79 protein-coding genes, 5 tRNA genes and 1 pseudogene (1 of these 85 running past the window's edge) are annotated in these 84,922 nt (G+C 67.0%); 40 read left to right on the forward strand and 45 right to left on the reverse strand.

The features are described 5' to 3' along the window. Nucleotides 1-529, reverse strand: partial view of an NAD-dependent succinate-semialdehyde dehydrogenase gene (locus F3J18_RS00920; protein WP_025098150.1) — the 5' portion only. Its footprint begins 845 nt before the window's first position; 529 of the gene's 1,374 nt are visible here — the first part of the coding sequence; it begins with the start codon at nt 527-529; its stop codon lies off the left edge, out of view. Between the two features lie 305 nt (nt 530-834). On the opposite strand from F3J18_RS00920, the gene F3J18_RS00925 reads away from it, so the two are divergent. Next, a complete protein-coding gene (locus F3J18_RS00925; RefSeq protein WP_166910751.1) occupies nt 835-1,785 on the forward strand; it encodes a helix-turn-helix domain-containing protein in 951 nt (316 codons plus the stop codon). Nucleotides 1,786-1,864: 79 nt separating this feature from the next. Then, entirely contained in the window at nt 1,865-2,461 is a 597-nt protein-coding gene (locus F3J18_RS00930; RefSeq protein WP_166910753.1) for a TetR/AcrR family transcriptional regulator, read from the forward strand. Between the two features lie 54 nt (nt 2,462-2,515). On the opposite strand, the gene F3J18_RS00935 is transcribed toward F3J18_RS00930, so the two are convergent. Next, nucleotides 2,516-3,382 carry a LysR family transcriptional regulator gene (locus tag F3J18_RS00935; protein WP_166910755.1) on the reverse strand — a complete coding sequence of 289 codons (867 nt, stop codon included), beginning with the start codon at nt 3,380-3,382 and terminating at the stop codon, nt 2,516-2,518. Nucleotides 3,383-3,788: 406 nt separating this feature from the next. Between F3J18_RS00935 and F3J18_RS00940 the strand changes: the two genes are divergently transcribed. The 7 genes and pseudogenes from F3J18_RS00940 (at nt 3,789) to F3J18_RS00970 (ending at nt 11,348) form a co-directional block, all read left to right on the forward strand. Further along, nucleotides 3,789-4,952 carry a sulfotransferase gene (locus tag F3J18_RS00940; RefSeq protein ID WP_166910757.1) on the forward strand — a complete coding sequence of 388 codons (1,164 nt, stop codon included), beginning with the start codon at nt 3,789-3,791 and terminating at the stop codon, nt 4,950-4,952. Nucleotides 4,953-4,991: 39 nt separating this feature from the next. After that, on the forward strand, nt 4,992-6,797 hold the full coding sequence (locus F3J18_RS00945; protein WP_025098147.1) for a carbamoyltransferase C-terminal domain-containing protein: 1,806 nt from the start codon (nt 4,992-4,994) through the stop codon (nt 6,795-6,797). A 126-nt stretch (nt 6,798-6,923) separates the two neighbouring features. After that, nucleotides 6,924-7,520: pseudogene (cysC, locus tag F3J18_RS00950) on the forward strand (adenylyl-sulfate kinase); the annotation flags it as partial. Beyond that, the gene (gene cysQ, locus F3J18_RS00955; RefSeq protein ID WP_166910759.1) at nt 7,513-8,370 is read left to right on the forward strand and encodes a 3'(2'),5'-bisphosphate nucleotidase CysQ; all 858 of its coding nucleotides are present in this window, start codon (nt 7,513-7,515) and stop codon (nt 8,368-8,370) included. The pseudogene cysC and the gene cysQ, both read left to right, overlap by 8 nt. A gap of 116 nt (nt 8,371-8,486) precedes the next feature. After that, a complete protein-coding gene (locus F3J18_RS00960) occupies nt 8,487-8,792 on the forward strand; it encodes a YciI family protein (RefSeq protein ID WP_166910823.1) in 306 nt (101 codons plus the stop codon). A gap of 73 nt (nt 8,793-8,865) precedes the next feature. Then, the gene (locus F3J18_RS00965) at nt 8,866-10,056 is read left to right on the forward strand and encodes an MFS transporter (RefSeq protein ID WP_025098143.1); all 1,191 of its coding nucleotides are present in this window, start codon (nt 8,866-8,868) and stop codon (nt 10,054-10,056) included. Further along, nucleotides 10,056-11,348, forward strand: a complete 1,293-nt coding sequence (locus F3J18_RS00970) for an ATP-grasp domain-containing protein (RefSeq protein WP_025098142.1) — start codon at nt 10,056-10,058, stop codon at nt 11,346-11,348. The genes F3J18_RS00965 and F3J18_RS00970 overlap by 1 nt, the downstream gene beginning before the upstream one ends. 138 nt (nt 11,349-11,486) lie before the next feature. On the opposite strand, the gene tatA is transcribed toward F3J18_RS00970, so the two are convergent. After that, a complete protein-coding gene (tatA, locus tag F3J18_RS00975) occupies nt 11,487-11,714 on the reverse strand; it encodes a Sec-independent protein translocase subunit TatA (RefSeq protein WP_025098141.1) in 228 nt (75 codons plus the stop codon). 337 nt (nt 11,715-12,051) lie between these two features. Here tatA and F3J18_RS00980 point away from each other — a divergent pair, with 337 nt between their 5' ends. Continuing rightward, nucleotides 12,052-13,308: a cupin domain-containing protein gene (locus tag F3J18_RS00980; protein WP_013696893.1), complete on the forward strand. Its 1,257-nt coding sequence runs from the start codon at nt 12,052-12,054 to the stop codon at nt 13,306-13,308. 118 nt (nt 13,309-13,426) lie between these two features. Next, entirely contained in the window at nt 13,427-14,731 is a 1,305-nt protein-coding gene (locus F3J18_RS00985; protein ID WP_029949875.1) for an Nramp family divalent metal transporter, read from the forward strand. Here the strand turns inward: F3J18_RS00985 and F3J18_RS00990 are convergent. From F3J18_RS00990 to F3J18_RS01010, 5 genes are all read right to left on the reverse strand, one after another. Then, complete coding sequence (locus F3J18_RS00990) at nt 14,618-15,757, reverse strand: LysR family transcriptional regulator (RefSeq protein ID WP_084152457.1); 1,140 nt, start codon at nt 15,755-15,757, stop codon at nt 14,618-14,620. The genes F3J18_RS00985 and F3J18_RS00990 overlap by 114 nt on opposite strands. A 362-nt stretch (nt 15,758-16,119) precedes the next feature. Next, on the reverse strand, nt 16,120-17,376 hold the full coding sequence (locus F3J18_RS00995) for a transglycosylase SLT domain-containing protein (RefSeq protein ID WP_166910761.1): 1,257 nt from the start codon (nt 17,374-17,376) through the stop codon (nt 16,120-16,122). Nucleotides 17,377-17,651: 275 nt separating this feature from the next. Continuing rightward, complete coding sequence (locus F3J18_RS01000; RefSeq protein WP_060006047.1) at nt 17,652-17,888, reverse strand: hypothetical protein; 237 nt, start codon at nt 17,886-17,888, stop codon at nt 17,652-17,654. Between the two features lie 17 nt (nt 17,889-17,905). Next, complete coding sequence (locus tag F3J18_RS01005; protein WP_166910763.1) at nt 17,906-18,793, reverse strand: EamA family transporter; 888 nt, start codon at nt 18,791-18,793, stop codon at nt 17,906-17,908. Between the two features lie 92 nt (nt 18,794-18,885). Next, nucleotides 18,886-20,043 (reverse strand): MFS transporter, encoded by a 1,158-nt coding sequence (locus F3J18_RS01010; protein WP_240154691.1) that lies wholly within the window; start codon nt 20,041-20,043, stop codon nt 18,886-18,888. A 203-nt stretch (nt 20,044-20,246) separates the two neighbouring features. Between F3J18_RS01010 and F3J18_RS01015 the strand changes: the two genes are divergently transcribed. After that, nucleotides 20,247-20,699 carry a helix-turn-helix domain-containing protein gene (locus tag F3J18_RS01015; protein WP_025098134.1) on the forward strand — a complete coding sequence of 151 codons (453 nt, stop codon included), beginning with the start codon at nt 20,247-20,249 and terminating at the stop codon, nt 20,697-20,699. A 132-nt stretch (nt 20,700-20,831) separates the two neighbouring features. Next, entirely contained in the window at nt 20,832-21,545 is a 714-nt protein-coding gene (locus F3J18_RS01020; protein ID WP_166910767.1) for an acetyltransferase, read from the forward strand. A gap of 106 nt (nt 21,546-21,651) precedes the next feature. On the opposite strand, the gene F3J18_RS01025 is transcribed toward F3J18_RS01020, so the two are convergent. Next, the gene (locus F3J18_RS01025; RefSeq protein ID WP_166910769.1) at nt 21,652-22,566 is read right to left on the reverse strand and encodes a LysR family transcriptional regulator; all 915 of its coding nucleotides are present in this window, start codon (nt 22,564-22,566) and stop codon (nt 21,652-21,654) included. A 74-nt stretch (nt 22,567-22,640) separates the two neighbouring features. Then, on the reverse strand, nt 22,641-23,357 hold the full coding sequence (locus F3J18_RS01030; protein ID WP_166910771.1) for an isochorismatase family protein: 717 nt from the start codon (nt 23,355-23,357) through the stop codon (nt 22,641-22,643). Nucleotides 23,358-23,575: 218 nt separating this feature from the next. Here F3J18_RS01030 and F3J18_RS01035 point away from each other — a divergent pair, with 218 nt between their 5' ends. From F3J18_RS01035 to F3J18_RS01045, 3 genes are all read left to right on the forward strand, one after another. Further along, a complete protein-coding gene (locus tag F3J18_RS01035) occupies nt 23,576-24,259 on the forward strand; it encodes a hypothetical protein (RefSeq protein ID WP_013696901.1) in 684 nt (227 codons plus the stop codon). Nucleotides 24,260-24,327: 68 nt separating this feature from the next. Then, nucleotides 24,328-24,954 (forward strand): cytochrome b/b6 domain-containing protein, encoded by a 627-nt coding sequence (locus F3J18_RS01040; protein ID WP_166910773.1) that lies wholly within the window; start codon nt 24,328-24,330, stop codon nt 24,952-24,954. Then, on the forward strand, nt 24,954-25,709 hold the full coding sequence (locus F3J18_RS01045) for a molybdopterin-dependent oxidoreductase (protein WP_166910775.1): 756 nt from the start codon (nt 24,954-24,956) through the stop codon (nt 25,707-25,709). Before F3J18_RS01040 ends, F3J18_RS01045 begins: the two co-directional genes overlap by 1 nt. A 79-nt stretch (nt 25,710-25,788) precedes the next feature. On the opposite strand, the gene F3J18_RS01050 is transcribed toward F3J18_RS01045, so the two are convergent. Then, the gene (locus tag F3J18_RS01050; protein WP_166910777.1) at nt 25,789-26,226 is read right to left on the reverse strand and encodes a hypothetical protein; all 438 of its coding nucleotides are present in this window, start codon (nt 26,224-26,226) and stop codon (nt 25,789-25,791) included. Between the two features lie 195 nt (nt 26,227-26,421). On the opposite strand from F3J18_RS01050, the gene F3J18_RS01055 reads away from it, so the two are divergent. Then, on the forward strand, nt 26,422-27,141 hold the full coding sequence (locus F3J18_RS01055; RefSeq protein ID WP_166910779.1) for a DUF1223 domain-containing protein: 720 nt from the start codon (nt 26,422-26,424) through the stop codon (nt 27,139-27,141). A gap of 113 nt (nt 27,142-27,254) precedes the next feature. On the opposite strand, the gene F3J18_RS01060 is transcribed toward F3J18_RS01055, so the two are convergent. From F3J18_RS01060 to F3J18_RS01075, 4 genes are all read right to left on the reverse strand, one after another. Further along, complete coding sequence (locus tag F3J18_RS01060; protein WP_166910781.1) at nt 27,255-27,890, reverse strand: riboflavin synthase; 636 nt, start codon at nt 27,888-27,890, stop codon at nt 27,255-27,257. Nucleotides 27,891-27,912: 22 nt separating this feature from the next. Then, a complete protein-coding gene (gene ribD / locus F3J18_RS01065) occupies nt 27,913-29,031 on the reverse strand; it encodes a bifunctional diaminohydroxyphosphoribosylaminopyrimidine deaminase/5-amino-6-(5-phosphoribosylamino)uracil reductase RibD (protein WP_025098125.1) in 1,119 nt (372 codons plus the stop codon). A gap of 21 nt (nt 29,032-29,052) precedes the next feature. Further along, entirely contained in the window at nt 29,053-30,339 is a 1,287-nt protein-coding gene (gene hemL, locus F3J18_RS01070; RefSeq protein ID WP_166910783.1) for a glutamate-1-semialdehyde 2,1-aminomutase, read from the reverse strand. Nucleotides 30,340-30,527: 188 nt separating this feature from the next. Beyond that, nucleotides 30,528-30,983 (reverse strand): hypothetical protein, encoded by a 456-nt coding sequence (locus F3J18_RS01075; RefSeq protein ID WP_166910785.1) that lies wholly within the window; start codon nt 30,981-30,983, stop codon nt 30,528-30,530. A 263-nt stretch (nt 30,984-31,246) separates the two neighbouring features. On the opposite strand from F3J18_RS01075, the gene F3J18_RS01080 reads away from it, so the two are divergent. Then, nucleotides 31,247-32,461 carry a Bcr/CflA family multidrug efflux MFS transporter gene (locus tag F3J18_RS01080; RefSeq protein WP_025098123.1) on the forward strand — a complete coding sequence of 405 codons (1,215 nt, stop codon included), beginning with the start codon at nt 31,247-31,249 and terminating at the stop codon, nt 32,459-32,461. 130 nt (nt 32,462-32,591) lie between these two features. Here the strand turns inward: F3J18_RS01080 and F3J18_RS01085 are convergent, their stop codons facing one another. From F3J18_RS01085 to zwf, 3 genes are all read right to left on the reverse strand, one after another. After that, complete coding sequence (locus tag F3J18_RS01085; protein ID WP_025098122.1) at nt 32,592-34,505, reverse strand: bifunctional transcriptional regulator/glucokinase; 1,914 nt, start codon at nt 34,503-34,505, stop codon at nt 32,592-32,594. Continuing rightward, nucleotides 34,483-35,163, reverse strand: coding sequence for a 6-phosphogluconolactonase (pgl, locus tag F3J18_RS01090; protein WP_025098121.1), 681 nt, complete (start codon nt 35,161-35,163; stop codon nt 34,483-34,485). Before pgl ends, F3J18_RS01085 begins: the two co-directional genes overlap by 23 nt. Nucleotides 35,164-35,264: 101 nt before the next feature. After that, nucleotides 35,265-36,737, reverse strand: a complete 1,473-nt coding sequence (gene zwf, locus F3J18_RS01095) for a glucose-6-phosphate dehydrogenase (protein ID WP_060006054.1) — start codon at nt 36,735-36,737, stop codon at nt 35,265-35,267. 536 nt (nt 36,738-37,273) lie between these two features. On the opposite strand from zwf, the gene F3J18_RS01100 reads away from it, so the two are divergent. The 4 genes from F3J18_RS01100 to ugpC all read left to right on the forward strand — a co-directional run bounded on the left by F3J18_RS01100 (nt 37,274) and on the right by ugpC (nt 41,669). Then, nucleotides 37,274-38,521: an ABC transporter substrate-binding protein gene (locus F3J18_RS01100; protein ID WP_166910787.1), complete on the forward strand. Its 1,248-nt coding sequence runs from the start codon at nt 37,274-37,276 to the stop codon at nt 38,519-38,521. A gap of 132 nt (nt 38,522-38,653) precedes the next feature. Then, the gene (locus tag F3J18_RS01105; protein ID WP_013696915.1) at nt 38,654-39,595 is read left to right on the forward strand and encodes a sugar ABC transporter permease; all 942 of its coding nucleotides are present in this window, start codon (nt 38,654-38,656) and stop codon (nt 39,593-39,595) included. Beyond that, on the forward strand, nt 39,585-40,442 hold the full coding sequence (locus F3J18_RS01110; RefSeq protein ID WP_025098118.1) for a carbohydrate ABC transporter permease: 858 nt from the start codon (nt 39,585-39,587) through the stop codon (nt 40,440-40,442). Before F3J18_RS01105 ends, F3J18_RS01110 begins: the two co-directional genes overlap by 11 nt. A gap of 108 nt (nt 40,443-40,550) precedes the next feature. After that, complete coding sequence (ugpC, locus tag F3J18_RS01115) at nt 40,551-41,669, forward strand: sn-glycerol-3-phosphate ABC transporter ATP-binding protein UgpC (RefSeq protein ID WP_166910788.1); 1,119 nt, start codon at nt 40,551-40,553, stop codon at nt 41,667-41,669. 114 nt (nt 41,670-41,783) lie between these two features. On the opposite strand, the gene F3J18_RS01120 is transcribed toward ugpC, so the two are convergent. Both F3J18_RS01120 and trxB read right to left on the reverse strand, forming a co-directional pair. Then, nucleotides 41,784-42,575: a Smr/MutS family protein gene (locus F3J18_RS01120; RefSeq protein WP_166910790.1), complete on the reverse strand. Its 792-nt coding sequence runs from the start codon at nt 42,573-42,575 to the stop codon at nt 41,784-41,786. 138 nt (nt 42,576-42,713) lie between these two features. After that, entirely contained in the window at nt 42,714-43,676 is a 963-nt protein-coding gene (gene trxB / locus F3J18_RS01125; protein ID WP_036037547.1) for a thioredoxin-disulfide reductase, read from the reverse strand. Nucleotides 43,677-43,970: 294 nt separating this feature from the next. Between trxB and F3J18_RS01130 the strand changes: the two genes are divergently transcribed. The 5 genes from F3J18_RS01130 to F3J18_RS01150 all read left to right on the forward strand — a co-directional run bounded on the left by F3J18_RS01130 (nt 43,971) and on the right by F3J18_RS01150 (nt 50,178). Then, nucleotides 43,971-46,283, forward strand: a complete 2,313-nt coding sequence (locus F3J18_RS01130) for a DNA translocase FtsK (RefSeq protein WP_025098115.1) — start codon at nt 43,971-43,973, stop codon at nt 46,281-46,283. A 44-nt stretch (nt 46,284-46,327) separates the two neighbouring features. Then, nucleotides 46,328-47,011, forward strand: coding sequence for an outer membrane lipoprotein chaperone LolA (gene lolA, locus F3J18_RS01135; protein WP_025098114.1), 684 nt, complete (start codon nt 46,328-46,330; stop codon nt 47,009-47,011). A gap of 216 nt (nt 47,012-47,227) precedes the next feature. After that, nucleotides 47,228-48,538 carry a replication-associated recombination protein A gene (locus F3J18_RS01140; RefSeq protein WP_025098113.1) on the forward strand — a complete coding sequence of 437 codons (1,311 nt, stop codon included), beginning with the start codon at nt 47,228-47,230 and terminating at the stop codon, nt 48,536-48,538. A gap of 87 nt (nt 48,539-48,625) precedes the next feature. Further along, nucleotides 48,626-49,927, forward strand: coding sequence for a serine--tRNA ligase (gene serS / locus F3J18_RS01145; protein WP_166910792.1), 1,302 nt, complete (start codon nt 48,626-48,628; stop codon nt 49,925-49,927). Between the two features lie 160 nt (nt 49,928-50,087). Continuing rightward, nucleotides 50,088-50,178, forward strand: a tRNA-Ser gene (locus F3J18_RS01150). 149 nt (nt 50,179-50,327) lie between these two features. Here F3J18_RS01150 and F3J18_RS01155 read toward each other — a convergent pair. Both F3J18_RS01155 and F3J18_RS01160 read right to left on the reverse strand, forming a co-directional pair. Further along, complete coding sequence (locus F3J18_RS01155; RefSeq protein WP_166910794.1) at nt 50,328-50,543, reverse strand: hypothetical protein; 216 nt, start codon at nt 50,541-50,543, stop codon at nt 50,328-50,330. Continuing rightward, on the reverse strand, nt 50,540-50,956 hold the full coding sequence (locus tag F3J18_RS01160) for a hypothetical protein (RefSeq protein WP_166910796.1): 417 nt from the start codon (nt 50,954-50,956) through the stop codon (nt 50,540-50,542). Before F3J18_RS01160 ends, F3J18_RS01155 begins: the two co-directional genes overlap by 4 nt. Nucleotides 50,957-51,527: 571 nt before the next feature. Between F3J18_RS01160 and F3J18_RS01170 the strand changes: the two genes are divergently transcribed. From F3J18_RS01170 to F3J18_RS01190, 5 genes are all read left to right on the forward strand, one after another. Then, on the forward strand, nt 51,528-52,166 hold the full coding sequence (locus F3J18_RS01170; RefSeq protein ID WP_240154576.1) for a GNAT family N-acetyltransferase: 639 nt from the start codon (nt 51,528-51,530) through the stop codon (nt 52,164-52,166). 152 nt (nt 52,167-52,318) lie between these two features. Continuing rightward, on the forward strand, nt 52,319-53,131 hold the full coding sequence (gene minC, locus F3J18_RS01175; RefSeq protein ID WP_025098108.1) for a septum site-determining protein MinC: 813 nt from the start codon (nt 52,319-52,321) through the stop codon (nt 53,129-53,131). Nucleotides 53,132-53,193: 62 nt separating this feature from the next. Beyond that, on the forward strand, nt 53,194-54,009 hold the full coding sequence (gene minD / locus F3J18_RS01180) for a septum site-determining protein MinD (RefSeq protein WP_013696928.1): 816 nt from the start codon (nt 53,194-53,196) through the stop codon (nt 54,007-54,009). A gap of 12 nt (nt 54,010-54,021) precedes the next feature. Continuing rightward, nucleotides 54,022-54,276, forward strand: coding sequence for a cell division topological specificity factor MinE (gene minE, locus F3J18_RS01185; RefSeq protein WP_013696929.1), 255 nt, complete (start codon nt 54,022-54,024; stop codon nt 54,274-54,276). Nucleotides 54,277-54,526: 250 nt separating this feature from the next. Next, the gene (locus tag F3J18_RS01190) at nt 54,527-54,868 is read left to right on the forward strand and encodes a YXWGXW repeat-containing protein (protein WP_341772217.1); all 342 of its coding nucleotides are present in this window, start codon (nt 54,527-54,529) and stop codon (nt 54,866-54,868) included. A gap of 139 nt (nt 54,869-55,007) precedes the next feature. On the opposite strand, the gene F3J18_RS01195 is transcribed toward F3J18_RS01190, so the two are convergent. The 8 genes from F3J18_RS01195 to rph form a co-directional block, all read right to left on the reverse strand. Then, nucleotides 55,008-56,591 carry a chloride channel protein gene (locus F3J18_RS01195; RefSeq protein WP_166910800.1) on the reverse strand — a complete coding sequence of 528 codons (1,584 nt, stop codon included), beginning with the start codon at nt 56,589-56,591 and terminating at the stop codon, nt 55,008-55,010. A 265-nt stretch (nt 56,592-56,856) separates the two neighbouring features. Next, nucleotides 56,857-58,167 carry an MFS transporter gene (locus tag F3J18_RS01200; RefSeq protein WP_025098105.1) on the reverse strand — a complete coding sequence of 437 codons (1,311 nt, stop codon included), beginning with the start codon at nt 58,165-58,167 and terminating at the stop codon, nt 56,857-56,859. Between the two features lie 405 nt (nt 58,168-58,572). Beyond that, entirely contained in the window at nt 58,573-59,079 is a 507-nt protein-coding gene (locus F3J18_RS01205; RefSeq protein ID WP_166910802.1) for an energy transducer TonB, read from the reverse strand. A 112-nt stretch (nt 59,080-59,191) separates the two neighbouring features. Continuing rightward, complete coding sequence (locus F3J18_RS01210; RefSeq protein WP_025098103.1) at nt 59,192-59,617, reverse strand: lysozyme inhibitor LprI family protein; 426 nt, start codon at nt 59,615-59,617, stop codon at nt 59,192-59,194. A 192-nt stretch (nt 59,618-59,809) separates the two neighbouring features. Further along, nucleotides 59,810-59,897, reverse strand: a tRNA-Ser gene (locus tag F3J18_RS01215). An 85-nt stretch (nt 59,898-59,982) separates the two neighbouring features. Beyond that, nucleotides 59,983-61,212, reverse strand: a complete 1,230-nt coding sequence (gene hemW / locus F3J18_RS01220; protein WP_166910804.1) for a radical SAM family heme chaperone HemW — start codon at nt 61,210-61,212, stop codon at nt 59,983-59,985. After that, the gene (gene rdgB, locus F3J18_RS01225; RefSeq protein WP_025098101.1) at nt 61,209-61,838 is read right to left on the reverse strand and encodes an RdgB/HAM1 family non-canonical purine NTP pyrophosphatase; all 630 of its coding nucleotides are present in this window, start codon (nt 61,836-61,838) and stop codon (nt 61,209-61,211) included. Before rdgB ends, hemW begins: the two co-directional genes overlap by 4 nt. Nucleotide 61,839: 1 nt before the next feature. Continuing rightward, nucleotides 61,840-62,571, reverse strand: a complete 732-nt coding sequence (gene rph, locus F3J18_RS01230; RefSeq protein WP_013696950.1) for a ribonuclease PH — start codon at nt 62,569-62,571, stop codon at nt 61,840-61,842. 309 nt (nt 62,572-62,880) lie between these two features. Here rph and F3J18_RS01235 point away from each other — a divergent pair, with 309 nt between their 5' ends. The 4 genes from F3J18_RS01235 (at nt 62,881) to F3J18_RS01250 (ending at nt 67,195) form a co-directional block, all read left to right on the forward strand. Then, nucleotides 62,881-63,804 (forward strand): YicC/YloC family endoribonuclease, encoded by a 924-nt coding sequence (locus F3J18_RS01235; RefSeq protein ID WP_025098099.1) that lies wholly within the window; start codon nt 62,881-62,883, stop codon nt 63,802-63,804. Between the two features lie 5 nt (nt 63,805-63,809). Then, entirely contained in the window at nt 63,810-64,484 is a 675-nt protein-coding gene (gmk, locus tag F3J18_RS01240) for a guanylate kinase (protein ID WP_166910805.1), read from the forward strand. Nucleotides 64,485-64,543: 59 nt separating this feature from the next. Next, the gene (gene rpoZ, locus F3J18_RS01245; RefSeq protein WP_006999799.1) at nt 64,544-64,747 is read left to right on the forward strand and encodes a DNA-directed RNA polymerase subunit omega; all 204 of its coding nucleotides are present in this window, start codon (nt 64,544-64,546) and stop codon (nt 64,745-64,747) included. 63 nt (nt 64,748-64,810) lie between these two features. Next, the gene (locus F3J18_RS01250; protein WP_017919497.1) at nt 64,811-67,195 is read left to right on the forward strand and encodes a bifunctional (p)ppGpp synthetase/guanosine-3',5'-bis(diphosphate) 3'-pyrophosphohydrolase; all 2,385 of its coding nucleotides are present in this window, start codon (nt 64,811-64,813) and stop codon (nt 67,193-67,195) included. A 155-nt stretch (nt 67,196-67,350) separates the two neighbouring features. Here the strand turns inward: F3J18_RS01250 and F3J18_RS01255 are convergent. Next, a tRNA-Arg gene (locus tag F3J18_RS01255) sits at nt 67,351-67,427 on the reverse strand. Nucleotides 67,428-67,488: 61 nt separating this feature from the next. Beyond that, nucleotides 67,489-67,565: transfer RNA gene (locus F3J18_RS01260), tRNA-Arg, on the reverse strand. A gap of 139 nt (nt 67,566-67,704) precedes the next feature. Between F3J18_RS01260 and greB the strand changes: the two genes are divergently transcribed. Continuing rightward, a complete protein-coding gene (gene greB, locus F3J18_RS01265; protein WP_166910807.1) occupies nt 67,705-68,265 on the forward strand; it encodes a transcription elongation factor GreB in 561 nt (186 codons plus the stop codon). Between the two features lie 91 nt (nt 68,266-68,356). On the opposite strand, the gene F3J18_RS01270 is transcribed toward greB, so the two are convergent. Then, the gene (locus F3J18_RS01270; RefSeq protein ID WP_025098096.1) at nt 68,357-69,508 is read right to left on the reverse strand and encodes a porin; all 1,152 of its coding nucleotides are present in this window, start codon (nt 69,506-69,508) and stop codon (nt 68,357-68,359) included. Between the two features lie 525 nt (nt 69,509-70,033). Continuing rightward, complete coding sequence (locus tag F3J18_RS01275; protein ID WP_205195240.1) at nt 70,034-70,288, reverse strand: hypothetical protein; 255 nt, start codon at nt 70,286-70,288, stop codon at nt 70,034-70,036. A 398-nt stretch (nt 70,289-70,686) separates the two neighbouring features. Here F3J18_RS01275 and F3J18_RS01280 point away from each other — a divergent pair, with 398 nt between their 5' ends. Then, nucleotides 70,687-70,890, forward strand: a complete 204-nt coding sequence (locus F3J18_RS01280; protein ID WP_013696958.1) for a cold-shock protein — start codon at nt 70,687-70,689, stop codon at nt 70,888-70,890. A 165-nt stretch (nt 70,891-71,055) separates the two neighbouring features. Continuing rightward, nucleotides 71,056-72,222: an exonuclease domain-containing protein gene (locus tag F3J18_RS01285; RefSeq protein ID WP_166910809.1), complete on the forward strand. Its 1,167-nt coding sequence runs from the start codon at nt 71,056-71,058 to the stop codon at nt 72,220-72,222. Between the two features lie 44 nt (nt 72,223-72,266). Here F3J18_RS01285 and F3J18_RS01290 read toward each other — a convergent pair whose 3' ends face one another. The 7 genes from F3J18_RS01290 to pepN all read right to left on the reverse strand — a co-directional run bounded on the left by F3J18_RS01290 (nt 72,267) and on the right by pepN (nt 78,782). Continuing rightward, nucleotides 72,267-72,860 (reverse strand): chorismate mutase, encoded by a 594-nt coding sequence (locus tag F3J18_RS01290; RefSeq protein ID WP_025098093.1) that lies wholly within the window; start codon nt 72,858-72,860, stop codon nt 72,267-72,269. Between the two features lie 219 nt (nt 72,861-73,079). After that, a complete protein-coding gene (locus F3J18_RS01295) occupies nt 73,080-73,184 on the reverse strand; it encodes a chorismate mutase (protein ID WP_164465459.1) in 105 nt (34 codons plus the stop codon). 460 nt (nt 73,185-73,644) lie between these two features. Continuing rightward, nucleotides 73,645-73,896: a GlsB/YeaQ/YmgE family stress response membrane protein gene (locus F3J18_RS01300; RefSeq protein WP_166910826.1), complete on the reverse strand. Its 252-nt coding sequence runs from the start codon at nt 73,894-73,896 to the stop codon at nt 73,645-73,647. Between the two features lie 328 nt (nt 73,897-74,224). Beyond that, a tRNA-Thr gene (locus F3J18_RS01305) sits at nt 74,225-74,300 on the reverse strand. Nucleotides 74,301-74,614: 314 nt separating this feature from the next. Then, nucleotides 74,615-75,634 carry a class 1 fructose-bisphosphatase gene (locus tag F3J18_RS01310; RefSeq protein ID WP_025098092.1) on the reverse strand — a complete coding sequence of 340 codons (1,020 nt, stop codon included), beginning with the start codon at nt 75,632-75,634 and terminating at the stop codon, nt 74,615-74,617. Between the two features lie 124 nt (nt 75,635-75,758). Beyond that, nucleotides 75,759-75,980 (reverse strand): hypothetical protein, encoded by a 222-nt coding sequence (locus F3J18_RS01315; RefSeq protein WP_166910811.1) that lies wholly within the window; start codon nt 75,978-75,980, stop codon nt 75,759-75,761. A gap of 99 nt (nt 75,981-76,079) precedes the next feature. Beyond that, nucleotides 76,080-78,782, reverse strand: a complete 2,703-nt coding sequence (pepN, locus tag F3J18_RS01320; protein WP_166910813.1) for an aminopeptidase N — start codon at nt 78,780-78,782, stop codon at nt 76,080-76,082. A 205-nt stretch (nt 78,783-78,987) separates the two neighbouring features. Between pepN and F3J18_RS01325 the strand changes: the two genes are divergently transcribed. Continuing rightward, nucleotides 78,988-79,701, forward strand: coding sequence for a DUF4136 domain-containing protein (locus F3J18_RS01325; RefSeq protein WP_036037586.1), 714 nt, complete (start codon nt 78,988-78,990; stop codon nt 79,699-79,701). A 182-nt stretch (nt 79,702-79,883) separates the two neighbouring features. On the opposite strand, the gene guaD is transcribed toward F3J18_RS01325, so the two are convergent. From guaD to xdhC, 4 genes are all read right to left on the reverse strand, one after another. Further along, nucleotides 79,884-81,209, reverse strand: coding sequence for a guanine deaminase (guaD, locus tag F3J18_RS01330; protein ID WP_166910815.1), 1,326 nt, complete (start codon nt 81,207-81,209; stop codon nt 79,884-79,886). A gap of 37 nt (nt 81,210-81,246) precedes the next feature. Continuing rightward, the gene (locus F3J18_RS01335) at nt 81,247-82,623 is read right to left on the reverse strand and encodes an NCS2 family permease (RefSeq protein ID WP_166910817.1); all 1,377 of its coding nucleotides are present in this window, start codon (nt 82,621-82,623) and stop codon (nt 81,247-81,249) included. A 97-nt stretch (nt 82,624-82,720) separates the two neighbouring features. Further along, complete coding sequence (locus F3J18_RS01340; RefSeq protein WP_166910819.1) at nt 82,721-83,746, reverse strand: adenosine deaminase; 1,026 nt, start codon at nt 83,744-83,746, stop codon at nt 82,721-82,723. 18 nt (nt 83,747-83,764) lie between these two features. Continuing rightward, nucleotides 83,765-84,781, reverse strand: coding sequence for a xanthine dehydrogenase accessory protein XdhC (gene xdhC / locus F3J18_RS01345; protein WP_013696969.1), 1,017 nt, complete (start codon nt 84,779-84,781; stop codon nt 83,765-83,767). Between the last annotated feature and the right edge of the window lie 141 nt (nt 84,782-84,922).

The raw sequence follows: 84,922 nt of genomic DNA on the forward strand, positions 1-84,922 counted from the left end.
GGGCACCGGCCGCCAGCACCATCTCCTCGAACACGGCCGCGCTGTGCGGCACGTTGCTGGCGTGTTTCGAGACGATCGGGTTGCCCGCCGCCAGGTTCGGCGCCAGCACGCGCATCAGTTGATAGAGCGGGAAATTCCAGGGTTCGACGGCCACCAGCACGCCGATCGGATGATTTTCGAGCCAGGCTTCGCCATGCGCGGTCTCGATGCGCGTCGGCGCGAGGAAACGCTCGCCGTTGTCGGCGTAGAAGCGCGCGATGTCGGCCACCACCTGCACCTCGCCGCGGCTCTCGACGATGCGCTTGCCCATTTCCTGCGTGATGATGCGGGCCAGCTCCTCGGCGCGCGACTCGACGATCTCGGCCAGCCGGTGCAGGACCGCGAGGCGCGGCGCGATCGGCCCTTTCGACCACTCGGACTTGTAGAGGCGATGCGCGCTCGCGAGGGCGGCCTCGACCTGTTCGTCCGTGTGGTTCGGCCACTGACGGATCAGTTCGTTGTTGGCGGGATTGACGCTCTGGTAAGCCATGTTGCTTCTCCAAAATGGGTTGCGTCCGGGGAAAAAGGGCGCGATGCTCATTCAAAAATAGACCAGTCGTCTAGAAGCGAGGTAGACTGACGCCTTTCCGGCGGTCCTCGCACGCAGGATTCGGTCGAAAACCTTGCCTGGCCTTGTATTCGCTTCTAAGTAGACCAGTCGTCTAGAACATGGAGCTCATTCTAGGAGCGCGGCTCGGCAGCGCACAACGACGAATGCGCAAGGTTTTCGGCCATCACGTTCCGCGACGGCCGCCGGTACTCGATTTCCCACTTTCTCAGGACGGCACGCGCATCATGCACACAGTTGGCGTACTGGTTCATCCCGGCTTCCAGCCGCTCGGCCTGACGGTCGGCAGCGTGTTCGAATACGCGAACGTGCTGCGCGGCGAGCCGTTCTATCGCTTCCACCTGTTTTCCGAGCACGGCGGCACGGTGCCGAGCTCGCAGGGTTTCGCGGTCGACAGCCTGCGCCTGGGCGCCTTGCGCTGCGACACGCTGTTCGTGGCCGGCGACATCCTGTGCGGCGAGGTGGCCGTGCATCCGGCCGAGCGGGTCGACTGCCTGCGCGAGGCGGCCGGGCAGGCGCGCCGCGTCGCGGCGATCTCGAGCGGGGTGTTCCTGCTCGCGCAGACGGGCCTGCTCGACGGGATGCGCGCGGCCGTGCACTGGTGCCAGGCCGACACCTTCCGGCAGCGCTTCGCCGAGGTGCAGGTCGAGGCCGATCATCTGTTCGCGACTGACGGCAGGTTCTGGACCGGCGCGGGCATGAGCGCGGGCCTCGACCTGGCGCTGGCGATGGTCGAGGCGGACCTCGGCGCCGAGCTGGCGCGCGAGGTCGCGCGCAAGCTGGTGGTGACCGAGCGGCGGCGCGGCGCGCAACCCCAGGTCTCGGCCCTGCTCGAGATGGATACGCGCTCGGATCGCATCCAGGCCGTGCTCGGCTATGTTCGCGAGCATCTGAAGGAGGCCTTGACGATCGATACGCTGGCCGGCGTGGCGCGCCTGAGCGTGCGGCAGTTCAGCCGCAGCTTTCGCGAGGCGACCGGGCAGTCGCCGGCCAAGGCGATCGAGCGATTGCGCGTGGAGGCGGCGCGCGTGCTGATCGAGAGCGGGCGGCATCCGGTCGAGATCGTGGCGCGCGAGACCGGCTTCGGCAATCGCGAGCGGATGCGGCAGGCCTTCCTGCGCGAGGCGGGCCTGCCGCCGCAGGCGATCCAGCGCGGCATGGCGATGGCGCGGGCATGAACGCGCGGGCCGGCTTCTTTTATCCGTGCCGCCGCTCGGGCGGCATACGAACCTCAGCTTCTCCAAGGCGCAAGCGATCATGACCACCACCACCGGCGCGCAAATGCGCATGCACATCCTCGGCGTGGCGCGCCCGATCATCCTGCGCAAGGGATTCTCGGGCGTCGGCCTCAACGAGATCCTCGGCGCGGCCGGCATTCCGAAGGGCTCGTTCTATCACTACTTCGGCTCGAAGGAGGCCTTCGGCGAGGCGCTGCTCGAGGTCTACTTCGAGCAGTACGCGCAGCATCTGGACCACACGCTCCAGCATGCCGAAGGCACGGCCGCCGATCGCCTGATGCGCTACTGGCGCAACTGGCTCGACACGCAATGCGGCGACGATCCGCAAGGCAAGTGCCTCGCGGTGAAGCTCGGCGCCGAGGTGGCCGACCTGTCGGAGCCGATGCGCGCGGTATTGCAGCGCGGCACGCAGGGCATCATCGCGCGCGTGACGGCCGGCATCGAGGCCGCGCTCGAGGACGGCTCGCTGCGCAGCATCGAGGATCCCGCCGAGACGGCGCGCGCGCTGTACGGCATGTGGCTCGGCGCGACGCTGCTCGACAAGATCCATCGCGACGGGCAATCGCTGCGGATCGCGATGCGCAACACGCGGCGTTTGCTGGGCTTGGCGGACTGAGGCAGCCGATGGCCAGCCGGCTGCGCGACGATCCATCTTCTCGCGTCCGGGTTGTCAGGCCGAATCGGCCGCGCGGCAGGTTTCGGCCGCCCAATCGATCACCGCGCGGATTCGATTGAGCCGGCGCAGGTCCGGGTGCACGAGGATCCAGATTTCTCTCGACAGATCGCAAGGATGATCATCCAGCCGGCGCAGGCCCGGCATCGCATCGCCGACGGCCCTTGGCAGCAGCGTCTTGCCGATGCCGGCCTGCACCGAGGCCAGCAAGGCCTCCGCATCGTTGACCTTCAACTGGCAGACGGGTTCGTTGCGTTGCATGACGGCATGGGCGATCCACTCGGCCTGGGGCAGGTCGTTCATGCGATCGTCGTAGCTCACCCACGAAAGCGGCGCGGCCTGTCCGTCGTCGCGGGCATAGACTGCGAACGGGAGTTCGCCGATCTTTTTCGCGATGATCCGCAATTCATCGCGCGGTCGCGCAAGCCGTATCGCCACGTCGGCCTCGCGTTTGGTCATGCTCAGCGAGCGGGGCTCGGCCACCAGTTCGACCAGCAGATCGGGATGCGATTTCAGCAAGCCCGGCAGCGCCGGGATCAGAATCCGATTGACCATGATCGGCACCCCGGTCACGCGGACGGTGCCCGCGACGCGACCATCCGCGCCGCCTATCGAGCCCATGGTTCCCTCGATCTCGACTTCGATTCGCTCCGCCAACTCGGCAAATCCCAGGCCATCGTCGGTGGCCGCCAATTTGCCCTGAATCCGATTAAACAGCCGCGAGCCGAGTCGCTCCTCGAGTTGAGCGATGCGTCGCAGCACCGTGCTTTCGTTGACGTTCAGCAGACGTGCGGCTTCGCTCACGGACTCGCCCCGAAACGCCGCCAGGACCACTCTCAGATCGTCCCAGTTTTCTTTTTGCATGTTGGCTCTAGTTCGTTTTTTGGCGGTCAGTCTACCGTCGTGAATCAGTCGAGACAAATGCTCGAGGTATGAGGCCGATTCGGGCAAGCATCGGCGCCGGTTTTTTGCTGGCGCCGGGCAAGTAATTTATTCCTGGCTCGGATGTTAATGAAATGTAAGAATAAATAAAAACTACCTGCTTCCCGTATTCTCGCCTCCTGATTTCAAGTTCGCCGTTCGATTTCCGAATTCGCAACGCCGCCGATTTATTTGGAATCCCGCGTACTCGAATTCGATGCGCATTTTTGCATGAGCGGTCGGCAAATTTGCCGGAACTATGTCGCTATAGCAGCGGATATCATAAGAAAACCACGCGGGCTCATATCGAGATGAGTTACGAAGCGCGGACAAATAACTGGGGGCGCCAATGATTTTTGCTGTTTGCGTGCTTGCATATCTATTTCTCGTCTATTTCTGCCCGTTCTATCTCTGGCGATCGTTCTTTATTTTCACGAGGGCTTCGCTGTGCAATCGGGAAATCAATGTGGTTCAGAAAGCGAGATTGCTCCGGCATCTGGCGAAAGAACTCATCTATGCCCCGTTCTACACGATTCTCTGGTACCTGGATCTGGCGTTTTTCCGTCGCTACCTCAAGGCCAGCCTGGCCCGGCCGGTGTTCATCGCCAGTCAGCCGCGCAGCGGGACGACGTTTTTGCTGAGAACCTTGTCGAGTGATCCAAATACTTTCTTTTCGCTGAAGCATTTCGAGTGGCGTTTCCCATTCATCTGCCTGTGGAAGCTTATCGATTTTTTTCAACTGCGCAGCCGGATCGAAGCGATCGACTATTGGCCCAGGACCGAAGTTGGGAAAACTGCCTCGAAAATCCACCATCACAAGCTGGGCAGCGTGGAGGAGCATGGTATTTTTTTTGAAGAAAGAATGTATCACCATTACTTCTCGTTTCGACGCTTCCCGTTTGTCGAGGTACTCGATCGCATTGCGAAAGTCGACGAACTGTCGACGCGCGAACAGCGCAAGTTGATGCGAACCTTTCGGCAGGTCGTGATGAAGGTTGCCTATTATCGCGGCGAAGGCCGTACCTGGCTGACCAAGGAGAACGAGAGCGTCGCGCTCTATCGTTTGATAGGGCGGGCTTTCCCCGACGCGCGTTATCTCGTCATCGTGCGCCCTCCCCAGGGTTTCGTCCGTTCCTACGTGACGATGTCGAACGTATGTACCCTCGCGAAGCACGGGATCGATCCGTCGGGCCTGTCCGGCTGGAGTGAGGCGAATCTTCGCTTCAGGCTCGACGAATGCATGAAGCTGATCGATTTCGCCGCGGAACTCAAGCAGCGGCGCGAGGTTGCGTTCACCACCTTCGAGCAATTCACCACCGACATACAGGGCACCATCGAGCAGATCTATCGCGATCTGGGGCTCGACCTGAGCGATGCCTACCGGCAGGTGCTGGGGCGTATGCAGCTTGACCAGAATCGCCGCGACTCGGGCTATGTCAACGCGCCGCAATCCACCGAAGGTTTCGAGCGATATGGCGAATTCGTGGCCGGCATTGCGCCTGCCGCGCGCTGATCCCATTTCCCTCGGCACGTCCATTCATAAAGGGCAGTCATGAATATTCTCGGCCTGAACTACATCTTCCATGATTCGTCAGCCTGCATCGTCAAGGATGGCGAATTGATCGCGGCAATCGAGGACGAGCGCCTGACCGGAGACAAACACACGCAGCGCTTTCCCGAAAAGGCGATTGATGCGTGCATGCGCGTGGCGGGCCTGCCGCCCGAAGAGATTCATCACATCGCGGTGTCGTTCAATCCGAAGAAGCATGTCGTGACCAAGGCGCTCTATGCGACTTCGCTGCATCGGGCGGCGGGATCGTTCATCTCATACGAGTTCCTGCGTATCCGTGCGCGGCAGAAAGCATTCTGGAGCTGGTACCGGAAGACCTGGGGCAAGGGCGCACGGCGTCCGGCCGTGCATTTCGTCGATCATCACCTGGCACATATCGGCGGAAGCTACTTCGTCTCGCCTTTCGACGACGCTGCGCTGCTTTCCGTCGATGGCTGGGGAGAGTGGTCGACCACCTGGTTGGGGCAGGCGAGCGGGCATTCGCTGGAAAAGCTTAGCGAGAGCTTCTTTCCGCATTCGCTCGGCTGTTTCTACTCGGCCGCAACCGAGTTCTGCGGATTCAAGCCGAACTATGACGAAGGCAAGACCATGGGTCTCGCGCCATGCGGCGATCCTGATCGGTTCTACGAGCCGATCAGCCGGCTCGTCAGGATCACCGAGAACGGCAATGTCGAGATGGATTTCTCGATGTTCGATTTTCCGAATGTCACGGGCCGCTTCTGCAGCGAGAACTTTCATCGCGAATTCGGGGCGCCGCGCCGGCGAGGCGAGGCGTTCGAGGATCGCCATCGCGACATGGCGGCCGCGTTCCAGCGCGTCCTCGAGGAGCGGATCCTCGAACTCTGCAGGGTGCTCGAGGCGCGCACGACCAGCCGGAACCTGGTGCTTGCTGGTGGGGTATCGCTCAACAGCGTCGCGAACGGCCGGATCCTGCGCGAGACGCGTTTCGAAAACATCTACGTGATGCCCGGCGCCGGCGACAACGGCACCTGCATCGGCGCGGCCTACTATCTATACAACGGGCTGCTCGGCGAGCGGAAGCGCTATCACCACCTGCATCCCTATATCGGTACCGAACACACGAATACCGCGATCGAGCATGCGCTGCGGCAATCCAAGCTGGTGTACCGCCAGTCAGAGGACGTCTGCCGCGATACCGCCCGGCTGCTGCGCGAAGGCAAGATCGTTGCTTGGTTCCAGGGAAAGATGGAGTTCGGCCCCCGCTCGCTCGGCGGCAGAAGCATTCTTGCCGATCCGACCTTGCCGCAGATGAAGGACAAGATCAATGCGGAGGTCAAGCATCGAGAAGCATTTCGTCCTTTCGCGCCCTCCGTGGCTTCGGAGGATGTTTCGCATTACTTCGATTTCGACGGCGAGTCGCCGTTCATGCTGATGGTCTGTGATGTCCTGCCGGAGAAGCAGCATCTGCTGCCCGCGATCACCCACGTCGACGGCACTGCCCGGCTGCAGACCGTCACGCCGCAAGCCAGCGAGCGCTATCACCGGCTGATCAAGGAATTCGAGAAATTGTCCGGCGTGCCGGTGGTCCTCAACACCAGTTTCAACATCATGGATCAACCGATCATCGAGTCTCCCATCGACGCGATCCGATGTTTCTTCTCGACGGGACTCGACGCGCTGGTCATGGGCGACTTCATCGTCGACAAGGCATGGCTGCGAGAGGCCGCATCTTCGGCAGGCGGCGAATCCGCGGCCGAAACGGCAATCCGGGCTCACCGCCATGTGCCGGCGGCGGCGCGCGAATCGGCGACGGCATCGGGGCATTGAGGGGGCGCGACGGCCTCGTGGATGATTCGTGTTGTCGTGATGTGGCGGGTTGGCTCGCGACGGCACTCCTTGCAGGGGAACGTGATGGCAGTGCGTGAGGATGCGGGCGTGTTTCGCGCCACGTCGGACAATGAAATTACGTGGCACCAGATGGCGGTGGATCGCAGGGCGCGAAGCGAACTGAAGAAACAACGTGCGGCAGCCTTGTGGATGACGGGTTTGTCGGCAGCGGGGAAATCGACGATCGCCAGCCTGCTGGAGCAGCGGCTCCACGCCCGGGGTTTTCATACCTTCGTGCTGGACGGCGACAATGTGCGACACGGCCTGAACCAGGACCTGGGCTTTTCCGATGCGGATCGCTCCGAGAATATCCGTCGCATCGCGGAAGTCGCACGGCTCATGCTGGATGCCGGCTTGCTGGTGATCGTGTCGTTCATCTCGCCGTTTCGCTCCGACCGTGAATTGGCGCGCCGGCTGGTAGGAGAGGGCGCGTTTGTCGAGATCTTCGTCGAGGCGCCGATTGCGGAGTGCGTTCGCCGCGATCCCAAGGGGCTTTATGCGCGCGCCCTCAGCGGCGAGCTCCGCAATTTCACCGGCATCGACTCTCCATATGAGCCCCCGGAAGCGCCGGAAGTCCGCTTGCAGACCGCCGGCCGGTCGGTTGTCGAGGCGGTCGATACGCTGGAATGCTGGCTGCAGGAAAAGGGATATCTGAATGCATGAATTGAATTCGAAAGCGTGGGACGACGCGCTGGTGTTGGCGCGCTTCGAACTCATCGCGATTGCCGCGGGCGAGGAAATCATGCGCTGCTTCGAGGCGCCTGCCGAATCCACGCTGAAGCACGACGCCTCGCCGGTCACCGAGGCCGATCGAGTCGCCGAAGCGCTGATCCTGCAGGCGCTGGCCGTCTCGTTTCCAGGGGTGCCTTGCGTCGCCGAGGAAGCCGCGTCGGCGGGCGATCTGCCAGCCAGCCTGGGCAGTGTATTTTTTCTCGTCGATCCGCTGGACGGCACACGGGAGTTCATCGAGCGTCGCGACGACTTCACTGTCAACATCGCACTGGTGCGGGACGGGGTGCCCGTCGTCGGCGTCGTGCATGCGCCCGCGAAAGGGCGTTTGTACGCCGGCCGGCCTCGGAATGCGGAGTTGGTCCGGTTCGACAACGGATACGAGCAACGGATCCGGATCGAGGTCCGGCGGTGCGAGGATGCGCCGGTGATCGCGGTGAGCCGATCGCATCTGACGACCGCTACCAGCGACTTCATTGCGCGGATTCCGGGCGCGACGACGACCGCCATCGGCTCGTCGCTGAAGTTCTGTCTGATGGCGGCCGGGGATGCCGATCTTTATCCGCGCTTCGGCCGAACCATGGAATGGGATACCGCGGCCGGCGATGCCGTCCTGCGCGCCGCCGGCGGCAGCGTGCTGACGCTTGACGGCAAACCCTTGCGCTACGGAAAACGGAACCAGCCCACCGACACTGATTTCGCGAATCCCTGGTTCATGGCCGTGACCGGTGACGCATGGGTTCATGCCATACGACCGCGTGATCCGCTGATCCAGCCATCCTGAACACGACGAGAATCGTCGCGCGTCGAGGCGGGCAAGTTTGCCGGATCGCTCCGGCAAATATGCTTGGATATTCCGAAAATTCCGCGTGTAGGATCGAGAAAACTTCCGAGGTCATCATGATCTACTGCGTATTGTTCGAAGACGACGAGGCGTTTGCTCATGCACGCGCCGCCAACATGGAGGCCCACCTGGCCTTCCTGGCCGCCCAGGGCGGCCGGATTCGCGAAGCCGGCCCGCTGGTCGACACATCGACCCGGCTGGCAGCGGGCGGTCTCTGGACGGTCGAGGCCGAATCCGCCGAACGCGTGCTCGACTACATCAGGCAGGATCCGTTCTGGCCGACCGGGCTTCGAAAAGCCTGGCGCATTCTCGAATGGAAGCAGGTCTTTTCCACCGTGGCATCCGAACAGGCCAGCCGTTGAGTGACGCGAGCGCCAGGCTTCATGGGGGGCGAGTCGACGCGAGCCGTGAATTCGACATGACAGGTGAGAAGAAATGATGAAGCGAGAGGCCGTCTTCCTGAAAATCTGGTTGTCGATTTTCTGCACTTCGCTGGCGACCTTCCTGCTGCTGATGTCCTTGTCGGCGGTGGTCATCACGCGCACGGGATCGGCGGCCCTGGCGAACATCGTAGTCCTGACCCAATGGATTCCGGCCGTGCTCGCGCTGCCCCTGATCCGCTCGCTGGTGGCGCGCCGGAATGCACGGCAGTTGCTCGTGCAGGCGGAGTTCGGCGCAGTGCTGTCGATCGTGCTGATTCCCGTGGCAATCGACAATACATTCGCCATGCTGGCACTGTTGATCGCGAAGGGAACCTTCGACAATCTGTCCAAGGTCAGTCGTCCCGTGGCACTGAAGCAGTTGTTCGACGGCAGCGATCTCGCGCGCGCGGCGTCTTACTACAACACCGCGATGCTGGTGGGCGGCGGCGTGGGCTCCCTGATCGGAGCCGCGCTGCTGGGCAGGCTGGCATTGGGCACCATCGTCGCTGTCTGCTGCGCCCTGCACGTGCTGTCGGCGGTCATTTACCTGACGGTGCGCGAGCGACGTCCGGCGGATCGCGCCGCGGCCTCCGGGGCCACCTCGACGCCGACGTCGGAGCAGGAGATCTGGCAGGCGATCGTCTACTTCGTCGCGAGCGTTGCCCTGTTCCAGGGTTTCCACAATATCGCGCGCTCGGTGTTCGCCGTCCATCAGATGCACATGGCGTCCACCGGCATCCCCATTCTTCAGGCGGTCACCAACGGCGCTTATGTGATCGGCGCGTTCGTGGCCGCGCGCGTGAGCCTGGAGAAGGGGCGCTACGCCATGGCGGCGGTGCTGTCCCATGTGTTCGCGCTGCTGACCCTGCTGCCGCTGGTCGTCGTGACGGGGGAGCAGGCCGGGGTGTTCGCCTACGGTGTCTTTGCATTCGGCTTTGAACTCGCGTATTGCGTGCATCTTCGTTACCTGATTCTGGCCGTGCCCGGGGAACGCTTGCCGCGCGTCATGGCCAATGCCAATGCATGGGCGCTGGGGCTGATGCTGTCGTTTTCGATCGCGGGCAGTTTTCTGGCGGAACGTGTCAGCTTCGGCTCACTGGCCTTCGGTACCGGCTTGGTCGCCGTCTGCGTACCGATTGCCATTCAGATCGTGAAAGCCGTCGCGCGGCGCGAACCAATACGATTCAAGGGGGAGGCAGGCTGATGCATATCACATTCGTAGACAGCAATCCGGTGGGACTCAAGGCACTGGCCGCCGCACGTGCGGCCGGCCATCGGATCACCTTCGTGGCCTCCAGGCAGTTCGCCGGCTTGCTGGATCCCGACTCGATGGCGCGTTGTCGTGAACTGGCCGACCGCATCGTCGAGATCGATACGTCGCGCAACGACGCGGAACTCCACGATGCGCTGGTCGCCATCCATCGGGACCAGCCACTGGATGCGGTTGTCACCGCGCTCGAATACTGCGCGGCCTCGGTGGCCCGTTGTGCGCGGCGTCTCGGGCTGGCGGGCACCGATCCCGAGGCCGTGGCGCTTGCCCAGGACAAGGCGGCGGCGCGCGCGCGGATCGAGGCGGCGGGAATGCGGCCGGTTCGCTATCGCGTGGCGGATTCGTTCGAGCAAGCGACGGTTCATGCGCGGGATCTCGGTTACCCGATGATCGCCAAGCCGCTCAGCGGCGGAGCCAGCATTCGCGCCGAGCGGATCGACGATGCCGCTTCGCTGAGCCGGTATTTCGCCTCGCTCGACGTCATGCCGGACGTCCCGCCGGGGCTTGCGGACGCGATTTCCCCGCAGACCCTGCTCGAGGAGTACGTGGAAGGGCCGCTGTTTTCCGTGGAGGTCGCCGCTGCCGGCGGAGAGGTCCTGCCGCTCATGATCTCCGCGCGCAAGCGATGTGCCGATGAGCCCTCGATCGAGCTGGGCACCACCATGCCGGCGCCGGTTCGCCCGCAGACAGCCCGCCAGCTGACGGATTTTGCGTTGCAGGTCGCCAGGCATCTAGGCCTGGATTTCGGCATCTTCCACATCGAGCTGATCCTCGGCCCCAGCGGGCCCGTGCTGGTCGAGGCCAATCCGCGGATCATGGGCGGCAACATGCCGACCGTGTTCGCATTGGCCACGGGGGTCGATGCCTATGAATTGCTCAACGAGATGTATCTGACGCGACGGATGCCGATTCGCTGCCGAGACGTCTCGGCCATCCGTGCAGCGACCACGCGCATGATCGGCGCGGCGGAAGCGGCGACGATCGAGGCCGAGGTCGACCTGGCATGGCAGCGTCCCCTGGCACGCCATGTGGCGGCCTGGCGCTTCGATCCCGCGGTCGGGACACATGTGCGCCGCATGGATAGCAGTTACTGTCCCTATCATTTTCAGATCGTCGCCGAATCGGCCGAGGAATCGAGCCTGCTGGCGGAGTGGATCATCGGACGTACCGCGCATGCCGCGAACCTGAAACTGCGTAGTTCGAGCGAGGATTATCTGTTCTTGTAGGCGTCGCCGTCGCCTCCACGTGGCGGCGGGGCGGTCGTCTTCCCTGTCTGGACGTCGCCAGGCGACCGCGGCCACGCCCGCGATCGCCCATCCTGGGAACTCGGGCGCTCGCGTGCTCTCGTAGCTGTTCGCGCCGATTCAATGCTGCGTCACGGCAGGACTGTCTCCCACGTCGTGCGCCGTTTCTCGTGACACCGGCAGTGTCGCTGCCTGCCGTGCTGCCTCCTCGCCTTCTCCCATCCCCTCCTTGAAGCCCTTGATGGCGCCTCCCAGGTCCGTGCCGAGGCTGCGGATCTTCTTGGTACCGAAGATCAGCGAAACGATCGCCAGCACGATCAGCCAATGCGTGATGCTCAGACTTCCCATGGTCACTCTCCTTGTATCGGGTTCGATCGGTTCCAGGCGCCGATATCTCCGTCAGCGCGTGCGCCGATCCTAAGCGCGATCGGCCCGGCGATGTATCAAAGCTCCTGATGATCTGGCCAAGAAATCCTGATTGGTCATCGGCCTGATGCGTTCCTACTATTGGCGGCACGGAGCGGCTGGCGAGCATCCGATGCCGCGGTGAGCCGTTCATGCCGATGCATCGAACGACGGTTCACCGAGGCACGGCGCCATGCCGCTTCCGATCACAACCCGCGTCACCCGGGAGGTCCCCCGGCACCGGGAAACCATCAAGACGAGATCATCAGGAGAGCAAAACATGACCGATTTGAAACGTCGCAGTGTACTGGTCGGCGCGGCCGCCGGCGCGGTGGCACTCGGTGCGGCGGCAGCCGCCAAGGCGGCCGAATTCGGCAACCCCGACACGCCGGCGCAAGGCGCGATCAACTCCACGCCGATCGCGATCGCCGAGCCGGGTCCGCAGAACCCGCAACTGCGCGACGTGCTGCCCTCGTTCAACAACCCGCCGCCCACCGACGTCGGCGGCATGCCGATCCCGTGGGCCTCGTTCAACATGGCGCACAAGCGCATCCAGGCCGGCGGCTGGGCGCGCGAGGTAACCACCAAGGCCTTCCCGGTGTCGAAGGACATCGCCGGCGTGAACATGCGCCTCGGGCCGGGCGGCGTGCGCGAACTGCACTGGCACCAGCAGGCCGAGTGGGCGATCATGGTCAGCGGCGAGGTGCGCATCACCACCATCGACACGCGCGGCCGCGCCGAGGTGGCCGACGTGGCGGCCGGCGACATCTGGTACTTCCCGCCCGGCCTGCCGCATTCGCTGCAGGGGCTCGGCGACAACGGCGGCGAGTTCGTGCTGGCCTTCGATAACGGCGCGGCCGGCGAATTCAACACGCTGATGGTGTCCGACTGGCTCGCGCACACGCCGCCCGACATCCTCGCGCAGAACTTCGGCGTGCCGGCCGAGAAGTTCAAGGAGATTCCGCTCGAGCAGCTGTGGATCTACCAGGGCGCGAAGGCGGGCCCGCTGGCCGCCGACCAGGCCTATGCCGCCTCGCCCGAAGGCCGCCCCGACCATCCCTTCATCTTCCGCATGGGCGCGATGGCGCCGACCATCTCGACCGCAGGCGGCGAGGTGCGCATCGTCGACAGCCACAACTTCCCGGTCTCGAAGACGGTGGCGGCGGCCCTGGTGACGGTCAAGCCGGGCGGCCTGCGCGAGCTGCACTGGCACCCGGACAACGACGAGTGGCAGTACTTCATCAAGGGCACCGGCCGCATGACGGTGTTCAACACCGGGCCGGCCGCGCAGACCGTCGACTTCAATCCCGGCGACGTGGGTTATGTCGAGAAGAACCTCGGGCACTACATCAAGAACACCGGCAAGGAGGATCTGGTGTTCCTCGAGATCTTCAAGTCGGATCACTTCTCCGAGGTGACGCTCTCGCAGTGGCTCGCCAGCGTGCCGCGCCAGTTGCTCCGGGAGCACCTGCGCGTCGACGACGAGACGCTCGACGCGATCCACAAGCTCAAGCAGCGTCGCGACGTGATCGCCTGAGCGCGCGTCAAGCCACGCGCGCGCCGCGTGCGCGCAGGTCGCCGACCTGCCGCACGGCGCGCGCCGGTTTTCCTCACCCGTATCGAATCGACACCCGCACCCGCAAGAGGCGTTCATCATGCTGATGGCAATCAAACGTACCGCCAGCTACGCGCTGTCCGGCACGGCAAGCACCGCAACCGTGACGGCCATGCGCGATGCGCTCGACAACGAGCGCCGCGGGATCCGCGCGCTGCTGCCGTTCGCGGGGCCGGCCGTGATCGCCTCGGTCGGCTACATGGACCCGGGCAACTTCGCCACCAACATCCAGGCCGGCTCGACCTACGGCTACGAGCTGCTGTGGGTGGTGCTGCTGGCCTCGCTGGTGGCGATGCTGTTCCAGGCGATGTCGGCCAAGCTGGGCATCGTCACCGGCCGCAGCCTGGCCGAGCTGTGCCGCGACAGCTTCCCCAGGCCGCTGGTGATCGCGATGTGGATCGGCTCGGAGATCGCCGCGATGGCGACCGATCTCGCCGAATTCATGGGCGCCGCGATGGGCATCTCGCTGCTGTTCCACCTGGCGCTCGGCTGGGGGCTGCTGATCACGGGCGTGGTCACGGTCGGCATCCTGTCGCTGGACAAGAAGGGCTTCCGCCCGCTCGAGATCGTGATCGCCGCCTTCATCACGGTGATCGGCCTGAGCTACCTGGGCGAGCTCATCATCGCGCCGCCCGACTGGCACGCCGCGATCTTCCACACGGTGGTGCCGCACCTGCGCGACGGCGATGCGCTGATGCTGGCGGTCGGCATCGTCGGCGCCACCATCATGCCGCACACCATCTACCTGCATTCCGGCCTTACGCAGAATCGCGCGCCGGCTCGCAACGACTACCAGCGCCGCAAGCTGGTGCGCTTCTCGAATCGCGAGGTGATGGTCGCGCTCGGCTTCGCGGGTTTCGTCAACCTGGCGATGGTGGCGATGTCGGCCTCGGTGTTCCGCAAGAACGCGCCGGGCATCTCCGACATCGCGGCCGCCTATCACACGCTCACGCCGGTGCTCGGTACCGGTGCCGCGGTGCTGTTCCTGGTTTCGCTGCTGGCCTCGGGCATCTCGAGCTCGGTGGTCGGCACCATGGCCGGCCAGAGCATCATGCAGGGCTTCGTCGGCTTCCGCACGCCGGTGCTGGTGAGGCGCCTGATCACCATGGTGCCGGCCGTGATCGTCTGCCTGTTCTGCAACCCGATGACGGCGATGATCGACAGCCAGATCGTGCTGAGCATCGTCCTGCCGGTGCCGCTGATCGCGCTGGTGGTGCTGTCCTCGCGCCGTTCAGTGATGGGTGGATTTACCGCCAGCCGGAAGCTGATCGCCACGGCGGCCGTCGCCACCGCCGTGATCCTGGCGCTCAACGTAACGCTGATCTGGCAGGCCCTCGTCGCGTAACAGCGCGCGCGTGCGCAGCGCCACCTCTAGGCTCGCGCCGCCCGCGGCGAGCGCGCGCGTTTCCGGAGCGGCGGGCTCGGCCCGCCGGAGATCCATGCCCGTGTGCACCTTGTCGATACCCGTGAAGTGCTCGAGCCGCGCGCCGCCCTCGGCGAGAAGGAATTCGCGGAAATGGACGGCGGCGGGCGGCAGGTGGCGATCCGCGCGATGGATCACGCACCAGCTTCGCCTGCGCGGGAAACCCTGCACGTCGAGCACCACCAGCAGGCCGGCGCGCAGTTCGGACTGAACCGTCTGCGCCGACAGGAAGCTGATCCCCATGCCGGCCATCACCGACTGCTTGATCGCCTCGGCGCAGCCGATCTCCATGAAGCGCGGCGCCGAGGGCAGGGTGCCGAAGGTCTCGTCCGCGACGCCGCGCGTATCGGTGCCGCGTTCCCTGACGATCAGGCATTCGTCGGCGATGCGCGCGTAGGGAATGTCGCGCGCGCCGGCCAGCGGATGATCGGGCGCGGCCACCAGCACGAAGGGGTTGGGCGCGAAGGCCTCGGCGACGATCGCCGCGTCGTCGGGCGGCTGCACCATGATCGCGAGGTCGATCCGGTCGGCGCGCAGCAGGGCGATCAACTGGTCGCGGCTGCGCACCGTCATCTCGGGATCGATGCCGGGCTGCGCGTGCAGGAAGGCACCGATCAGGTGCGGGAAGAAATAGCTGCCCGAGGTGATCAGGCCGACGCGCAGGCATTGCGCGGCGCCGGTCTTCAAGACCGCGAAGGACTGCTCGGCGGCCTTCAGGTCGGCGAGGATCGCCATGCTGTGGCGCAGCATCAGCTTGCCGGCCTCGGTCAGCACGATGCGCTTGCCGACGTGGTTGAACAAGGGCACGCCGGCATGGTCCTCGATCTGCTTGATCTGCATCGAGACGGCCGGCTGCGTCAGATGCAGATCCTCGGCCGCACGCGAAAAGCTCAAATTGCGCGCAACACTTTCGAAAGTCTTGAGTTGGCGAATTGTTATGTTTTTCATATGAAGCCATGTCTCCTATTGGGGAACATTTTTAATGCCTCCTGGTTCGACGCTCGGCGGCTTCCTCGAAGTTTAGACCTACTATCGTAATTCGGCTTGCAAGGGATCACCCTTGCTTGCAGGCTGGGAGAAGCCGTGCAGGTCGCGATGTTTTTAAAAATGGAAAGCGAAATGAAATTATTCGTGCTCGTCATGCACGATTGAATATTACGAGGCGAAGAGAAATCCGGTTTTCAGAAATGCTTACGAAATTCCATTGCTATAAGAAATGGAAATGCCTAAAGCGAGATAATCCGGAGCGTGCCTCGGCGATCCCGGTCCGCCGCATGAGGCGGACCGGGTTTCGAAGCGTGATGGGGCGCTTATTTGGTGAGGTAGAACAGCGCGTCGGTGCCGGTGTTGCGCGGCGACGGCGTCTTGGCGGCAGGCTTGTCGGCGGCGGTGGCCACCGGTGCTTGCGGGGCGGGCGGCGGGTCGTTGCGCGTGCCGGTGTCGGCGACCGGCAGCGTCTGGCTCGCCAGGGCCTTGTCCTTGTTGTCGCGCGAGGAGGGCGTGGAGAGATACCAGAGCGCGTCGGTCGACGCGGTGGCGGCTTTGCGCGCGGCGGCGACGCTCGCGGCGGCTGCCGTGGCGGGCACGGCGTTGCCGCCCGGTACGGCGGGAGCGCGCGTCGGCGCGGCGCCGGCCTGGGTCGAGGTCGAACCAGCGGATTTCGGCGTGATCGCGGCCGGCGCCCGCTGCGCGATGGCCTCGGCCTGGCCGATCTGGAACACCAGCTTCGGCTCGAGCGTGGCGATCACCGCATAAGGCGGCTGCGGATCCCAGCGCAGGATCACGCGGCCGCGCGGCGTGTCGCCGAAGATCGCCGGCACCCGCTTCATGTCGCTGAACTGCACGTAGATGCGGGCGCCGTCGTCGAACACCTGCACCGGCTTGGCGTCGTCGGCGCCCGTCACGGTCCAGCCGAAGTTGTAGGTGCCGGGCGCCGCGTCCGGTGCCGGGGCGGGCGCCGGGCGACGCGGGGTGCTGCCGCTCGCGCCGTTGGCGGGCGCCATCTTCACCTGCGAGACGCCGAGGCTGGCGAACGGATTGTAGGTTTGCGGCGGCGTAAACGAGGGCGGGAGGATAGGCATGGACACATCCTGCGTGCTGGTGATCGATTGCGCGGTGTCGTAGACCTTCTGCGCGTAGGCGAGGCGCTTGTCGGGCGAACTCGCGTTGTAGGCGCCGATGGCGTTCCAGGTCGGCCCGAACTGCTGGATGTTCTGCGACAGGATCCAGGCGCCCACATAGGCATTGGTGCAGGGATCGAGCAGGCTCTGCTGGGTGATGCCCTCGCGCGCGAGGCGCGGCAGCCAGGAGCTGTTGATCTGCATCAGGCCGATGTCGTAGGTCCCGTTGCTGTTGGGGCTGATGACATTGGTGCGCGTGCCCGATTCCACCTGGGCGATCGCGCGCATCAGGCCGACGTTGACGTGCTGGAAGCTGGCCGCGTCGTCGATGCAGTCGGCCCGCGCGAGGCCCGGCATCGCCACCAGCAGGCCGGCGGCGGCCAGCGCGCCTCGGCGCGCGCGCCTGCCGGTCGAGCCCCGTTTTTGGTGCTGCGAGATTCCCATCATGAAACCCGTGCTGATGCCTGTATGTTTTATCGGCCGGGCGCCGCGGCGCCTGCCGGACGGCGGCGCGCGGGCGATTCGGCCGTGCTATGGGCAGCATCGATACTGCGCGATCCGGGGATCGCGGCTCGGCGGGCGTCGGCCCGGACGCCGCCGAGGTCGGTATTTTAGTTTCAGTTGCCGGGCGGATCGAGTGCTTTTCGAAGACGGGGACGGATGATGCCCGGAATCGGGGCGGCCGGGCCGGTGGCGACGGGTTGCTTGGCGGTGGCGGCGATTCAGGGCGCGGGCGGCGGCATCTCGACCACGGCGGGGTGCCTGGGCGTTGCGTCCTCGTGGAACAGGTCGTCGAGGTACTGGAGCAGTTCGTCGGCCTCGACGAAGTCGGGGATCTGGAAATCGGCCGGGCGGCGCTTGCCTTCCGCGCCGAAGTCATAGGCTTGCCAGCGGCCCTGCTGATGCACGATCGAGACGATGCGGCCGAACAGGTTGAAGTAGCGCGCGTGGGTGTTCATGGGGCTCCGGAGCGGGTTCAGGTGCCGGCTCGCCTCGCGAGGCGGGCGCCGAGGTGCTTGCCGTACAGGCCGACGGCCAGCCCCAGCACGATCAGGGCGGTCGCGAGCAGCTTCAGCGGGCCGATCGGTTCGCCGAAGATCAGGGCCGAGCCCAGCATACCGAAGATCGGCACCAGCAGCGACAAGGGCGCGACGGTGGACACCGGGTACTTCCTGAGCAGCAGGTTCCAGACTCCATAACCGAACAGCGTGGTCGGGTAGACCTGGAACAGGATCGAGAACACGGCCTTGCCGTCGAAGTGCGCGAAAGTGGCCGCGTAGACGGCCGCGCCGTGCTGCAGCCAGGCGATCGCGAACAGCGGAAGCGGCGAGAACAGGCTGGACCAGACCAGGAAGGCCAGCACCTCTCGCGTGCCGGACAGCTTGATCACCAGGTTCGCGCCGCTCCAGGCCAGCGCGCCGACGATCACCAGCGCGATGCCGGCCGGCGTGGCGCTGCCGTCGGTGATGGCGATCACGCAGGCCAGGCCGAGCAGGGCGATCGCGATGCCGGCGAACTGGTAGCGCGAGACGGCCTCGCGGAACACGGCGGCGCCGAGCAGGATCGTCAGGAAGGCGCTGAACTGCAGCACCAGCGAGGCGATCCCGGCCGACAGGCCGGCCTGGATGCCGAGGTTGACGATGCCCCACAGGCCGACGCCGAACAGCAGCCCGTAGGCGGCGAGGCAAGACAGCGGCACCGCCGGGCGACGGATGAACAGCACCGCCGGCAGCGCGCTGAGCGTGAAGCGGATGCCGGCGAGCACGAACGGATCGGTCGATTGCAGCCCGAGCTTGATGACCGAGAAGTTGAGCCCCCAGATGGCCGTGACGAGGATGGCGAGCAGCGTATCGCGAAGCTTCATGACGAGGACGATGAGGAGTGGATGGGGACGCGCGCTTGCGATGCATGGTCCCCGATCGGGTTGCGAATCACAACCGGAAAGACTTCATATGCTTATCTCGGCGCGTGGCGACGGGCGGGGCCCGAGCTGAAGAACCAGAACGCCAGGGCCAGCAGGCTGACGCACGCGCCGAGCGCACAGACGCCGGTCCATCCCGCCTGTGCATAGGTCGCCGTCGACGCGATCGAACCGAGGCCGCTGCCCGCCGCGTAGAACAGCATGTAGCAGCCGACCAGGCGCGCATGCGCCTCGGGATGGGTGCGGAAGATCAGGCTCTGGTTGACGACGTGCACGGCCTGGCCGCCGATGTCGAGCAGCACGATGCCGAGCACCAGCGCCGCGATCGAATGCGGTGTGAGTGCGATCGGCAGCCACGACAGGCAGAGCAGCAGCAAGGCGATGCCGGTGACGGCCTGGCCCAGGCCGAGATCGGCGAGGCGGCCCGCGCGCGCGGCGGCCAGCGCGCCGAGCGCGCCCACCAGCCCGAAGGCGCCGATCGCCGTGTGCGACATCGAATAGGGCGGGGCGCTGAGCGGCAGCACCAGCGCGCTCCAGAAGATGCTGAAGGCCGCGAACATCAGCAGGCCGATCGTGCCGCGTACCTGGAGCACACGCTCGCGCAGCAGCAGGCCGAGCATCGATCGCAGCAACCGCGGGTAGCCGAGCCGCGGCCCTGGCGCGGTCGGCCGCGGCAGGCGGGCCGAGAGCACGGCCAGCATCACCAGCGCGATGCCGCCCGAGCCCAGGTAGACCGCGCGCCAGCCCGCGATATCGGTGAGCAGGCCCGCCACCGAGCGGGCCAGCAGCAGGCCGATCACGACGCCGCCTTGCGCCGCGCCGACCACCCGCCCGCGCTCGCCTTCACTGGCGAGGGCCGCCGCGCAGGCGATCAGGCCCTGCGTCATGGCCGTGCCCAGCAGGCCGACGCCGACCATGCCGGCGAGCAGCATGAGCGGGCCGCGCGAGGCGGCAACCAGCACGCAGGCCAGCGCCAGCAACACGAGCTGGACGGCGATCAGGCGCTTGCGATCGAGCAGGTCGCCGAGCGGCACCACGAACATCAGCGCCAGCGCGCAGCCGAGCTGGGTCGCCGTGATCACGCCACCTACATCGGAGTGCGAAATATGAAAGTCACGCGCAATCGAATCGAGCAAGGGTTGGGCGTAATAGACATTGGCGACGCTGGCCGCGCAGCAGGCCGACAGCAGCATGACGATCGACCGGGGCACGGATCGCGGCGGCCGAGGATCGAGCGCGGCTTCCGAAGGCAGGATGGCATTCATGCCGGCAATTCCTCTCATCTGGTTGCAAAATAAAACTTGTCGGAAGTGTAGGGAAGCTTGTTTTAAAATGCAACTTCTTATCCGGCAGGACCGCCGGACGTGGCTTGTCGTGACGCATCGAGGAGGGCGGGATGGCCAGGCAGAAAAGTTTCGCGGATTCGCCATGCCCGGTGGGCCGGGCGGCCGACATCGTCGGCGATCGCTGGATGCTGCTGATCGTGCGCGACGCGTTCGACGGCATGCGCCGCTTCGGCGAGTTTCTCGCCAGCCTCGGCGTGGCGCGCAACATCCTGTCCGACCGGCTCAAGCAACTGGTGGAGGCGGGCGTGTTCGAGATCGTGCCCGCATCGGACGGTTCCGCCTACCAGGAATACGTGCTGACCCGCAAGGGCGAGGGCCTGTTCCCGGTGATCGTGATGCTGCGCCAGTGGGGCGAGGCCAACCTGTTCGCGCCCGGCGAGCCGCATTCGGTGATGGTCGATCGCAAGAGCGGCCGCAAGATCCGCAAGCAGACCCTGCAGCACGAGGACGGCCGGCCGCTGAACGCCGCCAACAGCGCGATCCGCAAGCTCGACGAGCGCTGAGGCGCGGCGGTTCTTTCGTAATAGAATCGGCGGCGTCGCGCTGGCTGCCACACGATCCGGCTTGTCGGGACGATGTCACGGGGCATCGTCCAGGCCCATGCGAACCATCGCCATCATTATTCATAGACCGCCATGAACGTAACCACCTCGGACGACTGCACCGGGATCCTGTCCAACCACCCTCTCGCGAAGCACTTCGTCGTGTTCGGGTATCGCGACGGCGCGTATTCGTCGATCCCCAACAACTTCTTTCGCAACTGGCTCGACGAGGAAGCGACCGAAGGCAGTTTCTATATCGGCCGCGGCTCGGGCCTCGGGGTGGGTTCGATCGCCAAGTACGACGGCGGCCTGCAGAAGCTGAGCCTCGGCAAGTTCGTGGCCGGCGGCCTGCGCCTGCGCTTCCTGCTCAATGGCCAGCACGACATGCGGACCATCTCGACCGCCATGTTCAGCGTCTTCGGCGACGGCCTGCGCAATGCGCCGCCGCCGCAGTATGCCGATACCGTGATCCACAACGACGTCTGGATCGGCGACGAGGCCCTGTTCCTGGGCGGCTCGGTGGTGGAGAGCGGCTGCGTGATCGGCGCGCGCGCGGTGATCCCGCCGAATTTCCGCGCCGAGCCTTACGGGATCTACGTGGGTTCGCCGGCCAGGCTGGTGCGATTCCGCTTCCCGGAGCGGGTGCGCGAGAGCCTGCTCGAACTGGCCTGGTGGGACATGCCGCTGTCGTGGATCAAGCAGCACAACGACGCCTTCCTCGCGGACCTGACGAGCGACGAGGGCAAGGCGCTGGAGATCCTCGCCGAGCTCAAGCGGGCGAAGTTCAGCGCGCTGAGCCAGGGCTGAGCCGCCGGCAGGCGGACGAGGGCATGCCGACGTTCGCGCTGGTCACGTCCGCGCGTTCGCCGGCCGCTGCCCCGGCTGGCGGTAGCCGGATGCGCGCGGTCGTTCCTCAGCCGGCGGCCGGCGTGGCGGGTTCCTCGGCGTAGCGCGCCGAGATGAAATCGATGAAGGCCCGCACCTTCAGCGGCACATGGCGGGAGCGCGGGTAGAGCGCGTAATAGCGGCGCTGCGCGAGGCGGTGGCCGGGCAGGATCGGCACCAGCCGGCCGCGCGCGATATCGGCGCTGACGGTGTGCAGCGTGAAGGCGCCGATGCCGTTGCCCTCCACCGCGAGCGCGTAAAGGGCGGTGATGGCATCGCTGCCGAACTGGCCGTCCAGTGCAATGCTGGCGGTCGTGCCATCGGCGGCCGTGAGCCGCCAGCGAGCGGTGTCGCCGCCGCCGCGATAGACCAGCAGTTCATGCGCGGGCAGGTCCTCCGGCGCGCGCGGCAGACCGCGCCGGGCGATGTAGCCGGGCGAGGCGACCAGCACCTCGTCGGAGCGCGCCAGCGTCTTCGCCACCAGATCCGAATCCGGCAAGTCGCCGCTGATGCGCAGCGCGACATCGAAGCCTTCCTCGATCAGATTGACGAAACGGTCGCTGCACGACACCTCGAGGCGGATCGCCGGATATTCGCGGCGAAACGCGGGCAGCCAGCCCGGCATCTCGAGTGTGCCGACCGATAGCGGCATGCTCACGCGCAGCAGGCCCGACGCGCGGCGATCGTCTTCTGTCACTTCCTCCGCAGCCGCCTCCACGCGATCGAGAATCTCGACGCAGGCCGCGTAATAGCGTTCGCCGGCCGCGCTCAGCGCGAAATGCCGGGAATTGCGATTCAGCAATTGCGCGCCGAGCCGGGCCTCGAGCTGTTTCAACTGGCGCGATACGGTGGAGTGCGTCGTGTCGAGGCGCTCGGCCGCGGCCGTGAAGCTGCGCGTCTCGACCAGGCATCGATAGACGCGCATCGCGTGCAGTTGATCCATGAGGCGGGGCGCTCCGTGGCCGGGAAGTTGGGCGCGAGGCCGTGCCCGGCGGTGCGAGCCCGGCGCGATCGGCATCAGCGCACCGGCAGCGCGAGGATCTCGTCGGTGCCGAGCACCTCGCCGAAGGTATCCTCGATTTCCGCGAGCGCGGCGCGATGCAGCGTGTCCTTGTCGATCGACTGGCCGTTCGCGCGGACGATGCCGCGCGTGGCCGACGCGTCGGATGCTACCACGACGGTATAACCGAGCGGCACCGCATCGCGGGCCGCGCCGGCCACGCAGGCATGCGTCATCAGGCCGGCGATCAGCAGGGTGGTCACGCCGTCCGCCTTCAGCCGCCGGTCGAGGTCGGTGCTGGCGAACACGCTGACCGTGCGCTTCTGCAGGACCGTGTCCGTGGCACGAGGCTGCATCGCGGGCACGAAGTCGACCGTGTCGCCGCCCAGGGCGAACAGTGGCGAACCCGCCGGCGCGACGTGCTGGATCTGGAGCACGCGCATGCCGTGGCGATCGGCGTAGGCGAGCAGGCGTTGCGTGTTCGCGATCGCGCCGGCGATGTCGGCGATCGGCATCCTGCCGTTCAGGTACTCGTTCTGGAAATCGATCACGAGCAGGGCGGTGGATTTCGCATCGAGATGGTCGAGGCTCGGTGCGCCGGCCATGGCGCGGATGGTCGGCGTGGCCGGGGTGGTTCTTGCGTCGGCTGCTGCCGCGCCGGCTGCCGGCAGCATGGAGGCGGCCGAGGCGAGGAGCAGGTGGCGCACGAGGTGGCGAAGGGAAAAGACGGTCATGGCGTTCTCCTGGGATATCGATGGGCGATGGATGGCCTGCACGATAGCGGGAGCGCCGGGTGCGCGGCAGCGCATGGGCGGAACAGGTGCTGTGCGCGGCCTGCAGGCCGCGCATCGGTCATTTGACCGATACCTGCCCGGGTCGGGCTTCTTCATGCTTATGAAAGGCGGGTGATCTATCCTGCCCGATTTCAGGCACCTCAAACCCAGGAGCACAGATGAAACGCATTCATGTCGCCATTCTCGCCGTCATGCTGAGCGGCTCGGCGCTTGCCGCCTCGCCGGCTCCCACCCGCATCCGCGGCACGATCGCGGCGGTCAGCGCCAGCGAGATCACGGTCCACACGACGGCCGGCGCCGACGTGCAGGTCGCGCTGGGCGCCAACACGAAGTACCTGCAGGTGGTGAAGGCCGACCTCGCCAATATCGAGCCGGGCAGCTATATCGGCACCGCCACCAAGAGCACGGGCGCGAACCAGATCGCGCTGGAAGTGGTGGTGTTCCCGCCGGCCATGAAGGGCGTGGGCGAGGGCCATTACGCCTGGGATACGATTCCTGACACCACGCTGTCGGGCGCCGGCACCACCTCCAGCTCGATGACCAACGGCAGCGTGACGGCTGTCGCCGCGCCGTCGAGCACCACCGTCAAGAGCGCGATGACCAACGGCAGCGTCAGCGCGGCCACCGACCAGGGCGGCGTGAAGCGGCTCACCGTCAGCTACAAGGGCGGCGAGCAGGTCGTGCTGGTGCCGCCCACCGCGCCGATCGTCACCTTCCATCCCGCCACCACGGCCGACCTGACCAAGGGTGCCGCCGTGTTCATCAATGCCGCGACGGACCAGAACAAGACCACGGCCGGCGTGGTCGCGATCGGCAAGGATGGGCTGAAGCCGCCGATGTAAGACGGCGGGTCGTCACCGACGTCACCCGCGCCATCCGCCCCCCCGATCAACCGCCAAGGAGCCCGTTCATGCGCCCCCGTTCCCGGTCGCCACGACCCGCGCACCCCGCCCCGATCCGGATCATGCACTGGATCGGCGTGTATGCCATGGGATGCATGATCTTCAGCGGCTGGGCGATCTACAACGCCTCGCCGGACCTGCCCTTCGTGTTTCCGCGATGGACCGGGCTCGGCGGCTGGCTGGGCGGCGCGCTGGCCTGGCATCTGAGCGCCATGTGGCTGCTGGTGATCGACGGGCTGGCCTATCTCGTCTACGGGATCGCGTCGGGGCATTTCCGGCGCGATCTTCGCCTGCCTTCGCCGATGGCGGTGATTCGCGATCTGCGCGCCGCGCTGGCGTTTCGGCTCGCGCATCGGCAGGGGCACTACAACGCGGTGCAGCGCGCGATGTATGTCGGCGTGGTGACGGCCGCGATCGTCCAGGTCGTCACGGGGCTGGCGATCTGGAAGCCCGTGCAGTTTCAATGGCTGGTGGAGTTGTTCGGGCAGTATGCGATCGCCCGCAATATCCATCTCGCCCTGATGTTCGGCATCGTCGCCTTCGTCGTCGTGCACGTGACGCTGGTGGCGATTCATCCGCGCACGCTGGTGGCGATGATCGCCCCGGTGCCGGCGGAATCCGAGGAGCAGCACTGATGGCCGAGCGTAAAACCGTCGCCGTCCGGCAAGAGGACATCAAGGCGGAACTGACTCGCGCGAGCCGGCGCGGCTTCCTGAAACGGACCTTGTCGCTCGGCGGCCTGGCCATGCTGAGCGGCTGCGACCTGTCCACGCATTCGGGCGTCGACGCCGCGCTCGAAGCCATGCTGCGCTTCGACGATCGCGTGCAGGCGGCGCTGTTCGGTTCGCAGCGGCTGGCGAGAACCTATAGCGCGGCCGATATCACGCGCCCGTTCCGCTTCAATGCCTTTTATCCCGATTGGCAGGTGCGCGGCGTGCCCGACAACTGGGCGCTCGGCGTCGCCGGGCGGGTGGCGCGCAAGCAGCCGTGGACCCTGCCCGAGCTGATGACGCTGCCGCAGGCGAGCCAGATCACCCGCCATATCTGCATCGAGGGCTGGAGCCAGATCGGGCAGTGGAGCGGTATCCCGTTGCGCGTGTTCCTGGAGCGAGTCGGCGCGGATCTGAACTCGCGCTGCGTCGCCTTCAAGTGCTTCGACGGCTACTCGACCAGCATCGACATGGCCAGCGCCCTGCATCCCCAGACGATCCTCGCGCTCGATTTCGATTCGAAGCCGCTCGAGCCGCAATGGGGTGCGCCGCTGCGGTTGCGGATCCCGACCAAGCTGGGGTTCAAGAGCGCGAAGAACCTGGAGGCGATCGAGGTTACCAACGTGTTCCCGGGCGGGTATTGGGAGCAGCAGGGGTATGACTGGTTCGCGGGGGTTTGAGGGGGCGGCTCGCCATGTCGGATGAGCGGCGGCAGGAGCGAGGCGATCCATGCGCCAATGCTGCGCGTGCTCGATGCCTTCAAGAATGGGGAGCTTGATCGGGGCCGGTCGCCGGCCTGGGCGTTTCGCGTCGTGTCGCGAGGCGGCGGTTGCGCGGGAGTGTCCATTGATACCACTCCACCAGCCGCTCGGCGGCGTATCGTGCGCGCTCGCTCCAGGTTGCCTCGGTCGCGCGGATCTGGACGTCCTCGCGTTCCAGGGCTTCAGGTGCCCAGTATTTCCGGACTTCGCCGACGGGCAGGAAACGCGTCTCCGTATCAATCGCCCGAAACACCTGGAACTCCGGATCGCCGCCGACTTTGGCCCAGTAGGCCAGCCGCAACAGCTCCCGCGCTGTCTCGACGAGACTCAGGCGATCCGCGAGAAAATCCTCCGCCCGGGCGCGGATCCTTCGACAATGCGTGCGCCACAGATCCACATTCCCGATTCCCGGCGGGACTTCGAATTCCATCGACATGGGCGTTCTCGATTCCATTGAGGGGAAGTGGGGATTGTCGGGGCGCGATCGGCGGGTGTCGAATGCTCAGATGTCGCGGGCTGTTGCCGCATGCACGACAAGGGGCCGAATCCTCCTCGATGCTTGATCACCGCCATCCGTAACCGAACGGCACCGGCGAACGAACTATCGTGATCAGCTACCCCGGAGCCTCCCATGTTCGCCCGTTTCCTTTCCGTCATCTGCGCGAGCGCCGCCAGCTTGCTGGCATTCCCCGCGTTTGCCGACGCGCCTCGCCCGGTCATCATCGAATTGTTCACCTCGCAGGGCTGCTCGTCCTGCCCGCCGGCCGACAGCTACCTGAACGAGCTGAGCGACGCGCGCAAGGACGTGTTGCCGCTGGCCTTTCACGTGACCTACTGGAACCAGCTCGGGTGGAAGGATCCGTTCTCGCTTTCGATTTCCGACGCGCGCCAGGATCGGTATGTGCAGCGTTTCCACGGCTTCGCCTATACCCCCGAACTGGTGGTGGACGGGAAATCCGCCGTGGTGGGTTCGAATCGCGCGGCGGTGGATGCCGCGATCGATCGTGCGAGATCGTCGGCGACGACGTCCGCGAACGTCAGCGCAATGGCCAGCGGCAAGGGCGTGACAGTGTCGATCGGTTCAGGAAGCGGACAGGCCCAGGTGCTGCTGGTGGGTTACGACACGCGTCATGTGACGCCGGTCGGACGCGGGGAGAACAGCGGGAACACGCTCACCGAATCGAATATCGTGCGAGCGCTGGCGAGCATCGGAAGCTGGTCCGGCGCGGCGCTCACGCTGCAGGCGAGTCCCCCGGCCGGGGAGAAGCTGGCGGTTTTGCTCGAGGCGCCCGATGGCACGATCGTCGGCGCCGCCCGCGTGGCGGACGCACGCGGCGAGCCTTCGCGTTGATCGTTTGGAGAGCTGACGGCAGACGAGCCGCGGAACACGGCCGTCTACCGTCTCCAGCAACTGGATGGATCAGGCGAAACGCCAGCAGGGCGCCGGCGCATCCAGTCTCCGGATTATTTCAGGACAGCGGCGCCATCCTGGCCGGCGCCAAGCATCCGCTCCACATACCGCGCAATCATATCGATCTCGAGATTCACCTTCGAGCCCGCCTTCAGGTGCCGCAGCGTGGTGACCTGCACCGTATGCGGGATCAGGTTGATCGAGAACTCGCAGCCGTCCGCGAGATCCTTCACCGCATTGACCGTCAGGCTCACGCCATTGACCGTGATCGAGCCCTTGTAGGCCAGGTACTTGCCCAGTTCTTTCGGCGCCAGCACGCGCAGCTCGTGCGATTCGCCCACCGGCGCGAAATGCGTGACCGTCCCGAGCCCGTCCACATGGCCCGACACGATATGCCCGCCCAGCCGGTCGTGCGCGCGCAGCGCCTTCTCGAGATTGACCTCGCCCGGCTCGCTCAGGCCGACCGTCTTGTTCAGGCTCTCGCGCGATACGTCGACGGTGAAGGTTTCGGCGGTGGTCTCGATCGCCGTCATGCAGGCGCCCTGGATCGCGATGCTGTCGCCGAGCGCGACATCGCCCAGGTCGAGCCCGCCGGCGCGGACCACCAGCCGAACGCCGGCATCGGCCTCGGTGCCGAGCGGTGCGATCGATTCAATGCGGCCGACCGCCGCGACGATTCCGGTAAACATCGTGAGATTCCCGTAAGCAGATTCAGTTGGCCGACGCGGCGGCGAAGCGCGCGAGAATGCGCAGCTCGTCGCCGATCCGGTCGATGGTATGGAATTGCAGGCGCGTGCGCTGTTCCAGCGTGGCCGGCGCGGCGAGATTGAACATGCCGGCCGCGTTGTCGCCGAGCAAGGTCGGCGCGACGTAGATCAGCAGCTCGTCGACGCAGCCTTCGCGCAGCAGCGAGCCGTTCAGCTTGTGCCCGGCCTCGACATGCAGCTCGTTGATGCCGCGCTTGCCGAGCGCCTGCAGCAGGGCCGGCAGGTCGACCTTGCCGTTCGGGCCGGCCAGCGGCACCACCTCGGCGCCGCGGTCGCGCAGGGCGGCGGCGCGGCCTTCGCCGGCCGCGTCGAGCTCGCCGCAGAAGATCAGGATCGGCGCGCCGCTCAGCAGTTTCGCCTCCAGCGAAACCTCGAGCCGGCTGTCCACCAGCACGCGCAGCGGCTGGCGCGGCGTGTCGATGCCGCGCACCGTCAGTTGCGGATCGTCCTCGCGCACCGTGCCGATGCCGGTCAGGATCGCGCAGGCGCGTGCGCGCCAGGCGTGCCCATCCGCGCGCGCGGCCTCGCCGGTGATCCACTGGCTCTGGCCGTCGGGCAGCGCGGTGCGGCCGTCCAGCGAGATGGCCGACTTCATGCGCACCCAGGGCTGGCCGCGCGTCATGCGCGACACGAAGCCGATGTTCATCTCGCGCGCTTCCTGCGCGAGCAGCCCGCAGCGCACGTCGATGCCGGCGTCGCGCAGCATCCCGAGGCCCTTGCCCGAGACCAGCGGGTTCGGGTCCTCCATCGCCGCCACCACCTTGGCCACGCGCGCGTCGATCAGGCCCAGCGCGCAAGGCGGCGTGCGCCCGAAATGGCTGCAGGGCTCCAGCGTCACGTAGACGGTCGCGCCGCGCAGGTCGTGGCCGCGCGAGCGCGCGTCCTTCATGGCCTGCACCTCGGCGTGGTCCTGGCCGGCCGGCTGGGTGTAGCCCTCGCCGATCACCACCTCGTCCTTGACGATCACGCAACCCACGCGCGGGTTCGGCGAGGTGGTGTACATCCCGCGCGACGAGAGGTCGAGCGCGCGCTGCATATGCGCGAAATCCGATTCCGAGAACATGCGCGTCTCCCTATCCGGTGGTCAGGCGGCAGCCAGGGCGCCGAAGGCGCGGCGCGCGGCGGCGAGCGTTGCATCGATCACGGCGTCGTCGTGCACGCTGGAGACGAAGCCGGCCTCGTAGGCCGAGGGCGCGAAATACACGCCCTCGTCGAGCATCAGGTGGAAGAAGCGGTTGAAGCTGGCGATGTCGCTCTTGGTCACCTCGGCGAAGCTGGTCGGCACCGCCTCGGTGAAGTAGAGGCCGAACATCGCGCCGATCGCGTCGGTCGCGAACGGCACGCCGGTAGCGCGCGCCTCGGCGGCGAGGCCGTCGGCCAGGCGCTGGGTCTGCGCGGTGAGCGCCGCGTAGAAGCCGGGCGCCTGGATCAGTTGCAGGGTCTTGAGGCCGGCGGCCACCGCGATCGGGTTGCCCGACAGCGTGCCGGCCTGGTAGACGCCGCCCAGCGGCGCGAGCTGGGCCATGATGTCGCGACGTCCGCCGAACGCGGCCGCCGGCATGCCGCCGCCGATCACCTTGCCCAGGCAGGTCAGGTCGGCCTGGATGCCGTAATGCTGCTGCGCGCCGCCGAGCGCGACGCGGAAGCCGCACATCACCTCGTCGAAGATCAGCACGGCGCCGTGCTTGCTGCACAGCGCGCGCAGCGCCTGCAGGAATTCGGGGGTGCCGCGCACCAGGTTCATGTTGCCGGCCACCGGCTCGACGATCACGGCGGCGATCTCGTCGCCGAACGCGCCGAAGGCTTCCTCCAGCGCCGCCACGTTGTTGTACTCCAGCACCGTGGTGTGCTTGGCGATGTCGGCCGGCACGCCGGCCGAGGTCGGGTTGCCGAAGGTCAGCAGGCCGGAGCCGGCCTTCACCAGCAGGCTGTCGGCGTGACCGTGGTAGCAGCCCTCGAACTTGACGATGCGGCTGCGGTTGGTGAAGCCGCGCGCCAGGCGCAGCGCGCTCATGGTCGCCTCGGTGCCGCTCGACACCATCCGCACCTGCTCGATGCTGGGCACCAGCTTGCAGATCTCCTCGGCGATCTCGATCTCGGCCTCGGTCGGCGCGCCGAACGAGAAGCCGTCGGCCAGCACGCGCTGCACCGCCTCGAGCACCTCGGGATGGACGTGGCCGACGATCATCGGGCCCCACGAGCCGATGTAGTCGATATAGCGCTTGTCGTCGGCGTCCCAGAAGTAGGGGCCCTGAGCCCGGGACACGAAGCGCGGCGTGCCGCCGACCGAGCGGAAGGCGCGCACGGGCGAGTTGACGCCGCCCGGGATGGTGCGCTGGGCGCGTTCGAAGAGCGTTTGATTGTTCGACATGGATAGGTCCTGCTAGACGGAGGCGGCAGCCGGGCGGGCGCGGCGGGGGCCGCATCTTCCGCGCCGGATGCGGACGAAACGATCGTCAGATTGTACCGAAGAGTCGCCGGGGCGGTTCTGGCGCGGCCCGCCCGGCCCTCGCGCGGGGTGGGGCCTGCCGGGCCGCGGACGAGGGCGGGGCGGGTGCCTCAGAGCCTGGGCGGCTTGCGCTTGCCGGTCAGTTCGGCCCAGCGTTTCTCCAGCGCGCCCTCGGCGATGGGCTTGATCGAGGTGCCGGAGGTCTGGGCGTCCCAGGTCTGCACCGAGAACGGGTGGACGCGCAATGCGTCGCGCGCGATCACCACCTCGCCGTGGCCGTCGACCAGCCAGTCGTAGACGAAATCGATGCAGAGCCGGTAGCCGCGCTTCGTGTTCGGGTCCGCCACTTCGTAGGGCGCGCGCGTCACGTAGCCGGAGCCGAATACGCCCTTCGGCTCCTGGGCGACGCGATGCAGGAACACGCGGTCGCCGGGCAGGATGCTGCGCGAGAAACCGCAGCCCCAGACGTCGCGCACGGCCTCGCCGGCGCGCACGCGCGCGGCCACCTCGGGCAGCTCGGGCCAGGGCCATTTCTTGGGGCTCCAGATCAACAGGAAGGCAGTCATGTCGGGGCAACGGGAGAACGGAAAGAAGACGGGAAGCGAGCCCGGCGGCGCGCGCGCACGCAAAGCGCGAGCTTACCCGATCGCCCGCGCGCGAGTGGCCGACCGACACGCCAAGGCCCGGCGCGCGGCGTGGGCTTGGACTCGCGAAGCCGGGCTCGCGCGTACAATCGTGGCTTCGCGGCGGCCGCCCGGCCGTCGTTCAAACCGAGTCGGGCCGCGCGGCGCCTAGCCGTGCGAGGTCCCGGCCGCACGCGAGAATTCCCATGTCGAACGCGATACGGCGCCGGCCCGACGCCCGGTTGATCATGCTGCTCGGTGCGCTGGCCGCGTGCGGGCCGATCGGCACCGACATGTACCTGCCGAGCATGCCCTCGGTGGCCGAGAGCCTGGGCACCAGCGCATCGGCGGTGCAGTGGACGCTGACCAGCTTCCTGTCGGGCTTCTCGCTGGGCATGCTGCTGTATGGGCCGCTGTCGGATTCGCTGGGGCGCCGCCCGGTGCTGCTGGGCGGGATCGTGCTGTTCACCGTGGCCGGCGCGGGCTGCTTCGTGGCGCCGTCGATCGGCAGCCTGATCGTGCTGCGCTTCCTGCAGGCGCTCGGCGCGGGTGCCGCCTCGGTGCTGTCGCGGGCGATCGCGCGCGATGCGCACGAGCCGGCCGACGCGGCCAAGGTGCTGTCGATGGTGGCGATCGTCACCTCGGTCGGCCCGCTGCTCGCGCCGCTGCTGGGCGGCCAGATCCTGCGCTTCGCCGGCTGGCGCATGGTGTTCGTGGTGCTCACGCTGTTCGGCATCGGCTGCACCATCGCGGCCTTCCTGAAGGTGCCCGAGACCTGGCCGAAGGAGCGCCGCAAGTCCTCGGCGATCCTGCAGTCCTTCATGGCCTATGGGCGCATCCTGCGCGATCCGGTGGCCTGGGGGCACATGCTCTGCGGCGGCATGGCCTTCGCCTCGATGCTCACCTACATCACCGCCACGCCCTTCGTCTACATCGAGTATTTCCACGTCTCGCCGCAGCATTACGGCCTGCTGTTCGGCCTGAACATCGCCGGCATCATGATCGGCAACTTCATCAATACCCGCGCGGTCGGCCGCTTCGGTTCGCTGCGCCTGATCTCGGCGGCCTCGCTGATCAGTTGCATCGCCTCGTTCTGCGTGGCCTTCTTCTCGCTGACGGGCATCGGCGGGCTCTGGTCGATCGTCGCCGGCCTGTTCTTCGTGGTCGGCGTGATCGGGCTGTTGTCGGCGAACTGCTCGACCGACCTGATGCATCGTTATCCGCACAACGCGGGCGCGGCCGCGGCCGTGTTCGGCGCGATGCAGCTCGGCCTGGGCGCGGTCGCCAGCGCCGTGGTGGGGCTGCTCGCCGACGGCACGCCGTTCGGCATGGGCGTGACGATCGCGATCACCGGCGCGCTCTGCTTCCTGGGGCGCCGGCTGGTGATCCGCTGGCACGGCCGGCCGGTGCGCGGCGACTGAGTTCGCGCGGCGCGCTCGCTCGGGTTCGCGACCGCGAGTCAAAAGCAGCCAAAAACAAAGGGCCGGCGCCCGAAAGCGCCGGCCCTTCGTGTTTCCGGCCGTTCATCGCGGCTACCGCCGCCGGCCGCGTTCAGTCGCGCGTGGCCGGGGCCGCACCGTGGCTGAGCCAGTCGAGCACGTCGGCCGATTCGTCCTCGCCGGCGCGCGCCTTGGCCTGCGCGACCGCCTCGGTGATCTCGGCGTTCGGCGCGGCGCGCCGGATCGCGACGCCCACCGCGAGGATGTCGATCATCACCAGGTGCAGGATCCGCGAGATCATCGACAACTGCGATTCGCGCATCTCGATGTGATCGGTCTCGAGCGCCACGGTGGCGCGCTTGGCCAGCGGCGTGTTGCTGGAGGTGATCGCGATCACCTTGGCGCCGGCCTGCATCGCCACGTCGAGCACGCGCAGCAGCTCGGGCGCGCGGCCCGACTTCGACACCGCCACGATCACGTCGCCCTTGCCGAGCAGGGCGGCCGAGGCGGCCTGCATGTACAGGTCGCCGTAGGCGATGGTCGGGATGCCGAAGCGGAAGAACTTGTAGTGCGCGTCCTGGGCCACGATGTTCGAGTTGCCCAGGCCGTAGAACTCGATGCGCCGCGCATTGTTGAGGATGTCGATGGCATGCTCGACGTGCTCGAAGTTCAGGTGCTCGCGCAACTGCAGGATCGCCGACACGGTGTTGTCGAGCACCTTCGCGCCGAAGTCGGTGGCGGTGTCGCCCAGGTGCACCTGGCTGTGGCTCATCGGGATCGTGCCGGTCAGGCCGGTGGCCAGCTTCAGCTTGAAGTCCGACAGGCCCTGGCAGCCCAGCGAGCGGCAGAAGCGGATCACGGTCGGCTGGCTGACGTCGGCCTTGCGCGCGATGTCGACGATCGGGTCGTTGATGATCGAGCGCGGGTGATTGAGCGCGAGGTCGGCCACGCGTCGCTCGGCCGGCGTCAGCGCATCGCGCATCTGGCGGATCCGCTCGAACACCGCCGAGGAGGCGCCGCCCGAGCGGTTCGACAGTTGCTCGGCGAGGATCGCCGAGACGCCGAGGAAGGCCGGGTAGTCGGCCGTGATCAGGTAGGTCGGCACGTTCGCGCAGTAGTCGGAGAAGCGGCCCTTCGACTCGAAGCGCTCGCGAAAGCGCGACTTCAGGAACAGCTCGCCGAGCTTGAGCACCACGCCGCCGCCGATGTACACGCCGCCGAGCGCGCCGAGCGTGACCGCCAGGTTGCCGGCGAAGGTGCCGAGAATCGCGCAGAACACGTCGACCGCCTCGAGCGCGAGCGCGTCGCCTTCATGCGCGCGATCGACGATCTCGGGCGTGCCGAAGTTGGCGGGCACGCGCTTCTTGTCGCGACCGGCCAGCGCGCGATAGACGATCTCGATGCCGGGCCCGGCGCACACGCGCTCGAACGAGACATGCGGCCACTTCTTGCGCGCGTACTGCATGACCAGGTCCTCGCGCTCGTCCATCGGCGCGAAGCTGGCATGACCGCCCTCGCTGCCCAGCGCGATCCAGCGGTCGTCGGCGGGGATCAGCCCCGACACGCCCAGGCCGGTGCCCGGGCCCATCAGGCCGATCACGCTGTTCTGGCGGCGCGTGCCGCCGCCGATCTGCTGGCGCTGCGCGTCGGTCAGGCCCGGCAGGGCCATCGCCAGCGCGGTGAAGTCGTTGACCACCAGCAGCGTGTCGAAGCCCAGCGCGCGGCGCGTGGCCTCGATCGAGAAGCTCCAGTCGTGGTTGGTCATGCGCACCTGGTCGCCGTCGACCGGGTTGGCGATCGCGATCGCCGCGTGGTTGACGCGGCCGATCTTGACGTCCTTCAGATACTTGCGGATCGCATCGGTCAGCGTCGGGTAGTCGGCGCCGGGATAGACGCGGATCTGCGTGATCTCGCCGGGGCCGATCTCGAGCGCGAAGCGCGCGTTCGTGCCGCCGACGTCGGCGAGCAGGCGCGGGCCGTCGGCGTGCTGGCCGGCAGCCGGTTTAGTTTGCGCACCAGTAGACATCGAGCTGGGTCCCCTTGTCGTTGGCCAGTTGGGAAATTGCGTTGCGCTGCGGCGCCGCGGCGGCGGCCTCCAGCACTTCGCGCTTGCGGGCGCCCGCGATCAGCAGGAACAGTCGGTCGACGCGGCGCAGCGCGTCGAGCGAGAGGCTCACGCGCGGATGCGGCGCGGCGCCCGGGTGCACGGCGAGGTAGCGCTCGGTGGTCGAGATCGCCAGCTCCCATTCGGGCGCGTCGGCGAAGATCGAGGCGGTATGGCCGTCCTCGCCCATGCCGAGCACGGCGACGTTCGGCAGCCGGTAGGCCGGGTTCGCGTTGAGCGCGGCGACCTGCGCCTCGAGCGTGGCGGAGGTGTCGACCAGCGGCAGGAAGCGCGCGCCGGCGGCGGCGTTCTGGAGCAGCGTGTCGTGCACCAGTTGCGCGTTGCTGGCGCCGTCGGTGTCGGCCACCCAGCGGTCGTCGACCAGGCTCACGTCCACGCGGGCCCAGTCGAGCTCGGCGGTGGACAGGGTTTGCAGGAACGGACGCGGGCTGGTGCCGCCCGACACGGCGAGCGTCGCGCGTGCGTGCTCGGCGAGCGGCGCGGCCAGCGCCGCGCGCACCGCCTGCGCGAGCGCCTCGCACTGCGCTTGCGGGCTTTCGAATGCGTGAAGCTCGATCACTTCTCCTCCAGGCTGCTTTTATTGAATTCGGTGGTCATGCGGGGGACTCCGGCGAGTCGCGGCCGGGGCGGGCCGCGTCAGGCATGTTGCAAACGCGTGTTTCAGTTCTCTTCCTCGAGCCAGCAGGTGCCGTGCTGCGCGAGCATCGCGCTGGCCGCCGCGGGGCCCCAGGTGCCGGCCGCGTAGGGCTTGGGCGGCTTGAGCGATTTCTGCCATTCGTTCTGGATCGGTTCGACCCAGCGCCAGGCCGCCTCCTGCTCGTCGCGCCGCACGAACAGCGCCAGGCGCCCGTTGATCACGTCGAGCAGCAGGCGCTGGTAGGCCTCCATCTGGCCTTCCTTGAAGAACTGGTCGAAGGCCAGGTCGAGATGCACGCTGGCCAGGTTCATGCCCTCGCCGGGCTGCTTGGCCAGGCAATACAGGCGGATCGTCTCGTTGGGCTGCAGGCGGATCACCAGCCGGTTGGTGCCGGCGCGCAGCGCATTGGGGCCGAGCGCGGAATGCGGCACCGCGCGGAAATTGACCACGATCTCGGCGACGCGATCGGCCAGCCGCTTGCCGGTGCGCAGGAAGAAGGGCACGCCGGCCCAGCGCCAGTTCTCGATCTCGACCTTCAGCGCCACGTAGGTTTCGGTGTTGCTGTCGGGCTTCACGCCGGGTTCGGTGGCGTAGCCGGGCACCGGGTTGCCCTTGATGGTGCCGGCGTGATACTGGCCGCGCACCGCCACCTTGCTGATGTCGCGCGGATCGATCGGCTTGAGCGCGCGCAGCACGCGCAGCTTCTCGTCGCGCACCGAATCCGAATCCATCGAATGCGGCGGCTCCATCGCGATGATCGAGAGCAATTGCAGCAGGTGGTTCTGCACCATGTCGCGCAGCGCGCCGGTGTTGTCGTAGAAGTCGCCGCGCGCCTCCACGCCCAGTTCCTCGGCGATCGTGATCTGGATGCTCTCGACCCATTCGCGGCGCCACAGCGGCTCGAACAGCGCATTGCCGAAGCGCAGCGCGAGCAGGTTCTGCACCGGCTCCTTGCCGAGGTAGTGGTCGATCCGGTAGATCTGGTCTTCCGCGAAGATCTCGCCGACCGCGTCGTTGATCTCGTTGGAGGAGGCCAGGTCGTAGCCGAGCGGCTTCTCCAGCACGATGCGCGCGCCCTCGCTCAGGCCGACGCCGGCCAGCGCCTTGCAGATCGGTTCGAACAGGGAAGGGCCGGTGGCCAGGTAGAACACGCGCGTGCCGGGCAGCTCGCCGATCGCCTCGCGCAGGACCTGGTAATCCTCGGGGCGGCCGAGATCGACGTTGAGATAGTCGATGCGTTCCAGGAACCGCTTCCAGGCGGCTTCGTCGAAGGCGCTGCCGGAAGCCTTCCTCGCATGTGGCTTGACGTGCTCCTCGACCCAGCCGTGATAGCCGGCGCGATCCGCATCGTGGCGCGCGACCGCGACGATGCGGCCGGACTCGGCGAGCATGTTGGCGCGATGGGCCTCGAACAGTGCCGGCAGGATCTTGCGCATCGACAGGTCGCCGGTGCCGCCGAACAATACGAAGGTGAAGCTGCTGGAATCGTTTTGCATTGTCTCCGCCCGGTTGGAAATGCGCGTACCACGGCATGGATGGAAGCCGCCTGGCTGGGCCGTTCCGACGGGCGCGGACGGCGGCAAGCGGAGCCGTAGTGCGATAAAAATATTTTTGACACTGAATTGTAGTTTAACTACAATCCGCCGCAAGGGGTAGACCCGGAAGAAGAAAAAGAAGCGCACACGATGGATGTCGGGGAAGCGCGCTCTTCGGACGGGACGGCCGGTGCGGCAGCGCGCCGAGACCGCATGTTAAAGGACATTGGCGAAACGCATCACGAGCCGGTCCGCGACGGCCCCGAGGTTCGGCGCCGCGCGGCGGCGGGACCGGAACCAACAGATCAGAGGAGACACTCTTTGAATCTCGATCCACTCAGTCCCTGAGCGCCCGCGGCCGGCCACGGCCCGACCGTTTTCCGGTCGTTCGCGGCGCGATATCCCGGTTGTTTCGTTTCGCAAGTTCCTGAGCAAGCCGGCTCTCGCACGCACGAGAGCCTCACGAGTCGGTTAATCCAAACTGGAGGAGATGAGTAATGAAAGTTCGCGCGATGATGGGCGCGCTGTGCGCCGCAGGCCTGATGATCAGCGCCGCCACGGCGCAGGCTGCCGAGAACGTCACGGTGCTGCACTGGTGGACCTCGGGCGGTGAATCCAAGGCGGTCGGCGTGCTGAAGGACGACCTGCAGAAGCAAGGTTACGTGTGGAAGGACTTCGCGGTGGCGGGCGGCGCGGGTGCCGCGGCCATGACGGCGCTCAAGACCAAGGTGATCAGCGGCGACGCTCCGTCGGCCGCGCAGATCAAGGGCCCGCTGATCCAGGATTGGGCGGACCAGGGCGTGCTCGTCAACATCGACTCGGCCGCCGGCGACTGGGGCAAGAACCTGCCGCCGGAAATCGACAAGATCATCAAGTACAAGGGCCACTACGTGGCGGCGCCGTTCTCGGTGCACCGCGTCAACTGGCTGTACCTGAACAAGGCCGCGCTCGACAAGGTCGGCGCCAAGGTGCCGACCACCTGGCCGGAATTCTTCGCCCTGGCCGACAAGCTCAAGGCCGCCGGCATCCAGCCGATCGCGATGGGCGGCCAGCCGTGGCAGGACCTGACGCTGTGGGAGGACGTGGTGCTGTCCGAAGGCGCCGACTTCTACAAGAAGGCGATCGTCAACCTCGACCCGGCCACGCTGGGCTCGCCGAAGATGCTCGACGTGTTCAACACGGTGCGCAAGATCCAGGGTTACTTCGATGCCGGTCGTAACGGCCGCGACTGGAACCTGGCCACGGCGATGGTGATCAACGGCAAGGCCGGCATGCAGTTCATGGGCGACTGGGCCAAGGGCGAGTTCGAGAACGCCGGCAAGAAGTCGGGCAAGGACTACATCTGCGCGCCGGTGCCGGGCACCTCGAGCGCCTACACGTTCAACGTCGACTCCTTCGTGTTCTTCCAGCAGAAGGGTTCGGAGAACGCCACGCCGGGTCAGCTCGCGCTGGCCAAGACCATCATGACGCCGGACTTCCAGGAGCAGTTCAGCCTGCTGAAGGGCTCGATCCCGGTGCGCCTGGGCGTGAAGATGGACAAGTACGACGACTGCGCGAAGAAGTCCTACGCGGATGAGCAGACCGCGCTGAAGGCCGGCGGCTACGTGCCCTCGCTGGCCCACGGCATGGCGCAGGGCGATGCCACCGCCGGCGCGATCAGCGACGTCGTGACCAAGTTCATGAACTCGCAGCAGGATCCGAAGGAAGCCGTCGCCGCGCTCGTGAAGGCCGCGAAGGTGAAGTAAAGGCAGCACGGGCGAGGCCTGGCCTCGCCCGTACCGTCGCAAACGGGCCGGCCGCATGCGGCCCGCGCCGTACCCGATGCCGCGCGCCTCGCCCCCAAGGCGGCGGCACCCTCGTTCCAGGAGTCGAATCAAGTGGCTGCCCCTCTCAGCGGAAACGAACCCGGCCGCGCTGACGTCGCCCGCCGCACGTCGCCGCTCTCGGCATTGGCCGATCGCTGGATACCGAAGCTGGTGCTCGCACCCAGCATCGCGATCGCCGTGGTGTTCATCTATGGCTTCATCGTCATCACCGGCTACCTGTCGCTGACCAAGTCGCGACTGCTGCCCAACTACACCTTCGACGGTTTCGGCCGCTACACGGACCTGTTCCAGAACGACGTCTGGTGGACCTCGGCCGCCAACCTCGGCTGGTTCGGGATTCCCTTCATCGTGCTGTGCGTGGTGCTCGGCCTGTTCCTGGCGATCCTGCTGGACCAGCAGATCCGCAACGAAGGCGCGCTGCGCGCGGTGTTCCTGTACCCGATGGCGCTGTCCTTCATCGTCACCGGCACGGCCTGGCAGTGGATCCTGAACCCGGGCCTGGGCCTGGAGAAGGTGCTGCACGACTGGGGCTGGACCAGCTTCTCGTTCAACTGGCTGGACGATCCGGACAAGGCGATCTTCTGCGTGGTGATCGCCGCGGTCTGGCAATCGACCGGCTTCGTGATGGCGCTGTTCCTGGCCGGCCTGCGCGGCGTGGACGGCGAGATCTTCAAGGCGGCCCAGGTGGACGGCGCGACCCTGCCGACCATCTACCGCAAGATCGTGATCCCGAGCATGCGCCCGGTGTTCTTCTCGGTGCTGCTGATCCTCTGCCACATCACGATCAAGACCTTCGACCTGGTGGTCGCGCTGACCGCCGGCGGCCCCGGCACCTCGTCCTCGCTGCCCGCCATGTTCATGTATACCTATTCGTTCAATCGCGGACAGCTCGGCGTCGGCGCGGCCTCGTCGGTGATGATGCTCGCGACCGTGGTCGCGGTGCTGGTGCCGCTGATGTATATGGAATCGAGGAGCACCCGCAATGCAGCCTAAGATGACGATCAGCCGCGCCGTCATTTACGCGGTGCTGATCCTGTTCGCGATTTACTTCCTGCTCCCGCTGTACGTGATGCTGTCGACCTCCTTCAAGGATCTCGACCAGCTGCGTACCGGCAACCTGCTGACGCCGCCCACCAGCTGGACCATCGATCCCTGGCTCAAGGCCTGGGGCTCGGCCTGTACCGGCGTGCGCTGCGACGGCATGAAGCCGTTCTTCTTCAACTCGCTGAAGATGGTGATCCCGGCCGTGCTGATCTCCTCGCTGATCGGCGCGTTCAACGGCTACGTGCTCACGCACTGGCGCTTTCGCGGCGCCGACGCGCTGTTCACGCTGCTGCTGGTGGGCTGCTTCATCCCGTTCCAGGTGATCCTGCTGCCGATGGCGCGCGTCGAGGGCTACTTCGGCCTGGCCAACACCACCGCCGGCCTGGTGCTGGTGCACGTGGTCTACGGCATCGCCTTCACCACCATGTTCTTCCGCAACTTCTACGTGAGCGTGCCGGCGGAACTGGTGAAGGCCGCGCGGATCGACGGCGCCGGCTTCTTCACGATCTTCACGCGGATCCTGATGCCGGTCTCGCTGCCGATCTTCATGGTCTGCCTGATCTGGCAGTTCACCCAGATCTGGAACGACTTCCTGTTCGGCATCGTGTTCTCGGGCGTCGATTCGATGCCGATCACGGTGGCCCTGAACAACCTCGTGAATACGTCGACGGGCGTGAAGGAATACAACGTCGACATGGCGGGCGCGATCATCGCCGCGCTGCCCACGCTGCTGGTCTACGTGGTCGCCGGCCGCTACTTCGTGCGCGGCCTCACGGCGGGCGCGGTGAAGGGCTGATCCGCGGCCAGTATTCCTGAACGAACCGGCCGCGCGGGCACATGTCCCGCGCGGCGAGCAGAACCGACGCGGCGCGAGACGCCGCACCTGAGACAGAGGATTCACAGCATGGCAAGCCTTTCCATCCGTGACGTGTACAAGACCTATCCGAACGGGGTGCCGGTCCTGAAGGGCGTCGACATCGACATCGAGGACGGCCAGTTCCTGATCCTGGTCGGCGGTTCGGGCTGCGGGAAGTCGACGCTGCTCAACATGATCGCCGGCCTGGAGACCGTCACCAAGGGCGAGATCCGCATCGGCGGCAAGGTCGTCAACGATCTCTCGCCGAAGGATCGCGACATCGCGATGGTGTTCCAGTCGTACGCGCTCTACCCGTCGATGACGGTCAAGGAGAACATCTCCTTCGGCCTGAACATCCGCAAGGTGCCCAAGAACGAGCAGAAGCAGATCGTCGATCGCGTCGCCGCGATGCTGCAGATCGAGCACCTGCTCGACCGCAAGCCGGGCCAGCTCTCGGGCGGCCAGCGCCAGCGCGTGGCGATGGGCCGGGCGCTCGCGCGCGATCCTTCGCTGTTCCTGTTCGACGAGCCGCTCTCGAACCTCGACGCCAAGCTGCGTATCGAGATGCGCGCCGAGATCAAGCTGCTGCACCAGCGCCTGGGCACCACCATCGTCTACGTGACGCACGACCAGATCGAGGCGATGACGCTGGGCGACCGCATCGCGGTGATGAAGGACGGCGTGGTCCAGCAGTTCGGCGCGCCGCAGGACATCTACGATTCGCCCTCGAACCTGTTCGTGGCCGGCTTCATCGGCGCGCCGCCGATGAACTTCATCAACGGCCGGGTTGTGGAGCAGGGCAGCGGGGTGGGCCTGGAGATCGATACCGGCGCCTCGCGCGGCGTGCTGAACCTGCCCTTCGAGCGCTCGAAGATGAACGGCCACGTGGGCCGCGAGGTGATCCTGGGCCTGCGCCCGGAGCGCATCACCGACGCGCGCAATGCCCATGACGGCCAGGCTTCCTCGCTGCAGCCGATCGACGTGGTGGTGGACGTGACCGAGCCGACCGGCCCGGATACGCACGTGTTCGCCCAGGTCAACGGCAAGCGCATCGTGAGCCGCGTGCACCCGGCCGCGAACCCGCAGCCGCAGCAGCAGCTCAAGCTGCTGTTCGACGTCTCGAAGGCGGTGGTGTTCGATCCGTCGACGGAAGCGCGGATCGCCTGAGCCTGGCGCGGCGAAGGCCGTAGCGAAAAAAACGGGCCGCCCTTGGGCGGTCCGTTTCGCATGGGCGGCGCGGTGCTCGACGCCGCCGCCGCGCCATCGATTCTCGACGCGGCTTCAGCGCACCTCGCGCGGCGTGCCGCGATCGCTCTCGTTGAGCAGGCCCAGCATCGAGGTCGGCTGCAGCAGCACCAGCACCGCGCCGGCGCCGCCGTCGTTGCCGCGCGCCTCGCAGAAGGCGATCACTTCCTCCTTCTGCACCAGCCAGGCCCGTACCTTGCCCTTGAGCACCGGCTCCTTGCCGACCGAGCCGAGCCCCTTGCCGTGGATCACGCGCAGGCAGCGCAGCCCCTTCTTGCCGGCCTCGCGGATGAACACGGCGAGCGCCTCGCGCGCCTCGTCGCGGCGCATGCCGTGCAGGTCCAGCTGGGCCTGCACGATCCAGGCGCCGCTGCGCAGCTTGCGCACCACTTCGCGGCTGATGCCGGGGCGGTGGTAATAGAGGCTTTCGTCGGAGTCGAGCAGCGTCTCGGGGTCGAATTCGTCGGACAGCGTCTCGCTGAGCACCGCTTCCTCGTCGAGCTGGGTCTGCTTGGGCACCGGCTGCGGCGGCTCGCGGCGGGCAGGCACGCGCGGCGGCGCGGCCAGCGGCGTGATCGTGCCGATCTCGTTGCGGAACAGGTTGGCGTTGAGCTCGGCCTCGCGCGTCTCGCGCGCGACCTGCACCTGCTGCCTGGCGCGCCGCTCGGCCTCGCCCTTGAGCGAATCGCGCAGGGCGCCGAGGCCGGCCAGGCCGCCCTGGAGGGCACCGGGCTCGGGTTTCGGCACGATCGGCTCGGCCGCTTTGGCCGCGGGGGCGGCGGCGCGGCGCTTGGCCGGGTCGCTCGGATGGGGCTGGTTCTTCGCCATGATGGTCTACGGATCGAAGGTGGGGCGGGAATGAAAAAGGCCGCTGCGCGGGGCAGCGGCCTTCGGAAGGCCAGGCGGGCTGCGGCGCGTGGCGACGCTATTGTAACGTCGCCGCGCACGGCCCGGCCGGCCGCCGGCTTACTTCGCGTCGTGCAGGCTTTCCAGGTAGCGCTGCGCGTCGAGCGCGGCCATGCAGCCCGTGCCGGCGCTGGTGATCGCCTGGCGGTAGATGTGGTCCTGCACGTCGCCCGCCGCGAACACGCCCGGGATGTTGGTGGCCGTGGCATTGCCGGCCAGGCCGCTCTTGGTGACGATGTAGCCGTCCTTCATCTCGAGCTGGCCCTGGAACAGGTCCGTGTTCGGCTTGTGGCCGATCGCCACGAACACGCCCTGCAGCGTGAGCTGCTCGGTCTCGCCGGTGCCGGTGTGCTTGATCTTCACGCCGGTGACGCCCGAGTCGTCGCCGGTCACTTCGTCGAGCACGTGGTTCCACTTGATCTCGACCTTGCCTTCCTTTTCCTTCTCCAGCAGGCGGTCGATCAGGATCGGCTCGGCGCGGAACTTGTCGCGGCGGTGGATCACGGTCACTTTCTTCGCGATGCCGGTCAGGTAGAGCGCTTCCTCGACCGCGGTGTTGCCGCCGCCGACCACCGCCACTTCCTGGTTGCGGTAGAAGAAGCCGTCGCAGGTCGCGCAGGCCGACACGCCCTTGCCCATGAAGGCTTCTTCCGAGGCCAGGCCGAGATACTGGGCCGAGGCGCCGGTCGAGATGATCAGCGAGTCGCAGGTGTATTCGCCCGAATCGCCGATCAGGCGGATCGGCTTTTCCTCCAGCTTGGCCGTGTGGATGTGATCGAACACGATTTCCGTGTTGAAGCGCTCGGCGTGCTCCAGGAAGCGCTGCATCAGTTCCGGGCCCTGCACGCCGTTCGGGTCCGCCGGCCAGTTCTCGACGTCGGTCGTGGTCATCAGCTGGCCGCCCTGTGCCAGGCCGGTGATCAGCAGGGGCGACAGGTTGGCGCGGGCGGCATAGACGGCCGCGGTATAACCGGCGGGGCCGGAACCGAGAATCAGGACTTTCGCGTGTTTGGGCGTGGACATGTGCAGGATCCGTTAAAAGCGGCCGGGCGCCCGGATGACGTGGCGCTCGGCAAGGCGGCATGCCGGCCCGGCCGCGCCTTGCGCGCCGGGGACGATGCCATAGATGGGTACCAGACGCGCATTATAAAGGGGCGTTTGCTGCACTGCCGAACCGGCGTTTTTATCGCGCCGATAGCATGCCTCGATCGACGGGTTACCGTCATTTACACTTGCCCGGTCGCGGCTGCGTTTACAATAATTGCGATCGAACGATCGGCGGCCGGCCCGACGTGGCCGCCTCTTCTACACGGATTCATGGCAAAAGCTCCCTTTACGGCTCAGGCGCAGGCGCTACCGCATCGTATGTCGCGGCTGTTCGTCGAGATTCGCTGGATTCTGCAGGTCGCGGTGTTCGCGTTCCTGCTGATGGCGCTCCTGAGCTACAGCCGTCGCGACCCGAGCTGGACGCATGCGGTCCAGATCGACCACATCTCGAACTGGGCCGGGCGCGTCGGCGCCTGGACGGCCGATATCCTGCTGCTGCTGTTCGGCATCTCCGCCTACTGGCTGGTGGTGCTGCTGGCGCGCCGGGTGGCCGCCAACTACCGCCGCATCACGCGCCACGAGGCGCTCGACGAGGAACCGCCGGCCCGCCCGATCGGCTGGCTGGCCGAGGGCTTCGCCTTCGTGCTGGTGATGCTCGCCAGCGACGGCATCGAGGCGCTGCGCATGTGGTCGCTGAAGGTGCCGCTGCCGCGCGCGCCGGGCGGCGTGGTCGGCGAGATGGTCGCGCGCGGCGTCTCGCACGCGCTCGGCTTCACGGGCGGCACCCTGTTCCTGCTGGTCGCGCTCGCGATCGGCCTTTCCCTGTATTTCCGCTTCTCCTGGCTGTCGGTCTGCGAGCGCGTGGGCGACGCCATCATCAACGCCTTCACGCTGGCCAAGCTGCGCCGCGAGGCCGAGCGCGACCGCAAGCTCGGCGAGGCCGCCGCGGTGCGTCGCGAGGGCAAGGTCGAGGAGGAGCGGGTGCGCATCGAGGAGCACGAGCCGGTCACCATCGTGCCGCCGATCGTCACGCCGGCCAAGTCCGAGCGCGTCGAGCGCGAGCGCCAGGTGCCGCTGTTCACCGACCTGCCGGGCGACTCCACCCTGCCGGCGATCTCCCTGCTCGATGCCGCCACCCAGTCCCAGGAGGCGATTCCCGCCGACACGCTGGAATTCACCTCGCGCCTGATCGAGAAGAAGCTCAAGGACTTCGGCGTCGAGGTCGGCGTGGTGGCCGCCTATCCGGGCCCGGTGGTGACGCGCTACGAGATCGAGCCGGCCACCGGCGTGAAGGGCAGCCAGATCGTCGGGCTCGCCAAGGACCTGGCGCGCTCGCTGTCGCTGGTGTCGATCCGCGTGGTCGAGACGATTCCCGGCAAGAACTACATGGCGCTGGAGCTGCCGAACCCGCGCCGCCAGACCGTGCGCCTGTCCGAGATCCTCGGTTCCGAGGTCTATGCCGCCGCGTCCTCGGCGCTCACCATGGGCCTGGGCAAGGACATCGGCGGCAAGCCGGTATGCGCCGACCTCGCCAAGATGCCCCACCTGCTGGTGGCCGGCACCACCGGCTCGGGCAAGTCGGTGGGGATCAACGCAATGATCCTCTCGCTGCTCTACAAGGCCACCGCCGACCAGGTCCGGCTGATCCTGATCGACCCGAAGATGCTGGAAATGAGCGTCTACGAAGGCATTCCGCACCTGCTCTGCCCGGTCGTCACCGACATGCGCCAGGCCGGCAACGCGCTGAACTGGACCGTCGCCGAGATGGAGCGCCGCTACAAGCTGATGAGCAAGCTCGGCGTGCGCAACCTGGGCGGCTACAACAACAAGATCGACGAGGCCACCAAGCGCGAGGAGAAGATCCCGAATCCGTTCAGCCTGACGCCCGAGGATCCCGAGCCGCTCGGCCGCCTGCCCAATATCGTGGTGGTGATCGACGAGCTGGCCGACCTGATGATGGTGGTCGGCAAGAAGGTCGAGGAGCTGATCGCGCGTATCGCGCAGAAGGCGCGCGCGGCCGGCATCCACCTGATCCTCGCCACCCAGCGCCCCTCGGTGGACGTGATCACCGGCCTGATCAAGGCCAACGTGCCGACCCGCATGGCCTTCCAGGTGTCCTCGAAGATCGACTCGCGCACGATTCTCGACCAGATGGGCGCCGAATCGCTGCTCGGCATGGGCGACATGCTCTATCTGCCGCCCGGCAGCGGCCTGCCGGTGCGCGTGCACGGCGCCTTCGTGTCCGACGACGAGGTGCACCGCGTGGTCGAGAAGCTCAAGGAGCACGGCGAGCCGAACTACATCGAGGGCCTGCTCGAGGGCGGCGTGGCCGACGGCGAGGAAGGCTCGGCCGGCGCGGGAACCGGCGAGGGCGGCGACGAGTCCGATCCCCTTTACGACCAGGCCGTCGAGGTCGTCGTCAAGAACCGCCGCGCCTCGATCTCGCTGGTGCAGCGCCATCTGCGCATCGGCTACAACCGCGCGGCGCGATTGCTCGAACAGATGGAGCAATCGGGGCTCGTGTCGGCCATGTCGTCCAACGGCAATCGCGAAATCCTGGTGCCGGCCCGCGACGCGGAATGACGCCGCGTCGGCGCCGGCCCGCCAATCAGGGAGAAACCCACCCCATGCAAGCATTCTCGTTCGTGCAGTTCCCCGCGGTTCGCCGCTTCGTCGCGGCGCTGGCCGGCGCCTCGCTGATGGCGGTCGCCTCGCAGGCCTTCGCGGGCGGCACCGACCAGCTCAAGGCCTTCATCGCCCAGGTCAAGACCGCCAAGGGCGGCTTCACCCAGCAGATCGTCAAGGCGCCGTCCAAGGGCGCGAGCGGCGCGCTGCCGACCGTCAAGCCGACCGACAACTCCAGCGGCAGCTTCGTGTTCTCGCGCCCCGGCAGGTTCGTCTGGTCCTACGAGAAGCCGTACCAGCAACTGCTGCAGGCCGACGGCGACACGCTCTACGTCTACGACAAGGACCTGAACCAGGTCACCGAGCGCAAGCTCTCGGGCGCGCTCGGCGCGAGCCCGGCCGCGATCCTGTTCGGCAGCAACGACATCGAGAAGAACTACACGCTGCGCGACGCGGGCGAGAAGGGCGGCATCGACTGGGTCGAGATGCAGCCGAAGTCGCAGGACACGCAGTTCCAGCGCATCGGCATCGGCTTCAAGGGCGGCACGCTGGCGGCGATGGAACTGCACGACGTGTTCGGCAACGTCACCCTGCTGACCTTCACCAATATGCAGACGAATCCCGCGCTGCCGGCCGATACCTTCCGTTTCGCGGTGCCCAAGGGCGCCGACGTGATCAAGGGCTGAGCGCCGCGCTCGGTGCCGGGACGGGCCTGCCAGCGATGGCAGGCCCGTTTCGTTTCGCGGCACCCGGCGGCGCGGCGCGAGGCGCCGGGCGCGCCGATGTCGCGGCGAGCCGCCATCCTGTCCGATCGGCCGAGGGCGGGTGGCGCGCCCGGCTGTCATAATGTCCGGCTGGCGCGGCGATGGACGCCGCGCCGGTCATTGCAGGAGTCGAGGTCCATGTCCGACCTGTTTGAAATCGAACCGCGCCGCCCGCTCGCGGAGGCGCTGCGCCCGAAGACGCTCGACGAGGTGATCGGCCAGACGCACCTGCTCGGCGAGGGCAAGCCGCTGCGGCTCGCGTTCGCGTCGGGCCGGCCGCATTCGATGATCCTCTGGGGCCCGCCCGGCGTCGGCAAGACCACGCTCGCGCGGCTCACCGCGAATGCCTTCGATTGCGAGTTCATCGCGCTGTCGGCCGTGCTCGGCGGCGTGAAGGACATCCGCGAGGCGATGGAGCAGGCCAAGGACACGCTGCATCGCAACGGCCGGCACACGATCCTGTTCGTCGACGAGATCCATCGCTTCAACAAGGGCCAGCAGGATGCGCTGCTGCCCTTCGTCGAATCGGGGCTGGTCACCTTCATCGGCGCGACCACCGAGAACCCGAGCTTCGAGGTCAACTCGGCGCTGCTGTCGCGGGCCCAGGTCTATGTGCTGAAGTCGCTCGACGACGCGGAGATGCGCCAGTTGCTGGTGCGCGCGCAGCAGATCGCGCTCGACGGGCTCAGCTTCGAGGACAAGGCCGTCGATACGCTGATCGGCTACGCCGACGGCGACGCGCGGCGCTTCCTGAACCTGCTCGAGCAGGCGCAGACGGCGGCGTTGTCGGCGCGCACCAACCGGATCGACGCCGATTTCGTCTCGAACGCGATGACGCTGAATGCGCGCCGCTTCGACAAGGGCGGCGACAACTTCTACGACCAGATCTCGGCGCTGCACAAGTCGGTGCGCGGCTCGAATCCGGACGCGGCGCTCTACTGGTTCTGCCGCATGCTCGACGGCGGCGCCGATCCCAAGTACCTGTCGCGACGCATCGTGCGAATGGCCTGGGAAGACATCGGCCTGGCCGATCCGCGCGCGATGCAGATGGCCAACGACGCGGCCGCCACCTTCGAGCGGCTGGGCTCGCCCGAGGGCGAGCTGGCGCTCGGCCAGGCCGTGATCTACCTGGCCTGCGCGGCCAAGAGCAATGCCGGCTACAACGCCTTCAACGCCGCCATGGCCTTCGTGCGGCAGGACAAGTCGCGCGAGGTGCCGGTCCATCTGCGCAACGCGCCGACCAAGCTGATGAAGGAGCTCGGCTACGGCCACGAGTACCGCTACGCGCACGACGAGCCGAACGCCTACGCGGCCGGCGAGAGCTACCTGCCCGAAGGCATGCGCGAGCCGCGCTGGTACCAGCCGGTGCCGCGCGGGCTCGAAACCAAGATCGCCGAGAAGCTGAGCTGGCTGCGCGAGCTCGATCGCGAGGCCGGCAAGCCCGAATAAGTCGCGTGATGCGCGGCGGGGCCGCCGGGCCGCCACCGCCGTGCGTTAGAATCCGCGTTTCACACAACGATTTTTCCAAGTCCTCCCATGCTCGACATCCAGTTGCTGCGCAAAGACCTCGACGGCGTCGCCAAGCGCCTCGCCGATCGCGGCTACATCCTCGACGTCGCCAGGTTCTCCTCGCTCGAGGCGGATCGCCGCGCGATCCAGACCCGCACCGAAGAACTGCAGGCGCGCCGCAACAGCCTGTCGAAGCAGATCGGCGCGATGAAGGGGCGGGGCGAGGACACCTCGGCCGTGATGGCCGAGGTCGGCGGGATCGGCGACGAGATGAAGAGTTCGGCCGCCAGGCTCGACGAGATCCAGGGCACGATGCAGGCGCTGCTGCTCGAGATGCCGAACCTGGCGCACGAGAGCGTGCCGGTCGGCAAGGACGAGGCCGGCAATGTCGAGGCGCGTCGCTGGGGCACGCCGCGCAGCTTCGATTTCGAGGTGCGCGACCACGTCGACGTCGGCACGCCGCTCGGCCTCGATTTCGAGACCGGGGCGAAGCTCTCGGGGGCGCGCTTCACCATGCTGCGCGGCCCGATCGCGCGCCTGCACCGGGCGCTGGCGCAGTTCATGATCGACACGCACACGCTGCAGCACGGTTATACGGAAACCTATTCGCCGTATATCGTGAACCCGGAAATCCTCTACGGCACGGGGCAGTTGCCGAAGTTCGCCGACGACATGTTCCGCGTCGAGAAGGGCGGCGAGGAAAACACCGTCACGCAATACCTGATCTCGACCTCGGAGATCACGCTGACCAACACGGTGCGCGATTCGATCGTCGACGCCGCGGCGCTGCCGATCAAGCTGACCGCGCATTCGCCGTGCTTCCGCTCCGAAGCGGGCTCGTATGGCCGCGACACGCGCGGCATGATCCGCCAGCACCAGTTCGACAAGGTCGAGATGGTGCAGATCGCCGCGCCGGATGCGTCCTACGCGGCGCTCGACGAGATGGTCGGCCACGCCGAGGCGATCCTGCAGAAGCTCGAGCTGCCTTACCGCGTGATCACGCTGTGCACCGGCGACATGGGCTTCTCGGCCGCCAAGACCTTCGACCTGGAAGTCTGGCTGCCGGCGCAGAACACCTATCGCGAGATCTCGAGCTGCTCGAACACCGAGTCGTTCCAGGCGCGCCGCATGCAGGCGCGCTTCCGCAACGCGCAAGGCAAGCCCGAACTCGTGCACACGCTGAACGGCTCGGGCCTCGCGGTCGGCCGCACGCTGGTGGCCGTGCTCGAGAACTACCAGAACGCCGATGGTTCGGTGACGGTGCCCGTCGCGCTGCGTCCGTACCTGGGTGGCCTGGAGAAGATCGAGCTGCCGGGCTCGGCGGCCTGAGGTCGCGAATCGGGTGCCGCTGCGTGAGGAAATCGCGCGCGGCATCCTCGTCAGTCCGGCCGAGAAATTTTTTGCGAAAAGGGCTTGGAAAGACGGAAAGAGTTGTTCTATAATCTTTGCTTCGCCGGGACGAGACCTACAGAACGGCGAAGCAGTAGAAGGAAAGGTGGCAGAGAGGTCGAATGCGCCGGACTCGAAATCCGGTGTACGGTTATACCGTACCGTGGGTTCGAATCCCACCCTTTCCGCCAGAATGCAAACCCCTCGAAGCCGAAAAGCTCGAGGGGTTTTTTCTTTGCCGCGCGGGTTTTCTCCGGCCTTTAGCGGGCGCGATTCGTTCTCCCCGTAGAAATCGAAAAAACTAAAGAAGTCCGGGGAGATGGCGTCGGATTTTTGAGATCTAGGCCTTGGGGCCCTTGTCGCGTGATTTTGGTTCGACACCGAGCTCGCGCAACTTTTTTCTCAACCGCATGTTTTCCGCGAACAACGCGGCCAACGCAATCAGCGTCAGCACTGGAAACACCCATTCTCCGCCGATGCGAAAAACGGCCCACGCGGCGACCATCAGCGCGAGGGCGGTGACGAGCAGCGCAATGCGATCGAACAAGCAGTTCATGCCGTCCTCGCTTTGCGCTGGCGCATACGAAAGCCGTAGGCATGTCGCGCGGGCCCGTCGATCAGCACTTCAGGATTGCGCCGCATGAAAGCAAGGATAGATGCAGGCACTGCAACGCGTGTGTTGCTCGACCAACTCCGGACCACCGCTGGCACTGCCGAACTGTTCCTGCAAGACAATGACGCGTCGGCGGCAATGATCAGGCTTCCGATCACCGCGCCGACGTAGCCGGCTGCCAAGATAGCGCCAGCGACCATCAGCGCCTCGAGTCCGGTTGTCGCGCCAACCAGTTCGGAGACAGTTGCGTCGGCGCCGAGCGTCTTGATGGCGCCCAGCATGGTGGACGCCGTGCCAATGGCTGTCTGGAGTGTCACGAAAAGGCCATTTGGCACAGGCATGTTCAATGCAACCATGTCTTGCTCAAACGCCTTTGAGAATGTCGTGCAGGTCAATCAGGTCACCCTTTTGAAGGGGCATCGCAATTCTAGCAACTTCGATCACGTCGGCCTGTTCGGGGCCGTGTGATGGGCGATGCCGGTATGTCGTTGGTGTCGTGAGCCTGTTTGTCCCTCGGTGCAACGACGCGCTCAACGTCGAGCGTCCGTCATCTAGCTGAGTCGACTCATCGATTGCAACGGGTTGGGTTGAGGTTTTTGTCGAGGCTGCAGTTTGCAGTCTCCGCAGCCTCTTTTCAGGTGACCTGTTGACGCGTCCTCGACCATTCGCATGGCGCGGGAAATCGGACGGACATGTGCGAAGGCAGGCGCTGGCCAGTCGACATCCGCCCGATCGCGTTGCTGAACTAACGAGGCATGGCTCATCGACAATAGGTGACTTTCCAGTCTCGATTGTTGCGTTGCGGCATTTCGCCGAGTGAATCCTTTTGAAACCCCCATCGTGACTACCGATTCACACTCGGAAATCCCTGATCGAAAAGCCATTCTCCATCCTTGTAACGCGCTGAAATCCAGTGTGCGCCGCAGCATGATTTTTCATCGCCCGCATCTCGATTTCAGGCTTTTCCAATTCGCTCGATCGTTTGAAAATAACGATTTGACTCATACCCCGCTTTCGGTTGAAGCTAATAGCTTGCTGTCCGAAGGATGTCCCTGCATGAGTTCGACTTTGACCGTCCGCCGTATCGCCGCCGACCAGGGCAGCGTGTATCGAGAGCTGCGCGCTGCGTCGCTGCGCGAGCCCTATGCGCCCGGCGAAGCGCCCGAGGCGGAGCTGTCCGTCGACGCCGACGCGGCCGATGCGATTGCCGCGCAGCGCGCGAGTTCCGATCAGTCCACCACCTTCCTGCTCTATACCGAAGGCCATCCCGCCGGCATGATCGGCGCGTATCTCGACAACACGCCCGAGCGGCGCGCCTTCGTCAGCGAGCTGTGGGTCGCGCACGCGGTGCGGCACCTGCGCGGCGGCGTGCTGCTGGTCAACACCGCGCGCGACTGGCTGGCCGGGCAGGGCGCGACCGAGATCTACGCCTGGATCGCCGAGCAGAACCGCAACGCGATCCGCTTCTACGAGCACATGGGCTTCACCAACCTCGGCGAGCATGCGCCGGTCGCTCGCGTGCCGGGCGCGATGAAGTCGCTATTCGTCTGGCGTTTCGGTGCCTGAGCCTGCCGCCGCGCGCCGATTCCCGCCTCGCCTTTTCGCCTGCCGTCGCCGTCTTTCCCAAAACGCCCATCGCGCCAGCCCCGGCGCCCTGAAAATGATGGCCGCCTGCCCGGACGCCTGTAAAATACGCAAAAATTTTTTGCAGGACGTCCATGTCGCTTAAAAAATCGCCATTCTTCGAGCTTCGCAGCGGCTCGGTCGACTCCCTGCTGTTCGTCGTCAAGACGGCGGACCTCGATGTCCTGCGGGCCGAACTGGTCAAGCGTTTCGAAGCGACGCCGGAATTCTTTGCCGACGACGTGGTGGCGATCGACGTGCGGCGCCTGGCCGAGGACGAGCGTGTCTCGCTCGACGCGCTTCGCACCATGCTGAACGACGTGCGGATGCGCCCGATCGGCGTGGTCGCGCAGCCGGAGCAGCAGGGCTGGGCCGCCGCAGGCGGGCTGCCGCTGCTGGAGGCGCGCGATCGCCGGGCACCGACCGCCAAGCCGGCGCAGGACGAGGCGCCGGCGGCCGAGGTCTCGGCGGCGCCGGCCGCTGGCGTGGCCGAGGTGTCGGCCATCGCGGCGGAACCGGCTGGCGCGGCTTCAGGGGCTTCCGCTGCTTCGGCGGCGGCCTCGGGCGGCGCGCCGCAGACGGTGGTGATCGACCGGCCCTTGCGTTCGGGCCAGCAGATCTACGCGAAGGGCGACCTGGTGGTGCTCGCGCCGGTCAGCAACGGCGCGGAGGTGATCGCCGAGGGCAACATCCACGTCTATGCGCCGCTGCGCGGCCGCGCGCTGGCCGGCGTGCTCGGCAATCACGACGCGCGCATCTTCTGTACGTGCCTGGAGCCGGAACTCATTTCGATTGCCGGTATCTATCGAACCACGGAGAACCCGTTGCCGGCCGAGGTGGTCGGCAAATCGGTGCAGATCCGGCTCGAGGACGAAAAACTGATGATCGAGCCGTTGCGGCTGACCTGAGCGCGAGCGCGCGACGCGGCAACGGATCGATCGGACCTCATTGACGAACACAGGGTAGGGTAATGGCAAAAATCATCGTGGTGACTTCGGGCAAGGGCGGTGTCGGCAAGACGACGACGAGCGCGAGCTTCGCCTCCGGGCTCGCGCTGCGCGGCCACAAGACGGCCGTGATCGACTTCGACGTCGGCCTGCGCAATCTCGATCTCATCATGGGCTGCGAGCGCCGCGTGGTGTACGACCTGGTCAACGTGATCCAGGGCGAGGCGAACCTGAACCAGGCGCTGATCAAGGACAAGAAGTGCGAGAACCTGTTCATCCTGCCGGCCTCGCAGACGCGCGACAAGGATGCGCTCACGCGTGAAGGCGTCGAGAAGGTCATCAACGACCTGATCGCGATGGATTTCGCCTACATCGTCTGCGATTCGCCGGCCGGCATCGAGTCGGGCGCGCTGCACGCGATGTACTTCGCCGACGAGGCGGTGGTGGTGACCAACCCGGAAGTGTCCTCGGTGCGCGACTCGGACCGCATCCTCGGCATCCTCGCCTCGAAGACCAAGCGCGCGGCCGACGGCGGCGATCCGATCAAGGAGCACCTGCTGATCACGCGCTACAACCCGAAGCGCGTCAGCGAAGGCGAGATGCTCTCGCTGGAGGACATCGGCGAGATCCTGCGCATCAAGCTGATCGGCGTGATCCCGGAATCGGAGGCGGTGCTGCATGCCTCCAACCAGGGCCTGCCGGCGGTGCACCTCGACGGCACCGACGTCGCCGAGGCCTACAAGGACGTGGTGTCGCGCTTCCTCGGCGAGGAAAAGACGATGCGTTTCGTCGACTACTCGAAGCCGGGCCTGCTGCAACGCCTTTTCGGCAGCAAGTAAGGGAGGCGCATCATGTCGATCCTGTCGTTCCTCCTCGGGGAGAAGAAGAAGTCCGCCGCCGTCGCGAAAGAGCGCCTGCAACTGATCATCGCGCACGAGCGCATCGGCGGCCGCCCGCCGGCGGACTACCTGCCGGCGCTGCAGAAAGAACTGCTCGACGTCATCTCGAAGTACGTCAAGATCTCGAACGACGATATCCGCGTCAGTCTCGAGCGTCAGGACGACCTCGAGGTGCTCGAGGTCAAGATCGAGATCCCGCAGGCCTGAGCGTGATCCGGGCGCGCCGCGCGATGCGGCGCGCCGCCCGCCGCCTGGTTTCCTCCGCCATTCCCGGCTCCTCCCGCCGTTTCCCCAAGTCCTTTCCAGCGCTCCATCGGACGCGTCGCGCCGAGGGTGGCTTTCATTCGGATTGCCGCTCTTACCAGCTGTTGCACTTTGACCCCCGCCGTAATACGGCCGCTGTAGGCGGCCGACGAGGCTCGCGCATTGAACCGGTACGCACTGAACGCGTATCCGAATCGATCACAAGGAGGTCACCATGATTCGCACTGCTGCCCGTTATCTGGTTCCGCTCGCGCTGGCCCTGACGGCTTTCGGCACTACCGTCGCGCCGCTCACGGCGAGCGCCGCGGAAGTCGTGATCGTCGCGCCGAGCGCACCGCCGCCGGTGCGCTACGAAGTGGTGCCGGCGGCGCGCGTCGGCTATGTCTGGGATCGCGGCCACTGGAACTGGGAACATGGCCGCTATGTCTGGATCGGCGGCCACTGGGAGGCCGAGCGGGTCGGCCTGCATTGGGCGCCGGGCCACTGGGCACCGCGCGGCCCGAACTGGGTCTGGGTGCGCGGCCACTGGGCCTGATGTGGGAGCACGATCATGAAACGAACCCTGTTCGTCGTCGCGCTCGCGGCGATCGTGCTGGCCGGCTGCGTGGTCGTGCCGGCCCGGCCCGTGTACTACCATCCGGCGCGCGTCGTCGTGTATTGACGCGGCCGGCGTGTCAGCGCGGCGGCGGCTCGTCCGCCTCGCGCGGCGCGGCAGGGGGCGAGGCGCCCCGCGCCGCTTCCGCCTCGACTTTGTCGTCCGGTGCCGATGCTTCGTCATCCTTGCTTTCGGGCTGCGCGTCGTGGTCCGCCGACGCCTCGTGCGGCGCGCCGGCGTCCGCATCGCGCAGCCGGCGCAGCGGATCGGCCGGCGACGCTTCGGCATCCTCGGCATTGGTCAGGCGGTCGTCGTCGTGCGCGGCGGGCGCCGGCTTTTCCGGGCTCGCGGCGGCTGCCGGCGGCGCGGCCGGATGCAGGTAGCGATGCGCGAGCGCTTCATAGAGCGGCGGCACGAACAGCCGCGAGACGCGGCTCGAGATCAGCGCGGTGGCCATCAGCGAGATCACCAGCGCATGGCCGTTGATCATCTCCATCACGATCACGAAGGAGGTGATCGGCGACTGCGTGACGGCGGCCAGGTAGCCGACCATCGCCAGCGCGATCAGCAGCGCCAGCGGCATGTCGCCGAACACCAGGTGCAGCAGGTTGCCGAAGCCGGCGCCGATCGACAGCGAGGGCGCGAAGATCCCCCCCGGGATGCCGGGCAGGTAGGACGCGACCATCGAGATCATCTTGGTGAGCGGGTAGAACAGCGAGAGCTGGCTGTGGCCATCGAGCAGGCCGCGCGCCTCGACGTAGCCGCTGCCGAAGGTGGTGCCGCCGGACAGCAGGCCCACCACCGCGATCACCAGCCCGCACAGCGCCGCGAACATCACGGGCCGGCCACGGTACATCGCCAGCAGGCGGGCCGGCAGCCAGCGCCCGGTGTTCAGCAGCAGCCAGACGAACAGGCCGCCGGCGATGCCGGTGAGCACGGCGGTGGCCAGCACGGCGAGCGCGACCAGGCGCGGAAACTGCATGCCGGCCTCGATGGTGCCGAAATAGGTGTAGTTGCCGTTCATGCCGAGCGCGATCACGCCGGCGATGATGATGGCCGTGATCAGCACGCCGCTGGCGCGCGCGGAGAAGCTGCGCGTGAGCTCCTCGATGGCGAACACGATGCCGGCCAGCGGTGTGTTGAAGGCAGCCGACAGCCCGGCCGCGGCGCCGGCCAGCACCAGTTGGCGTTCGATCAGGGCGTTCGAGCGCGGGTAGAAGCGGCGCAGGTTGAACATCAGCGCGGCGCCGATCTGCACGGTCGGCCCCTCGCGGCCGATGGTGAAGCCGCCCAGGATGCCGAGCAGCGAGATCAGCACCTTGCCGAACAGGATGCGCAGCGTGAGCAGGCGCGAGCCGAAGGCGGCAGGGCTGGCCTGCAGGGTGGCGATCACCTGCGGGATGCCGCTGCCCTCGGCGCCGCGGAAGAAGCGGCGGGTGAGCCAGACCGAGGCGGCCGCCACCGCCGGCGTGAGGATCAGCGGCAGCCAGGCATGCTCGTGTTGCAGCGAGCGGAAGCTGTTGTAGCCCCAGTCGATCAGGCGCGCATAGAGCACGGCCACGATGCCGACCACGATCGCCCCGAGCCAGAACACCCCGTACAGGCGCCACAGTCGCAGGGAGCGGCGCGGCAAGGTCTGGAGGAAGGCGGTGGTTCGCGACATGGCGGCGGGCGGGGCAAAGGGGGAATTATACGGAGGTCGCCGGCAGGCGCAGCCGGGGGAATCCACAGGGTACCGGCTCGAAGGGGAGCCTGGCACACTGTCGGTGAATCGAAAGCAGGCGGGTGGCAAGCAGTTCCGCCGGGCCCGGGGCGGGCGGCGAGCGCCATGGACGGCGCTGGAGGTGGGGCGCGGCGAGGCCTGCCAGAAGGCGGCGCGCCCGCGCCCGATACGCTGCCTGCCGCCGTGGGCAGGCAGCGTGCCCGGCTTACATCAGTCGCGTATCGCGCGTCTCGCGCATCAGCAGCACGCCGATCACGCTGATCGCCGCGGCCACCGACACGTAGCCGCCGACCCACGACAGGCCGCCGCGCGCGGCCAGCAGTTGCGCGATGTACGGCGCGATCGAGGCACCGAGGATGCCGCCGAGGTTGTAGGCGACGCCGGCGCCCGTGTAGCGGACATTGGTCGGGAACAGCTCGGGCAGCAGCGCGCCCATCGGCGCGAAGGTCACGCCCATCAGGAACAGCTCGATGATCAGGTAGAGCGCTACCAGCGGCATCGAACCGCTGCCGAGCAGCGGGGCCATCGTGAAGCCCGACAGCAGGGCCAGCAGGCCGCCGACGATCAACACCGGCTTGCGGCCGTAGCGGTCGGCCGCCCAGGCCGAGATCGGCGTGGCGATCGCCATGAACACCACCGCGATGCAGAGCAGGCCGAGGAAGTCGGGGCGCGCGATATGCAGGGTGCCGACGCCGTAGGACAGCGAGAACACCGTCGAGATGTAGAACAGCGTGTAGCAGACCACCATCGACAGCGCGCCGAGCAGGGTCGGCGCCCAGTGCTGGGTGACGAGGGTGACCACCGGCACGCGCACGCGCTCGTTGCGCTCGATGGCGGCCTGGAAGGCGGGCGTCTCGGCGATCTTCAGGCGCACGTAGAGGCCGACCGCCACCAGCGCCGCGCTGACCAGGAAAGGCACGCGCCAGCCCCAGTTGCGGAACTGATCGTCGGACAGGCCGATCGCGAGCGCGAAGAACAGGCCGTTGGACATCAGGAAGCCGATCGAGGGGCCCAGTTGCGGGAACATGCCGAACCAGCCGCGCTTGCCGGCCGGCGCGTGCTCGGTGGCGAGCAGCGCCGCGCCGCCCCATTCGCCGCCCAGGCCGATGCCCTGGCCGAAGCGCAGCACGCAGAGCAGCACCGGGGCCAGCGCGCCGATCGAATCGTAGGCGGGCACGAAGCCGATCGCGGTGGTCGAGACGCCCATCACCAGCAGCGAAGCGACCAGGGTCGACTTGCGGCCGAAGCGGTCGCCGAAATGGCCGAACAGGAAGGAGCCGATCGGGCGCGCGATGAAGGCGATGCCGAAGGTGACGAAGGCCGACAGCGCCTGCGCGGTGGCCGAGCCGTGCGGGAAGAACACCGGGCCGATCACGAGCGCGGCGGCGGTGGCGTAGACGTAGAAATCGTAGAACTCGATCGCGGTGCCGATGAAGCTGGCGAACACGATGCGGCGATGGCTGACGGGGCTCGCGCCATTCGACGCGTCGCTGACGGCCGGTGAGGTAGAGGACATGTTGGTTCCGTGGTGCGGGTTCGAACGGCGCGAGGGGCGTGCCGGACGGAGGATCGATTCGGGTTGGGGTTCCTGCCGCGCCGGGGCATCCGGCGGCGCGGGCGCCGGCTCGTGGTGCCGGCGATGTCTAGGGCGGGTCGCGCGCGTCGCGCGAGCGCAGGCCTGTCTGGCTCGCGTGTCGTACCGGCCGGGTAGGCGGGCCGTGGCGAGGTGTCCTGAAGAAGGACGGGGCGGGTTGGCCGCGATTATAGCAAGCGGCCGGGCGGCGTTTCGGCCGCTGGCGCTGCGCCGTGCGTGGATCCGAAGCGGGCGCGCCGTGGCCGGGCAGCGCGTTGCCGCGGCGCTGGCCGCGCTTGGCAGACCGAAGCAATCCGCGCCGGCACGCGCGTGCGGTCGGCACGCGTTTCACTCGATGGTCTGCGCCTGCTGCTGCGCGCGGGTGCGGAGCTGGAACTGGCCGTTGTCGTTGAACAGCCAGCTTTCCATCATCTCCACCTGGCCGCGGCCGTTCAGCAGGCCGGCGGGCGGACGCGGCAGCGGAGCGGCTCGGCGCAGCGACTGCAGGGCGATGGCCTCGGCGTCGTCGTCGCCGTTGCTGCGGTAGACCGAGGACTGCGCGAGCCGCCCGTCTCGATCGACGGTGAAGGACACGACGACCAGCGAGCGCAGCATCGCCTGCGGCGTGCCGTGCAGCACGCGCGCGGCGTTGGCGTCCAGGATCCGCTGGGCGACCGCGTCGCGATACTGGGCCTGGGTCGCGGCGCCGGCGCCCGGCCCCGGCGAGAGCACCAGGGCGCGCTGCGGCAGGGTGACGGTGCAGGCGGCCAGCAGCAGCGCGCCGGCGAGCGCGGCGATCCTGCCGCTGAGGCGGGCGATGTTGCCGGGCGAGGTGGGCGGGAGCAGGGTGGACATGGCGGATGGCTCGACGGGAGCGATCGGATCTTCTTGAGCATAGGCCTTGCCCGCCCGGAAAACATCGGGATAAACGATCCCGTGCCGATGGGGAGCGCCATCGGCAATCCAGCTAGGACGGCTCGTGAGCTGGTCTCTTGGCCAGTTTTTCGGCCATCGCCCTGGTGGCCGCCGTCGCGCAAGTGGCCCGCGCGGCCGGCAGCATCGAGCCGTCGCTCCATTCCTTGCGGGCGGACTTGTCGCATGAGGCGTCGCGGGCCTTCTTCCACTTCGCGATTTTCGACTCGAGGGCCGATTTCCGATCGGGATGCTCGCCGATGCGCTGATCGACGACTTGCTGCAGCTCACGTTCCGCGAGGATCTGGTCGCGCCAGGCGCAAAAATTCATGCTGGTCTGGTTCGAGTCGCAGTCCTGCAGGAGTGCCTGGACCTGGCTTGCCGGCAACCCGCTGCGTGCCGCGATCTCGTCGGCCGGCGACGGCTCGGCGAACGCATTCGTCGCGACGAACAGGGCGAGGAGAACAACAGTGCTTTTCATCGCGTTCCCTGTTGCGGTTGTGACTAGTCCAAGCGGAGTCAGCATGAAGCTCGGCATTTCACGCCTCCGGGGCAGAAATACGATTTTCGTTGCGAGGCAGGGGAACAGCGCCGCACAAAGCGTGGGCTGCCATGTGGGTAGGGGAACAGCAGGGATTTTATCCCTCGCTCGACAAGGCCAAGCGGAAGTGCTTGGCGGAAGCGGTGAGATTCGAACTCACGGACGGTTGCCCGTCGCCGGTTTTCAAGACCGGTGCCTTAAACCACTCGGCCACGCTTCCACGGCCGGCATTGTAACCGAAATGCCGCTGCCGTCCCCAGCTTTGGGGCGGCATCATGCGCATCCCGCATGGTTGGCCTGCCGGCTCAGCCAGCCGCGTCGTCGGCGTCGCGCAGGAACAGCTCCTGCAGGTCGTTGAGGAAGCGCTGGCCCAGCGGCGTCGGCGCGATGCGTTCGTAGTCGCGTGCGATCAGCCCGCGCCGTTCGGCCTCGGCCAGCGCCGGTTCGATGGTCGACAGCGGCAGCCCCGTGCGCTCGGCATAGCTGGCCACCGGGAATCCCTCGGCCAGCCGCAGCGTGTTCAGCATGAACTCGAAGGGCAGGTCGCGCGGGCCGACCTCGCGCTCCTCCTGCACCGGCGTGCCGGCCATCGCCTGCTCCATGTAGCTGGCGGGATGCTTGTAGCGCGCCTGCCGCAGGATCCGGTTCGGAAACGAGAGCTTGGTATGCGCGCCCGCGCCGATGCCGAGGTAGTCGCCGAAGCGCCAGTAGTTGAGGTTGTGCTTGCACTGCCGGTTCGGCCGCGCATAGGCCGACACCTCGTAACGCCCGTAGCCGGCCTGCGCGGTGCGCTCCTGGATCCATTCCTGCATGTCGGCCGAGGCGTCGTCGTCGGGCACGGCCGGCGGGAACTTCGCGAACAGCGTGTTCGGCTCGAGCGTGAGGTGGTAGAGCGACAGATGCGGCGGCGCATACGACAGCGCGGTCTCGATGTCGGCCTGGCATTGCGCGAGGGTCTGCTTCGGCAGCGCGAACATCAGGTCGAGATTGAAGTTGTCGAAGGTGCTGGCGGCGATCTCCACCGCCGCGCGCGCCTGCGCGGTGTCGTGGATGCGGCCCAGCGCCTTCAGGTGCGCCTCGTTGAAGCTCTGGATGCCGATCGACAGGCGGTTCACGCCGCTGGCGCGGAACTGCGCGAACTTGGCCGCCTCGAAGGTGCCGGGATTCGCCTCGAGCGTGATCTCGGCGTCGGCATCGAGCGGCAGCAGGGCGCGCACGTCGGACAGCAGGCGGTCGAGTCCGGCCGCCGAAAGCAGGCTGGGCGTGCCGCCGCCGATGAAGATGGTATGCACCTGGCGGCCCCAGACGAAGGGCAGCGCCTGCTCGAGATCGGTGCGCAGCGCGTCGAGATAGGCCTCCTCGGGGAAGCGCTCGCCCTTCCATTCGTGCGAGTTGAAATCGCAATAGGGGCACTTGCGCACGCACCACGGGAAATGCACGTAGAGCGCCAGCGGCGGCAACGCGCTCAGGCGCACCTTGCCCGGCGAGGCGAAGGTGGCGACGATGCGCTGGCCGGTTTCGGCGGCCTGGCTCACGCTGATTCTCCAAGGCGGGCCAGCAGCGCGCGCAGGGCGATCGCGCGATGGCTGATGCCGTTCTTGACGGCCGGCTCGAGCTCGGCGACGGTGGCGCCCAGCGCCGGCAGCAGGAAATGCGGGTCGTAGCCGAAGCCGTGCTCGCCGCGCGGCGTGTCGACCACCTCGCCATGCCAGCGCCCTTGCGCGAACAGCGGCTCAGGATCGTCGGGATGCCGAACCAGTGCCAGCACGCAGTAGTAGTAGGCGCGACGATCGTCGGTCTCGCGCAGTTGCGCCACCAGGTGCGCGTTGTTCGCCGCGTCGCTCTTCTCCAGGCCGGCGAGCTGCGCGTAGCGCGCCGAATGCACGCCGGGCGCGCCGCGCAGCGCGCGCACGCAGAGCCCCGAATCGTCGGCGATGGCGGGCAGGCCGGTGGCGCGCGAGGCGTGGCGCGCCTTGGTCAGCGCGTTCTCGATGAAGGTCGGATAGGGCTCTTCCGCCTCGGACACGTCCAGCTTGCCCTGCGGAATGATCTCGATGCCGACCGTCTCGAACAAGGCCGCGAATTCGCGCAGCTTGCCGGCGTTGTTCGAGGCCAGCACGATGCGCGAGAGGCCGTGCGACGGATCCTTGGCGATGCTCATGTCAGTCGCCCAGCGCCGCTTTCTGCAGCGCGATCAGTTCGCCGATGCCCTTCTGCGCGAGATCGAGCAGCGCGTTCATCTCGTCGCGCGTGAACGGCACGCCCTCGGCCGTGCCCTGCACCTCGACCAGGCCGCCCTTGCCGGTCATCACCACGTTCATGTCGGTATCGCAGCGCGAATCCTCGGCGTAGTCGAGGTCGAGCACCGGCGTGCCCTGGTACACGCCCACCGAGATCGCGGCTACCGAGTCGGTGATCGGCGAGCTCGCCAGCTTGCCCGCGGCGATCAGCTTGGCGACGGCGTCCTGCACCGCCACGAAGGCGCCGGTGATGCTGGCCGTGCGCGTGCCGCCGTCGGCCTGGATCACGTCGCAGTCGATATGGATGGTGCGCGCGCCGAGCTGCTCCAGGTCGACCACCGCGCGCAGCGCGCGGCCGATCAGGCGCTGGATCTCCTGGGTGCGGCCGGTCTGCTTGCCGCGCGCGGCCTCGCGGTCGCTGCGGGTGTGGGTGGCGCGCGGCAGCATGCCGTATTCGGCCGTCAGCCAGCCCTGGCCGCGATCGCGCAGGAACTCGGGCACGCGCTCGACCACGCTGGCCGTGCAGATCACCTTGGTGTCGCCGAACTCGACCAGCACCGAGCCTTCGGCGTGCTTGGTGTAATGGCGCGTCAGGCGCACCTCACGCAGTTGATCCGCGGGGCGGCCGCTCGGGCGCGAGGAGGAATTCGTCATGGGGAAGTGGGGCATTCGGAGGGAAACCGCGATTTTACCGCGCATGCCGGCCGCGCACCGGCCGTCGCTCGGCGAGCCGCTGGCCAAGACCTGGTTTCCGCCGCGATGCGCGCTTCCATGAACGGCCGGGCAGCACCGGAATCGATCGTCGCAAAGCGCCCCTCGCCGGGCCCGCGCGAGCCGATTGCCCAGCCGGGCGAGGGTATCGCCAAAAATGGGATAATGCCGGTTTCGCGCCCCGTGCCTCGTGAGCACCGGGTGCTCCTGGATTTCCGGGCCATACCGGCCCCCTCACCGGCGAGACCAACCATGATCTACAGCATGACGGGCTATGCGAGCGCGACGCGCGAACTCGTGGCCAACTCGGGCAACGGCGCCACCAGCGTGTCGGTCGAACTGCGCACGGTGAATTCGCGTTTTCTCGACCTGAATTTCCGCATGCCCGACGACGTGCGCGTGTGCGAACCGGCCCTGCGCGAGATGCTGATGAACAAGCTCTCGCGCGGCAAGGTCGATGTGCGCATCAACCTGCAGCGCAGCGAGCAGATGAGCCAGGCCGGCGCGCTCAATCGCGCGGCGCTCGACCAGCTCGCCGAGCTCGAGCGCGCGGTGCTGGAGTCGTTCCCGGATTCGGAGCGCCTGCGCACCGGCGAGATCCTGCGCTGGCCCGGCGTGCTTGCCGAGAGCGGCGTGTCGGCCGAGGCGCTGCGCGAGGCGGTGCTGGCCTGCGGCAAGGAAGCGATCGGCGAACTGGTGGTGGTGCGCCAGCGCGAGGGCGCGCAACTGGCCACCATGCTGCTCGGCAACGTCACCGAGATGGAGGCGATCGTCGCGCGCATCACGCCGCTGGTGCCGGAGCTGATCGCCAGGCATCAGCAGAAGATCGTCGAGCGCCTGCAGGAAGCGCTCGGCCTGGCCGCGTCCGAAGGCGGACAGACGGTGGTCACGCGCGAGGAAGCGGCCGAACGGATCCGCCAGGAAGTGACCATGTACGGGATCCGCATCGACATCGCCGAGGAGCTGTCGCGCCTCACCGCGCACCTGAACGAAACGCGCCATGTGATCGAGAAGGGCGGCCGCGTCGGCAAGCGCCTCGACTTCATGATGCAGGAACTGAATCGCGAAGCGAACACGCTCGGCTCGAAGGCGGCGGCCAAGGAACTGGCCGACGCCTCGATGGCGCTGAAGCTGCTGATCGAGCAGATGCGCGAGCAAGTGCAAAACCTGGAGTAAGCAAGATGATCGAATCGAACCGAGACGCGCATGCGCTGCATGCCGGCGCGTATCCCGGCAACCTGTTCATGGTGGTGGCGCCCTCGGGCGCGGGCAAGTCGACCCTGGTGAACGCGCTGCTCGCCAAGGACAGCGAGATCTGCCTGTCGATCTCGTACACCACGCGCAAGCCGCGTCCGGGCGAGCAGGACGGCGAGCACTACCACTTCACCAGCGTCGAGGATTTCCGCGCGCGCCACGCGCATCACGAATTCCTCGAAAGCGCCGAGGTGCACGGCAACTACTACGGCACCTCGCGCGTGTGGATCGAGGAGCAGATGCAAAGCGGGCGCGACGTGCTGCTCGAGATCGACTGGCAGGGCGCGCAGCAGGTCAAGAAGCAGTTCCGCAACGCGGTCGGCATCTTCATCCTGCCGCCCTCGCTGGCGGCGCTCGAGGAGCGCCTGAAGAAGCGCGGCCAGGACGAGCCGAACGTGATCACGCGGCGCCTGCTGGCCGCCGGCAGCGAGATCGCGCACGCCTCGGAAGCCGAATATGTGGTGATCAACGAGCACTTCGACACGGCGCTGTCCGAGCTGCAACGCATCGTGGCGGCCACGCGCCTGCGCGTGGCCTCGCAATACGCGCGGCACACCGAGCTTTTCATCGAGCTCGGCATCCATCTCCCGCACGCCGACTGAAGGCGGCGCACGAGGGACATAAGGTAGAATACGCAACATATTCAGAAGGAACACCCAACATGGCTCGCATTACCGTCGAAGACTGCCTGAAGCAAATCCCGAATCGCTTCGAACTGGCGCTCGCCGCCACCTACCGCGCGCGGCAGCTCGCGCAAGGCCATACGCCGAAGATCGAAAGCCGCGACAAGCCCACCGTGGTTGCGCTGCGCGAGATCGCGGCGGGCCAGGTCGGCATCGAGATGCTGAAGAAAGTGCCTGTTTAAGGCACACTCGATCCTTCAGCCATGTAGTCCGCTCGACCGACGTGCCAACCCAAGGAGGCGAACATGAGCAACACACCATCGTCCGCCTCCGCGGAAGCCGGCCCGGCCGAAGGGGCGGACGCCACCGAAGCGACGGCGAACTCGCCGGCGCGGCAGTACATCGATGCGGTCCTCGAACAATCGTTTCGCCATCTGTTCGGGCCGACCGCCACCCCGGAGCAACCTCGCAAGCACGGCGTCGTTTCGATCGCGAAGCTGACGGCCGCGCTTGCCGAGTACCTCCCTCCGGAGGAAATCAAGGAGGTGAAGGCGGCGTTCCACTTCAGTGACGAAGCCCACCTCGGTCAATATCGCCAAAGCGGCGAACCCTATATCACCCATCCCGTCGCCGTCGCGGAAATCTGCGCCGGCTGGAAGCTCGACGCCCAGGCCGTGATGGCCGCGCTGCTGCACGACGTGATGGAAGACCAGGGCGTGATGAAGAGCGAGCTGGCCGAGCGCTTCGGCCCGAAGGTCGCCGAGCTGGTCGACGGGCTCTCCAAGCTCGACAAGATGGAGTTCCGCAGCCGCGAGGAAGCGCAGGCGGAGAATTTCCGCAAGATGCTGCTGGCGATGGCGCGCGACGTGCGCGTGATCCTCGTGAAGCTGGCCGACCGGCTCCACAACATGCGCACGCTCGGCGCGGTGCCGATGGAAAAGCGCCGCCGCGTGGCGCGCGAGACGCTCGACATCTATGCGCCGATCGCGCACCGCCTTGGTCTGAACAATACCTATCGCGAGCTGCAGGACATGAGCTTCGCGAACTTCAATCCGCATCGCTACGCGACGCTCGAGAAGGCCGTGAAGGCCGCGCGCGGCAATCGCCGCGAGGTGATCGGCAAGATCCTCGAGTCGGCGCAGCGCGCGGTGGGCGAGGCGAAGCTCGAAGCGGAGATCATGGGTCGCGAGAAGACGATCTACAGCATCTACCGCAAGATGCGCGACAAGCAGTTGTCGTTCTCGCAGGTGCTCGACGTCTATGGCTTTCGCGTGGTGGTCGAGCATGCGCTCGAGTGCTACACCTGCATCGGCGCGCTGCATGCGCTCTACAAGCCGGTGCCGGGCAAGTTCAAGGACTACATCGCGATCCCGAAGATGAACGGCTACCAGTCGCTGCACACGACGGTGGTCGGTCCGTTCGGCGCGCCGATCGAGTTCCAGGTCCGCACCCGCAAGATGCACGAGATCGCCGAGGCCGGCGTGGCCGCGCACTGGCTCTACAAGAACGGCGGCGCCGATCTCAACGACGTGCAGATGCGCGCGCACCAGTGGCTCAAGTCGCTGCTCGACATCCAGAGCGAGGCGGGCGATTCGAGCGAGTTCCTCGAGCACGTCAAGATCGACCTGTTCCCGGACGCGGTCTACGTGTTCACGCCGAAGTCGAAGATCATGGCGCTGCCGCGCGGTGCCACCGCGCTCGACTTCGCCTATTCGGTGCACAGCGACCTCGGCAACCAGTGCGTGGCCGTGAAGATCAACAACGAGCTGCTGCCGCTGCGCACCGAGCTCAAGAGCGGCGATATCGTCGAGGTGATCACGGCGCCGTATTCGAAGCCGAACCCGGTCTGGCTCGGCTTCGTGCGCACCGGCAAGGCGCGCTCGGCGATCCGCCATTACCTGAAGACGATGCGCCTGAACGAATCGGTGCAGCTCGGCGAGCGCCTGGTCGACCAGAGCCTGAAGGGTTATGGCCTGTCGCTGGCCGAGATCGAGCCGGACGTCTGGGACAAGCTGGTGCAGTGGACCGGCAACAAGAGCCGCCAGGAGATCTTCGCGGACATCGGCCTGGGCCGTCGCGTGCCCCAGGTGATGGCCAAGCGCATCGAGGTGCTGATGAGCGGGCGCGATGCCGACGACGAACTCGCGCGCGGCGATCGCCCGGTCCATCACGCGCCGCCGGTGGCGATCACCGGCACCGAGGGCATGTCGGTGCAGTTGTCGGCCTGCTGCCGGCCGATTCCCGGCGACAGCATCATGGGTTATATCGGCATCGGCCTGGGCATGGCGATCCATACGACCGATTGCCGGGTCGCGCAGCGCATCCATCGCCGCGATCCGGGCCGCTGGATCGACGTCGCCTGGGCGCCCCAGCCGGGCCGCCTGTTCGACGTGACGGTCAAGGTGCTGGTCAAGAACACCAAGGGCATCTTCGCGCGCGTCGCGGCCGACATCACCTCGGCCGACGCGAACATCGTCCATATCGCGATGGACGAGGATCTGTCGCACGAATCGACGGTCCTGCGCTTCGTGATCCAGGTCAGCGACCGCGTCCATCTCGCCAACGTGATGCGGCGCGTGCGGACCAATCCCGACGTGATGCGGATCATGCGCGAGCGTTCGAGCGACGACACGGCGCATACGCGCCATGACGGCGGCATGCGGATCGATCGCGAACGGCAGGATTACTGAGGTAGGCGCGCCGCGCGTGGCGCGCGATCGCGAGGCAAGGGCGGCACCACGTATCGACGTCGTGCCGCTTTTTATTGTTTGGCGCCGAAGGCGGGGGATACGGAAAGGCGGCCCGGAAAACAAAAGGGCCTTCCCGGAGGAAGGCCCTTCAAAGATGGCGCGGCTGGCAGGATTCGAACCCACGACCCCTTGGTTCGTAGCCAAGTACTCTATCCAACTGAGCTACAGCCGCACGCAAAACGGTACTGCTTGTTAATACCGGGCAACCCCATGGGATTGCTCGTTTGAAAAGGTGGCGCGGCTGGCAGGATTCGAACCCACGACCCCTTGGTTCGTAGCCAAGTACTCTATCCAACTGAGCTACAGCCGCACGCAGGAGTGAGAATATAGCAAGGATTTTGGGGAAAGGGAAGGGATTCGTCACAATTTCTTCGCGAGCGGGTTTTATGTCCCTTTCGTGTACCCTTGGAGATTCCCTTACGCAGGCCCGGAGCCGAGTCGGAAACAGCATGAACAAGGCGTTTGTTAAGGAGTCGGACGGCGATGACGACGATCTCGACCATGCGCAGCCGGCCGTTCCCGCCGGCGCGAAGAACTACATCACGCCGGCCGGCCACAAGCGGTTGCGCGACGAGCTGCTGCACCTGATCGACGAGGAGCGTCCCGAGGTCGTCAAGCTGGTGTCCTGGGCCGCCTCGAACGGTGACCGTTCCGAGAATGGCGACTACATCTACGGCAAGCGGCGGCTGCGCGAGATCGACCGCCGCATCCGCTTCCTGACCAAGCGACTGGATCTCGCCGAGGTGGTCGACGCGAGCCGGCAGGAGAGCGCCGACCAGGTGTTCTTCGGCGCGACCGTCGACTACGCCACCGAGGACGGCGAGGATCACACCATCACGATCGTCGGCGTCGACGAGGTCGACCTCGATCGCGGCCACGTCAGCTGGGTCTCGCCGATCGCGCGGGCGCTGCTGAAGGCGCGTATCGGCGACACCGTCACGCTGATGACGCCGGCCGGCCCGCAGCCGATCGACGTGCTCGACGTGCGTTACCCGGCACCGGCTGCCTGAACCGCGTTCGGCTTGGCATCGAGCCTCCTCCTGCATGCAAAAAACAAAAGCGCCCCGCGGGGCGCTTTTGTGATTGCGGAGCCGCTGCGTATCAGAAGCGGTGGCGCAGGCCGGCCGTGACGGCGATCTGCTTGTTGCTCGACGAAGCGCCGCCCAGGCCGTTGACGTAGGCGCCCAGCGCCAGGCCATCGGTGCTGACGTGCTGGTATTCGCCCTGCAGGTAGACGTCGGTGCGCTTGGACAGCGCGTACGAGGTCTGCAGGTTGAACTGGTTCCAGCCCGGATGACGGCCGTCGAGGAAGCCGGCCGTGTAGGTCCACGAACCCGCCACCGACAGTGCCGGCGTCAGCGAGTAACGCGCGTTCACTTCGTAGTTGTTGAAGCGGGCGAAGGTGCCGTCCAGCGTGATGCCGGCCGAGGTGCCCGAAGCGCCGCCGCCGATGCCGAGCGCGCGATTCACGCGCGTCTGCGTGAACACGAAGCCCGCCGTGGCCGGACCGAAGGTGTAGGTCAGGCCGCCGCCGAACACGCGCTGACGCTTGCCGACGAAGGTGTTGTCGCCAGCGACGGCGCCGCCCGCATTGGACACCGCCGGCGCGGTCAGGCCGTTGATGTCGTTGTTCAGCTGCATGTAGCCGGCTGCCAGGTTGAAGCCCAGGTAGCTGTACGACACGCCGCCGCTGAACACGCGATTGTTCGAGAACTGGTCGCTGTTCGAGAACCCGTACAAGCCGCCGAACTTCAGGCCGTTCCAGTTGACGCTGGTGTACTTGACCGAGTTGTTGACGCGGAACGAGTTGTTCAGGTTGTCGTTGTCGAACGGGTGGGCGAACTGCGTGCCGCCGTATTGCGTGCCGGTCAGCGACAGCGGCCCGATGAAGTCCACCACGCTGTCGTACTGGCGGCCGAAGGTGACCGAGCCGTACTGGGTGTGGCCCAGGCCGACGAAGGCCTGGCGGCCGAACTCGCGGCCGTTCTGCTTGAGCGTGCCGTTATTGATGCCGAAGCCGTTTTCCAACACGAAGATCGCCTTCAGGCCGCCGCCGAGATCCTCGTTGCCGCGCAGGCCCCACCGGCTGCCGTTGACCGAGCCGCTGGTTTCCGACCAGGAGCTGTGGCCGCCCTGGTTGTTGGTATAGGTGATGCCGGCGTCGATCAGGCCGTACAGGGTCACGCTGCTTTGCGCATGGGCGGCGGTCGCGAAGACGCCGGTGAGCGCCGCTGCGATCAGAGTCTTTTTCATTGATTCGTCTCCATCAGATAGAGGAGCAGGCTCCCCCTGATTCATCGAGATAGTGACCATCACCGGAGGCGGCGGCGTGGCATGTCGAGGGTGGCGCCACAGGGCGCCGCAAATCTCCAAACCCGAGCGCAGTGTCGAGCGAGCGGCCGGCTCGCGTCGATTGCACTTTAAGCAATAATGAATTTAAGTTTGAGAAATGGTCGGGGATCGTCCGCAAACCGTTGTCAGGCAAGGCTCAGCGGCCGTTGCGGGAAAACGGTGAGGAACGCGAAGCGATTTTTACGTTGCGCGATGGAGACAGAATGAGGGAGGGAAGTGGAGGCAATCATCGGCGCTGATGATTGTTGAGGCTTCGACAATAGAGGTTTGTGAAGACCACCGATAATGGCGCGCGATGCAATCGCTATACTGAGGTCTCTGCTTTCCGAAGCAGACTTTTTCGTTGACGGAAAAGATCTCCAAACCTTTGTCAGCGCGACTTTCCAGTCGCGCTTTTTTTTCGTCCGGATCCTGGCGAGGCGTGGCTCAGTGGCGGCGCCGCTTCGGCGAACTCGTGTCGCGGGTGTCGCCCTGCGGCATCGACAGCGGCTGGGCCCAATCTTCCATCACGTAGTGACGCGCATCGAGCGGCGAGGCGAGCAGGTTCTGCCAATGGTCGCCGTGCCAGGTCGTATCGAATTCGACGCCGAATGCCTGAGCCGAGGTCGCTGCCGGAGTGATTGTTTTATGGCGTCGCAGCATGCCGAGTCGATGTACCAGTCGTTTCATTTGGTCGAGCAACATATTCACCCCCTGTACTTCCATGGCATGCTCAGCTTCGCAAAACAGAATGAATGCAACAACCCGGAAAAATACCAAGCCATGGATTTTTTACTGCTTCGGTATTTTTTGCTTTTTTGTTAATGGGCCCGTGTTTTCCTAGTAATAATGACAGGTTTTCATCGGCTAATTGGTGCATTTTGCCGGGGGTGTATCGTTTCCATCCGGATCGACGTCAAGCCGAATAAGAAGATGTGAAGAATTTTCTTGACGAGCCTGGATCGTCCCATTTATAAAAGCACCACGAAGTCTGCGGTGCTTACTGCTCATTGTCCACAAGGTTTGGCGGGGCCGGGGCTTTCGGTGACGGCACTCACGGGTTGCTCGTTTTATTTAAAATCGTTTGGGGAATCAGGAATATGGATACCGGTATCGTGAAATGGTTTAACGATGCTAAGGGCTTTGGCTTTATCACGTCCGACAACGGTGGCGAGGATCTGTTCGCGCACTTCTCGGAAATCAAGATGGACGGCTTCAAGACGCTGAAGGAAAACCAACGCGTTTCGTTCGACGTCAAGACCGGCCCGAAGGGCAAGCAGGCTGCCAATATCCAGGCTGTCTGATTCGGGTTATCCCCTGACGGGTTAACCCGGTATTTCCCGGCAGTTGATTCTCAGGTCGATCCGATATCGAGCCCCCGCCTTTGGCGGGGGCTTTGTTTTGGGCGGGTAGAATCGACACCGTGCGCGTGCTCGCGCTTCTTCCACCCGGTATCGTTTTCCGTAGACATGCTCGATTCGTCCTCGTCATACCCCGCCATCGACGGCCCGCTCGCCTTCGTCGATCTCGAAACGACCGGCGGTTCCGCCGCCGATCACCGGATCACCGAGATCGGCGTGGTCGAGGTCGGGCCGCAAGGGGTGTCCACCTGGACCTCGCTGATCGATCCCCAGCAGCCGATCCCCGCCTTCATCCAGCAGCTCACCGGCATCAGCGACGAGATGGTGCGTGGCGCGCCCACTTTCGCCTCGATCGCGGCCGAGCTGTTCGCGCGGCTCGAGGGCAGGCTCTTCATTGCCCACAACGCCAGCTTCGATCGCGGTTTCCTGCGCGCGGAGTTCGAGCGGGCCGGATTCGCCTTCAATCCCGACATGCTTTGCACCGTGCGCCTGTCGCGCGCGCTGTTTCCGCGCGAGTCGCGCCACGGGCTCGACGCGCTGATCGAACGGCATGCGCTGGTGCCGAATGCGCGCCATCGCGCACTGGCCGATGCCGACCTGGTCTGGCAGTTCTGGCAGCGCCTGCCGTCGTTGGTGCCGCCCGAGCGGCTCGGCGAACAGATCGCGCTGACCACGCGGCGCTTCCGCCTGACGGGCGACCTGACCGAGGACGATCTCGAGCGGGCGCCGGCCGGCTTCGGTGCCTACGCGCTGTTCGGCGAGGGGGATGCGCCCTTGTTCGTCGGGCGCAGCGTGCGCGTGCGCAACCGCCTGCGCGCGTTACTGGGCGGCGAGCGGCGCTCGGCCAAGGAGCGGCGGCTCGCCGAGCAGGTGCGGCGCGTCGAATGGCGTGAAACGGGAGGAGAGCTGGGCGCGATGCTGGCGGAGACGGCCTGGATCGCCGAACTGTCGCCGGCCTTCAATCGCAAGGCGGGCAGCAAGGCCGCCGACGCCCGTCGCGGCTTGAGCTCGACGGGCACGCCCTGGCCGTTCGACGGGCCGGTCGCGATCGTCGAGGGCGGCGAGCGCGCCGTCTATCATGTGATCGACCGCTGGCGTTACCTCGGTACGACCCCGGATCTGTCGAAGGCCGCGGCGCTGGCGGCGGCGTCTTCCGCCGGTGACGATCCCTTCAACACCAGCCTGTGCCGGATCCTGCAGACGCACCTGGCGCGCGGCCTGGCGACGGTGCCCCTGGCGCCGAGCGCGGCGGCCGTCGCATCGGTCGACGATTAGGCCGGCATCGCCCCGGGGCCGCTTCGGCCGGGCGGCCGCGTCCTTCAGCCGACGGCGCTCGCGCCGCCACCCGAGCAGACATGCGAGAGCGCAGTGTCGAGCGCCGGCGACTGCCGCGAGTCATAGCGCGTCAAGGTTTTCCAGTTGGCGATGCTGCGCGCCACGCGCGCCTGGCAATCGGGCGCCTCGCGCAGCGGCGCGACGCGCGCGAGCGCGGCGATCATCGACTGGGTGAGCTTGTCGAACTGCGGGCGCGTGGTGGTGGCGAGATCGGGCGGCGTGCCCGCGGGCGCCTGACTGGCGCGCCAGCTCGCGAACAGCGCGTTCTGCATGATCTTGCTCGCCTCGATCTGGTCGGCGAAGAAGGCATGCGCGTAGTCGCGGTCGATGCCGGCGCCGACTGCGCGCCGCTCGACGTCGGCGAGCAGCTGGGCCTCGCGCGGCTTGTCCTCGATCGGCTTGTGGTTGGCCCACTTCCACTGCGCCACCGGTTCGGCCAGCGCGATGCGCTGCGAGGCGAGGGCGACCAGGTTGGTCAGCGGGGTGTCGTCGCCGTCGGCGGCGGCCGACAGCGGCAGGCAGGCGAGCAGGGCGGCAAGCGAGGCCGAGGCGAGGGCCGTGCGGAACGAAGAAGTCATGGAATCGACGAGCGCCGGCGTGGGCCGGGCGAAGCGGAAAAATACGAGAATAAACGAAGACGTCGCGCGCGAGCGGCGCGAGGCGAAGATCAGCGCGCCAGGGCGAGCGCGCCCTCACGGCCGTTGTGGCCGGGGCGGCGCGAGGCGTGCCGAAGGGGGAGGCGGTGCAGGCGCAAGGAAGCGGTCGCGAGGCGACGCGTCACGATGCTGAACGGACCCTTACTTCGGGGAGCCGAGCTTGTGCTGCTCGTCGAAGAACGCGCGCACATGATCGGGCAACTCGGCGAGAAACTCGACGGCCACCGGCTCCGGGTCCGGGCTCATCACTTTCTCGGGAGGTGGCATGCGAAGTGGTTTCTCATCCATGATCAATCTCCTTGCGGTGACTCGATTATCGATCGCTTATCTCGATTTTTTCCAGCGGGGAATCGTTTCAATTTGTCGATGTTGCTTAAACCGCACACACGCCGTGATTTTGTCGGACCAGGCCCAGGCCTGCAGGGACGAATTCGATGCGTGCGCATCGAATTCGTCTGGTCACGCCGGGCGGATCTCCGGGTAAACGCGCTGCCGCAAGGCGCTGCGGCCCGAGGCCGGATCGGGCGAACGCGACGCGCGTGAGGCCGGGCGCAAGCGACGTGCCCTCGGCTCGCGGAGGTGGGCGAGGCAATCGGGAGTCAGCGGAGGCGGAATCGGGGAGGATGGCCGGGCCTTGCGCGGCCGGCGGTGGAAGCGCCGGCCCGGCGCGCCGATCGATCGGGCGCCGGGCGGCGAGGCAGGCAGTTTATGCGCGCCTGAACAGCCGGATGATGAACAGCAGGATGACGGCTCCGATCACCGCGACGATGATCGAGGCGAAGAAGCCGCTGCCGACGCTGATGCCGAGCACGCCGGCCAGCCATCCGCCGATCACGGCGCCGATGATGCCGACGATGATGTCGACGATCAGCCCGAAGCCGCCGCCCTTCACGAGCAGGCCGGCGAGCCAGCCGGCGATCGCGCCGATGATGAGCCACATAATCAAGCCATGAGCCATGGTGGTTCTCTCCTGTTGGATTGTTTGCTGCGAAACGAACCGGCCGCGGGCATCGAGATGCGGGTGACAGCCGTGGGCTGTCGGCTCCGGCCCGTTGCCCACGCAATGTACTGCAATAGACGGGTCAGGAGCGTTAAGTAATGTTAGACAGCGCGCGAGGGAGTTACCAAAGGTTTTTTCGGCCGGAACGGCTGGTCCGGACGATATTTCTCGATCTTTCGGCAGCCTTTCTGGACGGCCGCAAGGCGGGGGGGGGCGGGAGAAGAACGGCGGAAGCCGGAAAGCAAAAAGCCCGATCACGAGGATCGGGCTTCTTACTTGATTCTGATGGTGCCGGAGATAGGAGTCGAACCTACGACCTTCGCATTACGAATGCGCTGCTCTACCAACTGAGCTACACCGGCAACAAAGAAGTGAAATTATAGGGTGATTTCTGCGAGGCTGACAAGAGGTCTGGCGAGAAAATTTTCAAAATCCACCTTGGCGTCGACTAAGTGCTTGATCCTGCAGCACTCGCATCTCCTTGCCTGCCAAACCACCGGCGCCACCTCGGCCGCTGATCACCCCGGGCCCGCGATGTCCGTCGCCGGTCATCTGGCCCTGCGTCTCGCGACGCGGCGAATTCTACGTTGGAGCGCCTCGGGAGGAAAGCCCTGGCGGGCCTCCCGGGATGATTTTTTGCGGCACCGCCGCAAGCCTTCCGGCGGTGCCGAAGCGCTTACTTCGCGGCCGCTTCCTGGTGGTAGCGGGTCACGCGCTCGACCTCGTTGCGCGAGCCGAGGATCACCGGCACGCGCTGGTGCAGGCCGGTCGGCTGGACCTCGAGGATGCGCTCGCTGCCGGTGGTCGCGGCGCCGCCCGCCTGCTCGACGATGAAGGACATCGGGTTCGCCTCGTACATCAGGCGCAGCTTGCCCGGGCGGTCCGGCGTGCGGGCGTCGGCCGGGTACATGAAGATGCCGCCGCGGTTCAGGATGCGGTGCACGTCGGCCACCATCGAGGCGATCCAGCGCATGTTGAAGTTCTCGCCGCGCGGGCCTTCGCTGCCGGCGTTCAGCTCGTCCACGTAGCGCTTGACCGGCTCGTACCAGTGGCGCGCGTTCGAGGCGTTGATCGCGTATTCGCGCGTATCGGCCGGGATCTGCATGTTGCTCTGCGTCAACACCCAGGAGCCGAGTTCGCGGTCGAGCGTGAAGCAGTTCACGCCGTTGCCGGTGGTCAGCACCAGCACCGTCTGCGGGCCATACACCGCGTAGCCGGCCGCGACCTGCTTGGTGCCGGGCTGCAGGAAGGACTGCTCGGTGGCCTGCTGGCCGTCCGGGCAGCGCAGCACCGAGAAGATCGTGCCGATCGAGACGTTGACGTCGATGTTCGAGGAGCCGTCGAGCGGATCGAACACCAGCAGGTATTCGCCGCGCGGGTAGTTCTCGGGGATCGGGAAGAAGGTCTCCATTTCCTCGGAGGCCATCGCGGCGAGGTTGCCGCCCCATTCGTTGGCGTCGAGCAGGATTTCGTTGGAGAGGATGTCGAGCTTCTTCTGCACCTCGCCCTGCACGTTCTCGCTGCCGGCCGTGCCGAGCGCCTCGCCGAGCGCGCCCTTCGAGACGTGGTAGCTGATCGCCTTGCAGGCGCGCGCGACCACTTCGATCAACAGGCGCAGGTCGGCGGGAAGGTTGTGATTCTCACGCTGCTGCTCGATCAGGTATTTCGACAGCGTGGTACGTCGGGAAATGGACATTGCTGAGCTCCGAGAGGCGGGAAAACCGTTGTTTGCCGCAATTTTACCCGCCTCGCCCGGTGCCGCCCCCGGCTTTTTGTGGCGCAGCAGCAATCACGGCGATCAGGCTGCCGTCATGTCGATGTCACGGCAGCGCGATCTCGGGCAGAGCGGCGGCGGCGCTCGAGTGCATGGCGCGCACGAAATCGACCAGGCGGGGGCGCTGCGAGGAACCCGTCAGCCTTGCCGCGTAAAGCTCGCCCGACAGTCTCGCGCTGGCGGCGTGCAGCACCGGGCAGGCGCTCGCGCCATGCCTGCCGAGCTGAGTCGCCGCGGCATTGCCGAGCGGCGGAAGCGGATCACGCAACAGCGGGAACCATGTCCGCCGCGCAAGCCGATAAAAAACGGCCGGACCGCGTGAGCGGCCCGGCCGTTCTGCATGGCGGGCGAAGAGAGGGAGGCCGGATCAGGCGAGCGCCTTCTCGACGATCTCGCGCACGTCGCGCGACTTGACGCCTGCCGCCACGCGCGCGAGCGCCTCGCGCATGCGCTCGCGCAGCGCCGGCGTGAAGCGGCGCCAGTTCTCCAGCGAACGCGCCAGGCGCGCGGCCACCTGCGGGTTCAGCGCATCGAGCGCGAGCACCTGGTCGGCCCAGAACGCATAACCTGAGCCGTCGGCGGCGTGGAATTGCGCCGGGTTGGCCGCGCAGAAACCGAAGATCAGCGAGCGCGCGCGGTTCGGGTTCTTCAGGTTGAAGGCCGGATGCGCGAGCAGCTCGCGTACCGTGTCCAGCGTCGGATGCTCGGCCGTGCCGCGACGCGTGGCCTGCATCGAGAACCACTTGTCGATCACCAGCGCTTCCTTCTCGAAGCGTTGATAAAAATCGGCCAGCGCCTGCCGGGCCGGCGCCTCGGCGGCGGCCGAGCCGGCCGAGGCCGACAGCAGCGCGCCGAGCGCGGCGGCGCGGTCGGTCATGTTGTTGGCGCCCTCGTACTGCGCGGTGGCCAGGCGCACCGCCTCGGCGGGCTCCGCCAGCTCGGCCAGGTAGACCAGCGCGAGATTCTTCAGCGCGCGATGGCCGGCGTCCTCGGGCGTCGGCGCGTACTCGCCCGGCGTGCGATGGCGCTCGTGGATCGCCAGCCATTCGGCGCGCAGCGCCTGGGCCAGGCGGCCGCGCACGAACTGGCGCGCGCGGTGCACGGCGGCCGGGTTCGCCTCGCGCATCTGGTCGGCCAGGTAGGCCTCGGAGGGCAGGGTCAGCGCCAGTTCGCGGAAGGCCGGCGAGAGCGTGTCGTCGCTCAGCACGCGGCGGAAGGCTTCGACGAAGGCGTCGCCGAGCGCGAGTTCGGCGCCCGCGGCGGCTTGCTCGGCGAGCGTGAGCAGGGCCCGCGTGGCCAGGCGCTGGCCGGCTTCCCAGCGGTTGAACGGATCGCTGTCGTGGGCCAGCAGGAAGGCGAGCTCCTCCTCGCGATAGTCGTACTCGACGATCACCGGCGCCGAGAAGTTGCGCAGCAGCGAGGGCAGCGGCGCAGCCGGCACGTCGACGAAGGTGTACGCGGCCTCGGTCTCGGTCAGCTCCAGCACGCGCGTGGTGGCGCCGGCGGCGGCCTCGCCATCCAGGCGCAGCGGCAGGTCCTGGCCGTCGGGGCCGATCAGGCCGATCGCGAACGGGATCAGCAGCGGCCCGGTCTGGGTCTCGCGCGCGGCCGGCGAGGCCTCGCCGTAACCCTGGCGCAGCGTCACCGTGTAGCGCCCGGCGGCGGCGTCGTAGGCGGTCCTGACCGTCACGCGCGGCGTGCCGGCCTGGCTGTACCAGCGCTCGAACTGGGCCAGGTCGCGGCCATTGGCGTCGGCCATTGCGTGGCGGAAGTCGTCGCAGGTGACGGCCTGGCCGTCGTGGCGCTCGAAGTAGAGATCCATGCCGCGCCGGAAGCCGTCGCGGCCGAACAGGGTCTGGTACATCCGCACGACTTCCGAGCCCTTTTCATAGACCGTCATCGTGTAGAAGTTGTTGATCTCGACATAGCTCTCGGGGCGCACCGGATGCGCCATCGGGCCCGCGTCCTCGGCGAACTGCAGCTGGCGCAGCACGCGCACGTCCTCGATGCGCTTGACCGCGCGCGCGCCGGCGTCGTCGGCCTCGCCGGCCGACATGTCGGCCGAGAACTCCTGGTCGCGGAACACCGTCAGGCCTTCCTTCAGGCTCAGCTGGAACCAGTCGCGGCAGGTCACGCGGTTGCCGGTCCAGTTGTGGAAGTACTCGTGGCCGACCACCGCCTCGATATTGGCGAAGTCGACGTCGGTGGCCGTCTCGGGATTGGCCAGCACGTACTTCGTGTTGAAGATGTTGAGCCCCTTGTTCTCCATCGCGCCCATGTTGAAATCGCCGACCGCCACGATCATGAAGCGGTCGAGATCGAGCTCCAGGCCGAAGCGCCGCTCGTCCCAGTGGATCGAGTGGATCAGCGAGTCCATCGCGTGGCGGGTCTTGTCGAGGTCATGCGGCTCGACCCAGACCTGCAGCAGCTTCTTCGCGCCCGAAGCGGCGGTGATGGTCTCCTCGATCGCGACCAGCTTGCCCGCCACCAGCGCGAACAGGTAGCTGGGCTTGCGGAACGGGTCTTCCCACTTGGCGAAGTGACGGCCCTCGGGCAGCTCGCCCGAATCGACCAAGTTGCCGTTCGACAGCAGCACCGGGTAGGCGCGCTTGTCGGCGCGCAGCGTGACCGTGTAGGTCGCCATCACGTCGGGGCGGTCGAGGAAGTAGGTGATGCGGCGAAAGCCTTCCGCCTCGCACTGCGTGAAGAAGTTGCCGCTCGACACGTAGAGGCCCGACAGCGTGGTGTTGCCGGCCGGCGCGCAGGCGCTGTCGATCGACAGCTCGAAGGCGTCCGGCAGGTTCTCGACCGTCAGGCCGTGCTCGTGGGCGCGCACCGCGTCCACCGGCTGGCCGTTCACGCGCGCGGCCATGAATTCCAGCGATTCGCCGAGCAGTTCGAGATGCGGCGTGGGCGCGGCGTCGGGGTTGCGGCGCACGCGCATGGTGTTGCGCACCACGGTGCGCTCGGGCACCAGGTCGAATTCGAGCTCGACGCTGTCGATGAGGAACGCGGGCGGCGTGTAGTCGGCGCGGCGGATCACGGCGGATTGGGCGGCTGTATCGGACATGTCGTGCGTGGGCGTAGGAGTTCGTAAACCGGGGAAGGTCGCCGACCCGCTCGTGACGGGGGCGTGCGTGCATTGTACAAAGGGTTCGGATGTTGCGCGGACCGAACTTTCCGCCGGCCGGCGGGTCTGCCTGATGTCCCGGTGGGCGGCGCGCAGCGTATGATCGCGGTGCGCCCGCCGGGCGTCATCGAACACGAGGATCCAGATGAAAGCGAATCGTACGTTCCGCGCCGCCCTGTGGCTCGCGAGCGCCTGTGTCGTGCTGCTGTCGGGCTGCGCGAGCTATGTGAGCACCCAGGTCACGGCCTTCTCCGACTGGAGCGGCAGCGACGCGACCCGTACCTACGCCTTCACGCGCGACCAGGACGAGCAGAACAGCCTGGAGCAGGCGACCTATGAGAACATCGTCGCCAACGAACTGTCGACGCTCGCGTTCCGGCGCGTGCCGGCCGCCCAGGCGCGCTACCTGGTGGCGCTCGCCTACGGCATCAAGGGCGACCTGGTGAACGTGCCGCAGCCGGTCTACTACGATCCCTGGATCGGGCCCGGCCCTTACTGGCGCGGCGCCGGCGCCTGGGGCGGCTTCGGTCCCTGGGGCCCGTTCCCGACCGGCTACGTGAACCAGACCTACCGCGTCTACGAGCGCTCGCTGACGATCCGCATCACCGAGCGCGGCACCGGCCGCGAGGTCTACAACGTCAGCGCGCGCAATTCGGGCGGCGGCGGTTCGCTGGTGACGGCGATGCCCTACCTGGCCCGCTCGGCGCTGGCCGACTTCCCGCTCGGCAACGGTTCGACGCGCACCGTGCGCCTGCCGGTGGACCGCAACGGCGGCGGCCCGGCCGCGCCGGCCTCGAACGAGCGCGCGGTGCCGGCCGCCGCGGCTTCCGGCGCCGCGCCGGCGGCCGCCGCGAAATAAGGCGGCGCGGCGGAAGGCGGCGCGGCAGCGCCCGGCCGGGCGCCGATACGGCCCGCTTCCCCAACCCCGATCGTCGAAATCCGATCTTCAAAAAGCAGGGCCCGACGCGAGATGTCGCGTCGGGCCCTGTCTTCATCCGGATTCCTCAGCGAACGCCGGCCACGCCGGCGTCCGATCCCCCATCAGGCGAGCGCCGCCTCCGCCTGCCGTGCCGCATCGCGCTCGTGCACGCAACGGCCGGCCGCGTAGGTGCTGTGCACGGCGCGGTCGTCGCCGAGCATGGCGAGCGCGAACAGCAGCTCCTCCAGCGTCTCGGCGCGCGCGGTGCGGCGCGCCAGCAGCGGCGTGGCGCGCGGGTCGAGCACCACGAAGTCGGCTTCCGAGCGCGGCGCCAGGGTGCCGACCTGGTCCTCCAGCGCGAGCGCCTGCGCGGCGCCGGCCGTGGCCAGCCAGAACATACGCGTGGCCGTGAGGTGATAACCCGACAGCCGCGCCACCTTGTGCGCCTCGTTCATGGTCTGCAGCATCGAGAACGAGGTGCCGCCGCCCACGTCGGTGGCCAGCGACAGCGACGCGCGCTGCTCGGTGGCGCGGTCGAAGTCGAACAGGCCGCTGCCGAGGAAGAAGTTGGAGGTCGGGCAGTGGGCGATCACCGTGCCGGTTTCGGCGATGCGGCGCCGGTCCTCGTCGTCGAGGTGGATGCAATGGCCGTACACGGCGCGCGGGCGCAGCAGGCCGTGGCGATCGTAGATGTCGAGGTAGCTGCGATGGCCGGGGAACAGCTCGGCCGCCCATTTCACCTCGTCGACGTTCTCGGCCACGTGGCTCTGCACGAACACGTCGGGATGACGGCGCGCGAGCTCGGCGCAGGCTTCCAGCTGCCCTACCGTCGAGGTCGGCGCGAAGCGCGGCGTGAGCGCGTACATCTGGCGGCCGCGCCCGTGCCAGCGCGCGATCAGCTCGGCGCTGTCGTCGTGGCCCGATTGCGCGGTGTCGCGCAGGAATGCCGGGCAATTGCGGTCCATCAGCACCTTGCCGGCGATCATCCGCAGGTTCTTCGCCTCGCTGGCCTCGAAGAAGGCATCGGCCGACTGCTTGTGCACCGTGCAGTAGACCAGCGCCGTGGTGGTGCCGCTGGCCAGCAATTGGTCGACGAAGAAGCCCGCCACCTCGCGCGCATGCGCCGGATCCTCGAAGCGCCGCTCGGTCGGGAAGGTGTAGGTGTCGAGCCAGGGCAGCAGCCCCGGCGCCGGCGAGGCGATCATGTCGGTCTGCGGATAGTGGATGTGCGTGTCGATGAAGCCGGGCACGATCAGCTTGTCGCGCAGCGTGGTGAGGTGGGCGTCGGGCGCGAGGCGCCCGGCCAGCGCCGCGTAGGCGCCGGCGGCCACCACCCGGCCGTCCTCGACGATCAGCAGGCCGTCGTCCTCGAGCACGGCGGCGTCGGCGTCGCGGGCCGGGTCTGCGCGAAAGGTCAGCAGCCGGGCGCGGAAGGCGGTTTGGGTCATGAGCGGAACTCCAGCATCGAAAGGGTGAGGCGCGGCATCACAGCTGCGCGAGCAGCACGCCGGACAGCGCGGCGACGATCCACATCGCCGGCTTGATCTCGTGGCGCTTGCCGGTGAACAGCTTGAGCACCACGAAGGCGAGGAAGCCGTAGGCGATGCCGTCGGTGATCGAGTAGGTCAGGGGGATCAGCACCATCGCGATGAAGGCGGGGATCGCCTCGTCGAAGCGATGCCACTCGATCTTGGTGATCGACTCCATCATGAACACGCCCACCAGGATCAGCGCCGGCGCGGTCGCGATCGCCGGCACCAGCGAGAGCAGCGGCGAGAGCACCAGGAAGGGCAGGAAGCAGATCCCGGCCACCACCGCCACCAGCCCGGTGCGCCCGCCCGCCGAGATGCCGGCCGCCGATTCGATGTAGGCGTTGGCGGGGCTGGTGCCCAGCGGCGCCGAGACCACCGCCGAGAACGCGTCGACCATCATCGACTGGCGGATGTTGCGCGGATTGCCGTCGCGATCGAGCAGGTTGCCGGCTTCCGAGATCGCCATGAAGGTCGACAGCGCGTCGAAGAAGGCGGTGAACAGCATCACGAAGATGAACGGCCAGTAGGCCACCTTCAGCGCGCCGATCAGGTCGAGCTGGCCGATGCCGGAGAAGTCGGGCGCGGACACCAGGCCGTTCCAGTTGACGAGTGTTTTGGTGGCGAGCGCGGCCGGCCAGTAGGCGGTGCCGTCGCCCCAGACACGGCCGATCGGGATCGCCAGCACGGTGGTCACCACGATGCCGATCATCAGCGCGCCGGTCACGCGGCGCACCACCAGCACGGTGGTGACGGCCAGCCCGATCAGGAACGTGACGATCACCGGGTTCAGCGAGGAGGCGTGCACCACGGTGACCGGGTCGCCCACCACGAACTTGGCGTTGACCAGGCCGATCAGGCAGATGAACAGGCCGATCCCGCAGGACACGGCATGGCGCAGGTTGGGCGGGATCGCGTCCACCACCAGCTTGCGCGCGTTGAAGGCGGCCAGCACCGCGAAGATCACGCCGGCCCAGAACACGCAGCCGAGCGCGGTCTGCCAGGGCATGCGCCCGCCGTGCACCATCACGAAGGTGAACAGCGCGTTCATGCCCATGCCCGGCGCGACCAGTACCGGGTTGCGCGCGTACAGGCCCATCGCGCAACTGCCGAGGAAGCTGACGATCACGGTGGCGGTCAGCGCGGACGCGAACGGCACGCCTGCCTGGGACAGGATGCCGGGATTGACGACGATGATGTACATCGCCGTCAGGAACGTCGTGATGCCCGCGACGATCTCCGTGCGCAACCGCGAACCGGATTCGCGGATGCCGAAGAAGCGGTCGAGCATCGAGCTCGAAGCCGGGGCCTTGCTGCCGTTGTACGTGTCCATCGGAAAAGCTCTCCTCAGTCTCTGTTATGGGAACCACCGTGCGCATGCGTCGAGCGCATGCGCTCAAGGCACCGGCGCTCCCGACAGGACGTGGGCGTCATGCCGGGTGCCAGTGCGAATCGAGCTTCGCGATCAGCGCGGCGCGCTCGGCCTCGGTGACGAAGGACGCCTCGAATCCATTGCGGATCACGGTGTAGACGTCCTGGTCCTCGAGGGCGAGCGCGGCCACGGTCGCGAAGTAGTTGTCGTTGACGTAGCCGCCGAAATAGGCCGGATCGTCGGAATTGATGGTGACCGCCACGCCGCTGTCGAGCAGCACCTTCAGGGTGTGCTTGGTCATGTCGTCGAATACCTTGAGCTTCAGGTTCGACAGCGGGCAGACCGTCAGGGCGATGCGCGAATCGGCCAGGCGCGCCACCAGGGCCGCGTCCTCGATGCTGCGCACGCCGTGGTCGACGCGGTCCACCTTGAGCAGGTCGAGCGCCTCGATCACATAGGCGGGCGGACCTTCCTCGCCGGCGTGCGCCACCAGCTTCAGGCCCAGCGCGCGGGCGCGGGCGAACACGCGCTCGAACTTCGAGGGCGGGTGGCCCTGCTCGGAGGAATCGAGGCCGACGCCGATCAGGCGATGCGAATACTTCTCGAACAACGGCCGCGCTGCCTCGAAGGTGGCCAGCGCGTCCTCCTCGGACAGGTGGCGCAGGAAGCAGAGGATCAGCTTGCTGGACAGCCCGCGCGCCTGGGCGTCGGCCAGCGCGCGGTCGATGCCGGCCACCACGGTCTCGATCGGCACGCCGCGCTCGGTGTGCGTCTGCGGATCGAAGAAGATCTCGGTGTGCACCACCTTGTCGGCCAGCGCGCGCTCCACGTAGGCGGCCGTCATGTCGTAGAAGTCCTGCTCCTGGAGCAGCACGCTCGCGCCCGCGTAGTAGATATCGAGGAAGGATTGCAGGTCGGTGAAGGCATAGGCCGCGCGCAGCGCCTCGACCGATTCGTAGGCGAGCTTCACGCCGTTGCGCTCGGCGAGCTTGAAGATCAGTTCCGGCTCCAGCGAGCCTTCGATATGGATGTGCAGCTCGGCCTTCGGCGCGAGCGCGATCTTGTTCTGCAGATTCGGGGTCATGGTGCTCTTCTTGGTCGGTCAGGTTTGAGGGGAGGCCGGCACGCCGGCCGCCGGGGCGGCGTGCATGTCGACGACCTGCAGGATCTGCGCGGCCACCGAGATCGCGATGGTCTCGGGAGCCTTGTCGACGATGCCTTCGACGCCGATCGGGCAGCGCATCCGCGCGGTCTGCGCGGGGTCGATGCCGCTCGCGGCGAGGCGCTGTTCGAACTGCACGCGCTTCGACTTCGAGCCGATCATCCCGAAGTATGCATAATCGGCGCGCCGCAGGACGTGCTGGGCCAGCACGAAGTCGAAGGCGTGATCATGCGTCATCACCACGAAGTAGCTGTGCGGCGCGGCCTCGGCCACCGCCTGCTCGGGCGCCTCGCGCGCGTCCACGGCGAGGTTGCCGATGCCGGCCAGCGCCTCGGCGCTCGGGAACGGCGCGTCGCTCGCGTCGACCCAGCGCACCCGGCAGGGCAGGGTGGCCAGCACGCGCACCAGCGCGAGCGCGGCGTGGCTGGTGCCGAACAGCTCCACCGCGAAGGTGTGCGGCGCGATCGTCTCGGTCATCAGCGAGACGTCGCCGGTGCTCCACAGCAGGCAGTCGGCGCGCGTCACGTCGGCTTCCGGCTCGCTGAGCATCACCGGGTCGGGCGAGGGGCCGAAGGCGATGCTGCGCACCGTCGCGTGGCCGGCCGCGACGCGCTTGGCCAGCGAGGTGATCCAGCCCAGGTCGGCGATGTCGAGCCGCTCGAAGGCCAGCGTCACGGCGCCGCCGCAGCACTGGCCCAGGCTCGGGCCGAGCGGCAGCCGCTCGAGGCGGCGCGCGTGCGACAGGTGCGAGCCGTCCTTGAGCAATTGCCGTGCGATCTCGATCGCCTTCCATTCGAGATGGCCGCCGCCGATCGTATGGCGGGCCGTGTCGCGCGTGACCAGCATCTTGGTGCCGGCCTCGCGCGGCACCGAGCCCTCGGCGCGCGCCACCGTGACCAGCACCGCGGCCTCGCCGTGCGCGATCAACTGCTGGACGTCGGTCAACCAGGTTTCCATGGTGTGGGCCTCCGTCGTCAGCGCGCCGCCGCGGCCGCGTGGGGCGCGAGCGTGGGCGGGATGGATGGGACGGCGGGACGGGGCGCCCGGGCAGCGTGCCTGGGCAGGCCCTGGGCGGTGCCGCGAGCCGGCGGCGCGGCG

It is taken from the genome of Burkholderia sp. Ax-1720 (genome assembly GCF_011753035.1).
In the GTDB taxonomy this organism is placed as follows: domain Bacteria; phylum Pseudomonadota; class Gammaproteobacteria; order Burkholderiales; family Burkholderiaceae; genus Burkholderia; species Burkholderia gladioli.

What these genes read in the sequence shown, in the direction of transcription:
- pepN (WP_166910813.1), bottom strand. Translation starts at nt 78,782, where the DNA reads ATGTCCGATACAGCCGCCCAATCCGCCGTGATCCGCCGCGCCGACTAC.
- F3J18_RS01020 (WP_166910767.1), top strand. Translation starts at nt 20,832, where the DNA reads ATGAACGTAACCACCTCGGACGACTGCACCGGGATCCTGTCCAACCAC.
- trxB (WP_036037547.1), bottom strand. Translation starts at nt 43,676, where the DNA reads ATGTCCACGCCCAAACACGCGAAAGTCCTGATTCTCGGTTCCGGCCCC.
- lolA (WP_025098114.1), top strand. Translation starts at nt 46,328, where the DNA reads ATGCAAGCATTCTCGTTCGTGCAGTTCCCCGCGGTTCGCCGCTTCGTC.
- F3J18_RS01005 (WP_166910763.1), bottom strand. Translation starts at nt 18,793, where the DNA reads ATGAAGCTTCGCGATACGCTGCTCGCCATCCTCGTCACGGCCATCTGG.
- F3J18_RS01340 (WP_166910819.1), bottom strand. Translation starts at nt 83,746, where the DNA reads ATGACCCCGAATCTGCAGAACAAGATCGCGCTCGCGCCGAAGGCCGAG.
- F3J18_RS01310 (WP_025098092.1), bottom strand. Translation starts at nt 75,634, where the DNA reads ATGTCCATTTCCCGACGTACCACGCTGTCGAAATACCTGATCGAGCAG.
- F3J18_RS01015 (WP_025098134.1), top strand. Translation starts at nt 20,247, where the DNA reads ATGGCCAGGCAGAAAAGTTTCGCGGATTCGCCATGCCCGGTGGGCCGG.
- F3J18_RS00935 (WP_166910755.1), bottom strand. Translation starts at nt 3,382, where the DNA reads ATGCAAAAAGAAAACTGGGACGATCTGAGAGTGGTCCTGGCGGCGTTT.
- serS (WP_166910792.1), top strand. Translation starts at nt 48,626, where the DNA reads ATGCTCGACATCCAGTTGCTGCGCAAAGACCTCGACGGCGTCGCCAAG.
- F3J18_RS00970 (WP_025098142.1), top strand. Translation starts at nt 10,056, where the DNA reads ATGCATATCACATTCGTAGACAGCAATCCGGTGGGACTCAAGGCACTG.
- F3J18_RS00960 (WP_166910823.1), top strand. Translation starts at nt 8,487, where the DNA reads ATGATCTACTGCGTATTGTTCGAAGACGACGAGGCGTTTGCTCATGCA.
- zwf (WP_060006054.1), bottom strand. Translation starts at nt 36,737, where the DNA reads ATGCAAAACGATTCCAGCAGCTTCACCTTCGTATTGTTCGGCGGCACC.
- F3J18_RS01060 (WP_166910781.1), bottom strand. Translation starts at nt 27,890, where the DNA reads ATGTTTACCGGAATCGTCGCGGCGGTCGGCCGCATTGAATCGATCGCA.
- F3J18_RS01030 (WP_166910771.1), bottom strand. Translation starts at nt 23,357, where the DNA reads ATGACCGTCTTTTCCCTTCGCCACCTCGTGCGCCACCTGCTCCTCGCC.
- minD (WP_013696928.1), top strand. Translation starts at nt 53,194, where the DNA reads ATGGCAAAAATCATCGTGGTGACTTCGGGCAAGGGCGGTGTCGGCAAG.
- F3J18_RS00925 (WP_166910751.1), top strand. Translation starts at nt 835, where the DNA reads ATGCACACAGTTGGCGTACTGGTTCATCCCGGCTTCCAGCCGCTCGGC.
- rdgB (WP_025098101.1), bottom strand. Translation starts at nt 61,838, where the DNA reads ATGAGCATCGCCAAGGATCCGTCGCACGGCCTCTCGCGCATCGTGCTG.
- F3J18_RS01050 (WP_166910777.1), bottom strand. Translation starts at nt 26,226, where the DNA reads ATGTCGATGGAATTCGAAGTCCCGCCGGGAATCGGGAATGTGGATCTG.
- F3J18_RS01280 (WP_013696958.1), top strand. Translation starts at nt 70,687, where the DNA reads ATGGATACCGGTATCGTGAAATGGTTTAACGATGCTAAGGGCTTTGGC.
- F3J18_RS01080 (WP_025098123.1), top strand. Translation starts at nt 31,247, where the DNA reads ATGTCGAACGCGATACGGCGCCGGCCCGACGCCCGGTTGATCATGCTG.
- hemL (WP_166910783.1), bottom strand. Translation starts at nt 30,339, where the DNA reads ATGTCGAACAATCAAACGCTCTTCGAACGCGCCCAGCGCACCATCCCG.
- rph (WP_013696950.1), bottom strand. Translation starts at nt 62,571, where the DNA reads ATGACGAATTCCTCCTCGCGCCCGAGCGGCCGCCCCGCGGATCAACTG.
- F3J18_RS01085 (WP_025098122.1), bottom strand. Translation starts at nt 34,505, where the DNA reads ATGTCTACTGGTGCGCAAACTAAACCGGCTGCCGGCCAGCACGCCGAC.
- F3J18_RS01130 (WP_025098115.1), top strand. Translation starts at nt 43,971, where the DNA reads ATGGCAAAAGCTCCCTTTACGGCTCAGGCGCAGGCGCTACCGCATCGT.
- F3J18_RS01075 (WP_166910785.1), bottom strand. Translation starts at nt 30,983, where the DNA reads ATGACTGCCTTCCTGTTGATCTGGAGCCCCAAGAAATGGCCCTGGCCC.
- F3J18_RS01295 (WP_164465459.1), bottom strand. Translation starts at nt 73,184, where the DNA reads ATGAGCCCGGACCCGGAGCCGGTGGCCGTCGAGTTTCTCGCCGAGTTG.
- F3J18_RS01045 (WP_166910775.1), top strand. Translation starts at nt 24,954, where the DNA reads ATGGCCGAGCGTAAAACCGTCGCCGTCCGGCAAGAGGACATCAAGGCG.
- F3J18_RS01335 (WP_166910817.1), bottom strand. Translation starts at nt 82,623, where the DNA reads ATGGACACGTACAACGGCAGCAAGGCCCCGGCTTCGAGCTCGATGCTC.
- F3J18_RS01000 (WP_060006047.1), bottom strand. Translation starts at nt 17,888, where the DNA reads ATGAACACCCACGCGCGCTACTTCAACCTGTTCGGCCGCATCGTCTCG.
- F3J18_RS01100 (WP_166910787.1), top strand. Translation starts at nt 37,274, where the DNA reads ATGAAAGTTCGCGCGATGATGGGCGCGCTGTGCGCCGCAGGCCTGATG.
- rpoZ (WP_006999799.1), top strand. Translation starts at nt 64,544, where the DNA reads ATGGCTCGCATTACCGTCGAAGACTGCCTGAAGCAAATCCCGAATCGC.
- F3J18_RS01170 (WP_240154576.1), top strand. Translation starts at nt 51,528, where the DNA reads ATGATTTTTCATCGCCCGCATCTCGATTTCAGGCTTTTCCAATTCGCT.
- F3J18_RS01040 (WP_166910773.1), top strand. Translation starts at nt 24,328, where the DNA reads ATGCGCCCCCGTTCCCGGTCGCCACGACCCGCGCACCCCGCCCCGATC.
- F3J18_RS01205 (WP_166910802.1), bottom strand. Translation starts at nt 59,079, where the DNA reads ATGTCCACCCTGCTCCCGCCCACCTCGCCCGGCAACATCGCCCGCCTC.
- guaD (WP_166910815.1), bottom strand. Translation starts at nt 81,209, where the DNA reads ATGACCCAAACCGCCTTCCGCGCCCGGCTGCTGACCTTTCGCGCAGAC.
- F3J18_RS01290 (WP_025098093.1), bottom strand. Translation starts at nt 72,860, where the DNA reads ATGACTTCTTCGTTCCGCACGGCCCTCGCCTCGGCCTCGCTTGCCGCC.
- greB (WP_166910807.1), top strand. Translation starts at nt 67,705, where the DNA reads ATGAACAAGGCGTTTGTTAAGGAGTCGGACGGCGATGACGACGATCTC.
- F3J18_RS00940 (WP_166910757.1), top strand. Translation starts at nt 3,789, where the DNA reads ATGATTTTTGCTGTTTGCGTGCTTGCATATCTATTTCTCGTCTATTTC.
- F3J18_RS01200 (WP_025098105.1), bottom strand. Translation starts at nt 58,167, where the DNA reads ATGTCCTCTACCTCACCGGCCGTCAGCGACGCGTCGAATGGCGCGAGC.
- tatA (WP_025098141.1), bottom strand. Translation starts at nt 11,714, where the DNA reads ATGGGAAGTCTGAGCATCACGCATTGGCTGATCGTGCTGGCGATCGTT.
- F3J18_RS00990 (WP_084152457.1), bottom strand. Translation starts at nt 15,757, where the DNA reads ATGAAAAACATAACAATTCGCCAACTCAAGACTTTCGAAAGTGTTGCG.
- F3J18_RS01010 (WP_240154691.1), bottom strand. Translation starts at nt 20,043, where the DNA reads ATGCTGCTGTCGGCCTGCTGCGCGGCCAGCGTCGCCAATGTCTATTAC.
- F3J18_RS01210 (WP_025098103.1), bottom strand. Translation starts at nt 59,617, where the DNA reads ATGAAAAGCACTGTTGTTCTCCTCGCCCTGTTCGTCGCGACGAATGCG.
- F3J18_RS00995 (WP_166910761.1), bottom strand. Translation starts at nt 17,376, where the DNA reads ATGATGGGAATCTCGCAGCACCAAAAACGGGGCTCGACCGGCAGGCGC.
- F3J18_RS01195 (WP_166910800.1), bottom strand. Translation starts at nt 56,591, where the DNA reads ATGTCGCGAACCACCGCCTTCCTCCAGACCTTGCCGCGCCGCTCCCTG.
- F3J18_RS01325 (WP_036037586.1), top strand. Translation starts at nt 78,988, where the DNA reads ATGAAAGCGAATCGTACGTTCCGCGCCGCCCTGTGGCTCGCGAGCGCC.
- F3J18_RS01300 (WP_166910826.1), bottom strand. Translation starts at nt 73,896, where the DNA reads ATGGCTCATGGCTTGATTATGTGGCTCATCATCGGCGCGATCGCCGGC.
- F3J18_RS01155 (WP_166910794.1), bottom strand. Translation starts at nt 50,543, where the DNA reads ATGAACTGCTTGTTCGATCGCATTGCGCTGCTCGTCACCGCCCTCGCG.
- F3J18_RS01140 (WP_025098113.1), top strand. Translation starts at nt 47,228, where the DNA reads ATGTCCGACCTGTTTGAAATCGAACCGCGCCGCCCGCTCGCGGAGGCG.
- F3J18_RS01110 (WP_025098118.1), top strand. Translation starts at nt 39,585, where the DNA reads ATGCAGCCTAAGATGACGATCAGCCGCGCCGTCATTTACGCGGTGCTG.
- F3J18_RS00980 (WP_013696893.1), top strand. Translation starts at nt 12,052, where the DNA reads ATGACCGATTTGAAACGTCGCAGTGTACTGGTCGGCGCGGCCGCCGGC.
- F3J18_RS01270 (WP_025098096.1), bottom strand. Translation starts at nt 69,508, where the DNA reads ATGAAAAAGACTCTGATCGCAGCGGCGCTCACCGGCGTCTTCGCGACC.
- F3J18_RS01035 (WP_013696901.1), top strand. Translation starts at nt 23,576, where the DNA reads ATGAAACGCATTCATGTCGCCATTCTCGCCGTCATGCTGAGCGGCTCG.
- F3J18_RS01235 (WP_025098099.1), top strand. Translation starts at nt 62,881, where the DNA reads ATGATCTACAGCATGACGGGCTATGCGAGCGCGACGCGCGAACTCGTG.
- F3J18_RS00930 (WP_166910753.1), top strand. Translation starts at nt 1,865, where the DNA reads ATGACCACCACCACCGGCGCGCAAATGCGCATGCACATCCTCGGCGTG.
- minE (WP_013696929.1), top strand. Translation starts at nt 54,022, where the DNA reads ATGTCGATCCTGTCGTTCCTCCTCGGGGAGAAGAAGAAGTCCGCCGCC.
- F3J18_RS00965 (WP_025098143.1), top strand. Translation starts at nt 8,866, where the DNA reads ATGATGAAGCGAGAGGCCGTCTTCCTGAAAATCTGGTTGTCGATTTTC.
- F3J18_RS01285 (WP_166910809.1), top strand. Translation starts at nt 71,056, where the DNA reads ATGCTCGATTCGTCCTCGTCATACCCCGCCATCGACGGCCCGCTCGCC.
- F3J18_RS01160 (WP_166910796.1), bottom strand. Translation starts at nt 50,956, where the DNA reads ATGGTTGCATTGAACATGCCTGTGCCAAATGGCCTTTTCGTGACACTC.
- cysQ (WP_166910759.1), top strand. Translation starts at nt 7,513, where the DNA reads ATGCATGAATTGAATTCGAAAGCGTGGGACGACGCGCTGGTGTTGGCG.
- xdhC (WP_013696969.1), bottom strand. Translation starts at nt 84,781, where the DNA reads ATGGAAACCTGGTTGACCGACGTCCAGCAGTTGATCGCGCACGGCGAG.
- F3J18_RS01025 (WP_166910769.1), bottom strand. Translation starts at nt 22,566, where the DNA reads ATGGATCAACTGCACGCGATGCGCGTCTATCGATGCCTGGTCGAGACG.
- ribD (WP_025098125.1), bottom strand. Translation starts at nt 29,031, where the DNA reads ATGTTCTCGGAATCGGATTTCGCGCATATGCAGCGCGCGCTCGACCTC.
- minC (WP_025098108.1), top strand. Translation starts at nt 52,319, where the DNA reads ATGTCGCTTAAAAAATCGCCATTCTTCGAGCTTCGCAGCGGCTCGGTC.
- F3J18_RS01120 (WP_166910790.1), bottom strand. Translation starts at nt 42,575, where the DNA reads ATGGCGAAGAACCAGCCCCATCCGAGCGACCCGGCCAAGCGCCGCGCC.
- F3J18_RS00985 (WP_029949875.1), top strand. Translation starts at nt 13,427, where the DNA reads ATGCTGATGGCAATCAAACGTACCGCCAGCTACGCGCTGTCCGGCACG.
- ugpC (WP_166910788.1), top strand. Translation starts at nt 40,551, where the DNA reads ATGGCAAGCCTTTCCATCCGTGACGTGTACAAGACCTATCCGAACGGG.
- gmk (WP_166910805.1), top strand. Translation starts at nt 63,810, where the DNA reads ATGATCGAATCGAACCGAGACGCGCATGCGCTGCATGCCGGCGCGTAT.
- F3J18_RS01250 (WP_017919497.1), top strand. Translation starts at nt 64,811, where the DNA reads ATGAGCAACACACCATCGTCCGCCTCCGCGGAAGCCGGCCCGGCCGAA.
- F3J18_RS00945 (WP_025098147.1), top strand. Translation starts at nt 4,992, where the DNA reads ATGAATATTCTCGGCCTGAACTACATCTTCCATGATTCGTCAGCCTGC.
- F3J18_RS01055 (WP_166910779.1), top strand. Translation starts at nt 26,422, where the DNA reads ATGTTCGCCCGTTTCCTTTCCGTCATCTGCGCGAGCGCCGCCAGCTTG.